97 protein-coding genes and 4 pseudogenes (1 of these 101 only partly in view) are annotated in these 114,300 nt (G+C 74.2%); 52 read left to right on the top strand and 49 right to left on the bottom strand.

Going from position 1 to position 114,300, the window contains the following annotated elements:
- Both ACFY3N_RS16100 and ACFY3N_RS16095 read left to right on the top strand, forming a co-directional pair.
- Positions 1-1,020: the end of a SpoIIE family protein phosphatase gene (locus ACFY3N_RS16100; RefSeq protein WP_390817300.1), read on the top strand. It extends 1,092 nt beyond the left edge of the window; 1,020 of the gene's 2,112 nt are visible here — the last part of the coding sequence; its start codon lies off the left edge, out of view; it ends in the stop codon at positions 1,018-1,020.
- 28 nt (positions 1,021-1,048) lie between these two features.
- Positions 1,049-1,810 (top strand): ZIP family metal transporter, encoded by a 762-nt coding sequence (locus ACFY3N_RS16095; protein ID WP_390817299.1) that lies wholly within the window; start codon positions 1,049-1,051, stop codon positions 1,808-1,810.
- Positions 1,811-2,118: 308 nt separating this feature from the next.
- Here ACFY3N_RS16095 and ACFY3N_RS16090 read toward each other — a convergent pair whose 3' ends face one another.
- The 5 genes from ACFY3N_RS16090 to ACFY3N_RS16070 all read right to left on the bottom strand — a co-directional run bounded on the left by ACFY3N_RS16090 (position 2,119) and on the right by ACFY3N_RS16070 (position 12,482).
- Positions 2,119-2,484 (bottom strand): transglycosylase family protein, encoded by a 366-nt coding sequence (locus tag ACFY3N_RS16090; RefSeq protein WP_390817298.1) that lies wholly within the window; start codon positions 2,482-2,484, stop codon positions 2,119-2,121.
- Positions 2,485-2,628: 144 nt separating this feature from the next.
- Entirely contained in the window at positions 2,629-3,114 is a 486-nt protein-coding gene (locus ACFY3N_RS16085) for a hypothetical protein (RefSeq protein WP_390817297.1), read from the bottom strand.
- A 42-nt stretch (positions 3,115-3,156) separates the two neighbouring features.
- Positions 3,157-6,552, bottom strand: a complete 3,396-nt coding sequence (locus tag ACFY3N_RS16080) for a glycosylhydrolase-like jelly roll fold domain-containing protein (RefSeq protein WP_390817516.1) — start codon at positions 6,550-6,552, stop codon at positions 3,157-3,159.
- A 77-nt stretch (positions 6,553-6,629) separates the two neighbouring features.
- Entirely contained in the window at positions 6,630-9,224 is a 2,595-nt protein-coding gene (locus tag ACFY3N_RS16075; RefSeq protein WP_390817296.1) for a beta-L-arabinofuranosidase domain-containing protein, read from the bottom strand.
- Positions 9,225-9,506: 282 nt separating this feature from the next.
- Positions 9,507-12,482 carry a glycosyl hydrolase gene (locus ACFY3N_RS16070; RefSeq protein ID WP_390817295.1) on the bottom strand — a complete coding sequence of 992 codons (2,976 nt, stop codon included), beginning with the start codon at positions 12,480-12,482 and terminating at the stop codon, positions 9,507-9,509.
- Between the two features lie 568 nt (positions 12,483-13,050).
- On the opposite strand from ACFY3N_RS16070, the gene ACFY3N_RS16065 reads away from it, so the two are divergent.
- The 4 genes and pseudogenes from ACFY3N_RS16065 to ACFY3N_RS16050 all read left to right on the top strand — a co-directional run bounded on the left by ACFY3N_RS16065 (position 13,051) and on the right by ACFY3N_RS16050 (position 15,505).
- Entirely contained in the window at positions 13,051-13,326 is a 276-nt protein-coding gene (locus ACFY3N_RS16065) for a hypothetical protein (protein WP_390817294.1), read from the top strand.
- A gap of 99 nt (positions 13,327-13,425) precedes the next feature.
- Positions 13,426-14,052 carry a class I SAM-dependent methyltransferase gene (locus ACFY3N_RS16060; RefSeq protein ID WP_390817293.1) on the top strand — a complete coding sequence of 209 codons (627 nt, stop codon included), beginning with the start codon at positions 13,426-13,428 and terminating at the stop codon, positions 14,050-14,052.
- 43 nt (positions 14,053-14,095) lie between these two features.
- Positions 14,096-14,627 (top strand): annotated as a pseudogene (locus tag ACFY3N_RS16055) (DUF664 domain-containing protein).
- On the top strand, positions 14,606-15,505 hold the full coding sequence (locus ACFY3N_RS16050; RefSeq protein ID WP_390817292.1) for an NAD-dependent protein deacetylase: 900 nt from the start codon (positions 14,606-14,608) through the stop codon (positions 15,503-15,505). The pseudogene ACFY3N_RS16055 and the gene ACFY3N_RS16050 overlap by 22 nt, the downstream one beginning before the upstream one ends.
- Before the next feature lie 55 nt (positions 15,506-15,560).
- On the opposite strand, the gene ACFY3N_RS16045 is transcribed toward ACFY3N_RS16050, so the two are convergent.
- The 9 genes from ACFY3N_RS16045 to ACFY3N_RS16005 all read right to left on the bottom strand — a co-directional run bounded on the left by ACFY3N_RS16045 (position 15,561) and on the right by ACFY3N_RS16005 (position 24,982).
- Positions 15,561-18,500: a hypothetical protein gene (locus ACFY3N_RS16045; RefSeq protein ID WP_390817291.1), complete on the bottom strand. Its 2,940-nt coding sequence runs from the start codon at positions 18,498-18,500 to the stop codon at positions 15,561-15,563.
- Between the two features lie 2 nt (positions 18,501-18,502).
- Complete coding sequence (locus tag ACFY3N_RS16040) at positions 18,503-20,350, bottom strand: HSP90 family protein (protein WP_390817290.1); 1,848 nt, start codon at positions 20,348-20,350, stop codon at positions 18,503-18,505.
- Between the two features lie 85 nt (positions 20,351-20,435).
- On the bottom strand, positions 20,436-21,419 hold the full coding sequence (locus ACFY3N_RS16035; RefSeq protein WP_390817289.1) for a hypothetical protein: 984 nt from the start codon (positions 21,417-21,419) through the stop codon (positions 20,436-20,438).
- 265 nt (positions 21,420-21,684) lie between these two features.
- A complete protein-coding gene (locus ACFY3N_RS16030) occupies positions 21,685-22,134 on the bottom strand; it encodes a hypothetical protein (RefSeq protein ID WP_390817288.1) in 450 nt (149 codons plus the stop codon).
- Between the two features lie 346 nt (positions 22,135-22,480).
- Positions 22,481-22,876 carry a hypothetical protein gene (locus tag ACFY3N_RS16025; RefSeq protein WP_390817287.1) on the bottom strand — a complete coding sequence of 132 codons (396 nt, stop codon included), beginning with the start codon at positions 22,874-22,876 and terminating at the stop codon, positions 22,481-22,483.
- Positions 22,860-23,351: an RNA polymerase sigma factor gene (locus ACFY3N_RS16020; protein ID WP_217132289.1), complete on the bottom strand. Its 492-nt coding sequence runs from the start codon at positions 23,349-23,351 to the stop codon at positions 22,860-22,862. The genes ACFY3N_RS16025 and ACFY3N_RS16020 overlap by 17 nt, the downstream gene beginning before the upstream one ends.
- A 96-nt stretch (positions 23,352-23,447) precedes the next feature.
- Positions 23,448-24,065, bottom strand: coding sequence for a class F sortase (locus ACFY3N_RS16015; protein ID WP_390817286.1), 618 nt, complete (start codon positions 24,063-24,065; stop codon positions 23,448-23,450).
- Positions 24,062-24,427, bottom strand: a complete 366-nt coding sequence (locus ACFY3N_RS16010) for a sortase-dependent protein (RefSeq protein ID WP_390817285.1) — start codon at positions 24,425-24,427, stop codon at positions 24,062-24,064. Before ACFY3N_RS16010 ends, ACFY3N_RS16015 begins: the two co-directional genes overlap by 4 nt.
- A gap of 114 nt (positions 24,428-24,541) precedes the next feature.
- Entirely contained in the window at positions 24,542-24,982 is a 441-nt protein-coding gene (locus ACFY3N_RS16005) for an OsmC family protein (protein ID WP_390817284.1), read from the bottom strand.
- 273 nt (positions 24,983-25,255) lie between these two features.
- Between ACFY3N_RS16005 and ACFY3N_RS16000 the strand changes: the two genes are divergently transcribed.
- Positions 25,256-25,498 carry a DUF6411 family protein gene (locus ACFY3N_RS16000; protein WP_217132299.1) on the top strand — a complete coding sequence of 81 codons (243 nt, stop codon included), beginning with the start codon at positions 25,256-25,258 and terminating at the stop codon, positions 25,496-25,498.
- 92 nt (positions 25,499-25,590) lie between these two features.
- Here the strand turns inward: ACFY3N_RS16000 and ACFY3N_RS15995 are convergent, their stop codons facing one another.
- Complete coding sequence (locus ACFY3N_RS15995) at positions 25,591-26,202, bottom strand: TetR/AcrR family transcriptional regulator (protein WP_390817283.1); 612 nt, start codon at positions 26,200-26,202, stop codon at positions 25,591-25,593.
- A 159-nt stretch (positions 26,203-26,361) separates the two neighbouring features.
- Here ACFY3N_RS15995 and ACFY3N_RS15990 point away from each other — a divergent pair, with 159 nt between their 5' ends.
- The gene (locus tag ACFY3N_RS15990) at positions 26,362-27,381 is read left to right on the top strand and encodes an aldo/keto reductase (RefSeq protein WP_390817282.1); all 1,020 of its coding nucleotides are present in this window, start codon (positions 26,362-26,364) and stop codon (positions 27,379-27,381) included.
- A gap of 149 nt (positions 27,382-27,530) precedes the next feature.
- Entirely contained in the window at positions 27,531-27,959 is a 429-nt protein-coding gene (locus tag ACFY3N_RS15985; protein ID WP_390817515.1) for a spore-associated protein, read from the top strand.
- A gap of 70 nt (positions 27,960-28,029) precedes the next feature.
- Here ACFY3N_RS15985 and ACFY3N_RS15980 read toward each other — a convergent pair whose 3' ends face one another.
- Complete coding sequence (locus ACFY3N_RS15980; RefSeq protein WP_390817281.1) at positions 28,030-28,251, bottom strand: hypothetical protein; 222 nt, start codon at positions 28,249-28,251, stop codon at positions 28,030-28,032.
- Positions 28,252-28,347: 96 nt separating this feature from the next.
- Positions 28,348-28,590, bottom strand: coding sequence for an acyl carrier protein (locus ACFY3N_RS15975; RefSeq protein WP_390817280.1), 243 nt, complete (start codon positions 28,588-28,590; stop codon positions 28,348-28,350).
- Between the two features lie 256 nt (positions 28,591-28,846).
- On the opposite strand from ACFY3N_RS15975, the gene ACFY3N_RS15970 reads away from it, so the two are divergent.
- The 5 genes from ACFY3N_RS15970 to ACFY3N_RS15950 all read left to right on the top strand — a co-directional run bounded on the left by ACFY3N_RS15970 (position 28,847) and on the right by ACFY3N_RS15950 (position 35,009).
- Positions 28,847-29,869 carry a LacI family DNA-binding transcriptional regulator gene (locus tag ACFY3N_RS15970; RefSeq protein WP_390817279.1) on the top strand — a complete coding sequence of 341 codons (1,023 nt, stop codon included), beginning with the start codon at positions 28,847-28,849 and terminating at the stop codon, positions 29,867-29,869.
- 280 nt (positions 29,870-30,149) lie between these two features.
- On the top strand, positions 30,150-31,277 hold the full coding sequence (locus tag ACFY3N_RS15965) for a cellulose binding domain-containing protein (RefSeq protein ID WP_390817278.1): 1,128 nt from the start codon (positions 30,150-30,152) through the stop codon (positions 31,275-31,277).
- Between the two features lie 193 nt (positions 31,278-31,470).
- Positions 31,471-32,553, top strand: coding sequence for a lytic polysaccharide monooxygenase (locus ACFY3N_RS15960; protein ID WP_390817277.1), 1,083 nt, complete (start codon positions 31,471-31,473; stop codon positions 32,551-32,553).
- A gap of 71 nt (positions 32,554-32,624) precedes the next feature.
- Positions 32,625-33,242 carry a TOPRIM nucleotidyl transferase/hydrolase domain-containing protein gene (locus ACFY3N_RS15955; protein WP_390817276.1) on the top strand — a complete coding sequence of 206 codons (618 nt, stop codon included), beginning with the start codon at positions 32,625-32,627 and terminating at the stop codon, positions 33,240-33,242.
- Positions 33,243-33,545: 303 nt separating this feature from the next.
- On the top strand, positions 33,546-35,009 hold the full coding sequence (locus tag ACFY3N_RS15950; RefSeq protein WP_390817514.1) for an MFS transporter: 1,464 nt from the start codon (positions 33,546-33,548) through the stop codon (positions 35,007-35,009).
- Positions 35,010-35,030: 21 nt separating this feature from the next.
- On the opposite strand, the gene ACFY3N_RS15945 is transcribed toward ACFY3N_RS15950, so the two are convergent.
- Complete coding sequence (locus tag ACFY3N_RS15945; RefSeq protein WP_390817275.1) at positions 35,031-35,894, bottom strand: endonuclease/exonuclease/phosphatase family protein; 864 nt, start codon at positions 35,892-35,894, stop codon at positions 35,031-35,033.
- Positions 35,895-36,109: 215 nt separating this feature from the next.
- Positions 36,110-37,618, bottom strand: coding sequence for a PTS transporter subunit EIIC (locus ACFY3N_RS15940; RefSeq protein ID WP_390817274.1), 1,509 nt, complete (start codon positions 37,616-37,618; stop codon positions 36,110-36,112).
- Positions 37,619-38,017: 399 nt separating this feature from the next.
- On the opposite strand from ACFY3N_RS15940, the gene ACFY3N_RS15935 reads away from it, so the two are divergent.
- Positions 38,018-39,220: a globin domain-containing protein gene (locus tag ACFY3N_RS15935; protein ID WP_390817273.1), complete on the top strand. Its 1,203-nt coding sequence runs from the start codon at positions 38,018-38,020 to the stop codon at positions 39,218-39,220.
- 294 nt (positions 39,221-39,514) lie between these two features.
- Positions 39,515-40,090 (top strand): annotated as a pseudogene (locus tag ACFY3N_RS15930) (serine hydrolase); the annotation flags it as partial.
- Between the two features lie 211 nt (positions 40,091-40,301).
- Here ACFY3N_RS15930 and ACFY3N_RS15925 read toward each other — a convergent pair.
- The 3 genes from ACFY3N_RS15925 to ACFY3N_RS15915 all read right to left on the bottom strand — a co-directional run bounded on the left by ACFY3N_RS15925 (position 40,302) and on the right by ACFY3N_RS15915 (position 43,790).
- Positions 40,302-41,549, bottom strand: coding sequence for an MFS transporter (locus ACFY3N_RS15925; RefSeq protein WP_390817272.1), 1,248 nt, complete (start codon positions 41,547-41,549; stop codon positions 40,302-40,304).
- Positions 41,550-41,674: 125 nt separating this feature from the next.
- Positions 41,675-42,691 (bottom strand): Acg family FMN-binding oxidoreductase, encoded by a 1,017-nt coding sequence (locus ACFY3N_RS15920; protein ID WP_390817271.1) that lies wholly within the window; start codon positions 42,689-42,691, stop codon positions 41,675-41,677.
- 142 nt (positions 42,692-42,833) lie between these two features.
- Complete coding sequence (locus tag ACFY3N_RS15915; RefSeq protein ID WP_390817270.1) at positions 42,834-43,790, bottom strand: radical SAM protein; 957 nt, start codon at positions 43,788-43,790, stop codon at positions 42,834-42,836.
- Positions 43,791-44,273: 483 nt separating this feature from the next.
- Here ACFY3N_RS15915 and ACFY3N_RS15910 point away from each other — a divergent pair, with 483 nt between their 5' ends.
- From ACFY3N_RS15910 to narI, 4 genes are read left to right on the top strand one after another with little or no spacing between them, the layout of a single operon-like run.
- Positions 44,274-47,975, top strand: coding sequence for a nitrate reductase subunit alpha (locus tag ACFY3N_RS15910; RefSeq protein WP_390817269.1), 3,702 nt, complete (start codon positions 44,274-44,276; stop codon positions 47,973-47,975).
- A 1-nt stretch (position 47,976) separates the two neighbouring features.
- On the top strand, positions 47,977-49,545 hold the full coding sequence (narH, locus tag ACFY3N_RS15905; protein ID WP_390817268.1) for a nitrate reductase subunit beta: 1,569 nt from the start codon (positions 47,977-47,979) through the stop codon (positions 49,543-49,545).
- The gene (narJ, locus tag ACFY3N_RS15900) at positions 49,542-50,336 is read left to right on the top strand and encodes a nitrate reductase molybdenum cofactor assembly chaperone (RefSeq protein WP_390817266.1); all 795 of its coding nucleotides are present in this window, start codon (positions 49,542-49,544) and stop codon (positions 50,334-50,336) included. Before narH ends, narJ begins: the two co-directional genes overlap by 4 nt.
- Positions 50,333-51,106 (top strand): respiratory nitrate reductase subunit gamma, encoded by a 774-nt coding sequence (gene narI / locus ACFY3N_RS15895; RefSeq protein ID WP_390817265.1) that lies wholly within the window; start codon positions 50,333-50,335, stop codon positions 51,104-51,106. The genes narJ and narI overlap by 4 nt, the downstream gene beginning before the upstream one ends.
- Positions 51,107-51,522: 416 nt before the next feature.
- Here narI and ACFY3N_RS15890 read toward each other — a convergent pair whose 3' ends face one another.
- The 10 genes from ACFY3N_RS15890 to ACFY3N_RS15845 all read right to left on the bottom strand — a co-directional run bounded on the left by ACFY3N_RS15890 (position 51,523) and on the right by ACFY3N_RS15845 (position 60,973).
- Entirely contained in the window at positions 51,523-52,512 is a 990-nt protein-coding gene (locus tag ACFY3N_RS15890) for a helix-turn-helix transcriptional regulator (protein ID WP_390817263.1), read from the bottom strand.
- Between the two features lie 249 nt (positions 52,513-52,761).
- On the bottom strand, positions 52,762-53,544 hold the full coding sequence (locus ACFY3N_RS15885; RefSeq protein ID WP_390817262.1) for an enoyl-CoA hydratase/isomerase family protein: 783 nt from the start codon (positions 53,542-53,544) through the stop codon (positions 52,762-52,764).
- The gene (locus tag ACFY3N_RS15880; RefSeq protein ID WP_390817260.1) at positions 53,541-54,806 is read right to left on the bottom strand and encodes a cytochrome P450; all 1,266 of its coding nucleotides are present in this window, start codon (positions 54,804-54,806) and stop codon (positions 53,541-53,543) included. Before ACFY3N_RS15880 ends, ACFY3N_RS15885 begins: the two co-directional genes overlap by 4 nt.
- A gap of 103 nt (positions 54,807-54,909) precedes the next feature.
- Complete coding sequence (locus ACFY3N_RS15875; RefSeq protein ID WP_390817513.1) at positions 54,910-56,211, bottom strand: cytochrome P450; 1,302 nt, start codon at positions 56,209-56,211, stop codon at positions 54,910-54,912.
- Between the two features lie 102 nt (positions 56,212-56,313).
- Complete coding sequence (locus tag ACFY3N_RS15870; protein ID WP_390817258.1) at positions 56,314-56,916, bottom strand: ATP/GTP-binding protein; 603 nt, start codon at positions 56,914-56,916, stop codon at positions 56,314-56,316.
- On the bottom strand, positions 56,891-57,265 hold the full coding sequence (locus ACFY3N_RS15865; RefSeq protein ID WP_390817257.1) for a DUF742 domain-containing protein: 375 nt from the start codon (positions 57,263-57,265) through the stop codon (positions 56,891-56,893). Before ACFY3N_RS15865 ends, ACFY3N_RS15870 begins: the two co-directional genes overlap by 26 nt.
- Complete coding sequence (locus ACFY3N_RS15860; protein WP_030827102.1) at positions 57,262-57,663, bottom strand: roadblock/LC7 domain-containing protein; 402 nt, start codon at positions 57,661-57,663, stop codon at positions 57,262-57,264. Before ACFY3N_RS15860 ends, ACFY3N_RS15865 begins: the two co-directional genes overlap by 4 nt.
- Positions 57,660-58,871 (bottom strand): ATP-binding protein, encoded by a 1,212-nt coding sequence (locus ACFY3N_RS15855; RefSeq protein WP_390817255.1) that lies wholly within the window; start codon positions 58,869-58,871, stop codon positions 57,660-57,662. The genes ACFY3N_RS15860 and ACFY3N_RS15855 overlap by 4 nt, the downstream gene beginning before the upstream one ends.
- Before the next feature lie 353 nt (positions 58,872-59,224).
- On the bottom strand, positions 59,225-60,040 hold the full coding sequence (locus ACFY3N_RS15850; RefSeq protein WP_390817254.1) for an SAM-dependent methyltransferase: 816 nt from the start codon (positions 60,038-60,040) through the stop codon (positions 59,225-59,227).
- Positions 60,041-60,097: 57 nt separating this feature from the next.
- Positions 60,098-60,973, bottom strand: a complete 876-nt coding sequence (locus ACFY3N_RS15845) for a helix-turn-helix domain-containing protein (RefSeq protein ID WP_390817253.1) — start codon at positions 60,971-60,973, stop codon at positions 60,098-60,100.
- 477 nt (positions 60,974-61,450) lie between these two features.
- Between ACFY3N_RS15845 and ACFY3N_RS15840 the strand changes: the two genes are divergently transcribed.
- Positions 61,451-61,831, top strand: coding sequence for an ATP-binding protein (locus ACFY3N_RS15840; RefSeq protein ID WP_390817252.1), 381 nt, complete (start codon positions 61,451-61,453; stop codon positions 61,829-61,831).
- Positions 61,832-62,125: 294 nt separating this feature from the next.
- On the opposite strand, the gene ACFY3N_RS15835 is transcribed toward ACFY3N_RS15840, so the two are convergent.
- The gene (locus ACFY3N_RS15835) at positions 62,126-62,332 is read right to left on the bottom strand and encodes a hypothetical protein (RefSeq protein ID WP_390817251.1); all 207 of its coding nucleotides are present in this window, start codon (positions 62,330-62,332) and stop codon (positions 62,126-62,128) included.
- Positions 62,333-62,529: 197 nt separating this feature from the next.
- On the opposite strand from ACFY3N_RS15835, the pseudogene ACFY3N_RS15830 reads away from it, so the two are divergent.
- From ACFY3N_RS15830 to ACFY3N_RS15805, 6 genes and pseudogenes are all read left to right on the top strand, one after another.
- Positions 62,530-62,988: pseudogene (locus tag ACFY3N_RS15830) on the top strand (molybdopterin cofactor-binding domain-containing protein); the annotation flags it as partial.
- A 27-nt stretch (positions 62,989-63,015) separates the two neighbouring features.
- The gene (locus ACFY3N_RS15825) at positions 63,016-63,492 is read left to right on the top strand and encodes a (2Fe-2S)-binding protein (RefSeq protein ID WP_390817250.1); all 477 of its coding nucleotides are present in this window, start codon (positions 63,016-63,018) and stop codon (positions 63,490-63,492) included.
- 195 nt (positions 63,493-63,687) lie between these two features.
- Entirely contained in the window at positions 63,688-64,266 is a 579-nt protein-coding gene (locus tag ACFY3N_RS15820) for an NAD(P)H-dependent oxidoreductase (RefSeq protein WP_390817249.1), read from the top strand.
- Between the two features lie 249 nt (positions 64,267-64,515).
- Complete coding sequence (locus ACFY3N_RS15815; protein ID WP_390817248.1) at positions 64,516-66,201, top strand: NAD(P)H-dependent oxidoreductase subunit E; 1,686 nt, start codon at positions 64,516-64,518, stop codon at positions 66,199-66,201.
- Positions 66,202-66,209: 8 nt separating this feature from the next.
- The gene (gene fdhF, locus ACFY3N_RS15810; RefSeq protein ID WP_390817247.1) at positions 66,210-68,885 is read left to right on the top strand and encodes a formate dehydrogenase subunit alpha; all 2,676 of its coding nucleotides are present in this window, start codon (positions 66,210-66,212) and stop codon (positions 68,883-68,885) included.
- A gap of 256 nt (positions 68,886-69,141) precedes the next feature.
- On the top strand, positions 69,142-70,314 hold the full coding sequence (locus ACFY3N_RS15805) for a nitrate/nitrite transporter (RefSeq protein ID WP_390817512.1): 1,173 nt from the start codon (positions 69,142-69,144) through the stop codon (positions 70,312-70,314).
- Positions 70,315-70,405: 91 nt separating this feature from the next.
- Here the strand turns inward: ACFY3N_RS15805 and ACFY3N_RS15800 are convergent, their stop codons facing one another.
- The 3 genes from ACFY3N_RS15800 to ACFY3N_RS15790 all read right to left on the bottom strand — a co-directional run bounded on the left by ACFY3N_RS15800 (position 70,406) and on the right by ACFY3N_RS15790 (position 76,631).
- On the bottom strand, positions 70,406-73,099 hold the full coding sequence (locus ACFY3N_RS15800) for a cation-translocating P-type ATPase (protein ID WP_390817246.1): 2,694 nt from the start codon (positions 73,097-73,099) through the stop codon (positions 70,406-70,408).
- A 150-nt stretch (positions 73,100-73,249) separates the two neighbouring features.
- Positions 73,250-75,649: a glycoside hydrolase family 65 protein gene (locus ACFY3N_RS15795; protein WP_390817245.1), complete on the bottom strand. Its 2,400-nt coding sequence runs from the start codon at positions 75,647-75,649 to the stop codon at positions 73,250-73,252.
- Positions 75,650-75,707: 58 nt separating this feature from the next.
- Complete coding sequence (locus ACFY3N_RS15790; RefSeq protein ID WP_390817244.1) at positions 75,708-76,631, bottom strand: universal stress protein; 924 nt, start codon at positions 76,629-76,631, stop codon at positions 75,708-75,710.
- A 211-nt stretch (positions 76,632-76,842) separates the two neighbouring features.
- On the opposite strand from ACFY3N_RS15790, the gene ACFY3N_RS15785 reads away from it, so the two are divergent.
- Positions 76,843-77,091 carry a hypothetical protein gene (locus ACFY3N_RS15785; RefSeq protein WP_390817243.1) on the top strand — a complete coding sequence of 83 codons (249 nt, stop codon included), beginning with the start codon at positions 76,843-76,845 and terminating at the stop codon, positions 77,089-77,091.
- 23 nt (positions 77,092-77,114) lie between these two features.
- Positions 77,115-77,792, top strand: coding sequence for a CBS domain-containing protein (locus tag ACFY3N_RS15780; RefSeq protein ID WP_390817242.1), 678 nt, complete (start codon positions 77,115-77,117; stop codon positions 77,790-77,792).
- 107 nt (positions 77,793-77,899) lie between these two features.
- On the opposite strand, the gene ACFY3N_RS15775 is transcribed toward ACFY3N_RS15780, so the two are convergent.
- On the bottom strand, positions 77,900-78,817 hold the full coding sequence (locus tag ACFY3N_RS15775; protein WP_390817241.1) for a DUF1918 domain-containing protein: 918 nt from the start codon (positions 78,815-78,817) through the stop codon (positions 77,900-77,902).
- Positions 78,818-78,961: 144 nt separating this feature from the next.
- Here ACFY3N_RS15775 and ACFY3N_RS15770 point away from each other — a divergent pair, with 144 nt between their 5' ends.
- Positions 78,962-79,639, top strand: coding sequence for a CBS domain-containing protein (locus ACFY3N_RS15770; RefSeq protein WP_390817240.1), 678 nt, complete (start codon positions 78,962-78,964; stop codon positions 79,637-79,639).
- A gap of 81 nt (positions 79,640-79,720) precedes the next feature.
- Here the strand turns inward: ACFY3N_RS15770 and ACFY3N_RS15765 are convergent, their stop codons facing one another.
- The 4 genes from ACFY3N_RS15765 to ACFY3N_RS15750 all read right to left on the bottom strand — a co-directional run bounded on the left by ACFY3N_RS15765 (position 79,721) and on the right by ACFY3N_RS15750 (position 83,285).
- Positions 79,721-80,179, bottom strand: coding sequence for an Hsp20/alpha crystallin family protein (locus ACFY3N_RS15765; protein ID WP_390817239.1), 459 nt, complete (start codon positions 80,177-80,179; stop codon positions 79,721-79,723).
- Positions 80,180-80,258: 79 nt separating this feature from the next.
- The gene (locus ACFY3N_RS15760) at positions 80,259-81,659 is read right to left on the bottom strand and encodes a nicotinate phosphoribosyltransferase (RefSeq protein WP_390817238.1); all 1,401 of its coding nucleotides are present in this window, start codon (positions 81,657-81,659) and stop codon (positions 80,259-80,261) included.
- A gap of 39 nt (positions 81,660-81,698) precedes the next feature.
- On the bottom strand, positions 81,699-82,304 hold the full coding sequence (locus tag ACFY3N_RS15755) for a hypothetical protein (RefSeq protein WP_390817237.1): 606 nt from the start codon (positions 82,302-82,304) through the stop codon (positions 81,699-81,701).
- Positions 82,305-82,463: 159 nt separating this feature from the next.
- Positions 82,464-83,285 carry a universal stress protein gene (locus ACFY3N_RS15750; RefSeq protein ID WP_390817236.1) on the bottom strand — a complete coding sequence of 274 codons (822 nt, stop codon included), beginning with the start codon at positions 83,283-83,285 and terminating at the stop codon, positions 82,464-82,466.
- 461 nt (positions 83,286-83,746) lie between these two features.
- On the opposite strand from ACFY3N_RS15750, the gene ACFY3N_RS15745 reads away from it, so the two are divergent.
- The 8 genes from ACFY3N_RS15745 to ACFY3N_RS15710 all read left to right on the top strand — a co-directional run bounded on the left by ACFY3N_RS15745 (position 83,747) and on the right by ACFY3N_RS15710 (position 92,407).
- A complete protein-coding gene (locus ACFY3N_RS15745) occupies positions 83,747-85,222 on the top strand; it encodes an AAA family ATPase (protein WP_390817511.1) in 1,476 nt (491 codons plus the stop codon).
- A 168-nt stretch (positions 85,223-85,390) separates the two neighbouring features.
- Positions 85,391-85,573, top strand: coding sequence for a hypothetical protein (locus ACFY3N_RS15740; RefSeq protein WP_390817235.1), 183 nt, complete (start codon positions 85,391-85,393; stop codon positions 85,571-85,573).
- 75 nt (positions 85,574-85,648) lie between these two features.
- Positions 85,649-86,677 carry an alcohol dehydrogenase catalytic domain-containing protein gene (locus ACFY3N_RS15735; protein WP_390817234.1) on the top strand — a complete coding sequence of 343 codons (1,029 nt, stop codon included), beginning with the start codon at positions 85,649-85,651 and terminating at the stop codon, positions 86,675-86,677.
- A gap of 220 nt (positions 86,678-86,897) precedes the next feature.
- Positions 86,898-88,688, top strand: a complete 1,791-nt coding sequence (gene acsA, locus ACFY3N_RS15730) for an acetate--CoA ligase (protein ID WP_390817233.1) — start codon at positions 86,898-86,900, stop codon at positions 88,686-88,688.
- On the top strand, positions 88,685-89,770 hold the full coding sequence (pdhA, locus tag ACFY3N_RS15725; protein WP_390817232.1) for a pyruvate dehydrogenase (acetyl-transferring) E1 component subunit alpha: 1,086 nt from the start codon (positions 88,685-88,687) through the stop codon (positions 89,768-89,770). The genes acsA and pdhA overlap by 4 nt, the downstream gene beginning before the upstream one ends.
- A gap of 2 nt (positions 89,771-89,772) precedes the next feature.
- Positions 89,773-90,768 (top strand): alpha-ketoacid dehydrogenase subunit beta, encoded by a 996-nt coding sequence (locus ACFY3N_RS15720; protein WP_390817231.1) that lies wholly within the window; start codon positions 89,773-89,775, stop codon positions 90,766-90,768.
- A gap of 2 nt (positions 90,769-90,770) precedes the next feature.
- On the top strand, positions 90,771-92,159 hold the full coding sequence (locus tag ACFY3N_RS15715) for a dihydrolipoamide acetyltransferase family protein (protein ID WP_390817230.1): 1,389 nt from the start codon (positions 90,771-90,773) through the stop codon (positions 92,157-92,159).
- Positions 92,160-92,161: 2 nt separating this feature from the next.
- Positions 92,162-92,407, top strand: a complete 246-nt coding sequence (locus tag ACFY3N_RS15710) for an acyl carrier protein (RefSeq protein ID WP_390817229.1) — start codon at positions 92,162-92,164, stop codon at positions 92,405-92,407.
- Between the two features lie 22 nt (positions 92,408-92,429).
- On the opposite strand, the gene ACFY3N_RS15705 is transcribed toward ACFY3N_RS15710, so the two are convergent.
- Positions 92,430-93,266, bottom strand: coding sequence for a CBS domain-containing protein (locus ACFY3N_RS15705; RefSeq protein ID WP_390817228.1), 837 nt, complete (start codon positions 93,264-93,266; stop codon positions 92,430-92,432).
- Positions 93,267-93,512: 246 nt separating this feature from the next.
- On the opposite strand from ACFY3N_RS15705, the gene ACFY3N_RS15700 reads away from it, so the two are divergent.
- The 10 genes from ACFY3N_RS15700 to ACFY3N_RS15655 all read left to right on the top strand — a co-directional run bounded on the left by ACFY3N_RS15700 (position 93,513) and on the right by ACFY3N_RS15655 (position 102,347).
- The gene (locus ACFY3N_RS15700) at positions 93,513-93,914 is read left to right on the top strand and encodes a hypothetical protein (protein WP_390817227.1); all 402 of its coding nucleotides are present in this window, start codon (positions 93,513-93,515) and stop codon (positions 93,912-93,914) included.
- Positions 93,914-94,873, top strand: a complete 960-nt coding sequence (locus ACFY3N_RS15695; RefSeq protein WP_390817226.1) for a V-type ATPase subunit — start codon at positions 93,914-93,916, stop codon at positions 94,871-94,873. The genes ACFY3N_RS15700 and ACFY3N_RS15695 overlap by 1 nt, the downstream gene beginning before the upstream one ends.
- Positions 94,860-96,341 carry a V-type ATPase 116kDa subunit family protein gene (locus ACFY3N_RS15690; RefSeq protein WP_390817225.1) on the top strand — a complete coding sequence of 494 codons (1,482 nt, stop codon included), beginning with the start codon at positions 94,860-94,862 and terminating at the stop codon, positions 96,339-96,341. Before ACFY3N_RS15695 ends, ACFY3N_RS15690 begins: the two co-directional genes overlap by 14 nt.
- Positions 96,338-96,754 (top strand): ATP synthase subunit C, encoded by a 417-nt coding sequence (locus ACFY3N_RS15685; protein WP_390817224.1) that lies wholly within the window; start codon positions 96,338-96,340, stop codon positions 96,752-96,754. Before ACFY3N_RS15690 ends, ACFY3N_RS15685 begins: the two co-directional genes overlap by 4 nt.
- A gap of 6 nt (positions 96,755-96,760) precedes the next feature.
- Positions 96,761-96,988 (top strand): hypothetical protein, encoded by a 228-nt coding sequence (locus tag ACFY3N_RS15680; protein ID WP_390817223.1) that lies wholly within the window; start codon positions 96,761-96,763, stop codon positions 96,986-96,988.
- Complete coding sequence (locus ACFY3N_RS15675; RefSeq protein WP_390817222.1) at positions 96,985-97,512, top strand: hypothetical protein; 528 nt, start codon at positions 96,985-96,987, stop codon at positions 97,510-97,512. Before ACFY3N_RS15680 ends, ACFY3N_RS15675 begins: the two co-directional genes overlap by 4 nt.
- On the top strand, positions 97,509-99,272 hold the full coding sequence (locus ACFY3N_RS15670) for a V-type ATP synthase subunit A (RefSeq protein WP_390817221.1): 1,764 nt from the start codon (positions 97,509-97,511) through the stop codon (positions 99,270-99,272). Before ACFY3N_RS15675 ends, ACFY3N_RS15670 begins: the two co-directional genes overlap by 4 nt.
- Positions 99,269-100,672: a V-type ATP synthase subunit B gene (locus tag ACFY3N_RS15665; protein WP_390817220.1), complete on the top strand. Its 1,404-nt coding sequence runs from the start codon at positions 99,269-99,271 to the stop codon at positions 100,670-100,672. The genes ACFY3N_RS15670 and ACFY3N_RS15665 overlap by 4 nt, the downstream gene beginning before the upstream one ends.
- Complete coding sequence (locus ACFY3N_RS15660; protein WP_390817219.1) at positions 100,669-101,280, top strand: V-type ATP synthase subunit D; 612 nt, start codon at positions 100,669-100,671, stop codon at positions 101,278-101,280. Before ACFY3N_RS15665 ends, ACFY3N_RS15660 begins: the two co-directional genes overlap by 4 nt.
- A 179-nt stretch (positions 101,281-101,459) precedes the next feature.
- Positions 101,460-102,347 (top strand): universal stress protein, encoded by an 888-nt coding sequence (locus ACFY3N_RS15655; protein WP_390817218.1) that lies wholly within the window; start codon positions 101,460-101,462, stop codon positions 102,345-102,347.
- Positions 102,348-102,386: 39 nt separating this feature from the next.
- Here the strand turns inward: ACFY3N_RS15655 and ACFY3N_RS15650 are convergent, their stop codons facing one another.
- From ACFY3N_RS15650 to ACFY3N_RS15635, 4 genes are all read right to left on the bottom strand, one after another.
- Positions 102,387-103,046: a potassium channel family protein gene (locus tag ACFY3N_RS15650; RefSeq protein WP_390817217.1), complete on the bottom strand. Its 660-nt coding sequence runs from the start codon at positions 103,044-103,046 to the stop codon at positions 102,387-102,389.
- On the bottom strand, positions 103,043-103,702 hold the full coding sequence (locus tag ACFY3N_RS15645; RefSeq protein WP_390817216.1) for a potassium channel family protein: 660 nt from the start codon (positions 103,700-103,702) through the stop codon (positions 103,043-103,045). The genes ACFY3N_RS15650 and ACFY3N_RS15645 overlap by 4 nt, the downstream gene beginning before the upstream one ends.
- Positions 103,699-106,518 (bottom strand): cation-translocating P-type ATPase, encoded by a 2,820-nt coding sequence (locus ACFY3N_RS15640; RefSeq protein ID WP_390817215.1) that lies wholly within the window; start codon positions 106,516-106,518, stop codon positions 103,699-103,701. The genes ACFY3N_RS15645 and ACFY3N_RS15640 overlap by 4 nt, the downstream gene beginning before the upstream one ends.
- Before the next feature lie 148 nt (positions 106,519-106,666).
- Positions 106,667-107,539, bottom strand: a complete 873-nt coding sequence (locus ACFY3N_RS15635; protein WP_390817214.1) for a universal stress protein — start codon at positions 107,537-107,539, stop codon at positions 106,667-106,669.
- Positions 107,540-107,872: 333 nt separating this feature from the next.
- Here ACFY3N_RS15635 and ACFY3N_RS15630 point away from each other — a divergent pair, with 333 nt between their 5' ends.
- Positions 107,873-108,385: a flavodoxin domain-containing protein gene (locus ACFY3N_RS15630; RefSeq protein WP_390817213.1), complete on the top strand. Its 513-nt coding sequence runs from the start codon at positions 107,873-107,875 to the stop codon at positions 108,383-108,385.
- A gap of 117 nt (positions 108,386-108,502) precedes the next feature.
- The gene (locus ACFY3N_RS15625) at positions 108,503-108,952 is read left to right on the top strand and encodes a universal stress protein (RefSeq protein WP_390817212.1); all 450 of its coding nucleotides are present in this window, start codon (positions 108,503-108,505) and stop codon (positions 108,950-108,952) included.
- A gap of 220 nt (positions 108,953-109,172) precedes the next feature.
- Here the strand turns inward: ACFY3N_RS15625 and ACFY3N_RS15620 are convergent, their stop codons facing one another.
- Positions 109,173-109,829, bottom strand: a complete 657-nt coding sequence (locus ACFY3N_RS15620) for an OsmC family protein (RefSeq protein WP_390817211.1) — start codon at positions 109,827-109,829, stop codon at positions 109,173-109,175.
- 392 nt (positions 109,830-110,221) lie between these two features.
- Between ACFY3N_RS15620 and ACFY3N_RS15615 the strand changes: the two genes are divergently transcribed.
- A complete protein-coding gene (locus tag ACFY3N_RS15615) occupies positions 110,222-110,506 on the top strand; it encodes a DUF1540 domain-containing protein (protein WP_390817210.1) in 285 nt (94 codons plus the stop codon).
- Between the two features lie 443 nt (positions 110,507-110,949).
- On the opposite strand, the gene ACFY3N_RS15610 is transcribed toward ACFY3N_RS15615, so the two are convergent.
- Complete coding sequence (locus ACFY3N_RS15610; protein ID WP_390817209.1) at positions 110,950-112,218, bottom strand: MFS transporter; 1,269 nt, start codon at positions 112,216-112,218, stop codon at positions 110,950-110,952.
- Positions 112,219-112,368: 150 nt separating this feature from the next.
- Complete coding sequence (locus ACFY3N_RS15605; protein WP_390817208.1) at positions 112,369-113,214, bottom strand: class I SAM-dependent methyltransferase; 846 nt, start codon at positions 113,212-113,214, stop codon at positions 112,369-112,371.
- Positions 113,215-113,807: 593 nt separating this feature from the next.
- Between ACFY3N_RS15605 and ACFY3N_RS15600 the strand changes: the two are divergent.
- Positions 113,808-114,300: pseudogene (locus ACFY3N_RS15600) on the top strand (RiPP maturation radical SAM protein 1); the annotation flags it as partial.

The following is a 114,300-nucleotide window of genomic DNA, read 5'->3' as shown; positions in this document are numbered from 1 at the left end:
CCGGACATCCCCGCCGTCAGGGTCCTGACCACCGGCGTCCCGGGCTTCTTCGCGAGTTTCGCCGAGCTCCGGCGCGACTACCCGACGATGGTGCACGAGGACGGGATGGCCGCCTGGGCCATCCTGCCGCTGATCGCCTCCGGCCGCCCCAGGGGCTCCCTCCTCCTCGCCTACAGCCGGCCCCGTTCCTTCCCGCCCGGTGAGCGCGCCGTTCTCACCTCGATGGCGGGCCTGGTGGGGCAGGCCCTGGACCGCGCCCTCCTCTACGACAGCAAGCACGACCTCGCCCACCGCCTGCAGTCCGCCCTGCTGCCGCACACGCTTCCCCACGTCCCCGGCCTGAAGGTGGCCGCACGCTACCTCCCGGCGGCCCGGGGTCTCGGTATCGGCGGCGACTTCTACGACCTCATCCGTCTCGACGAGCACACCGCCGGCGCCGCCATCGGCGATGTGCAGGGCCACAATGTGGACGCCGCGGCGCTCATGGGCCAGGTCCGCACCGCCGTCCACGCCCACGCCACCGTGGGCTCGGCCCCCGATCAGGTCCTGGCCGGCACCAATCGTCTGCTCACCGACCTCGAGCCGGGCCTGTTCACCAGCTGCCTCTACGTCCACCTCGACCTCGCCGCCCGTCGCGCGTGCATGGCCACCGCCGGCCATCCGCCGCCGCTGCTGCGCCACGCCGACGGACGCACCGAACTCGTCCCGGTCCCTCCCGGTCTCCTCCTCGGCATCGAGCCGGACTCCCGCTACCCGGCCCTGGAGCTCCCCCTGCCGCCCGGCTGCGTGCTCGCCCTGTACACCGACGGGCTCGTCGAGGCTCCCGGAGTGGACCTCGGCGACGCCACCACGGCCCTCGCCGGGCTCCTCGAACACGCGGACCCGGCCGATCTCGACGCCATGGCCGACACCCTCATCCACCACGCCCCCACCCCCGGCGACGACATCGCCCTGCTCCTGATCAGCCCCGTGGACGACACGGCGAGGAGGCGGCCGGGGTTCGGCGCCGTCAGCCGGTGATCCGGTCCGTGACGGGTACCCAGAGCTCATGGCACAGGTGCTTCAGGCGGGTTGGTGGGGACTGGTGGCGGGCTCGGCGCTGCTGCTCGGGGCGGCACTGGGATACGGGGTGCGGATCCCGCAGAAGGTGATCGCGACGGTGATGGCCTTCGGTGCCGGAGTACTGTTGTCGGCCGTCAGCTTCGAACTGGTGGGGGAGGCGTACGAGCAAGCCGGGCTGGCTCCCGCGGCGGTCGGCACCCTGGCCGGCGCGATGGCCTACACCGCGGGCAACATGTGGCTGGCCCGCCGCGGCGCCCGGCACCGCAAGCGCTCGGGGCACCGGCCGGAACAGGCGCAGCCGTCCGAGGGGCAGCAGGCCGGCTCCGGCCTCGCGCTCGCCTTCGGGGCGTTGCTGGACGGCGTCCCGGAGTCCGCGGTCATCGGCGTGAGCCTGCTCGACGGCGGAGCGGTGAGCCTGGTCACCGTCGCGGCGGTGTTCATCAGCAACGTCCCCGAGGGGATGTCCAGCTCGGCGGGCATGAAGAAGGCCGGCCGCGGCAAGGCCTACGTCTTCGGGGTGTGGGCCGCCATCGCCGCGGCGAGCACCCTCGCCGCGGTCCTCGGCTACACGGTGGTCGGAGACTTCTCCCCGGCCGTGATCGCCGCCGTGACCGCGGTGGCCGCCGGGGCGATTCTCGCGATGATCGCCGACACGATGATCCCCGAGGCGTTCGAGGACGCCCACCTGGCCATCGGGATGGTCACCGTGAGCGGCTTCCTGGTGTCCTTCGCCCTCTCCCACGGCTGAGGCCCACCGTCGTGCGGGACGGCTGCTCACCGCGGCCGTCCCGACGACCGCGGTCCGGCGCACCCGCCGGCGGAACCGGGCGTGACGCGGCGACGGACCGGGGCGGGCGGCCCGGCGTCCTCGACGGCGTGGCGCGCCACGAGACCCCGGTCCGCCGAGCCCGGGCGGACCGGCCGTGAGGGCGGGGAGGAGGCGGTCCGCCCGGTGTGGACGATCCGGGTGTTCCCCGGAACGGACGTCACGCGGCCCGGCCCGCCCGGGGAACGTCCCCGGACGGGTCGTCGCCCGCAGCCGCGGGGCGGAGAGAGTCAGGCGCAGGACCAGGCCGACATCCCCTGGAGCCGTGCCAGACGTCTGGCCACGGCGATCTGTTCCTCGCGGGTCGCCAGGTCCGCGCGCGGGGCGTACTTGCGTCCGCCGGCCGCGACCCAGCTCGACTGCGTGAACTGCAGGCCGCCGTAGTGACCGTTGCCGGTGTTCGCCTGCCAGTCACCGCTGGACTCGCACGCGGCGATGGCGTCCCAGTCGGTCCCCCGGGGGGCCGACGAGGACGCCGTCGCTTCGGTGGCCGTGCCGAGGGCGGTCGCGGCGGCCAGGACGGCCGAGGCGATCCTGATCCGGCTCACGCGCGGACTCCGCACGGCACCTATGGGAGTGCTTCGTCTAGAGATCATAGAAAACTGTTACACCGTGTCACCGCACGATCGCACGGCGTAACACTCCTCCTTGCCCCGGACGGGGTACGCGGTCGTCCGCCGGCGGTGTGCCGCCGGCCTCCGGGCGGGCCGCCCGCGGCTCCCGCACCGAGGGGTCGTCGCTCAGGACCGCGGCGGGGCCGAGTGGAAGGTCCAGTGCCCCGAGCCCACCTGGTAGACGGCCTCCTCCGCGGAGGTGCGCAGCAGGCGCGCCCCCTCCGGTGCCTCGGCGCGCCCGTCGGCCGCGGGGACGTGCACCTGCGCGGTGCTGCCCGCGTACGTCGTGGCGGGTACGGCCGAGTCGGTCCGTCCGGAGTCCCACAGGTCGGGGCGGGAGGCGTTCAGCAGCCGGGGGGAGGTGGCGGCCTGCACGCGGTAGGCGGTCTGCCTCGTGCCGGGGGTGCCGGCGGTGATCTGCCAGCTGAGGTCGGGGGTCGTGTCGTCGATGCCCAGGGCCTCGGTGAGGTGCTGGGTGCGCAGGCGGGTCGGGGAGGCGGTGCCGGTGGCGGCGTCGGCGGTGACCGCGCAGGCCAGCACGGTCACGAAGGCGGTCGCGGCGGCCAGGGCGGCCGGCCATCGGGGTCCGCGGTGGGCGTGCGGTGTGGGCATGTGGCTTCCTGCCGGGGTGAGGGGGACGGGTCGGGACGGGTTTCAGACGCGGCGCAGTTCGACGGTGACGCGCCGCCGGAACCGGAGGGTCACGGGGCCGAGCAGCCCGGACGGCAACGGCTTCCTGCGCTCGTTGGACAGCGTGTTGGAGACGCGGACCCGCAGGGTGTTGCGTCCGGGGCGGAGCCGCCCGGTGACGTCGGCGACGAACGGCGCCCACAGCAGCGGCGGCAGCGCGGTGCCGTTGACGGTGACCTCGGCGACGTCCCGTACGTCCCCGAGGTCCAGCAGGACGCGCCGGTCGCGCAGTCGGGCGGCGTCGATGTCGAGGCCGGTGGTGTAGGTGCCGCTGCCGGAGAACAGCGCGTCGTGCTCCGTCCAGCTGGCCGGCGGCGCGGTGACGGGGGTGGCGCCGTCGCGTGCGAAGGCGAACGTCCAGTCGCCGGTCACCGGGACGGGGTCGAGCGGGTCGTCGACGCGTACGGTGCCGCGGTACAGGTGGCTGCCGTCGGTGCCGGTGAGGGTGTGGGCGCCGGGCCCGGCGGCCTCCACGGTGGCCCTGAGTACCGTTCCGTGGCGTTCCACGGCCAGGACCGGCAGGAGGGATTCCGTGAGGTGGGGCTCGTGCCGGACGCCGGGGCGCACCACGACGACCAGGCTCTGGTACGGCTCCAGGTCCAGCGGGAGCCGTACGCCGTCCTTGGTGCTCCGGTGCAGCGGTGCCGGGCCGCCGGTGCCGGTCTCCGGGTCCCAGATCCGGGGCGCGCCGGCGACGGGCAGGGCGGCGACGGTCCGGACCCGCTCGCCGCTCTCGTTGTTGATCAGGAAGACGGTGTCCGCGCCGCGCCGCACGCGCAGCACCCGGACGGCGTCCCGCGGCGGGTCGAGGACCGCGGCGGCGGCCCCGGCGCCGGTCGCGGCGGCGCCCAGCGCGCCGGTGTCCGCGACGCGTACGGTCTGTCCGCGTCCGAGGGGACGGCTGCCGGGGACGCGGTCGCCGAAGAGGCCGCGCAGGCCGTGGGCGAGGGTGCGGTCGCCGCCGTCGGCCTCGTCGGTGTCCAGGGCGCCCACCGCGATCACGGTGCCGCCCGCGCGGACGAACTCGCGCAGCACCCGCAGGCCGTCCGCGTCCAGGGTCGGCGTCTCGGGGATCACCACGAGGTCGTAGGCGGCGTGGCCGACCACGAGCCGGTCCCCCCGGACGTCGGCGTGGGCCCGCAGGGCCGGGTCGCCGGTGAGGGCGCCCTCGTGCAGCAGGTCGAAGTCGACCTGGGACCGTTCCAGGGCGTAGGCGGCGTCGGCGAGCGGGCCGTCGACACCGCCCTGCCGGTCGGTGCCGGTCGACTGCTCGGCGGCGCGCTGCGGCTGCAGCAGCGCGGTGCGGGCGGCGGAGGTGCCGCGGCCGGCCTCCATGAGCCGTCCGATCCACTCGGCGAGCGGGCGCATCGCCCACCACCAGGGGGCGCGCGGGCCGAACGGCGGCGGGAAGTACACGCGGGTCTCGTCGGTCCACAGCGCGTGCAGCACCGTCAGGTTGACGCCGCGGGCGGCCTGGGCTCCGACGGTGGCGTGCACGAAGGCGGGGGTGACCTGCCAGCCCATGTTGCCGAACATCTCCAGCAGGGCCCGCTCGCGCCCCATCTGGTGGGCCACGGAGACCGGGTTGCGGGGGATCATGGTGGGCTCGCCGGCCACGTACTCGGCGGTGATGACGTCACCGCCGGGCACCTGTGCCCACTGGTTGACCTTGTGCAGGTCGCCGGTGGTGACGATGCGCTTGGCGGGCGCGGTCTCGTCGTAGAGCGGATTGGTGATGAGGGCGACGCCCCACTCCTCGTACCGTCGCGCCTGCTTCTCGAAGGCCTTGGCGAAGCGGTCGGAGACGGCCTGCCAGTAGCGGCCGCGGACGGTGCGGCCCGCGCGGCCGAGGTCGTCGAAGGCGGCGGCGTAGGCGGCGCCGGGGGTGACCCCGACGGCGCGCAGGGCCCCTTCGAGGGAGGGGGACCACGGCAGGCGCTTGAAGTGGGCCTCGGCGGAGGCGAAGAAGGGCTCGTCGTCCCAGAAGCCGGGGACGACCGTGCCGAAGTACCGTCCGAAGCGGCGGTGGTACTCGGCGGGGACGATGTCCAGGAACAGCTCGACCGGCTCGTCGTCGAGCAGGTCGACGTAACTGCGGCTGTAGCCCTGGGAGTCGTCGACGAGGAGGACCCCGCCGAAGAGGTCCACCTGCCACTCCCCCGCCGGCACCTGCCAGGTGTGGTCACCGGACAGCCGGCCGGTGAGGTCGACGACGTCGGCCGCGCCGGCCGCTCCCACGGGGCGCGCGGCAGCGGCGGCGACCGTGAAGTCCCCGGCCGGCAGCTCCTTTTCGGGGAAGTCCCCCGCGGCGGAGGACTCGTCGAAGGCCGAGTCGTACAGGACGGCGCCGTCGGCGCCCTCGACGGTGAGGTTCTCCCAGAGGGCGCGCTGGTCGTCGACGGCGCGCACGCCGGCGCCGCCCGTGGCGTGGGCGGGGTCCCGGACGGTGCCCTTGTCCCGGCCGTCGAGGGTGACGGACACGGTGTCGGCCCGGACGGTGACCCGCAGGGTGTGGAACCTGGTCCTGTTGAAGCCGTCGGTGCGGGTGCTGCGCAGCAGCTCGGCGGGGTCCGTGCCGGGGGCCAGCCGGTGGACGGTGGTCACGCCGGTCTGGTCGAAGGTGACGGCGTACCCGGAGCGTCCGTCGGCCGAGCCGCGTACGACGAGGCCGGCCGCGCCGTGCTCGGCCTTGGCGCTGCCGGTGACCGTGTAGTCGTCCCAGCCGGCGCTGCCGCGCAGGACGGTGGCGCCGTGGAGGACCGCGGAGTCGGCCACCAGGCGTCCCGCCTCGATCCCGACCCCGGTGCTGCGCCGCAGGTCGACCGCGGCCGGGCCGCGCACCACGGTGGTCGAGCGGGCCAGCGCCTTCAGGCGCAGGTCGGGCCGGGGGGCGTAGGTGCGGGTGCCGACCTGTCCGCCCTTGACGATGAACTCGCCCGCCCGGCCGCTGGGGAAGTGGTCGTCGTTGAACAGCCACACGCGCATGCCGGTGCGTTCGGCGGTGCGCAGGACGTGGCCCACGACGTCGAACCACTCCTCGGTGAAGAACACCGGGCTCATCTCGGCGTTGTCGAAGGGGAAGAGGACGACTTCGTACATGCCCTTGTCCCGGAGGTCCGCCAGCTGGCGGTCCACGAGGTCGGGGGTGACGGGGCCGTTCCAGTACCAGTAGACGGTGGGGCGGCTGTCGCGGCGCGGGTCGGCGAAGTGCCGGGGCGAGAAGGCGTCCTGGTCGTGCCGGGCGGTCGGGCCGGCCGGGTCGGCCGCCCGGGCGATGTCGGGCAGGCCCGCGGCGGCCAGGGCGCCGGTGGCGCCGGCCGCGGCCACGAACCGGCGTCTGGACAGGGGGTTCTCGGGCAGGGCGTCGTCGGGCACGGCGGGGCTCCTGGGGTGGGTGGTGGGGTGCGGGCGGGACGGTCGGGGAACCGGTGCGGTGGTCAGCCGCCCTGGGCGATCCGCCGTACCTCGTCGGCGGTGAGGGCGCGGTTGCGCAGCCGGAAGTCCCGGACCGCTCCGTGCAGACGGGGGTGGGTGCTGTTCTGGGACCGGCCGAGGTAGTTGCGGCTGGTGCGGCCGAGCAGGAGGGGGCTCGCCACCATGGCCGTGTTCCGGCCCGCCTCGGCGCCGTCGACGTAGAGCACGCCGGTGCCGCCGCCGAGGGTGAGCGCCACGTGGACCCACCGGCCGGCCGGCAGCGGGCCGGTGGCGTCGATGACGTCCTCCCGCTCCATGCCGGAGATCTTCAGTGCCGCCCGGGCGCGGGCCGCACCCGTGGTCGCCGCGAGGAAGAGGTAGGTGTCCTTGTGGTAGCCGAGGTCGAAGACGCGCGCGGACGGGGCGAGGGTGTCCACGCGTACCCGCACGGCCACGGTCAACTCGTCCAGTCCGCTGGGCAGTCCGGCGGGAAGCGCGATGTGGCCGTCGCGTCCGTCGAGCGTCACGGCGGTCGCCGCGCCGTCGGTGCTCCATGCGGCGCCGCCCGCGAGGGAGGCGTCGGCGAACGTTCCGGTGCGGTCCGCGGCCGACGTACCGCTGCCCTCGTCGAGGGGGTAGCGGGCGACGTCACCGGCGGGGCCGGGCCGCGGTGCGACGGCCCAGTACACGTTGTAGCGCTGGTGGTGGACCTCGTGGAAGGGGCGCAGCGAGACGCGCCGCCGGTCCGCGACCGCGCTGAACACGGGGCTCTCGCCCGGCGCACGGCGCACTGTGCCGGGGCGGATGGTGGGCAGGGTCGGGAGTTCGGTGTCGCCGTACTCGCCGGCCAGCACCAGCGGACCGTATGACAACGATGCCACCTGGGGATTGTCCGGTGCCGGACGCCAGACCGGGACCCTGGGCAGGACGAGTTCCACGCGGTCGCCGGTGCGCCAGTGCCGTGTGACGGTGGCGTGGGTCCCCGGTTCGAGGCGCATCCCGGCGGTGCGGCCGTTGACCTTCAGCACGGCCCGCCCGCCGGTATCGGCCACCCAGCCGGGGATGCGGATCCGCATCGAGAAGCGCGCCTGCCCGTCGGTGACGGTGAGGCGGGTGCGGTCGCCCGCGGGGTACTCCGTCTCCTGGCGCACGGTCACCCCCGTCTGCTCCCAGCGGACTTCGGACGGGATGAACAGGTTGACGTACAGCTCGGGCCGACGGGTGCCGCGGGTGCGGAAGTAGACGGTGTCGGCGAACTTGGTGTGCGTCTCCAGGCCGGTGCCGTGGTCGCAGGAGAAGTTGTCGTAGTCACCGCTGTAGCTGCCGGGGGCGGAACCCAGTCCGCCCTTGGGTTCCCGTCGCGAGCCAGCCCACAGTCCCGTGTAGTAGGTGACGAAGCCGTGCGCCGAGTCGGGGTCCTGCTCGCCGAGCATCTGGTTGTACAGCGTCCACTCGTAGTGGTCCAGGTACTCCGTGCGCTGCGGCCGGTGGCGGAAGAGGTGCCGGCCGAGCTTGAGCATGTTGTAGCTGTTGCAGTTCTCGCAGGTGACCTCCGAGAGCCGGCTGGCGATCTCGTCCGGGGGGCCGAAGAGCTCCTTGTCGGAGTTGCCGCCGATGGCGTACGAGTGGTGGCGCACGACGGTGGTCCAGAAGGTGTCGGCGATGTCCAGGTACCGCCGGTCCCCCGTGGCCTCGTAACCGGGCACGGCGCCGACCACCTTGGCGATCTCCGTGTTGGCGTGCCGGCCGGCGAGTTCGTCGCGCCCCGCGGCCAGGGGCGCGTACAGCTCGTCGTGGTCGAAGCGCTGTGCGGTGCGCAGGTGCGCCGGGTCGCCGGTCTCCAGGTACAGCTGGGCGAGGACGTCGTTCATGCCGCCGAACTCGACCTTCAGCACGCTCTGCATCCGTTCGCGGGACAGCGGTGCCGTGCGGGCCTCGGCCCAGGCGGCCATCTCCAGCAGGACGTCCAGCGCCTGCTTGTCACCGGCCAGTCGGTACTGGTCGAGCAGACCGGCCATGATCTTGTGCAGCGTGTAGTACGGCGCCCACGGCTTCCCCCCGGCCTCCAGCTGGTCGAAGACCGACTCGGGGAACGCGGAGAGGTAGCCGCGGTGGAATCCCGCCGCCGGCGCCGCCCGCTGGCACTCGGCCAGCGCGGAGACGAGTGAGCGGGCCTTGTCCGCGTAGGCGGTGTCGCCCGTGCCCGCGTGGGCCTGGGCCAGGGCGCTGAGGAGGTGTCCGGTGGTGTGGCCGCGCAGTTGGACGCCGGGGGCCTCCCAGCCACCGCAGGGTTCCGCCGAGGACGGCAGGCCGACGTTCAGCCGGAAGGTGTGCAGCAGCCGGTCGATGTCGACGAAGAGCAGATAGGCGCAGGTGCGGCGCATGTTGGCGAGGAAGGGGCTGTCGAGCAGCCGGACCTCGGAGAGCGCGAACGGGGTCAACGCCGGCCGCGGGCCGGTCGCGTCGCCGTGTCCGGCGGGTGCGGCCGGGGCGGGAGCGGCCGGGATCACGGCGGCGGCCGCCGGCGACACGGTCGTCGACGCGGCGGCGGCCGCCGCGGTCGCGGTGAACAGGATCTGGCGTCGGGACGGGGCGGGCCTGCCGGACTCTGCGGGCATGGTACGGGGCTCCCTTCACTGGCAATGGCTGCGGGTGGATCAGGGACGGCACCGGAATGTCGAGGGGGATTGAATCGTTTTACTCGACTCGGCGGAGACGCTAGGGGCCCGTAACACAGGCGTCAAGGGTTCTCACAGAATGCGATCGGGACGGCAAATGGCGCCCCGACATGTGGAATCGGGACGCCATTCGGGCATGCCGCAGTGCGGATCGGCGCGCGCACCGTCCGCACAGCGGCTTCTTCCTTATGGAGTTCGGAAAGGGGGAATTGAATCGTTCAATCAGATGGTGGTCTGTGCGTACGGCACCAGCCTGACCGGTCCCACGAGTCCGTGGTCCTGGCGGGTCAGGGAACCGAAGACCTCCGGACGGGTCGTCCTGAGGCGGTTCGCGAGCGGTGTGGCCACCTCGATCTCGATGGTGTTCTCGCCGCGCCGCAGCAGCGGTCCCACGTCGATGACGGGCGACAGCCGGTCGGCGGGGCCCGACTGCTCCCCGTTGACCGTCACGCGGAAGGTGTCGCTCACCTGCCCCAGGTCCAGGAAGGCGCCGTGGCCAAAGGTCCAGTCGTGCGGGAGCACGACGGTGGTGCGGTAGCGGCCGATGCCGGCCGAGTCCGCCAGTTCGGGGATCTTCGACCAGGGCAGCAGCGTGTCCAGCACCAGGTTCCTGCGCACCCGTTCGGTCCGGGTGGCATCGGAGCCCGGGACCCAGTCCTCCACCTCGACGTCCCACCGGTCCGGCTCGATCACGGCGGGCACGGACGGGAAGGTGGTGGTGACCGTGCGGCCCTGGGACAGTTCCGTCCGGTACGTGCCCGCCGTGCCGGCCCGCACGGTGAGCCCGTCCCGGGTGAACAGCACCTCGTCGGCGTCCGAGGAGACGGCGTGCGGACGGTTCCCGTTCCGGTCCCCGAAGAGTCCCGGCCGCCCCAGCGCGACGATCCTCGTCTGGCCCGGCCGGAGCGCGACGCGCAGGGTGATCTCGTCGCCCTCCTGCGTGTACCGGCCCACCCGGACGACCTCACCCGTCCAGGGGTCGAGGAGATAGGGCACCGACCGGCGTCCGCGGGTGCAGCGCAGGGTGACGTCGTGGTCGATCGCGGCGACGGGCGGCTTGACGGTCTCGGCGTGCTTGCCGTTGCAGAGGTAGTAGAAGTCCGCCTCCGGCGTCACGCGGTGCGCGTTGAGGAGCGTCGAGGGGGCGGGGTAGCGGGCGTCGGGGCTGACGCCGAGGGCGGTGAGGGCGTCGCCGACCGCGGTCTTGTCGGTGACGCGGACCACGTGGGGCAGGGCGAGCAGGCGGGCCAGAACGTCCCGCAGCCGCTCCGTCTCCCCGGACGCCGGGACGCCCGGCGTGAGCGCCTGGTCGAAGGCGCCGAGGAGCACCACGGGCAGCCCGGCCTCGGCGAAGCGGAGCAGTTTGCGGGCGTCCGCCAGGGCGAGGGTCGGGGTGGAGCCGTAGAAGAAGTCGCCCTCGACGAACAGCGCCTTGTAGGCCGGGCCGTCGGGGGCGAGGCGGCCACCGGACACCCTGGCGTTCGGCAGGTCCAGCAGCGGACCGCTGAGGAACTGGTGGGTCCATCCGAGCGGGACACCGGTCGAGGTGAACCAGGACGCGCCGATGCCGGTGGCGGTGTAACCGGTCTGCCGGTAGACGGCGACGTCCGCGCGGACCGTGCCGGCCTGGAGGACCTGGTGCACCCGGCCGAGGTAGCCGGAGATGTCCTCGACGTGCCGCCAGGTCGGCTGCCAGGGCCCCCAGGACTCGCCGTAGCCGGGGCTGCCGTTGTAGGGGCTGAAGGCGGCGAAGCCGGGCCACTGCGCCTCGGGGGCCTTCGCGTAGGAGAAGCCGTGCAGGACGGTCTGGTTGACGCCCGCCGCGTACGCGCCGCCCATGGTGCGCAGCACCCGGTCCCAGGTCGTGCCGTAGGCCGAGCCGTTGTACGCGCCCGACTCGCAGGAGAGCACGGTGTGCCCGGCCATGTCCCGGCCGCCGGCCAGGCACCGGTAGTCGTCCAGGTTCTTGAAGCCGAGGGACTCGCCCTCGGCGATGTCGAGGATCGCGGCGGACTCGATGGCGTCGGTCTGCAGGCCGTAGGGCTGCGAGCGCAGGGTCATGTCCAGGCTGTGCGCCCAGTCCCGCAGGGCGCGCAGGTGGTGCCGGTTGAACAGGTCGGAGACCGTGCCCCAGAAGTCGTGCCTGATCTGCCGGGTCAGCTGGGCCCCGAAGGCGAACACCTGGTTGCTGTCGTTGAGGACGAGGACGGGCAGATGGGGCAGCAGCGGGCGGCCCGTGCGCTTCTCGAACTCCTGCGGCAGCCGCTCCGTCCAGACCAGTCCCTCGGTCTCCATCTCCACGGAGTCCTCGAAGAAGGCGCCGCCCGCCGCTTCCAGCAGGCGCCGCAGGGAGGCGGTGAGGATCCGGCGCTCCCAGAAGTCCGTGACGGCGGTGGTGCCGGCCGCGCTGAAGTGGTCGACCACGTAGGCGGCGGGGGCGGAGTGCGGTCCGGACTCCGGCTGCTGGCCCGAGCCCCGCTGCCAGTAGGAGATCAGCACCCACTCGCCCTCGGCGGGCGCCGTCCACGTCAGGGCGCCGTCGGCGACCTCGGCGGTCAGGTCGCGGACGCTGTCCGGGTCGAGTCCCGTCTCCTTGCGGGTGGAGTGGGCGGGCTCGACACGGGCGGCCTGGACGGCGAGGAGACGCGCACGGGTGACACCGGGGGCGGCCTCGTGCACGGGCGGGGGCACCGGTCCCCGGTAGGTGGCGCCGGCGGCCAACGAGGCGCGGCCGTGGACGAGTTCCTTGGCGGCGGCCTCGTCGTCGGGGGTGATGCCGGGGACGGCCACGGGCCAGCTGGGGCCGAGGGTGATGTCCACGGTGAGGCCGCGTCTCGCCGCCCGGCGCAGGGCCGCCTCGACGCCGTCACGCCAGGGTCCGCCGCCCCAGCCGTGACGGGCGGTGTCCAGCAGCGACTTGTCCTTGATGCTGTGGTGGACGGCGGCGATCTCGACCCCGCCGAAGCCCGCGTCCGCGATCTGGTCGATCTCGCGGGCTATCTCGTCCGGGTCCACGAGACCGTCCGGCCACCACCACCGGAACTTCGGGCGCACCGACCGGGCGGGGGCGGCGAACCAGTCGGCGGCCGGCCCGGCGCCTTCGGCGGCGGGAGTCGCGGCGGCGCCGGGGGAGGCCGCACCGAGGGCGGCCACGGCCCCTGCGGTCACCGCCGCGGCCAGGACCGTGCGCCTGGACATCCCGCCACGCTGCGGGACGGATTCGTCGTACATGAGTGCACCCCAGAGAAGTTCACGTGCATTGAATCGTTTCAATCGCTACCGAACGCGGGAACGCTAAACCGCGCGGTTCCGACGGGTCAAGGTGTGGGACACGAGGTGTTTTCCGGGACCGGTGAGGGACGCGGGCCGTGTCGCCGGGGTGCGCGGCTCGGGGGCGTGACCGCCGGCGCCTTCCGCCGGCCGGCCGGGAAGCGGGGGCGCGATGGATGCCGCCGGGCGTGCCGGCCGGGTTCCCCGTTTGCGGACGCACCGGCACGAGGACGGTGCCGGTGCGTCCGCGTCCGGGTCCGGGTGGACGGTTCCGGGCCGGCCGGTACCGCGCACCGGGCCGGCCGGCCTTCGGAAGTCGCCGGCGGACGGACGGGGACCGGCCGGCGGCCGCCCTCCCCGGCGGGCTCCGTGACCGGAGGCGGTTCGGCTCCGCCGGCGGCCCCCGGGGGGCGGTCGGCCCGAGCGGGGCGGGTCCTTCGCTTCCGCGTACGGACGTGCCGCGGCCTGCCGGACCCGCCCCCGTAGGGTTTTGCGCATGACCTGGAACGAGGCGGAGTACCTCGACCTCTTGCACGCCGAGCGGCGTGCCTACGCGTGGGTGATGCGGCACTACGGCGGTCTGACGCCGGCAAAGGCCACGGAAGCGGCCCTGGAGTGGTATCCGTACGAGCCTGAGGACCACCCCTGCCGCGGCCTGGTCTTCCACGACGAGGCCTGGCACTGGGCGATGTCGGCGATCCACGGTGACCGGTACACGGTGGAACACCCCGGACTCGCCCATCCGCCGCCGGCCTACGAGGCCCTCGGGTGAGGGCACCGGCGGGCGCCTTGCCGGAACGGCAACATCCCTTGGCGGTTCACCGGGGGCCGGGCGAGGCTCGGACGCGTTCACCGGCAGAAGGAGCCCTGTATGAGTACCACCGACGCGGTCGGGTTCTGGGACGACGTCCACGCGGCCCGCCCGGCGGCCACCGATCCGCGGCCGAACGTACGCCTCACCGAGATCCTCGCGGATCTGCCGCCCGGCGACGTGCTGGACCTGGGATGCGGCGCCGGCGGCGACGCGCTCTGGCTGGCCCGCCGCGGGTGGCGCGTCACCGCCGTCGACGTCTCGTCCGTGGCGGTCGGGCGCCTCACCTCACTCGCCGCCTCGCACGGCCTGGCCGACCAGCTCACCGCCCGGCGGCACGACCTGCACGCGTCGTTCCCGGAGGGTGCGTTCGACGTCGTCTGCGCCCACTACCTGCACACCCCCCTCGAACTGGACCGGGCGGCCGTGCTGCGCGGGGCCGCGCACGCCCTGCGGCCGGGCGGGCGGCTGCTGGTCGTCGATCACGGATCGACCGCTCCGTGGTCGTGGGACCAGGACCCCGACGTCCGGTACCCGGCCCCGCGGGATGTCGCCGCGGACATCGCCCTGGACCCGGCGGCGTGGACGGTCGAGCGGGCCGACTCGCCCCGCCGGGTCGCGACCGGACCGGACGGGCGGACCGCCGAGGTCACCGACCACGTCCTGATCGTCCGCCGCACGGCCTGAACCGGCCCCGTCCCGCACGAGGGGAAACCATGCGCCGCGGAGACTGGGGCGACACCCCGGTCTCCGCACCGGAACCGGCGGGGCCGAGGTCCTGCGCGGCGTCCTCGACCACCTGCGGACCTCCGTCTCCGGGAAGGCCGAGGACGCCCCCGAGCCACAGGTCCGGACCGCCGGGGTGCCTTCGGGCGCGAATCCGCCCGGGCTGCCCGACCACCTCACGTTCGTCGAGCGGGCTGCGTTCCCCGGGAACCGGGTCACCGGCTGGCAGGCCGCCTTCCACGCCGCGCCCGCGGACAGCGTGGCCGATGTGGTCACCCGCCACCGGGAGGCGGTCAGGCGGGCGAACGACGTGCTCGACCGGTGCACCGACCTCGGTGCACCGGTTCCCCGCCCCGGGCGTCCGCCGGTCGCTCACCCACATGACCGAGGAGACCGGGCGCCACACCGGCCACGCGGACGTCCTCCGTGGACCGGTCGACGGGGCGACCGGACGCCGGCCCCGCCCCGGCCGGCGTTCCGGCACGGCGCGGGCCGCGTTCCGTACCCTGGCGGCATGCGCATGCGCCCCACCCTGAGCTGGGTCCCCGAAGAAGACCTGCCGCCGGGCTCCACGGATCCGGGGCCGGTCGCCGATGCGCTGAGCACCGGCGGTGTGGTGGTGCTCAGCGGGGCGGGCCTCTCCACCGAGTCGGGCATCCCCGACTACCGCGGCGAGGGCGGGAGCCTGAGCCGCCACACGCCGATGACCTACCAGGACTTCACCGGCAGCGAACGGGCCCGGCGCCGTTACTGGGCGCGCAGCCACCTCGGCTGGCGCACCTTCCACCGCGCCCTGCCCAACGCCGGGCACCGGGCCGTGGCCGCGTTCGGGCGGCACGGCCTGCTCTCGGGTGTGATCACGCAGAACGTCGACGGTCTGCACCAGGCCGCCGGCAGCGAGGGCGTCGTGGAACTCCACGGCGGCCTGGACCGGGTCGTCTGCCTCTCCTGCGGCGCCCTCAGCCCGCGCCGCGAACTCGCCCGGCGGCTGGAGGAGGCCAACGCGGGCTTCGCCCCGGTGGCCGCGGGGATCAACCCCGACGGTGACGCCGACCTCACCGACGAGCAGGTCGGGGACTTCCGCGTGGTGCCCTGCGCGGTCTGCGGCGGCGTCCTCAAACCGGACGTGGTGTTCTTCGGCGAGAACGTGCCGCCGCAGCGGGTCGAGCACTGCCGCACGCTGGTCCGTGGGGCGGCCTCGCTGCTCGTCCTGGGATCGTCGCTGACGGTGATGTCCGGGCTGCGGTTCGTCCGCCAGGCCGACCGGGCCGGCACACCGGTACTGATCGTCAACCGGGACCCGACCCGGGGCGACCGGCACGCCGCCACCCGGGTCGCGCTCCCCCTGGGAACGGTCCTCACCACCGTGGCCGACCGGCTGGGCATCCCGGTGGACGGCCGGACGGCGGCCTGAGCGGCCGCCTCCGTCCCCGCCCACCGGCGCCCGGACCGTCCGGGCGCCCGCCGTGTCACTCCTCGTCGCGCAGCCGGGCCGCCAGGGAGGCCAGCGGTTCGGTCTCCTCGGTGTGGCCCAGTGCGGTGAGGCGGGAGACCGCGGCGTCGAGGCGGGTGAGGGCCGGGGCGGGGCGTTCCAGGTAGATGCCCTCCATGGCGCCCGCGAGGCGGACGCACTCGGCCCACTCACCGGCGTGCTCCTGGTCCTGTCCCGGCTCGCCGAGCAGGGCGAGGGCCTTCTCCAGGGCGGTCAGGGCCTCCTCGTACTCGCCCGCGTACGCGTTGACACGTCCGTGTTCGTAGGCCAGGGCGGCGTCCAGGGGACGACCGTGGGCCTCGTACCCGGCGGCGCGGGCCTCGTCGGCGATCCGGCCGGCGTCGGCGAGGAAGGCGCGGGCGTCGGCCAGACCGTCCGGGCCCTCCTGCTGGGCCCTGAGGCGGGCCAGTTCGCGCAGGCAGTTGCTGAGCTGCTCGTAACGCGGGTCCCGGGCGTGGGCGGCGAGCGCCTGGTCCGCGGCCTCGCGGGCGCGGCCGAACTCGCCCGACTCGCCGAGGAGCACGGCCGTCTCGGCGGCGATCATGGCATGGCTTCCCGGGTCGTCGTCCCAGCCGGCCGACTCGGCCGCGAGGGCGGCGAACTCCGCCGTGGCGGCCTTGAGGTCGTCCCCCGCGTGCAGCGCGCGGGCGCGGGTCAGACGCAGTTGGGCGGTGAGCCGGTCGTCCACCTCCCCGGCGGCGACGTCCGGTTCGGCGAGCACCGAGTCGAGCAGCGCGATGCAGTCCTCGACGTGGCCGAGGTCCAGGCTGAGCCGGGCCGCGTTGCTGTAGGTGCAGTACGCGTCGAACCGGCTGCCGCGGCGGAGCTCCAGCTCCGCGGAGCGGGTCAGGTGGCGCAGCGCCTCGTCGGGGCGGCCCAGGTGCAGGCAGGCCCCGGCCAGGTCGTTGTGGAGGCGGGAGGTGTCGACCGTGCCGGCCGGCCAGTCGGCGGCCAGCCGCAGGCCCTCGGCCAGGTCCGTGCAAGCGGCCTGCGCGTCCTGCAGGCCGAGGTGGAGCCGGCCGCGCAGGGCGAGCGTGCGGGGCAGGTACCAGGCCGGGCCGTGCTCCCTGAGGCGGTCGAGGGCACCGTCGGTCGCGGTGAGCGCGGCGGGCAGGTCGCCGGTCATGGCGTACGTGGTGGCCCTCAGCAGCAGGGCCCCGGCGATCTGCGTGCCGACCTCGTGCCGGGTGGCGAAGGTGTGCAGCAGGTCCACCTCGGCGAGGACCGGCGCGATGTGCTCCTCGTCCCCCGACACCTGCAGGCGCATGCCGAGCGCGGTGGCCCGCAGCCGCAGCAGGCGGGCCTCCTGGCGCGGGGTGAGGCCGGGCGTCTCCTCGTGGAGGCGGACCATGGACGCGTGGGCGGCGGTCAGCGCGGCGGCCTTCGCCCCGGTCCCGTCGGCGTCCTCCGTGGACGTCTCCGCCGTGGCGAGCAGGGCGCCGGCACGGGCGAGGGCCGCGTGACCCGGCTGCCCGGCGTCGTCGTACAGTCCCGCGGCCTCCTCGTGGAGGGCGGCGGCGTCGGCGTACTCGTCCTTCTCGCGGGCCAGGCCCGCCTCGTCGGCCAGCAGGTCCGCGCGCAGGTGGACGAGCGGCCCCACGGCCGGGTCGTCGGGGTGGGTGTAGTCGCGGGCGGCGACGAGCGTGCGCAGCCGTGCCCAGCAGGCCCGCGCGTCCGGGTGCCCCTGTTCGTCCAGTTCCCGTGCCCGGAGGATGAGTTCGGGCAGCGACTCGGGGACGGCGGGGGCCGTCCGGGTGGTGGGCGCGGCGACCGGGGCCGCCGGGGCCACGTCGTCGAGGGTGCGGGTGCGCAGGGTCAGTTCCAGCGCGTCCAGGAGGGGGGCGCGGTCGAGGCGGGCCCTGCGGCGGTCGGTGTGGGCGGTGGTGCCGTTGCGGGTGTCGAAGCGGGCGGCGAGGTCGTCGGCGCGCTCGCGGACCTCGGTGCGCAGGCCGGTCACCGTCCAGGTGCGGCCGGCGAATCCGGCGGCGGGCAGTTCGCCGTGGCCGAGGTGCTCGACGCGCTGGAGGAGCACCTCCACGCCGGTGAGGAAGTCGAACTGATCCCGCGGCGAGTCCACCTCGTCGAACAGGTTCCGGTTCTCGGCGAGGAGTTCCAGACCGCGTGCCTCGTTGCCGGTCAGCGCGCAGAACTCCAGGTGCCGTCCGACCTCCCCGGACATCGAGGGGTTGCGGCGGCAGCCCCGGTAGCCGGCGAGGTGCAGTTCGCGTGCCCGGTCGGTGCGGCCGGCCCGCAGCAGGGGCAGCAGCACGTACGAGAAGGAGCGGGCCGGCTCCTCCTGGCAGGATTCCTTCCCCGCCAGGACGGGCTCCCAGGCGCGCAGCGCCCGCTCGTCGTCGCCCGCCGCCAGGTGGTACAGGGCGCGCTCGCAGATCTCGCAGGCCTCGCAGTCGCTGAGCCGGGTGCGGGCGCGGCCGGCCCACAGTTCGTAGGCGAGGGCGGTGTCCTCGCCGGTGTGGGCGGCGAGCTGATACGCCTGTCCATAGTAGGGCTGGAGGCCGAGGCCGGCCTTCTCGTACCGGTCGCGCATCTCCGTCAGCCACTGGCGCAGGCTGGCCAGCGGGATCTCGGGCAGCGCGCGCAAGGCGCCTGCGACCCACTTGAACCGCCAGAACAGCGTGTGGCGCAGGCGGTCGTCGAAGACGTCGGGCTGCTCGTCGAAGAGGGTGAGCAGGCGGGCGAAGACGACGGGCGACTTCCGGGGTTCGGAGCCGTAGGTGTAGGCCTCCTGGAGTTCGAGGAGCGCCTGGACCAGCGGGAGGGGCTCCTCGAACTGCTCGGCGGCGTCGACGAGTTCCTCGGCGGTGACGGTGCGGGGGCGGCCGTAGGGGCGCCGGCGGTTCTCCTGGAGCGCCTGGTACAGCTCGTCCGTGCTCTGGGGGTGGGGTGCGGTCGGCATCGTCAGCTGTCCTTGCGGAGGGCGTGGGCGAGAAGGTCGAGGAAGGAGCGGTTGATGAGGCTCGACTCGGCGGGTCTGAGCGGCCGCCGGGACAGCAGCGCGGCCTGCCCGTAGAGGGCTTCGGCGCTGGTGCGGGCCAGCTCGGGCTCGTCGATGGCGACGGCGGTGCGGACCAGCGGGTTGAGCTGGTTGAGGATCAGCTGGGCCCGCGGTGCCTCCTGGCGCAGGGCGCCGAGGATGTCGCCCCACAGGCCGCCCTCCTGCTCGCGGGCGAGCCGGGAGCGGGTGCGTTCGTGCCGGGCCTCGCGGCTGTCGACGAGGAGGGCGGGGGCGGAGGCGGGCTGGAAGGTGCGCAGCGCGACGTCGCAGTCGAAGACGGCGAGCGCGTCGCGGGCCTGGGCCAGGTAGGCCGCGGCGGCCAGTTCCGTCTCCCGGTCGACGGGGTCGAGGTGGGCGGTGAGGGTCGCCGGGTCGAGGTCGGCGACCGTGACCTCGGACCTGATCTCGGGCAGCCGGTGGACCAGTTCGCGGTCGTAGGTGTAGCCGCCGTTGACGACACCGAGCCCGGCGGCGGAGGCGATCGCCGCGACCTGCCGGAACTCCTCCACGCTCGAGGTCACGAGCACGGTGCGGTGGGTGCGCGCGAACTCGTCGAGGGTGGTGTGCCCGTCGGTGGTCTCGAACGGCAGCCAGGGCAGCAGCATCCGCAGGATCTCGTCGTCGTGCACGGCGAGCGACTTCACGGCCAGGTGGTGCACCTGGAGGAAGCGGGCGAGCAGGTCCGGGTCGCTGGCGGCGGCCCGGGCGATCCACGCGCGCAGCCGCTCGGCGAGGGCGTCGCGGACGGCGGCGAGGGTGTCGTCCTCGTACAGGGACTCGCGGGACGCGGTCGGGCGCAGGCTCTCGGCGTCGACGACACAGCGGACGAAGAACGCCCACTCGGGCAGGATCTCCTCGGCCTGCTCGGACAGGAGCATGCCCTTGACGTGCACGCGGTGGCCGTGGCTGCGGCCGGCCGGCACCGTCTCGGGCAGCACGCACGCGATGCCCTTGAGGCCCACGGCGGGCAGGTCCAGCTCGATGGTGTCCAGCGGCCGGAAGCCGAAGACCTCCTCGCCGTACGCGGCCAGCGCGCGGGAGCGGGCTCCCGGGGTGGGGTACGTGCGGGCCCAGGGCGCTGCATCCGGGTTGACCGGCGCGCCCGGACCGCCGGTGCCGTCGTCGAAGGTGACCGGGTGGCGCAGCAGGGAGCCGAAGTGCCGGGCCAGCGCGTGCACCTGGGCCGGGCGGGTCCACTCGCCCGCGTCGGCGCGGGGCGTCAGGGTGACGGTGGTGCCGGGCCGGGGGCGGGCGGAGGCGGGCAGGACGTGGACGGTGTAGCTGCCGTCGCCGCGTCCGCGCCACTCCACGGCGGGCGCGTCGGGGGTGCGGGCGGAGCGGCTCAGGACGTGGATCTCGTCCGCGACCAGGAAGCAGGAGAGCAGTCCGATGCCGAACTGGCCGATGAAGTCGCCGCGTTGCTCGGCGATCTTCTCGGCGCGCTTGCTGCTGCGGCCGATCGTGGCGAGGAAGGTGTGCACGTCGGCCTCGGTGAGGCCGACGCCGTCGTCCTCGACGCGCACCACCGCGCCGTCGGCGTACAGGCGGATGCCGAAGGCGCCGGCGGGGGCGGCCGGTTCGAGGGCGTGCCGGGCGGTCAGCGCGTCCACCGCGTTCTGCAGGAGTTCGCGCAGGTAGACGCGGGGGCTGGAGTAGAGGTGGTGGGAGAGGAGGTCGACGAGGCCGCGCAGGTCCACCTGGAAGGTGCGGTCGGCGCCGGCCGGGTTCGCGGCGGGGTCGGGCAGAGTCATCGGGCAGTCCGGGGTGGGAGGGAGACGACGGATGGCGGGCGGTCCGAAGCGGCGGACGCCCGGGCTCGGCGGTGGCGGCGGGCGCTCAGGCGCGGCGGTGGCGGCGGGCGAACTCCTTCTCGGGGTCCGCGAAGAAGGTCCAGGGCCACTCGGTGTAGGCGCCGTCGAGCGTCCGGAAGACGCGCCGGACCGTGTGGCGCTCATCGGCCAGCGACAGGGCCATGGCGAACATGTTGAAGTCGTGCTGCCAGCCCGGGCGCCACACGTAGGCGGGATGGAGGATGCTGTGGTCGGCCGCTTCCCGCAACTCCGCCTGGATCTCGGGGGTTTCGAGGCAGTCCCCGCGGTCCGACTCGACCCATTCCTCGATGTGCGCCATGGCGATCACGCAGCCCAGGCTGTGCCCCTGCGGGGCGCGGGCGAGGGCGTCCCGGGCGAACGCCAGGGCCTGGCCGGGCTCGCCGCCCCAACGGGGCTGCAGCTGCGCCAGCCGCTCGGTGTGGATCTCCAGGTCCAGCGGGTCGCGGCGCAGGCCGGCGTCGAACCGGGTCTCGTTGACGGCGGGGCCCAGCGACATGCCACGGCCGGAGGTGAGGAGCTGACGCCACGGTGTCACCCATTCCGGCCGCAGTTCGGCGGCCCCCAGCAGCTGCTCCTCGGCGATGTGGAGCCGCTCGTGGAAGACCCGCCACTGCTCCTGCGTGACGTGCACGGCGCGGGCGGCGGTGCGCGCCTCCCAGCCCCAGCTGATGTGGCGCGCCCCGGATATCAGCAGGGCCGTCGCCCGGTGCTCCTCGTCCTCCTCGACGGCCCGGCCGATCCAGTCCTGCACACCGTCCAGGACGGCCAGTTCGCCGAGGACCTGGTGGTCGCGGCCGAGGTCGAAGGGGGCCAGCGCCGCCTTGACCGCCTCCCATTCACCCGCGTCGGCCGCCTCCACCAGCGCGAGCACCCGGGTGTCCCCGAGCGCGCGCAGCGGGTACACCCCGTTCTTCCTGCGCGGGACGGCAAGCGCGTACGGATCCGCCGCCGGTCTCTCCGCGTCCCTGCCGAACAACTTGCCGAACACCCCGCGCCCTCCCCTGGTCCCGCATGATCAACCGGTGCAGCATAAGCGACCCCACGGACACCGCTTCCACGGGGTTTTCACCGGCGCTTCACGATCCGGCCGACACGGGCGCGTACCGCCGTCGCGGGCGCGTACCGCCGTCGCGGGCGCGTACCGCCGTCGCGGGCGCGTACCGCCGTCGCGGGCGCGTACCGCCGTCGCGGGTGGGCCGGCTGCCGGCGGAGCCCGGTGTCCGTTCCTCGTGGGAGCCGCACCGTGCGATGGATCAACGGACCCGGTGGGTCACCCATTCGTCGGCCGGGATGCAGTCGAACGCGGTATTGGCCCAGGAGTTGGGCCTGCCGAACACCGCGCGTGTCAGGAGGACATCGCCCGCCCGCTGGGCGCGCGGCAGCATCCCCCAGTCCTCGGAGCTGATCTCGCCCTCGGGGGTGATGGAGATCGTCCTGCCGAGTCCTTCCAGATGTGCGCTGATCTCGCCGGCGAGTTCGGACGGCCTCCGCCCGATCAGCCGAATGCCGTCCAGTACCACTTGGGGGCCCATCCGGGCGTCCACGACGACACAGGTCAGACCGATGGAATCAACGAAGTAGGCCACGACGTCCGCCTGGTGGCCGGATGCGTCCGCCTTGCGGAACCGAACGCGCGTCTGCTCGAACGGACCGAAGTCCTCGATCGGTGCGGCGTCGGAGGTGAAGGCCCGTGCGTCCATCACGGTGGTCGCCTCCCTCAGGCCTGCGCCGAACCGGAGAGGACCCACGCGTTCGAGCGGCTCGCAGTCCCACCGGTCCCGGTCCGATTCAGCGGTGACGGCCCACTGGTCCGGCCACATGTCCGACGCCTCCCCTCCGGCATCCTCTGATCGTCGAGGCGCCCGGCGGACCCTACCGCCTCCGTCCGCCCGGCAGCCGAGCCGGTTCGGATGGGCCGGTGGCGTGTGGGGAGTTCGGGACTCCGGGCCGCGAAGGCCGCGGGATCGGCGCGGAACACCGCGTCGAGGAGGCCCGCTTCCTCGACAGCCGGGGCGCGGACGGCCTCCCCCGGTTCCGGGCCGCACGGGCTCACCGCGGGCCGGGGGCGGGGGCGACCTCGCTCACCGGGGTTTCGGGGCCGTCGGTCGGGACCAGCGGGGTGGGACGGGCTTCGGCGGGCTCCGGTGACGCCGACGGAGCGGGCGTGGCGGAAGGGCTGCTCACGGGAGGCGGGGCGAGAGGGACCGTCGGGGACACCGGGCGGTCGGGGGCCGACGACTGCAGCGGCAGTACGACGAGGGCGGCGACGGCGCACGTCAGTCCGGCCCCGACGGCGGTGCGGACCAGCCGGCGCCGCGCCGCGCCGCGGCGGATCTCCTCGAACCGGCCGGGGGGCGGGCCGAGGTGGTCGGAGACGGGCCGCAGGATGACGGCGAGGGGGTCGTCGGGTTCGAACTCCGGACCGTCGTCAGAGTGTGTGATCAAGGCTTCTCCTCAGATGGGCGCGGAGCAGTTCGCGGGCCGCGTGGAGGTCGGCCTTGATGGTTCCCTCCTTGCGTCCGGTCACCGCGGACACCTCCCGGATCGGCATGTCAGCGTAGTAGTGCAGCAGGATCGGGACGCGCAACCGTTCCGGCAGCGACTGCACGAGCAGACGTACGGACGGGTCGGACTGTTCGGTGTGCGGGCGGACGGCGGTTTCGGTGGTGACGCGGTGCACGGCCTTGCGCTCGCGTTCGAGCGTGCGCCAGTGGTCGCGGACGAGGTTGGCCGCGGTGACGTAGAGGAAGCCCCGGGGCTCCGCCACCGACGTCCAGCGGGCCCACAGCCGGGTGAACGCCTCCGAGGCGATCTCGTGGGCCGTCCCGTCGTCGTCGACCAGCCGGCGGCACCAGCCGGCGAGGCGTGGGTAGAGGGCGGCGAAGAGCTCGGACGCTGCCTGCTCTCGGGACCGTTTCAACGCTCTCCATGGTCGTGGCGGTACTGGTGTCGTGGGGCCCGCCGCGTTCCCGGGCCGCGGGCGCACGGCCCGCCGGCCCGGGAACGCGGCGGCGGATCAAGGGCCGGCGGAGGTCAGGGCGGCGAACACGATCACGTTGTCGCGGTACTCGTCGCCGGTGCGCGGGCCGCCGCAGGTGATGAGCCGCAGCTCCGGCCGGCCGACGTCGCCGTAGACCGCGTCCGTCGGGAAGTCCGCCTTGGCTACCGTGCGGACCGAGCCGACGGCGAACACCGCCGCCGTGCCGTTCTCCAGGCGTGCCACGATCCCGTCCCCTCGGCGCAGGCGCGCGAGGTGGCGGAAGACGCCGTCCCCGTGGGCGCCGACCGTGACGTGGCCGAGGATCACCGACGGGCCGGTCTGGCCCGGCGTCGGCGAGTGCCGGTACCAGCCCGCGCGGTCGTCGGCGGTGACCGGAGGCACCTGGACGGTGTGGTCCGGGGCCAGCCCCAGCCGGATGACCGGGGTGTCGACCCCGATGGCCGGTATCTCCAGTCCGACCGGGACCGAACGCCCGAGGGGGCGCACCGGTTCCGCGGAGGGCCGCGCGGACGGTGTCGTCCGCGCGGGGTGTCCGGCCGTGGACCGGCCGGTCCGGTGACCGCCGCCGGCGCAGCCGCCGAGGAGCGCGGCCGTCGCCGCGGTGGCGAAGGCACGCCTGGAGAGCGGCGTCATGCCGTGGTCGCCCGCCGGCGGCGCACGAGGAGGACCGCCGCGCCGCCGACGGCGAGCACCGCGGCGGCGCTCCCGCCGATCAGCGCGCCGTCGGTCCCGGACTCCGCGGACGCGGACCCGACACCGGTGTCGGGCGCACCGCTCGGTACGACGGCGACCCCGCCGGGAACCGCCGACCGGTCCGGTGCGTCGCTCTCGGCCGGTACGGGGCTCGGGTCCGTGGCGTCGGCCGGGGCCGGCGACTCGCTGGGGGTCACGGTGGCCGCGGGGACCGGGGACGGCCCGTCGGCGAACGCGGGTACCGGGCTCGCCAGCACGGCGGTGCAGGCGAGTGCCGTGGCACTGAGGGCAGTTCGGCGCATGGATCGCTCTCTTTCGTCGCTCCGCCCGCACGATGGCCCGGCGGGCTGGGTCATGGATCGTGCGGAGAGACGGGACAGCGGCGGCACGGGTTGTAAAGAGAAGGCAAAGTCCCATCAGGCGTGCTCGACGGCGGTGGTGACGGGTGTGCCGGTCTCGATGGTGCGGCTGACCGTGCAGAGACGGTCGTGCGACGTCCTGACCGCGCGGGGAAGGATCGCCCGGGCGCGATCGGCGCCCGCGCCGTCCGGGAAGGCGACCCGGAAGGTGACCACGAGGTCGGTCATGCGGTTGCCCAGCTCGTCGCTGACCTTGTCGCCCGTCACCGTGACCGAGAACTCGTCGGGCTCGGCGTGGCGGCTGGTGGCGACGTCGACGTCCGCGGCCGTGCAGCCCCCGATCGCGGCGAGCAGCAGTTCGACCGGGGTGAAATCGGTGTTCCGGTCGTCATCGGAGGCGGTGCCGAACCGGATCGTGCCGCCACGGGAGTTGGTGGCCACGAAGTGGCCCGTGCCGGTCCGCTCGACGGCGACGGAACGCGTGGAGTCTTCGCTCATGCGTCGACAGTAAGGCCACGGGGCGGCGTGCTCGCGGATCCGGTGGCACCGCGCTCCGCCACGCCACGGCCACGCCGCCCGGTGGTCGCGGCGCGCCGCTCTCCGCCGCGTCGTCGGACCTCAGCGGCGGCTCGGTGCCGGGACGCCTCCCCCGCTCGGACACCACGACGGCGGACCGTGCGGGTTCCGGGGCGTGTTCACGCGGGAACGGGGCACGCGGTCCTCGCGGACCGACCGGTCCGGCGTCCGCGTTCCCGACTCCGGAGGCCTCCCATGATGGTCGTCGGCATCGTTGCCGTCTGCGTGGTGATCGCTGTCCTCGCCTTCCTCGTCCCGCGTCTCTCCCGGCACCCGCAGAACGGAGCCCAACGCGCCCTCGGCGTCGGCTCCCGGGCCGGGGCCAAGGCTCCGGGCCGGCTCGGGCGTCTCCTCGGCAAGCCCTTCCGTTCGAGCTCCCGCGCGGTCGGCCGCAGCGGTTCCGCGGGGCGGCGTGCCCGCGGGCGGCTGCCGTTCTGACGAGGGCCGGTTCCCTTCGGCGGCCACCGTGCGCCGCCCTCCCGCCCGTACGACAGGAAACCGGTCAACGGTGTGACACGGTGTGCCCCATGTCACTCACCGTCCGGGAAGCCGGGCCGAGGTGACCGCAGTCCCGCGACGAGGAACCCGACCAGCCGGCGCGCGTCGTAGCGGGGGTCGCTCTCCGCGCCGATGCACAGGTTCCCGACGCCGCGCATGAGCGTGTAGGCGTCGACGCCGGAGCGGATCTCCCCGGCCGCCGCGGCGGCCTCGAGCAGCCGGGTGCAGACCGGCACGAGACGGTCGAGGAAGTAGGCGTGCAGGGCGTCGAAACCGGCCTCGTCGGAGTGCAGCACGGCGGCGAGACCGTGCTTGGTGACCAGGAAGTCGACGAAGAGGCCGATCCACTCCCCCAGTGCCGCGTGCGGAGTCGCAGAGGTGGCCAGCAGGGCCGGGGCGGCCTCGGCACAGGCGTCGACCTGATGCCGGTAGACGGCGATGATGAGGTCCGCCCGCGTCGGGAAGTGGCGGTAGATCGTGCCCAGCCCGACTCCGGCCTCGGCCGCTATGTCGCGAACCGGCGCGTCCACGCCCGACCTGACGAAGACCGTGGCGGCGGCGTCGAGCAGGGCCTCCTTGTTGCGCCGGGCGTCCTTGCGCCGGGACGGAGCCGCGCGCCCGGCGCCCTCGTCGCTGTTGCTCACCGCGCCGCTCCTTCCGCTCATCACCACTTGCCAAAACGGAACGACGTTCCGTATCGTTCCGGAACACAGTTCCGCTTACTCATGATGCCAGAGCGGGCGCCCGGCCACCAAGCCGTGTGCCGCCCTGCCCTCGCGCACGTCCCGCAAGGAGACACGAACATGCAGTACCGCACCTTGGGCCGCACCGGTGTCCAGGTCAGCACCCTCGCGCTCGGCGCGATGAACTTCGGCCGGATCGGACGCACCACCCAGGACGAGGCCACCGCCATCGTCGACACCGCGCTGGAGGCCGGCGTCAATCTCATCGACACCGCCGACATGTACGGCGGCGGTGAGTCGGAGGAGATGGTCGGCAGGGCCATCGCCGGCCGCCGCGACGACGTCGTGCTGGCCACCAAGGCCGGCATGCCCATGGGAGAGGAGCGCAATCACCGGGGGAGCTCGCGCCGCTGGCTGGTCACCGCGCTGGAGGACAGCCTGCGCCGTCTCGGCGTCGACCACGTGGATCTCTACCAGATCCACCGGTGGGACCCGGCCACCGGTGACGAGGAGACCCTGTCCGCCCTGACCGATCTGCAACGCGCGGGGAAGATCCGCCACTTCGGCTCCTCCACGTTCCCCGCGTACCGCATCGTGCAGGCGCAGTGGGCCGCCCGCGAACACCGTCTGAGCCGCTACGTCACCGAACAGCCCAGCTACTCCCTGCTGCAGCGCGGGATCGAGTCCCACGTCCTGCCCGTGACGGAGGAGTACGGCATGGGGGTGCTGGTGTGGAGCCCGCTGGCCTCGGGCTGGCTGTCCGGCGCCGTCCGCAGGGGCAAGGAGGTCGCCACCCACCGCTCGGCGTTCATGCCGGAGCGCTTCGACACCGCCCTCCCCGCCAACCGGGCCCGGCTCGACGCCGTCGAGCAGCTGGCCGGGATCGCCGACGCGGCCGGGCTGACGATGATCCAGCTCGCGCTCGGTTTCACCACCGCGCATCCGGCCGTGACCAGTGCCCTGATCGGACCGCGCACCCTGGACCACCTGCACTCCCAGCTCGCCGCCGCCGACACCGTGCTCCCCTCCGACGTGCTCGACGCGATCGACTCCGTCGTCGCTCCGGGCACCGACCTGGCCGCCCACGAGAAGCACGACACTCCGCCCGCGCTGCTCGACGCATCGCTGCGGCGCCGCTGACCGGCCTCCCCCGCACACCCCGGACCGACCGGGCGCCGGTGTCCGTCCTCGCGCACGGCACACCCCTTCGCCCGGCCCGCGGGTCACACCGGACAGGAGCGAACGCTCCAAGAGCCGCAGGGGGAAATACGAGACCCGGTCGTTCCGTCCTGACCGCATCCGCGCCGGCCGCCCTGTCGGTGGGGGCCACGACCGCCCTGGCGTCACCGGCCTCGGCCGCGCCCGGCACCACACCGCAGAGGGTCTGCGGAAGCGGCTACCGGACCGTGAACTCGGCAGCCGCCGGTTCACCGGGCACCGTCCACCTGACGTACAACCCGGCCAACGGCCGGAACTGCGTCGCGACCATCCGCAACGACCCCGGCACCGCCCTGGACACGTCCGCGTGGATCCACGTCCCCGACACCGACGAGGGCGACCAGGACCACGGACGGTTCACGTCGTACGCGGGACCGGCTTACGTCCACGGCAAGGGCCACTGCGTGGACTGGGGCGGCGGCATCGGCAACGTGTACGTACAGGTGCACGGCTCCAACTGCGGCGCCCTGAAGGAGCACCGGGTCGCCTTCACCCGCTGACCCGCGCCTCCCGACGGATCACCTCGCCCCGACAGGACCGCAAGGCCCCGTCAGGGGTCCGGCGCGCCGGTCAGCCGCGGGCACTCCACACGTCCGGGCCGCCGCCGCGCCACTCGACCGTCGCGGACCGGCGCAGCCAGTCGTCGTCGACCCTCTCCAGCCCCGCGAGGCGCAGGAACTCCACCACGTCCAGCAGTCCGTACGCCATCCCGAGGAACCGGGTGCCGCCGCGGACGCGCCGGCCGCCGTCCTCGCCGGGCGGGTAGATCACGATGGGTCGGTCGTTCGCCATGGCACCAGCGTGCGGTGCGCGGCGTCCGCCCGCATGCCGGGCGCCCGGCCGGACACCCGGGTGCCGGCCGGGCGGAGCCGCGGCGCGCCGCCGCGGTCAGTCGACGGCGGGACCGGCCTTCTCGGTGCCGGACAGCCGGGCGAGATACCGGTGGCAGCGAGCCGCGCGTTCCGAGTCCTGCGCCATGACCTCCCTGAAGAAGTCGGCGATCTCCTTCTGGTCCGCGTTCTCCGCGTCGCGGACGTACTGGCCGTAGTCGTGGCCCGCCTTCAGCGAGTGGTACTGCACGGAGATCAGGTCGTAGACGACATCGCTGAAGCCCGTCTCACCGGTTGCCATGACTCCTCCTGCGCGTGGGGGAAACAGGTCACCGGGCCGGGTATCACCTCGCCGTCCGGTGAAACCGGTGCCGCGCGCCACGGCTCTCCGGCCGGCACCGCGCGTCCCCGTGCGACGAGCCGTCCCGCGAGCGCGCCGATCGCGTACCGGAACAGGTCCGGCGCGTCGGAGGCGGAGCCGGGCACCGGACGTCGCGGGACCGGCTGTCCCGGGCACCCGGTGGCCGTAAGATCTAGTGATCTCATGGGGGGTGGTCATGGGCAGACAGCGTCCCGGCACACCGACGCTGGAGGAGGTGGCCGCGCTCGCCGGTGTGGGGCGGGGCACCGTCTCCCGGGTGATCAACGACGCGGCGGGCGTGAAGGATTCGACGCGCCGGGCCGTGCAGCGCGCCATCGCCGAGCTGGGGTACGTGCCCAATCTGGCGGCCCGCTCGCTGGCGGGGCGGCGCGCCGACGCCGTCGCGCTGGTCATGACGGAGCCGGACTGGCGGCAGTTCGGTGAGCCGTTCTTCTCGGAGATCGTCCGGTCCGTCGGCGACGCGCTGACCGACACCAAGGTGCAGCTCCTGCTCACCCTGGTCCGCACGGACGCCGAACGGCAGCGGCTCGTGGAGTACGCGCGCGGCGGCCGGGTCGACGGCGTGATGCTGATGTCCGTGCACGCCGAGGACGCGCTGCCCGACATGCTGGCCGACGTGGGGCTGCCCACCGTCCTGCTGGGGCGCCGTTCGGGCGAGGAGAGCGTGACCTACGTCGACGCGGACAACGCCGGCGGCGCCCGCAGCGCGGTGGCGCACCTGCTGGGCCTCGGACGCCGCTCGATCGCGACCATCACCGGGCCGCTCGACATGTACGTGGCCCAGTGCCGGTTGCGCGGTTACCGCGAGGCGCTGGAACGGGCGGGCACCGAAAGCAGGTCCTCCTGGACCGTCGAGGGGGACTTCTCGGCGGACAGCGGGCGCCGGGCGATGGCCGAACTCATCGAGCGCGCCCCGGAGATCGACAGTGTGTTCGCCGCGTCGGACACCATGGCCGCGGGCGCGCTCGACGCCCTGCGCGCGGCGGGGCGCCGGGTGCCGGAGGACGTCGCGGTGATCGGGTTCGACGACTTCCCGCTCGCCCAGCACACCGAACCGAAGCTGACGACGGTGCGCCAGCCGCTGGAGGAGATCGGCCGGACGATGGTGCGGCTGCTCCTGGAGGACATGGAGGAGCCGGAGGTGGCCTGGCGGCACGTGATCCTCCGTACGGAACTGGTGCTGCGCGACTCCGCCTGACCCCTCCCTCCCCCGCCTCCCTCCACCTCCTCGACCGTCTCGTCCGGCACGCCGTCATCGAATGTTTCGGGAGCGCTCCCGAAGCGGACGACCCCTGGGGATCCCCCCGCCGACCTGCGGCTTCGAAATGAATTCGACGATTTCCCGCGCACAGTCTTGTCAGGGGCATGCGCAGCTCCTACAGTCCCGTTCCGAAACACCACTGGGAGCGCTCCCATCAATGGGGAGAGGGGAGCGCTCCCGCCGATCGCCCCCCACACCCTCTCGGAGAGGTCCCCGCATGCGACGGTTACCGCACCACACCCGGGCCCTGCGCGGCCTGTTCGCGACGCTCCTCACCGCTCTCGCCGTGGTCGCGGCGCTGGTGACCGGGACGGCGCCGGCCCAGGCCGACACCACGATCTGCGAGCAGTACGGATCGACCACCGTCCAGGGGCGCTACGTCGTCCAGAACAACCGCTGGGGCACCAGCGCCACCCAGTGCGTCACCGCCACGGACACCGGTTTCCGCCTCACCCGGGCCGACGGCTCGGTGCCGACCGACGGGGCGCCGAAGTCGTACCCGTCGGTCTTCAACGGCTGTCACTACACCAACTGCTCGCCGGGAACCGCCCTCCCCGCGCGGATCAGCGGCATCTCCAGTGCTCCCAGCAGCATCTCGTACGGCTACGTCAACGACGCCGTGTACAACGCCTCGTACGACATCTGGCTGGACCCGACGCCCCGGACCGACGGCGTGAACCGGACCGAGATCATGATCTGGCTGAACAAGGTCGGCCCGATCCAGCCGATCGGCTCCCAGGTCGGCACGGCCACCGTGGCCGGGCGCACCTGGCAGGTGTGGTCGGGCGGCAACGGCTCCAACGACGTGCTGTCCTTCGTCGCACCGTCGGCGATCAGCAGCTGGAGCTTCGACGTCATGGACTTCGTCCGGGAGACCGTCGCGCGCGGGATGGCGCAGAACGACTGGTACCTGACGAGCGTCCAGGCGGGCTTCGAGCCCTGGCAGAACGGTGCGGGGCTCGCGGTGAACTCCTTCTCCTCCACCATCGAGACCGGCGGCAGCGGCCCGGGCGGGCCCGGTGGCCCGGCGGCGTGCACGGTGTCGTACGCCCCGAACGTCTGGCCGGGCGGTTTCACCGCGAACGTCACCGTGAAGAACACCGGTCCGTCCGCCGTCGACGGCTGGCAGCTCGCCTTCACCCTGCCCTCCGGGCAGCGCGTCACCCAAGCCTGGAACGCGTCCGTCACTCCCTCCTCGGGCGCGGTCACGGCGAGCGGACCCGGCGGCGGCGCGCGGATCGAGCCCGGCGGCAGCCAGAGCTTCGGCTTCCAGGGAACCTACAGCGGCACCTTCGCCCAGCCGAACGGCTTCAGCCTGAACGGCACCGCCTGCACGGCCACGTGACGCGAGCGGCGGGCCGCGCACCCGCCGTGTCCCCCGGCCCGGGGCCCGCTCTTCCTCCCTGCTTCGGCAGGGCGGGCCCCGGGGCCCGCTCCCCCGAGCCCCCCGCCCCTCCGGTCGACGCACCTCCCCGGAGGGGCGGGGTCTCCACCTTCCGTCGCTGTCCGACCCATCCACCACCGGCACAGGAGATCCCATGGCCTTACGACGGAGATTCGTCTCCTTGGCAGCAGTGCTGGCCACCCTCCTCGGAGGGCTCGGCCTGAGCTTCCTCTGGCAGAACGACGCGCAGGCGCACGGCGTGGCGATGATGCCCGGATCACGTACCTACCTCTGCCAGCTGGACGCCGTCACCGGCACCGGCGGACTGGACCCGACCAACCCGGCGTGCCGGGACGCGCTGAACCGGAGCGGCTCGTCGGCGCTGTACAACTGGTTCGCCGTCCTCGACTCCAAGGCGGCGGGGCGGGGCGCCGGCTACGTCCCGGACGGCACGCTCTGCAGCGCCGGCGACCGGTCCCCGTACGACTTCTCCGCCTACAACGCGGCCCGCGCGGACTGGCCCCGGACCCATCTGACGTCCGGGGCGACGATCAAGGTGAAGTACAGCAACTGGGCCGCGCACCCCGGTGACTTCCGGGTCTACCTCACCAAGCCCGGCTGGTCGCCCGCATCGCAGCTGGGCTGGAACGACCTGGAACTCATCCAGACCGTCACCAACCCGCCCCAGCAGGGCTCGCCGGGCACCAACGGCGGCCACTACCACTGGGACCTGAAGCTGCCCTCCGGGCGCTCCGGCAACGCGCTGATCTTCATGCAGTGGGTGCGTTCGGACAGCCAGGAGAACTTCTTCTCCTGCTCCGACGTCGTCTTCGACGGCGGCAACGGCGAGGTGACCGGCATCCGGAACTCGGGCGGCACGCCGACCCCGGACCCGACCCCGGACCCGACGGACCCGCCGACGCACACCGGTTCCTGCATGGCCGTCTACACCGTGGTGAACTCCTGGAACGGCGGCTTCCAGGGCTCCGTCGAGGTGATGAACCACGGGACCTCGCCGCTGAACGGCTGGGCCGTGCAGTGGAAGCCGGGTTCCGGCACCAGGATCGGCAGCGCGTGGAACGGCTCATCGACCACCGGCTCCGACGGCACGGTGACGGTGCGGAACGTCGATCACAACCGTGTGATCAATCCTGAGGGAAGCGTGACGTTCGGCTTCACGGCCACCTCGTCGGGCAACGACTTCCCGGTGGGCACGATCGGCTGCGTGACACCGTAGCCGTCCCGGACCGGGCGGCACCGGCGGAAATCCCCTACCGGTGGCGCCCGGAAAGGGCCGAGACTCCTCCCATGGCTGACATGGAGTTGTTCCGGGACGCGGTCACCGCGTGGGCGGCCGGTGGTCCCGGTGACCCCGCGCACGAGTGGGCGGCGCGGCTCGGCGTCCGGGCGGTGGTCCTGCTCGAAGGGCTGAGCGACGCCGCGGCGGTCGACGCGCTGGCCGCTGGCCGCGGCCGGGACCTGGCGGCCGAAGGGATCTGCGTGCTGCCGATGGGAGGCGCGATGAACATCGGGCGCTTCGCCCGCCTTCTCGGGCCGCCCGGCCTGGGCCTGCGCCTCACGGGACTGTGCGACGAGAACGAACGCGTTTATTACGCGCGCGGGTTGGAGCGGGCCGGTGTCGCACGGCAGGAGTTCTTCGTCTGTGCCGCGGACCTGGAGGACGAGCTCATCCGCGCGCTGGGGGTGAAGCGGGTGGAGGAACTGGTCCGGGCGGAGGGCGACCTGCGTCCCCTGCGGACCTTCCTGAGCCAGCCCGCCCAGCGGGGACGCGCCTCGCAGCAGCAGTTGCGGCGCTTCCTCGGCACGAAGAAGGGCCGCAAGATCCACTACGGCCGCGTCCTCGTCGAGGCCCTCCGCCCCGAGCGCGTGCCCGCCCCGCTCGACGGCCTGCTCACCGTCCTGTGACCGGCGGGCGACGGGTCGGGGCGCCCCGGCCGCTCCCGCCGTACGACACCACCGTGCCCGGCGTCGTACGGCGGGAGCGGACCGGCCCGCGGTGCCCGTCGGCACGGGTGGTGCCCCGCACGCCGCCACACGTCACCGGCGGCCCGGCGCCGACCGTGGTGATCGAGTGGTGGGGGCCGGGACGTGCGCGTACGGTCGAACGGTGGACTCCCGAAAGGGCGACCCGGCATGACCAGAAGCAGTCCGCGATCGGCCTCCGCACCGCAGCACGCCGCCCAGGACACCGGCGGCGGCGGGAACACGATGGCGTTGCTGGTCATCGCGTCGTGTCAGCTGATGGTGGTGCTGGACATCACCATCGTGAACATCGCGCTGCCGCACATCCAGCGCTCCCTGGACTTCTCCACCACCGGCCTGTCGTGGGTGGTCAACGCCTACACCCTCACCTTCGGCGGTCTGCTGCTGCTCGGGGGCCGGGCCGGTGACATCCTCGGCAGACGGCGCGTCTTCATCACCGGCGTGCTGCTCTTCGTACTGGCCTCGCTGCTCGGCGGGTTGGCCCAGAACTCCGGTCAACTCCTCGCCGCCCGCGCCCTCCAGGGTGTGGGAGGCGCCATCGCCTCCCCTACCGCCCTCGCCCTGATCAGTACGACGTTCCGTGAAGGGCCGGAGCGCAACCGGGCCTTCGGGGTCTTCGCCGCGGTGTCGGCGGGCGGCGGCGCGATCGGGCTGCTGGCGGGAGGCGTGCTCGTCGAGTGGCTGAACTGGCGGTGGGTGCTCTTCGTCAACGTCCCGATCGGGCTGCTCATCGCCCTCGCCGCACCACGCTGGATCAAGGAGTCGGAACGCCACCCGGGGCACTTCGACGTCACCGGCGCGCTGACCTCCACCGCCGGCATGGTGCTGCTGGTCTACGGGTTCATCAGGGCCGCGCAGGACGGCTGGCGGGACCCGCTCACCCTGGCCTCGTTCGCCGCGGCCGTCCTCGTCCTCGTCGGGTTCGTCCTGGTCGAGAGGAGGTCGAGGCAGCCCATCACCCCGCTGCGCATATTCGCCGACCGCAACCGCGCGGGCACGTACGGCATCATGCTGTGCCTGGCCGCGGCGATGTTCGGCATGTTCTTCTTCCTGACGCTCTTCGTGCAGGACGTGCTGGGCTTCAGTCCCCTGCGGGCCGGACTCGCCTTCCTGCCGGTCAGCGCGGTCATCGCGATCGGCGCCGGGCTGGCCTCGCGGCTCCTGCCCGTGTACGGGCCCAAGCCCTTCATGGTCGGGGGTGGTGTGCTCGCGGCGGCGGGCCTGGGCTGGCTGACGCTGACCGACGTCCACTCCACCTACGCGGGCAGCGTCCTCGGGCCGATGCTGGTCTTCAGCCTCGGCATGGGCATGGAGTTCGTGTCGCTGACGCTGATGGCGCTGTCGGACGTGCCCGTGCGGGAGAGCGGCGCGGCCTCCGGCCTCCTCAACGCCACCCAGCAGGTCGGCGGTTCGCTCGGACTGTCCATCCTGGTCACGGTGTTCGGTACGGCGAGCGGCAACGAGGCGGAGAAACAGGTTCCGCTCTTCCTGCAGCAGGCGACCCCCGCCGAGCGTCTGCGTTTCCAGCGCACCGGGGAGCTGCCACCGCCCTGGGCCGACCAGGTCCTCGCCTCCGGTGTCTCGGCGGCCTTCGTCATGGCGGCGATCTTCGCCGTGCTCGCCGCGCTGATCGCCGTCGTGGCCATCCAGGTCCGCCCTTCCGACCTGCGACGCCTCCAGGGCGGGTGAGCAACGCCGTCGGTGTCCGGTTCAGTGGCCGCGTCGCCGGACCTCCAGGTCCGTGACCACGGGCAGGTGGTCCGACGCCTCCGTCGCCACCGTGCGGGCGCCGGTCACCCGGACGTCGGGTGAGACGGTGACCAGGTCGATGCGCCGGACGGGGTCGATCGCCGGGTACGTCCCGCCGCCGTCGGGGGCGGCGTCCCGCAGCCGCTCCCACAGCGGCGCCAACTCGGGGGCCGTCGTCTCGGCGTTGAAGTCGCCGACGAGGATCCTCGGCCCGCGATCGGCGGCGAGTACGCCGAGCATGTCCGCCACCTGGGCCTCACGGACCGACGGGTCGGCCCGGTGGTCCAAGTGCGTGGTGTAGACGTGCACGTGGGCGCCCCGCACGTCGACCACCACCTCGGCGAAGCCGGGCGCCGGTGCCGGCACCGGATCGGGTGTCTGGGTGGAGAGCCGGGTGATCTCGTGGTTCTCGGCGGCGAGCACCGGGTGGCGGCTCAGCACGGCGACGCCGAACCGCCTCCGCTCGCCGCCCTGGACAACCGGGTCCAGATCGTAGATCGGTGCGAAGAACACCCGCATGCCGAGCTTCTCGGCCAGTGCGCGTGCCTCGTCGGCGAAGTCGCTCCGGGCGCCCCAGTGGACGTCGACCTCCTGGAGGCCGATCACGTCGGCGTGCAGGCCGCGCAGGGCCGCCGCGGTGCGGTCGAGGTCGAAGACCCGGTCCGCACCGGCCCCGGCGTGGATGTTGTACGTCGCCACCCGCAGCGGCACCGCGGGGGCGTGCGCCCCGGGAGCGCCGGCGGCGGCGGCCGGTGCGGCGGCGGCCGGCAGGACGACGGCGAGTAAGGCGGCGGCGCGGACAGGACGTCGGGCTCCGGGCTTCATACCGTCTCCAAGTCGCGTAGAGGCAGGACCGCCACAGTGCGTTCCGCCGGGGCTCCCGTCGATCGTCTCAGCACCGTATCGCCGCCGCTGCGGTCCGGAGTGGAACTGAACACGAGTCGGTCGGGCGGCAGCACGACCGCGTCGGCCCGCCCGCCCACGGCGCGGCCCCGTACCGGCTCGGTGAGGCTCGCCCGGGACGGCGTTCTCGGAGCGGGTCAGCTCTTTCCGGCGCCGCGTTCCACGGGAACGGGCCGGTCCTCCGGCGGGGAGGGGGGCGCCGTGTCGAGTTCCGTGAGCATGGTCTTCGTGAAGCCGAAGCAGTAGGTGGCGAGGAAGCCCGTCACATAACCGACGATCAGGCCGGCGGCGTAGACGGCGGCCGTCCGCCCCGGACCGTGGTCGCCGTCGAGGAGGGGGAACAGTGCCCACCCGGAGGGGCCGATCGCGGTCGAACCGACCTCCGTGCCCAGCTGGTTGAAGAGGCCGACGAACGCGCCGCCGAAGGCTCCGCCCGCGCAGGCGGTGACGAACGGACGCCCCAGGGGGAGGGAGACGCCGTAGATGAGGGGCTCGCCGACGCCGAGGAAGCCGGGCCAGAGCGCGGACTTGACGGTCGCCCGGATCGAGGTGTTGTGCGGCAGCCTGCAGCGGACCGCGATCGCCGCACCGACCTGTCCCGCGCCGGCCATCGCGAGGATCGGCAGCAGGACGGTGAAGCCGTCGCCCTCGATGAGGGTCGTGTGGATGGGGATCAGGGCCTGGTGCAGACCCAGCATGACCAGCGGCAGGAAGAGGCCGCCGAGGAGGAACCCGGCGCCCGCGCCACCGTGGGACAGCAGCCGGTCGGCGGCGTCGCCGATCCAGGTGGACACCTCACCGGCGAGGAACATCAGTGCGAACAGGGTCACCAGTCCGGCCACGAGCACGGTGACGGTGGGCGTCACCAGGACGTCGACGGCCTCGGGGACCCGGCGCCGGCACCACTTCTCCACGTACGCGCCGAGCCACGCGGCGCCCAGAGCGCCGAGCACGCCGCCCTGTCCCGGTGAGAGGTGCCGGCCGAACGCCTCGACGTCGGTCACCCCGGCGTAGACGACGACCGACGCGACGGCACCGCCCAGGACCGGCGTGCCGCCGAACTCCTTGGCCGTGTTGTGGCCGACGAAGACGGCGATCAGCGCCATGAACCCGGACGCCACGGCGGCCAGGGCCGGGGTGACTCCCGGCAGCCAGTGCAGGTTCACCAGCAGGCCGTTCAGGCCGGCGATGACGCCGCAGCCGATGAGCGCGGGAATCAGCGGCACGAAGATGTCCGCGATCCGGCGCAGGAACAGCTTGAACGGCGTGGCGTTCCTCGCCTTCCGCTCGGCCCTGAGCGCCGCCCCCCGCGCGGCGAGCGCCTCGGCCGTCGCGGGGCCGTCCCCGCGGTCCGGGGCGGGGGACGCCGTCACGGCCTCGGCCTTCTCCGCCTCGATCAGGGCCTCGAACTCCGGGGTGACACGCGCCACCGCTCCCGGCCCCAGCACGATCTGGTAGGTGTCGTCCTCGACGACGCCCATGACCGCGGGAAGCGCCTTGAGCCGCTCGTCCTGTACGCGGGACCGGTCGTGCAGCCCCAGCCTGAGACGGGTCATGCAGTGGGCCACCGACGTCACGTTCTCCGCGCCTCCGACCAGGGGGAGGATGGCGGCGGCGGTGGCATGGTGCTTGTTCTCTTCGCTCATGGTGCGGTCGTGCCTTGCTGTGAGGTGGGGCCGGCGCGTCTTTGAAATTTCCTTTCTCCTGATCCACTCGGAACTGAAAGATATTTTCAGCACTCCGGGGCGTCAAGCGTCCGAGAGCCGCGGTGCGCCGGTCGCACGGGGCGGCCGCGGTCTCCCCGGAAGAACGGATGAAACGCTTCCCCCTGACGGGGCGGGGAGGAACAGATCCGGGTCCGCGTCCCGGCGGCCCGCCTTCTCACGCCGGCCCCTGACCGGCCCTCCTCGTCCACACGTCCCCACCCTCGGCGGGAGAGTCGCACAGATCACACCCACTTAAATAGGAATCTGAAATACCAATTAACTAGCATGCTGCTGCGCGCGATCCACCAAGCACATCCGTGCCGATCAAGGAGCCACAGGATGCTCTCCACCCAGTCGATCCCGGTCGTCCGGGCCACGCTGCCCGCCGTCGGGGCCTCCCTCGGCAGCATCACCGAGCTGTTCTACCGCCGCATGTTCGAGGAGCGCCCGGATCTGCTGCGCAGCCTGTTCAACCGGGCGAACCAGGCCAACGGCGCCCAGCGCGAGGCCCTCGCCGGCGCCGTCGCGGCCTTCGCCACCACGCTGGTGGAGCGGCCCGGTGAGCGTCCCGACGCCGTCCTCGGGCGCATCGCCCACAAGCACGCGTCGCTGGGCATCACGCCCGACCAGTACACGCTCGTGGGACGGCATCTGATGGGTGCCGTCGGCGAGGTCCTCGGGGACGCCGTGACCCCCGAGGTGGCGGCCGCCTGGGACGAGGTGTACTGGCTCATGGCCAACGCGCTGATCGCCCTGGAGGCACGGCTGTACGCCGGCGCGGGGGTCGAGAACGGCGCCGTCTGGCAGGACATGGAGATCGCCGAGCGCACCGAGGAGTCGGTCGACGCGGCCTCCTTCGAGCTGCGCCGGCCCGACGGCGGCCCCACCGGGCCGTTCACCCCCGGCCAGTACGTCAGCGTCCAGGTCGAACTCCCCGACGGGGCGAAGCAGATACGCCAGTACAGCCTCTCCACCGCTCCGGGCCGCAAGACCTGGCGGATCACCGTGAAGCGGGAGCGCTCCGCCGACGGCCGGGCGCCCGAGGGAGAGGTGTCGTCCTGGCTCCACGCCCACGCCCGCCCGGGCCACCTCGTGAAGGTCTCCCTGCCCTTCGGCGACCTCGTGCTCCCCGAGGGCGACAGCCCGCTGCTGCTCGCCTCCGCCGGCATCGGCATCACGCCCATGCTGTCGATGCTGGACCACCTGGCCGGGACCTCGGCCGAGCGGCACGTCACCGTCCTGCACGCCGACCGCTCCCCCGCCCACCACGCACACCGTCTGGAGATGGAGGAACTCGTCGGCCGGCTTCCGAACGCCGCACTGCACGTGTGGTACGAGACGCCTCGGGAGCCGGTGCCGCCCCACGTCCACGAGGGCCTGACCGACGTGGCCCGGCTGACGCTGCGGGAGGGCGTCAGCGCGTTCCTGTGCGGCCCGCTGCCCTTCATGCAGGCCGTCCGCGGCGACCTGCTCGCCCAGGGGGTCGGCCCGAAGGACGTCCACTACGAGGTGTTCGGCCCCGACCTCTGGCTCAGCAAGTAGCACCGCCCGAGGGGCGGGCCGCCGTTCGGGCAGTCCGCCCCTCGGCCCACGCGCCGCGGTGGCCGGGTTCCTGACGCCCGGTCGGCGGCCGATGGTGGACTACGATGCCCCGGGTGCCGCCCCGGCCACCGGTAATTTCTCCGACTTCCTTACAAGCAGGGAAAGTTGAGCAGAGCCGGGATCGCGGGCGCCCTCCGGTTCCCCACCATCAGGAAAGATGCGGATGCGGATGCGGATCAAAGATGTGGGCCTGGCGCTCGCCGGCTCCCCCCTGCTCGTCACCCTGGGGCCCAGTACCAGGAGCGCATCTTCACTCCCCTGCGGCTGCGGAACACCTCGTACGTCCATCCGCGGACGACCGTCTCCGGCTCCTACGCCCGCGGTTACCTCCGCCAGGACGACACCACGCTGCCGCTGGTCGACTCCACCGAGCAGACCGTCTCCTGGGCCCAGTCCGCGGGCGCGGTCATCTCCAACGGGAAGGACCTCAACCGCTTCTTCTCCGCGTTGCTGTCCGGGAAGCTCCTGCCGGCCGGGCAGTTGGAGGCCATGATCACCATGGTCCCGGTCACCGCGGACGGAAAGCAGTCCTACGGACTGGGCCTCAGGGCGCGGAAGCTCTCCTGCGGCACCACCGTCTACGGCCACACCGGCACCGTCCAGGGGTACTACACCTACGCCTTCACCACCGGCGACGGCGCCCGCAGCATGACCTCCCTGGCGAACACCTCCAACAACGGCACCGTGAACGCCACCCTCGGCGCCACGCTGGACGCCGCCTTCTGCGGCTCCGGTACGGCCGCCGCCAAGTCCACCGCCCCGGCCCGCGGTTACACCGAGGACATCGCTCCCCAGGTCGCCCGCGGCTGACCCCACCGCCGGCACCCGCACCCGTGCCCCGGCCGGACCGCCGTCCGGCCGGGGCACGGGTGCGTCTCAGCCCGCCGGCTGTTCCTGTTCCCCGCGCGTGCCGACCCGGGCGCGCACCGCCTCGACCGCCTCCCACTGCTCGGTCGGCAGGGCCGCCGGGGACTGGCAGCCGCAGTACTCGCACATGGTGGGGCTCCTCGGGGTGCGGCGGTCAGTTCGGCCGGGGGGCGGGGACCCCACGGGTGGCCCCGCGGCGCACACCGGTCCCGGTGTAGGCCAGGGCCGCCGCGGCGACCAGGGCCAGCAGCGCCAGGCCCACGGCGTAGGAGCCGTACGCGCCGTACAGGGCGCCCATGACCAGCGGCGGCAGGAAGCCGCCGAGGCCGCCGGCCGCGCCGACGACGCCGGTGACCGATCCGACCTTGTTCGCCGGGGCCAGCAGGGCCACGAGGGCGAAGACGGCGCCGCTTCCGGCGCCGAGCGCCGCGGCCATGGCGAGGAACGCGAGGGTGCCGACGGGCGCCAGGCCCGGGGTGAACGACTGGACGAGGGCGCCGGCGACCACCAGGGCCAGCGAACCGGTGAGCACCCGCACCGGTCCGAGGCGGTCCGACAGCCAGCCGCCGACCGGCCGCATGGCCACGGCCAGCAGCACGAAGCCCGCCATCCGGTCGGCCGCGTCCGCCTGGGTGAGGCCGTAGCCGGTCTTCAGGTAGGTGGGCAGGTAGACCGAGAAGGCCACGTAGCCGCCGAAGGCCACCGCGTACAGGGCGGACGCCTGCCAGGTGATGCCCAGCCGGAACGTCGCGGCCAGGCGGCGTGCCGACGGCTCGGTCGGCACGGTGCGTCCGGGGGCGTCGCGCAGCAGCAGGGCGGCGGCCACCGCGTACGCGGCCAGCGCCCCCGCGGTGATCAGGAACGGGCTGGCCATCCCGTGGGCGTCGACCAGCTTGACCGTGGTGAGGGCACTGATCGCGGTGCCGCCCATGCCCGCGCCGAAGACGCCGATGGCCAGGCCCCGGCGTTCGGGCGGGAACCACGCGCTGACGAACGGCACGCCGACGGCGAAGGCGGTGCCGCCGATGCCGAGGAAGAGGCCGCCGGCCAGCAGCGCGGCCAGCGAGGAGTGCCCGGCCAGACCGAGGTAGAGCACGGGCACGATGGTGGCCGCCGAGACCAGCGGGAACATCACCCGCCCGCCGAACCGGTCGGTGAGCGCGCCGACCGGGATACGCCCCAGGGAGCCCACCACGACGGGAACCGCGACCAGCAGCGACTGCTCGAACGACGACAGGCCCAGGGAGTCCTGCAGCCGCGGGGCGAGAGGGCTGAGCAGCGCCCAGGCCCAGAAGTTGAGGGCGAACCCGGCCGTGGCCAGGGCCAGCATCAGCCAGGCCCGGCCGGTCACGGCCGCACCGGGTGCCGGTGCGCGATTCGACTTGCTCGACGGCTGGAGCATGCCGCCCGTCCTCCCTGTTCGCGGTGCGGCCCGGACCAGTCGGCGCCGCGGGGCGCGGGCTGTGTCCCGGCGTCCCGCACTCACTATCGGCAACGGGAGGCGGGCGGCGAGTGGGCCGTCGGTCCTCATCGCCCGGGACCGGCGGTCCCGGGACCGAGGTCCGAACGGCGTGCGGCACCGTCCGGCCGGACCGCGGCGCGCGGGGTGCCCTTCGCCTCGGGGCCGTAGCCGAAGCGGATCAGCACCTGCGGGCGGCACCACCGGGTGCCGGGGACCCGCATCGCCTCCCGCAGGTCCGGCCACTCCATGGCCTGGTGGAGCAGTGAGGTCCGCACCCCGTGCGCGGTGGCCACCAGCAGCGCGCGTTCCAGCGCCTGGCCGGCCGCGAGCCAGTCCCGCGGCCGGTCGCCGACGGTCCACAGCAGGGCGACCTGGGCATGCCGTTCGAACCGCACCCGCGGCCGGCCCGGCAGGGGCGCCCGGCCGGTGAAGTCGCGCATCGGCATGCGTCCGGCAGCGTCCAGCGGGCGGGCGGCGGTGAGCGGTATGCCGTACGGGCTCACCCCGGGCGGGGCGACCCAGGCGCGGCTCTCGGCGGTACGGGCCTCGTCGGTGGCGTTGCGCAGCTCGGCCGCCGACGTCACCCGCAGCAGACGGCGCGTCCGGAGGATGTCCGGGACGTACAGGTGCGCGCCCTCGGCCCGTACGGCGGCGGCCATGTCGGCGACGACCGGTTCGGGCACCGGGCGGCCGGTGAACGGCATCCGGCTGGAATGGCGCCGCTCCACGGCCGGGTACAGGGCGCGGTAGGCGGGCGGGGGGTCCGTGGCGACGGTCAGCTGCACGGTGGCCAGCAGTTCCGGATCGTACGGATCCGGCAGCAGGTGGGGTACGGGCTTCCAGCCCAGGTGGGCGGCCGCGACCCGCAGGTTGAGGACGGCCGAGCCGGCGGACAGGTGCAGGGCGCGTCCGTGCGGGTCGGCCAGCGCCAGGGCCCGGCTGCGGTCGGCGTGGACGGTGACCGCCCGGGTGTCCAGGTCGAAGCCGAAGCGCCAGGGCTGGGTGTTGTGGATCGACGGCGCCGCCACCGCCGCGGCCAGCAGCGTCTCCAGCGCGGTGGCGTCGATCTCCTTGGTCTGCACAGTGGCTCCTCGCTCTCGGGGGAACCTCCGGTGTGGAGGGGTACGGCCCGTGGTCCCCACCCTCCGTCGCCGCGGGGCGGGCGGCGAGGGCCGGGCGGCCCCCCGGCCTCGCCGAGCGGCCCCGGGGCCCGCCCGCGGGTCCTCAGGTGGCCGGGAGGGCGGTGGCGAGGAGGACGACGCCCAGGGAGCCGACGAGGGAGACGACGGCGAGGGCGCGGGCGGCGTTGACGTCCAGCGGCGGGCGACGGGCCCGCCGGCCTCCGCCGTCCAGGCCGAGTCCGGCGGAGCGCTCCCGCAACTCCCGGTAGAGCGGGCCGAGTCCCAGCACCGCCACGTGGTCGTCGCCGGCCCCGGCGAGGATCTCGCGCTGGATCGACACCCGGCGGAAGTGACGGGCCTCGGTGGTCCTGGCGGGCACGGTGAGCCCCCTGTCGTACACGAAGTCCAGTACGTCCTCGGTCTCGGCCGGGGTGAGTTCGCCCAGTCGCCGGCCGCGTCCGGTGGGCACCAGGAAGAAGGCGCTCCACGGCATCGCCCCGTGGTCGCGGACGAGCCGGACGACGTCCGGCAGGTCGTGCAGGTTGTGCCGGGCGACCGTGGTGTTGATCTGCGCCTTCATGCCCATGGCGCGGGCGGCGTCCCACGCGTCGAGTGTCCACCGGTACACGCCGGGCACCCCGCGGAAGCCGTCGTGCAGTGCGGCGGTGGAGCCGTCCGGGCTGAGCGGGAGTCCGACGGCGCCGGCCTCGTGCACCTCGCGCAGCCGCCCGGGGGTGGGCGTCGGGGTGCCGGACGGCGACACGGCGATCCGGACGCCCGCCTCCTTCCCGTGGGCGATCAGTTCGTTGAGGTCGGGGCGCCGGAACGGGTCGCCACCGGTGATCACGAACAGCGGGGCGGGCTGCCCGAAGGCGGCGGCCTGGGCCGGCAGGTCCTTGGCCGCGGCGGTGTCCAGCTCACGCGGATCGCGGTCGGGCACGGCCTCGGCCCGGCAGTGCAGACAGGCCAGGGGGCAGGCCCGGGTGGATTCCCGGATGACGATGAACGGCCGGTCGGCGACGTCCTGGTGCTGCCGGCGGATCGCTCGTGCGCCGCTCATCGGGTCCCCCGCCTCCGGGTCGTGGCCGGTGTCCGGCCGGCCGCCCGGGACTCGTGGCAGACGGGCCGGGCGGCCGGACCGTGACCGGTCCGTGCCGCGCGCGGCGCCCGTGACGGGGGACGGCGGGGGACACAGCCGCACGGGTGCTGGTTGCGGTGGTGCACGGGATACCTCCGGATCGGTCGGTGCAAGCCTCGTGCACGGGGGCGGGCCGGCGCCCCGGCCGATCAGTCCCGGCCGGGTGGGCCGATGGTCCCTCTCCGCGGCCGCCGGACCGTCCGGACGGGGCGTGTCCGGCGTCGTGGTGCGGGGAGCGGGCCCCGCGCGCCGCGGCAGGTGTCCGGGCACGGACCTGTTCGCCCGACGGTGCCGCCGGGGCCCCTCGGGTCCCCCGCGGACGGCCGGGGACCGGGCCGGTAGGACGGGCGACGGGGGCCGTTCGGCCCAAGGCCGCCGCTCCGGCGGAAACCTAGGTTCCTGACCATGGAGAACGATCAGAGCGCACGCCGGGGCGGGCAGCCCCTCCCGGGGACCTGGCCACTGGCCGCGCGCAGACTGCTGACCCGCCGTGAGGTCTCGTCCGACGGGCGCGCGGTGTTCGGTGAGGGCGACGCGAAGTGGGAGGGCTTCTACCGGGACCGCTGGTCCCACGACAAGGTGGTGCGCTCCACCCACGGCGTCAACTGCACCGGTTCCTGCTCCTGGATGGTGTACGTCAAGGACGGCCTCATCACCTGGGAGCACCAGGCCACCGACTACCCCTCGATCGGCACCGACTGCCCCGAGTACGAGCCGCGCGGCTGCCCGCGCGGTGCGTCGTTCTCCTGGTACACCTACTCGCCCGGCCGGGTCCGCTACCCGTATGTGCGCGGTGCGCTGCTGAAGCTGTGGCGCGAGGCCCGCAAGCGGCTCGGTGACCCGGTGGCGGCGTGGGCGGAGATCACCGGCGACCCGGCGAAGGCCCGTGCCTACAAGCGGGCGCGCGGCAAGGGCGGACTGGTGCGGGCCGACTGGGACGAGGTGGCCGAGCTGGTCGCCGCAGCCCATGTGCACACCATCAAGGAGTACGGACCGGACCGCGTCACCGGTTTCTCCCCGATCCCGGCGATGTCGATGGCGTCGTTCGCGGCCGGCTCCCGGTTCATGTCGCTGATCGGCGGCACCCTGCTGTCGTTCTACGACTGGTACGCCGACCTGCCCGTCGCCTCCCCGCAGGTCTTCGGCGACCAGACCGACGTGCCGGAGGCCGCGGACTGGTGGAACGCCGGTTACCTGATCATGTGGGGCTCCAACATCCCGGTCACCCGCACGCCCGACGCGCACTTCCTGACCGAGACCCGCTACAACGGCACCAAGGTCGTCGCGGTCAGCCCCGACTACGCCGACAACGTCAAGCACGCCGACGAGTGGATGGCCCCGCACCCGGGCACCGACGGCGCGCTGGCGATGGCCATGGGCCACGTCGTCCTGCGCGAGTTCCTGGTCGACCGCGAGGTGCCCTACTTCCGGGACTACCTGAGGAAGTTCACCGACGCGCCGTTCCTGGTCACCCTGCGCGAGCACACGGACGGCCGTCTCGTGCCGGACGGTTTCCTCACCGCCGCCGACCTCGGGCACGAGGAGGAGAACGCCGGCTCCAAGACGGTCCTGATCGACTCGGCCACGGGCGGGCCGGTCGTGCCCAACGGCTCCCTCGGCTTCCGCTGGGCCAAGGAGGAACAGGGCCGCTGGAACCTCGACCTCGGCGACGTGACCCCTGAACTGACGCTGCTGGAGCGGGCCGGGGCCACGGCCGAGCTCGTGCTGCCCCGCTTCGACGAGGGTGTCACCGAGGGCGGTACGACCATGGTCCGCGGGGTGCCGGTCCGCCGGATCGGCGGGCGCACGGTCACCACCGTCTTCGACCTGATGCTGGCCCAGTACGGGGTGGCGCGGCCGGGCCTGCCGGGCAGCTGGCCGTCCTCGTACGACGACGCCGACGAGCCGTACACCCCCGCCTGGCAGGAGACGGTCACGTCCGTGCCGGCCCGGCAGGCGGCCCGGATCGCCCGGGAGTTCGCCCGCAACGCCGAGCGCACAGGCGGACGTTCCATGATCGCGCTGGGGGCCGGCACCAACCACTGGTTCCACTCCGACACCATCTACCGGGCATTCCTGGCGCTGACCACCATGACCGGCTGCCAGGGCGTCAACGGCGGCGGCTGGGCGCACTACGTCGGCCAGGAGAAGGTCCGCCCCCTCACCGGCTTCCAGCACCTGGCGTTCGCCTTCGACTGGCAGCGGCCCACCCGGCACATGACCGGCACCTCCTACTGGTACCTCAACTCCGACCAGTGGCGGTACGAGGCGTTCGGGCCGGACGAGCTGGCCTCCCCGCTGGGGAAGGGGCGGTTCGCGGGCAAGGGGTTCGCCGACTGCCTGGCGCAGGCCGTGCGGCTGGGCTGGACGCCCGGTCACCCCGGCTTCAACCGCAACCCCCTCGACCTGGCGGACGAGGCGACGGCCAAGGGGCGTCCGGTCGCCGAGCACATCGTGGACGAACTGAAGTCGGGGCGGCTGCGGTTCGCCGCCGAGGACCCCGACGACCCGGCCAACTTCCCCCGGGTGCTGACGGTGTGGCGGGCGAACCTGCTGGGCTCCTCCGGCAAGGGCAACGAATACTTCCTGCGGCATCTGCTGGGCACGGACGCGGCCATCCGTTCCGCCCAGACCCCGCCGAGGAGCCGTCCGCAGGAGGTGGTCTGGCGGGACGAGGCGCCCGAGGGCAAGCTCGACCTGCTGGTCACCATGGACTTCCGGATGACCTCCACCGGCCTTCTCTCCGACGTCGTCCTGCCGGCCGCGACCTGGTACGAGAAGGACGACCTGTCCAGCACGGACATGCACCCCTTCGTGCACGCCTTCACCCCGGCCATCGCCCCGCCCTGGCAGTCCCGCACCGACTACGACACCTTCCTCACCATCGCCGACAGGTTCAGCGAACTGGCCGCCCGGCACCTGGGCAGGCGCACCGACGTCCTGGCGGTGCCGCTGACGCACGACACCCCCGACGAACTCGCCCAGCCCGGCGGGGTGGTGCGGGACTGGAGGACCGGCGAGTGCGAGCCGGTTCCCGGGCGCACCATGCCCAGGCTGGTGGTCGTCGAGCGGGACTACGCGGCCACCGCGCAGAAGATGCGGGCCGTCGGCCCGCTCCTCGACACCCTGGGCACCACCACCAAGGGCGTCACCGTCCACCCCGACCGGGAGATCGAGGACCTGCGGCACCGCTGCGGCACCGTCCGCGACGGCGTGGGCGCCGGCCGGCCGTCGCTGGCCACCGCCTCCGACATGTGCGAGGCGATCCTGGCCCTGTCCGGCACCACCAACGGCCGCCTGGCCACCGAGGGGTTCCGTGAGCTGGAGCGGCAGACCGGCAGCAGGGGTCTGGTGGAGCTCGCCTCCGAACGCGAGGCGGAGCGGATCACCTTCGCCGACACCCGCACCCAGCCGCGCTCGGTGATGACCTCCTACGAGTGGTCGGGCTCGGAGACCGGCGGGCGGCGCTACTCGCCGTTCGTCATCAACACCGAGCACAAGAAGCCCTGGCACACCCTCACCGGCCGCCAGCACTTCTTCGTCCAGCACGACTGGATGACCGAGCTCGGCGAGCAACTGCCGGTCTACCGGCCGCCGTTGAACACCCCGCGGCACTACGGCGACGAGCAGCTGCACGAGGACGGGCGGGCCGAGGTCACGGTCCGCTACCTGACCCCGCACTCGAAGTGGTCCATCCACTCCAACTACCAGGACAACAAGTACATGCTCGACCTGTCCCGCGGCGGGCCGGTCATCTGGATGTCGCTGGAGGACGCCGAGAAGATCGGCGTCGAGGACAACGAGTGGATCGAGGCGTACAACCGCAACGGCGTCGTCGCCTGCCGGGCCGTGGTCACCCACCGGATGCCCGAGGGGACCGTGTACATGTACCACGCCCAGGACCGCAACGTGAACGTGCCGAGGACCGAGGTCAGCGGCAAGCGGGGCGGCATGCACAACTCGCTGACGAGACTGCTGCTCAAGCCGACCCACCTCGCCGGCGGCTACGCCCAGTTCACCTACGCCTTCAACTACTACGGCCCGACCGGCAACCAGCGTGACGAGGTCACCGTCATCCGTCGCCGCAGCCAGCGAGTGGAGTACTGAGATGCCCCGTGGCGAAGCCCCCGTCGGACGGGTGATGGCCCAGATCGCGATGGTGATGAACCTCGACAAGTGCATCGGGTGCCACACCTGCTCGGTCACCTGCAAGCAGACGTGGACCAACCGCACCGGCGTCGAGTACGCCTGGTTCAACAACGTCGAGACCAAGCCCGGCGTCGGCTACCCCCGCCGCTACGAGGACCAGGAGCAGTGGAAGGGCGGCTGGATGCTCGACCGGCGCGGCCGCCTGGTGCTGCGCTCCGGGGGCCGGGTCAAGCGGCTGCTGTCGCTGTTCTCCAACCCCGACCTGCCGTCCCTCGAGGACTACTACGAGCCGGTCACCTACGAATACGACAACCTGATCAGCGCCCCCGCCGGGCCCGACATGCCCGTCGCCCGGCCCCGCTCGGTCCTCACCGGCAGGCCCACCGAGATCACCTGGGGCGCCAACTGGGAGGACGGTCTGGGCGGCGCCCCGCAGAACGCCGGCGCCGACCCCAACCTCAGCGGAGAGTGGGCCGAGAAGGTCAGGTTCGAATTCGAGCAGACCTTCCTCTTCCACCTGCCCCGGCTGTGCGAGCACTGCCTCAACCCCGCCTGTGTGTCGGCCTGCCCGTCCGGCGCGATGTACAAGCGGGTGGAGGACGGCATCGTCCTGGTCGACCAGGACAAGTGCCGCGGCTGGCGGATGTGCGTGACGGCGTGCCCGTACAAGAAGGTGTACGTCAACCACGCCACCGGCAAGGCCGAGAAGTGCACCTTCTGCTTCCCGCGCATCGAGGCCGGCCAGCCCACCGTCTGCTCCGAGACCTGCGTCGGCCGGCTGCGCTACCTCGGGCTGCTGCTCTACGACGCCGACCGGGTCGGCGGGGCGGCGGCCACGCCCGACGAGAAGGACCTGCTGGACGCCCAGCGCGACGTCTTCCTCGACCCCTCCGACCCCGAGGTGATCGCCGCCGCGCGGGAGTCGGGCATACCCGAGGACTGGCTGGAGGCCGCCCGCCGCTCCCCGGTGCACGCCCTGGTGTCGAAGTACAAGGTGGCGCTGCCGCTGCACCCGGAGTACCGCACGCTGCCGATGGTCTGGTACGTGCCGCCGCTCTCCCCCGTCCTCGACGCGGTCGACGCGGCCGGCGGCGACCAGGACGACCCCGACCACGTGTTCGCCGCCGTCACCCGGCTGCGCATCCCGCTGGAGTACCTGGCGGAGCTGTTCACCGCCGGGGACACCGACGTCGTCGGCGGGGTCCTGATGAAGCTCACCGCGCTCCGCTCGTACATGCGCGAACGCACCCTCGGGGAGGAGGGCGACGAGAGCGTGCTCAAGGCCGTCGGGCTGAGCGCGCGGGAGGCCGAGGACCTGCACCGGCTGCTCGCCGTCGCCAAGTACGCCGACCGCTACGTCGTCCCCGCCGCGCACAAGGAGGACGCGGCGGCGCTCTCCGCGACGGAGAACCGCTGCCCCGTCGAGACCGCCGGCGAGCCGGGGTCCGGCGACGGCCGCCGCGTGCTGCTCGGCATCCCCGCCCTGCGCCGCCGCACCACCGAGACCCCCGCCGGAGGCCACCCGTGACCCCGCTGCCCGCCACCGTGCCCGGGATCGTCCGCACCCGGGTCCGGGCCGCCCTGCGCCGCCCGGACCGGACCTCCCGCACCGCGCCGCCCACCCCCGGGGAGACCGGGCGACGGGCGCTGCTGCTGCGGCTGATGTCGCTGCTGCTCCAGTACCCGGACGCCGACCTCGCCGCGGCCCGGCCGGTGCTCGCCGCCACCGTCGGGGCGCTGCCGCCCTCGCCCGCGGCCGGGCACCTGGCCGAGTTCGTCGACTGGTTCGCCGGCCAGGAGACGGACGCCCTGGAGCGGCACTACGTCGAGATGTTCGACCTGCGCCGCCGCAGCGGCCTCTACCTCACCTACTACCTGCACGGCGACACCCGCCGCCGCGGCATGGCCCTGCTCACCCTCGCCCAGCGGTACCGCGCGGCCGGCTGGGACACCGACGGCGGTGAGCTCCCCGACCACCTCCCGGTCGTCCTCGAGTTCGCCGCGCTGAGCGGGCCCGGCAGGGGCGAGGCCCCGCTGCGCCGGCACCGGCGCGGCATCGAACTGGTCCACCGTGCCCTGGCCGACGCGGACTCGCCCTACCGGCACGTCCTGGCCGCGCTGATCACACTGCTGCCGCCGCCGACCGAGGCCGATCTGCGGGCGGTGGCCGAGCTGGCCGCGCAGGGGCCGCCGAACGAGGACGTCGGCCTCGACCCGTACGGGGCGGGCGAGTTCGCGCCGCCGGGCGCGTTCGTCCCGCCCGAACAGGAACCGTCCACCTTCGTACCGCCCCTGACGATCCCGGAAGGCCCCCGATGAGCACCGCCGACGTCCCGCTCGCCGCCTCCGCCGACGGCTTCGACCTCCTGCTGTGGGTCGCCGTCCCCTACGCCTGCCTCGCGGTGTTCGCCGTCGGGCACGTCTGGCGCTACCGCCAGGACCAGTTCGGCTGGACCTCGCGCACCAGCCAGCTCCTGGAGCACCGGTGGCTGCGCTGGGGCAGCCCGCTGTTCCACCTCGGCGCGTTCATGGTGATCGCCGGGCACGCCGTCGGCCTCGCGGTGCCGGCCTCCTGGACGGAGGCGGTGGGCGTCGACGAGCACGCGTACCACACCACGGCCGTGTGGGCGGGCTCGGTCGCCGGGGCCGCCATGGTCGCCGGCCTCGGCATGCTGTGCGCCCGCCGGCTGCTGAGCCGGCGCGTCCGGCTCGGCACCGACCGCAGCGACAAGGTGCTCTTCCCGCTGCTGTCCGCCACCGTGCTGCTCGGCATCGCCGCCACCGCCGCCCACAACGTCCTCGGCGCCGGTTACGACTACCGCTCCACCGTCTCGGTGTGGTTCCGCGGGCTGTTCGCCCTCTCCCCCGAGCCCGGGGCGATCGCCGGGGCCCCGCTGCTGTTCCGGCTCCACGCCCTCACCGCCTGCCTGCTCTTCGCCGCCTGGCCGTTCACCCGGCTCGTCCATGTGTGGAGCGCGCCGGTCGGCTACCTCGTACGCCCGTACGTGGTCTACCGGCGGCGCACGGCGGCCGGGGCGCCGCGGCGGCCGGGCGCGGGCGCCGCGCCGGGCGGGCGGCGGGCCGTATGAGCGGGGCGGCCGGCCCCGTGACGGCGCCGGAGAGGCGCATCGGATGGCTCATGACGCTGACCGGGGCCGTCGGCTGGCTCGCCTCGCTGCGCCTCGCGGTCGACGACCGGCGGCTGCTCGAGGACCCGTGCTGCTCGTCCTGCCCCGTTTCCGGACGTACTGGAGCAGTCTGCTGTAGCCGTGGGCGCGCGGCCGGCGGTCGACGTGGTGGGCGGAGGACGTCCGGTGCGGCCCGTGGACGCGCGACCGGCCCGCTCCGGCCCGGTCCTCCTTCCGGAATCCGGGCGGCGCCCCCCGCTACTCGGCAGGACGTACCGGTCGACGCCGGTGCGCCCGCCGCCGGACTCGTCGCAGGGCGCGGGGCACAGGAGTCCGGTCACGGAGCCCGGGGCGGGGCGGCTTTCCGGGACCGCGCATCACGCGCCGGGCGCACCGGCCGCCGCACAGGCGTAACGGCGCGCCAGGAGCGCGAAGGCGTCCTTGAGCTCCTGCGGGCCGACGACCTCCACGGCGGCGTCGAACCGTCCGATCCCGGCGGCCAGGGCCGTCCACGACCAGGAGCCCAGGACGACCCGGCAGCGGTCGGGGCCGAGTTCCTCGACGACGGCGTCGTGGGCGTGGCGGGACACGGAGGCGGCGGGCAGGGCCAGGATCACCTCGCCGCGGCAGGGCCACTCCCCCGAGCCGTCGGCGCCCCGGAACCTGCCGGTGACGAACGCGGCCACGTCGCCTCCGGGCACCTCGCGCGGTGCGAAGCGGGGCCCCGTCGGGCTGCGCGGGGTGATCCGGTCGGCCCGGAAGGTGCGCCAGTCGGCGCGGTCGAGGTCGAAGGCGACGAGGTACCAGCGCCCGCCCCGGCCGACGAGACCGTGCGGCTCCACCCGCCGCGGCGGACGGGCGGCGCCCTCCGGCGGAGAGGCGGCGGCGTAGTCGAAGCGCAGCACTTCGCCGGCGTGGACGGCGGCGCTCAGCGTCATGAGCAGCGCGCCGTCGACGGGCGGGTGGGGCCGGGCCGCGGACGGCTCCACGGTGGTCACCCGGAGGGTGTCGACGCGGTGGCGCAGCCGCGCGGGCATGACCTGCCGGACGGTGGCCAGGGCGCGGGCCGCGTCCTCCCGGATCGCGGCACCCGTGGTGGCGGCGGTCCGCAGCGCGACGGCGAGGGCGACGGCCTGCCCGTCGTCGAACAGCAGCGGCGGCAGCCGGGTGCCGGCGTCCAGCCGGTACCCCCCGTCGGGCCCCTTGAAGGCCGCGACGGGGTAGCCGAGTTCGCGCAGCCGGTCCACGTCGCGGCGTACGGTCCGCGGGCTCACCCCCAGCCGCTCGGCCAGCAGCGCCCCCGGCCAGTCGCGGCGGACCTGGAGCAGGGAGAGCAGGGACAGCAGTCGGGCTGAGGTCTTCGGCATGCCGTCGATACTGCCCCGGGAAGAGGACACCTCCCGACCGCTTCCCCCGCGACGGTTCTCCCGGGCCCGGCCACGACGGCGTCACCCGGGCCGGTCCCGCGGCCGGTACCGCCGGTGAGGTCCCGCGGTGGGCGGTCGGCCGACCGCGCGGCACGCGGGACACACGGGCGTCCTGCGTGAGACGCTCGACGGACGTCCACCCGGCCGGCGCGGATCGCCGCGTCCGCCCGTCGAGCGGCACGCCCGCGGTCAGCCGGGCCGGTGCTGCTGGGTGAGGATCGCCGCCAGGAGTTCGGGATCGAACACCGAGGTGTCGGCGAGCCGGGTGGTGGCGGTGAGCGAGTTGAACATGGCCTTGGTGACCCGCAGGGCGGAGGCCGACCGCCGCAGGACGGGTTTGGCCCAGGCCAGGACGGCGTCGTCGAGCGCCTCCCGCGGCACGACCCGGTGGAGGACCGACAGACCGAGGGCCTCCTGGGCGTCGAAGACGCGTGCGGTGAGGATCAGCTCCCGCACCCGGGCGGCCCCCACCTCGCTGATCAGGCGGGGGAGCAGCCCGCCCCAGGCGGGGGGCAGACCGAGGGCGAGTTCGGGCAGGCGGAAGGACGCGGTGTCCGCGCCCACGCGCAGATCGCAGGCGAGCGCGAGCCCGACGCCGGCGCCGACGGCCCTGCCCTGGACGCGGGCGATGGTGACGGCGGGGTTGGCGGTGAGGGCCTCGCACACCCGCAGGGCCTTCGTCCCGTTGACCCGGACGCCGCCGCCGGCGGGGTCGTCGGCGAGGTGCCGGGGGAACTCGCGCCGGTCACCGCCGAGACAGAACTCGTCTCCCGCGGCGGCCAGCACCAGGACCCGTACCGCCGGGTCCTGGTCGTCGAGGACGGTGAGGAGATCCTCCAGCATGGCGTCGGTGACGGCGTTCCCCTCTTCGGGGACGTTCAGTTCGACGGTGAGGAGAGGGCCCTGCCGGTAGGTGCGCAGGGTCTTGAGTATCCGGTCGGCGGGGAGTCCGGCGAGGGGGGCGGCGATCATGTCGTCACTTTCAGGGAGGTGATACGGCGGAAGACGAGCCGGGAGGTGTCGTAGGCGGGCGGTGCGGTGGGCCGCAGGGTCGGGAAGCGCTCCAGCACCTGGGCGATCAGCTCCCGGGCCTCGAGGCGCGCGAGGGGCGCGCCGAGGCAGTAGTGGGCGCCGCTGCCGAAGGTGAGGTGACCGCCGCCGCGCAGGACGTCGAAGACGTGCGGGTCCGGGTTGCGGCGGGGGTCGTGGGCCGCCGAGCCGTACAGCACGTGGACGGTGGTGTCCTTGGCGAGGGGGGTGCCGGCGAGGACCGTGTCCTCGGCGGCGACATGGGAGTTGAGCCAGACCGGGGGGTCGTAGCGCAGGGTCTCCTCCACCAGGTCCTCGATGTGCTCCGGGTGCGCGCGGAGCCACTCGGCCCGGGCGGGGTTCTCGGTGGCGAACCGCACCGCGTTGGTCAGCAGGACCGCGCTGGTCTCCAGGGAGGCGATGGTGATGAACATCGTCAGGTTGTAGATCACCTGGTCCGCGGCGGCCCGGTCTCCCGGGTGCTGGGCGTCCCAGTGGTGGATCCAGCCGGTGAGGACATCGTTGCCGGGCCGGGCCCGCCGGTCACGGATCAGCTCGGTGAAGAAGACCCGCATCTCCCGCGTGGCCTGGGCCGCCAGCGCGAGTTCGTTCCTGGTGGGCAGCAGTTCCTGGGCGTAGGCCTGCCGGTGGGCGAAGTCCAGGATGTGCGCGTGGTGCTCTTCGGGAATGCCGAGCCACTCACCGATCGTGCGGACCGGGAGGTGCTCACCGACCGTGTGGACGAAGTCGGCCTCCCCGTCGGTGCGCAGGCGATCCTCCAGGTCGTCCAGGAGATCGGAGGCGAGAGCGGCGATCCGCGGACGCATGTGCTCCAGGGTGGCGCGGTCGAACGGGTTGCCCAGGGCGCGGCGCTGGCAGGTGTGCGTCGGGGCGTTGAGGCGGGAGAGAGTGCGGGTCAGCTCCTGGGTGGCCAGTTCCTGCCAGCGTCTCGGGTCGGGTTGTCGCTCCTGCCAGGCGAAGTCCGGCACGAGCCAGGTCCTGCTGCGCAGGACCTGGCTGCATGCCTCGAAACCGGTGACGAGGTAGCCGCCCCAGGGGGCGCGTACGACCTCCCCCAGGGCGCGCAGCCCTTCCCAGACGGGAAGGGGGTCGGCCTGTCCTTCGACGGAACGCAGCCGGCGGATCAGGGAGGTGACGGCGAGGCGGTCGTGGGTGGTGCCGCGTATGTCGCCAACGGCGGTCAAGCGAAGCTCCTTTGGCCGAATATTGCCGGTACCGCCGGAACCTACCCTTCCGTACCTCCGTCTCATGCGTCGCTCTGTGTTGCCCCCGTCACATGCCGTGCCGTCAGACGCGGAAGATGTCCAGGAAGCTGCTCCAGAAGCCCTTCTTCCGCGCCGGATCGTTGCGGACCGGCCGGAACCCGGCCTCCGACGCGGACTGCTGGGCGTCCGGAGCCGACGGCCGGCTCTGGAGCGCGGCCGCCATACGGGTGGCCGGTGTGGGGCTGAACGTCACGGGCAGCGCGGTCAGGGCGCGGTGGAACGGCCCCGGCCGCCACTGCAGATCCTTCTCCGGCACGGCCAGGGCCAGGTCGGGCAGCGCGTTGAGCAGCCGCTCGATCGCGGTGGTCGCGATGACCTGCGCCGGGTCCTTGGCGGGGCAGGCGTGCGGGCCGGCCCCCCAGGCCAGATGGGCGCCCTTGCTGTGCGTGCGGCGGGCCTCGGCGAGCGCGGGGTCGCTGTTGGCGCCCGCGAAGGAGATGACGACCGGGGTGTTCGCCTCCACCACGTGGCCGCCGAGGTCGACGTCCTGGACCGGGTAGTGGGTGGCGTAGTTGGCGATGGGCGTCTGGTTCCACAGCACGTGGTCGAGGGCCTCCTCGATCAGCATGCCGCTCTGCCGGCCGCCCGCCCCGGACAGCAGCAGCACCAGGGCGTTGCCGATGAGGTTGCGCTCGGGCTCGATGCCCGCGCCCATCAACAGCGCCAGCTGGTCCTTGAGCTCCTCGTCGGTCAGCCCGGCCGGGTGCTGGATCAGCCAGGAGGTGACGTCGTCACCCGGCTGGCGCCGCTTGAGCGCGATCAGCTCCATGAGACAGGCGGTGAGGTCCTCGTTGGCGCGCGCCGCGTCCTTGGCGTCGAAGATCGCCGTCATGGCGGCGGTGAGGGTGTCACCGATGTCCGCCGGGCAGCCGAACAGCTTGTTGAACAGCAGCAGCGGCAGCAGCTTGGCGTAGTCGTTGAGCAGATCGGCCCGGCCCCGCTCGCTGAACCGGTCGATCAGGTAGTCGGCGATCGGCTCGACGTCCCGCCGGACCCGGGTGATGTTGAGCCGGGCCAGGCTGTCCACCACGGCCTTGCGCAGCCGCAGGTGCACCGCTCCGTCGGTGAACAGGCAGTTGGGCCGGTACGCCATCATCGGCAGCACCGGATTGTCCATGCCGATGCGGCCCTCGTTGAGCGCCTTCCAGCGGCGGGCGTCACGGGCGAACAGCTCGGTGTTCTGCAGCACGCGCAGCGCCGTCTCGTGGCCGACGACCAGCGTGGCGTCCGCGCCGGGGGCGAGCTCGACGGGCCCGGCCGGGGCGTGGGCGCGCAGCCGGTCGTAGACCTGCTGGGGGTCGGCGGCGAACGCGGCGTCGTGCATGGGGCATCTGCTGACGGTGGCGGCAGACGGTGCTTGGGGATCCATGAAGTCTTCCTTAGTGGTCGGGAACCGCTGTTCCCGGTCCGGGAGGGCGCGGGGCGGTCAGGCCGCGCGGTCGAGCAGATGTCTCACCAGGGCGATCAGCGCCTTGGCGGACGACTGCTGGTCACGGGCGTCGCAGTAGACGACCGGGGTGTCCGGAAGCAGGTCGAGCGCCTCGCGCACCTCGGCCTCGCCGTAGGTGGTGGCGGGGTCGAAGCAGTTGACGGCGATGGCGTACTCCAGGCCGTACCGCTCGATGAGGTCGATGACCGGGAAGGTCTCCTCCAGACGTCCCGGGTCGACCAGGAGCAGTGCCCCGAGCGCGCCGCGGGCCATGTCCTCCCACAGCTGCATGAAGCGCTGCTGTCCCGGGGTGCCGAAGAGGTACAGCACCAGGTCGTCGCTCAGGGTGAGGCGGCCGAAGTCCAGGGCGACCGTGGTGGTGGTCTTGTCCGCCACACCCCGCAGGTCGTCGACGTGGACGGACGCCTGGGTCATCTTCTCCTCGGTGCGCAGCGGAGTGATCTCCGACAGCGAGCCGATGAAGGTCGTCTTGCCCACGGCGAAGTGCCCGACGACGAGGATCTTGGCGGCGTTGGTCACCGCGCTGGAGACGTAGATGGACTTCTGGGCCGTCTCAGCCGATGAGGGATTGGAGTCCATTCAGAACCTTCTCGAGGGTCGCTCTGTCAACGTTCTGGGCCCGGGGTGGCTCGGCCCGGCGCAGTAGGTGCCCCTGCTCCGCTAAATCGGTGAGCAGCAGTCGGGCCACCCCGACGGGCAGGCCGAGGTGGCCCGCCACCTCGGCGACCGACAGGTAGCCACCCGCGCACAGCTCCCAGATCGCCCTGACCTCGGGGCCGGCCCCGAGCGGAAGCGTCCGCTCGGGAGCCAGGGTGACCAAGGTGTGCAGCGCCAGTTCGTCCGAGGACGGCAGGCTCCGGCCGCCCGTGATGACGTAGGAGCGGACGAAGTCACTGGTGACGGGTGTTTCCTCGCCGGGCGTCGTCATGCGCCGACACCGTTGTCCGAGCGTGGGGCCACGCTCATCGCCTTGCTCAGCGCCGCCACCGTCTTCTGCATGCGGAACGACATGGCCTCCATGTCGACGTCCAGCGCCGCCGAGACGGCGAGGTAGGCGCCCTGCCCGGCCGCGATCAGGAAGATCCAGCCGCCGTCGTACTCCAGCAGCGTCTGCTTCCAGATGCCGTGCCCCGCCCCGACGAAACCGGCGACCGCCCGGCTCAGGGACTGCATGGAGCTCATCGCGGCGGCGTTCGTCTCGGCGTCGTCGCGTGAGATCTCGTCCGAACGCTGCAGCAGCAGGCCGTCACCCGAGACGAGGACCGCGTGGCGGGCACCACGCACCTCGAGCACGTCGTTCAGCACCCACGACAGGTCGGTGTTCACTGGTGGTCAGGTCCTTCCGTGGTGTTCGTGGTCCGTCCGAGCTGGGTGCCGCGCGCGAACGCCCCCAGGCGTGACGCGGTCACCTCACCGGCCGGCTCGGACGTCTGCTCGTCGATACCGGCCGTGTCCTTCGGGGCCGGGACCACCGCGATGGGTCCCTGGCGCCGGCGGCGCTTGGGCAGCCCGCCGGTCGTCGTGCCCACCACGTGCGAGGGGCCGACCGGGACCGGCGCCAGCCGCTGCGGGGCACTCTCCTTGCCCTGGTCCGCGGTCTCCCGGACGGGTTCGGCGGGAGTGACGGCCTCGGCCGCCAGAAGGCTTTCCGGCACTCGGATCACTGCGCGCACTCCGCCGTAGGGGGACACCGAACCGACGGAGACGGCGAAGCCGTACCGGGCGGCGAGCATGCCGCACACCGCGAACCCGAACCGGGGCGGGTCACCGAGACCGGTGATGTCGACGGGGCCGTCGGCGGACAGCAGCGCCGCCGCCCGGTCCTTGGTCTCCTGGTCCATGCCCAGACCGGCGTCGTCGACGATGAAGCACACACCCGTCGGCACGGCCTGGATGTTGACCTCGACGGGCGTGCCCGGAGCGCTGTACGTGGTCGCGTTGTCCAGCAACTCGGCGAGCACCATCGCCACCGGCTCGACGGCCTTGCTGGTGACGGCGACACTGGCCTGCGCGTGGATGCTCACCCGGTTGAAGTCCTTGATGCGGCCCTGTGCGCTGCGGGCCACGTCGTAGACGGTCGCCACGCCCTCGCGCCGGCCCAGCCACCCGCCGCACAGCACCGAGATGCCCTTGGCCCGGCGGCTGAACTGGCTGCCGGTGTGGTCCACCGACATCAGGTCCGCCAGCACCTCGGTGTCGTTGCCGTACTTCTGCAGCAGCCCGTCCAGCAGCAGCTGCTGCTCCTCGGCGAGCGACTGGAGCGTGCCCATCGCCGACTTCAGCACCGCCTTGGTGGACGACTCCGCGTCCGCCCGGACGTCCGCGAGGTCACCGCTGTGCTGGGTGCCCAGGGAGGCGATGTGCTCCTGGAGCTGGTCGATCCGGCCCTGGGCGTGACCCAGTCCGGTCTCCAGGTCCTTCTTCGTTCTTCGGAGCGCCAGATTGGTTCTCCGTGCCCGTAGCACTGCGAACACCGCAGCGACGAGCACCACAAGCAGGATCCACAGCAGCGGATCCCCGATCAATGACGTCATGAGACTCTCTTCAAGTCGCATCGCGCCGGGAGTTCGGCAGATCCGCGCACCCGTGGGACGGGTCCGGGCCGTCGAACGGCGCGGGCCTACGGCGGACCAAGCCTCAACTCCTCAGCGATGGGGCCTTAGAGACTGTCCCCCGTACGCGTTCATGACGCGCCGCCAGCCTACTGAAAGTTCGATGATCTTATCAGCTCGGCCGCCCCGAACCGCCTGCCCCGAAAGCCACTTGACGACCCTCACGAGACCCACACACCCTTTCCCTCCCCGGCCCGTTCCGCCGGCCGGGCCGGGTGGTGGAGCGGGTCGGGGCCGGGGGCCGTACGGCCCCCGGCGCGGGCGCGGGCCGGGCGCTACGGCTTGCGGGCGACCGCTCCGTACATCGCGATGTCCCCGTCGCGGATGCCCTGTTCGCCGGTGCCGTCCGGGCGCCACTTGTGGACCTGGACGATGCCCGGCTCGACCAGGTCGAGGCCCTCGAAGAACTCGTGGGCCTCGTCGGCGGTGCGCAGCCGCATCGGCATGCCGCGGGCCGCGTACTCGCGGGCCACCCGCCCCACCTCCTCGGGGGCGAACTCCGCGGTGCCGATCGTCATGGCCAGGTGGCTGCCGGAGGGAAGCGGCTCCAGCAGGCGGCGGACGATGCCGACGGCGTCGTCCTCGTCGAGGACGAAGTGGACGATGGCGATGACCGTCAGGGCCACCGGCCGGTCCAGGTCGAGGGTCTCCCGCAGTTCGGGCGCGTCCAGGATGGTCGCCGGGTCACGGAAGTCCGCCTCGATGTACGACGTCCTTCCCTCGGGCGTGCTGGCCAGGAGCCCCTGGGAGAGGGTGAGGACGATCGGGTCGTTGTCGACGTAGACCACGCGTGACTCGGGCGCCACCGACTGGGCGATCTCGTGCAGGTTCGGGGAGGTGGGTATGCCGGTGCCGACGTCCAGGAACTGGCGCATGCCCGCTTCCTCGACGAGCCACCGGACCGCCCGGTTCATCCAGTCCCGGTTGGCGCGCATGTGGACCGGCAGGGCGGGCCACTCCCGGACCATGGCGTCACCGGCCTCCTGGTCCGCCGGGTAGTAGTCCTTTCCGCCGAGGATGTAGTCGTAGATCCGCGCGGAGTGCGCGTTCTCGGTGTCGATGCGGTCGGCCGGCCATCCGTTCTCGGGCACCTCGGGGTCTCCTTCGCAGGTCGTGGTTCTGGGGCGGGGTGAAGCGGGCGGCGCTGGTCAGAGGTCCTTGCGGATCCGGTCGAGAACGGCCTCGGTCCTCGCCTTGGGCGTCGCCTGGGCGCCGGCCCGGTCGAGGGCCTCGCGGTACACCACGACGTCGTCGCCCTTGTCGAGGTAGACGGCGCCCACCAGACCGCTGAGGTAGACGACGTCGGGCAGTTCACGCGCCCGGAAGCGGAAGAGCTGGAAGGACCCGGCGCGCATGGCCGGGTGCGGGCCGTTGGCGAACGGCATGATCTGCAGGGTCACCTGCGGCAGGCGGTTCAGTTCGACGAGGTGGTCGATCTGGGCCCGCATCACGTCCGGGCCCCCGACCGGCCAGCGGAGCACCGTCTCGTCCATCACCACCCACACCCGCGGTGGCGTCTCGCGCCTGAGCACTTCCTGCCGGCGCATCCGCAGGGCGATGCGGCGCTCGGTGGCCTCGGCCCGGGCGTGCGGGTTGCCGGCGCTCAGCAGGGCGCGGGCGTACGCCTCCGTCTGCAGCAGCCCGTGGACGAACTGGCTCTCGTAGGCGCGGATCTGCAGGGCGGCCTGTTCCAGGCTCAGGTAGGCGGCGAACCAGTCCGGCATGACATCGCGGTAGGTGTGCCACCAGCCCCGTTTGTTGGCCTCGCGGACCGACTTCAGGAAGGTGTCGATCTCCTGCTGGTCGGTCACGCCGTAGACGCGGAGCAGCTTCTCGGCGTCGGCGAGTCTGAGCCGGGCGACCTTGGCGGCCTCCATCCGGCGGATCGTGGAGTGGCTGACCCCGATGGCGGCGCCCGCCTCCTCGTAGGTCAGGCCGGCCCGGCCGCGCAACTCCTCGAGCTGTCTGCCGAGGATCATGCGCAGGACGGAGGGGGCACCGCCCCAGTCGGTCTCCGCGGTCACGCCGTGCCCCCTCACATCGGGTGTTCCGGGCTCACCGTCTCATGCGATCGTCCGGAACGGACACGTTCGATCACTCGTCGGCAGAAGCAGCATGCACGCAGCCAAATGCAATTTTCAACTTGCCGGTTGCGAGCTGCCGTTGACGAGTGCCAGAGTGTTCGCACCGTCCCCCGGCCCACTGAAGGGCCCTACCGGACCGGCCGGTTGACCACGGCCGGTGCAGGACGGACCCCCGGTGCGCAGGCAGACGAAAGGCCCACGGAGATGGCTCGGCTCCCCTTAACCAGGCCGCTGCACCACGCCGGGAACGAGCCCTCGTCCCCCAGACCGCCCGGAGGCGAGCCAGCGGCTCCACTCCCCCAGCCGGACGGCCCCGGCCGTCTCGCCTCCGGGCTCCGTGGGGTCGGACTCCGTGCGGAGACACGCGCGTTCGACCTGCCGGCGACGCCCGCCTCGGTCCGTACCGCCCGTAACGGGGTGCGGGACCTGCTCACCACGCGGGGCGTCGCCGACGAGGTGTGCGACAACGCCGTCCTCGTGGCCTCGGAGCTCCTCACCAACGCGCTCACCCACGCGGCGGGCGAACGGATCGTCTGCCGGCTGCGCGTACGGGCCGACCGGATCCGCATCGAGGTCGAGGACCAGGCCCGCGGCCTGGAACTGCCCGTGCTCCGCAGGCCCGGCCCCGACGACCAGAACGGACGCGGGCTGCTCCTGGTCGACGCGCTGAGCTGCGACTGGGCGGTCACCCGCACCCCGGGCCGGGACGGACGCGTCGTCTGGGCCGAACTGACCACAAGGCCGCGGGCCGCCCCGGCCACGCCCCCGGGCGCCCGGGGTTCCGCCGCGGGGCGGTGACCGCGCCGGGCGGCGGTCTCCCCGCAGCCCTCCACCCGGCCCGAGCGGTCCGCCCCGGCCTGCCGCCCCGCACGGGCGGCGGCCCACCGCGGTACGCCCCGGCGCGCGGTCGTCCCCTCACCCGGACGGCCGCGGCAGCCCCGCACGGCCGGTGAAACCGGGCGGCCCGAGGCCCTCGTCCGCCGGCATCGGCACCCCGCGCGCCTCGACGCGGTGGCCCCGTACACGCACCGCCGGGTGAAGCTCGTCGAGCACGTCCGCACGCCCCGCGGCCGGGGCCGGACAGGAGGGGCGCTACACGTGGGATGAGTGCGGCGGCCCGAGCACCGGCGCGGCCGGGCACTTGACGCCCGTACGGCAGAACTGCCCGTACGCGGTGCCGAGCAGACCCGCCGGCACCTCGTCGTCCCGGTCCGCACCTCCGACGGCCTCGGCGAACACGCTTTCCGGCACGGACGGAGCGCCGGGCGGGCTCATGAGCGCCGGCCTGACGGGTTCCACGATCGCCTCCCCGATTCTGTGAAGCCTCTGGCGTTCACGGCACACATGTGCCCCCCTGATGAAACAAGGAAGCGCTACATGTCTCATCGTACCAACCCTGACGACACCCCCGAAGAACTCGAGGAGGAGTTCGCAGCGATGGACGGACTCAGCAGGCGCAAGATGGTGTTCGCGAGCGGGGCCCTGGGGGCTTTCGGACGGTCGGCCGCCCCGTCCGCGACGGTGTCGCCGGCCCCCGCGTCACCAAGGCGGTCATCGCGGTGGACGTCGGCCTCGCCGTCAACCCGCGCGGTCTGGAGGCGCAGATGACGGGCTGCCTCATGGACGGCATCGCCCTGGCCCTGACCTCCAGCCTGCACCTGCGCGACGGCCACTTCCTCGAGGCCAGCTGGGACAACTACTTCTACACCCGGCAGTGGAACACACCACCCGAGCTGAAGATCATCGTCATGCCGCCCACCACCGGCGAACCCGGCGGCGCCGGGGAACTCGGCGTCGCCGCCTCGATGGCCGCCGTCGCCTGCGCGTACGGCCGCGCCACCGGCACCATGCCCACGGTCTTCCCCGTCAACCACGGCACCCTCTCCTTCGATCCCAAACCCACCGTCCCGCCCGTCCCGGCGTCCCCCACCGACGGCCTGGACCACGTCCGCTGAAGTCCGCCGAACCAACAGGGAGTTCCCGTGCCCGAGCACACGTTCCGCCTCAACGGCGAACAGGTCACCGTCGACGCCCCGGACGACGAACGGCTGCTGTGGGTCCTTCGCGACATCCTCGGCGTCACCGGGCCGAAGTACGGCTGCGGCATCAACGTCTGCAAAGCCTGCACGAGCCACCTCAACGGCCACGCGGCCAACCCCTGCGCCATCCCCGTGAAGGACCTGCGGCCGTCGGACGAGGTCACCACCATCGAGGGACTCCCGGCCACCGTGGGCGCGGACCTGCACCCGATGCAGGAGGCGTGGCTCGACCACGACGTGGCCCAGTGCGGCTACTGCCAGCCCGGCCAGATCATGGCCGCCGTCGCCCTGGTCCGCCGCGTCGGGGAGGAAGGCCGCCCGATCACCGAGGCCGACCTGGACGGCATCCGCAACATCTGCCGCTGCGGCACCTATCCCCGTATCCGCGAAGCGATCAGGGCCGGCGCCGGGAACATGTGACCGGACGGCGGCGCCCTGCGGTCCTGGGACACCGCGCACGCGTTCCGGTCCGACGTCACCCGTACCCGGCGGCCGACGCGTACGGGCGACGTCCGCGTGCCTCCGAACGGACGACTTCACCCCGCGCCCGGGGCGGGCGGCCCTGGGCGTGGTAGGCGTCCCCTTGCGGGGGCCCTCCATTCAGCGGGAGCAAGGGTGCGGCGCATTCTCGTCATCGACGGCCATCCGGACGCCGGCAGCTACTGCGCCGCCCTGGCGCACGCCTACGTGGAGGGCGCCAGGGCGGGCGGGCACGAGGTGCGGCTGCTGCGTGTCAGGGACATGCGCTTCGATCCGGTCCTGCACGGCGGTTTCACCCACCCGCAGGCGCTGGAACCCGATCTCGTCGAGGCGCGGGACGCCGTCCGCTGGTGCGAGCACTTCGTGATCGTGACCCCCTGCTGGTGGTGGCACGTCCCGGCGCTGCTGAAGGGATTCATCGACCGGGTCTTCCTGCCGGGGGTCGGGGTGGACTACCTGAAGCGGCCGCCGTACATCCGCAAGCTCCTGAAGGGACGCTCCGCACGGGTGGTCTACACGCAGAACTCCCCGCAGGCCGTGGCGTTCCTGGCGCGCGAGGACCTGTTCTGGCGGAACATGCGCCGGGCCTTCCTGCGTCACTGCGGATTCCGCCCGGTCCGGCGCACCCTCCTGGCCCCCATGCAGTCGGCGAGCCGGAAACGGCGGGAGCGGTGGCTGAGGAAGGTCCACGGCCTGGGGCTCGCGGGTCGCTAGGGAACGTCGTCGGAGCAGCGTCCTGCGCCGGACGGGATCCCGAGCTCACGGCCCGGGGAACGGGGCGGCCGGGTGGTGGGCGATGCCGGTCGCAGCGGCCCGCCGCCTCCCGGTCGTGAGCGGCCGGCCGGTCCGGGCCGCGGCCCCGGTCCCCGCGGTCCGGCCCCCGCCGGCAGGATTTCGGCGCCGGTGCCCGCCCGGGCCGGTCCCCCGGCTGCGGTCCCGTGCTCCCTCCCGCACGATGGACGCATGGCGTTCATCCGACCCGCTCGCCCCTTCGACGCCTTCCGGGCGCTGGCGGACCGGCACGGGCGGCCGGGGGACGAGCTGATCGAGTCGTTGGCCGGGGCCCGGGCCGGGACACGGGACGGCCCCGAGAGCTGGGCGCCGGCTGTCGCCGTCCGGGCCGGCCTGCCCGCCGCCGCGGCCCTGGGACCCGCCAGTTACTACGCGGACCTCTCCGCCCCGCACGGCGACCGTCATGTGCGGGTGTGCGCCGCGACGGCGTGCTTCGCCGCAGGGGGCGGAGGGCACCTCGCGGAGGTGGAGCGTGAGCTGGGTGTCGCCGCGGACACCGCCGCACCGCGCGGTGACGTGTCGGTGCAGACCGTCCGCTGTCTGGGCTACTGCTACGCGGGGCCCGCGGCGCTCGACGGCGACACACCGTGCACCGGGGCGACCCTGCCGGCCCAGCTCGCGGGGCGGGAGCCACCGCGGGCGCCGAGGATCCCGGCGGCCGACGACACCGGTGACCCGGTCCTGCTGGGCGGTGTGCTCTCCGGTGAGCCGGCGTGGCGGGTGTGGCCGAGGACGGTGTCGTCCGGCACCCCGGAAGAGGTCCACCGGGAGGTGGCGGCGTCCGGGCTCCGGGGGCGTGGCGGTGCCGGATTCCGCGTGGCGGCGAAATGGGAGGCGGCGGGCCGCGCGCCCGGGACCGTGGTGGTCGCCAACGGCGACGAGGGCGATCCCGGTTCGTACGCCGACAGGCTGCTGCTGGAGGCCGACCCGGGACGCGTCCTGGAGGGTCTGGCCCTGGCCTGCTTCGCGTGCGGGGCCCGCCGGGGCCTCGTGCTGGTGCGCTCCGAATACCCGGCCGCTCTGGCACGGACCCGGGAAGCGGTGCGCCGGGCGTACGCGGACGGGCATCTCGGACCGTCGGTGCACGGGACGGCCACCTCCCTGGACATCGACGTCGTCGAGGGCGCCGGCTCCTACGTCGCCGGTGAGGAGACCGCGCTCATCGCGGGGCTGGAGGGCGGCCGCGGCTGCGCCCGGCCCCGCCCGCCCTACCCGACCGAACACGGCCTGTGGGACGCGCCGACCGTGGTCAACAACGTCGAGACCCTGGCGGCCGTCCCCTGGATCGTCCGGTGCGGCGGCCGGGCGTACGCCCGGCGCGGTACGTCCGGCGAGACGGGGACCAAGCTGGTCTGCCTCTCGGAGCGGTTCGCCCGGCCGGGCTGCTACGAGGTCGAACTCGGCACGCCGGTGCGGCGGATCGTCACCGAGCTGGGCGGCGGTCTGAAGGACGGCGCCGGCCTGACGGCGCTCCAGGTCGGCGGGCCGCTGGGCGGCTTCCTCGCCGCCGGCGCGCTGGACGTGCCGCTGTCGGAGGCAGGGCTGTCGGCCCGGGGCGCCGCCCTCGGGCACGCCGGGCTCGTCGCCTTCGACGAACGCGTGACGCCGGAGGACGTGCTGCGTCACGTATGGGAGTTCGCCGCGGCCGAGAGCTGCGGCGCGTGCTCGCCCTGCCGCGTCGGCTCGCGCCGCGGTCTGGAGTGGGCGTCCGCCGGCGCCCCACCGGATCAGGAGTGGGAGCGGCTGTCGCGGGTCCTCTCCGAGGGGAGCCTGTGTGCCTTCGGGCGGCGGATCCCGCCCGCCGTGCGCAGTCTTGTCCGCGCCTACGGGGGCCGGCCGGCGGGATGGGGGCCATGAACGGGTTCATGATCGAGGCCGATGGCGTCGACGTCGCGGTCCCCGAGGAATCGTCCCTGCTCACGGCGGTGCGGGCGGCCGGGATCGAGTTGCCCGCGCTCTGCTCCGACGACCGGCTCGCTCCCGCCGGGTCGTGCCGTACGTGTCTCGTGAGGGCCGAGGGGCGCATCGTGGCGGCCTGTGTCACTCCGGCCTCCCCCGGCATGCGCGTGGACACCGGGAGCGACGACGTCGTGCGGCTGCGCCGGGACGCGGTGGAGGTCATCGTCTCCGCGCTGCCGCCCCGGGCCCTCGCCGACGGCGCTCCCGGCGAACTGGCCCGTGTCTGCCGGTCGACGGGCATCGGCCCCGAAGCGGCCCGGGGTGCCGGAGGCCGGGGCGCGGACGACTCCCACCCGTACGTCCACCTGGACCGTGACCTGTGCATCGCCTGCGGCCGGTGCGTACGGATGTGCTCCGAGGTGCAGGGCACCTTCGCGCTCACCCTGGTCGGCCGGGGCGGTGACACGGTCGTGGCCCCGGGCACCGGCGGACCCTGGGCCGAGTCGGACTGCGTGGCCTGCGGCGGCTGCGTGGACACCTGCCCCACGGGGGCGATCAGCCAGCCCGGACCGGCGCGGGGACTCACCTCGGCGTTCCACCCGGCCGAGGCCCTCACGCGCACCACGTGCGGCTACTGCGGCGTGGGCTGCGCCCTCGACGTGGTCACGCGGGACGGTGAGGTCACCGCGGTGCTGCCCGCCCGGGACGGCCCGGTCAATCGCGGCCACGCGTGCGTGAAGGGCCGCTTCTCCCACGGGTTCCGCACCTCCCCGGAGCGGCTCACCCGGCCGCTGCTGCGCCGCGACGGCGTGCTGGAGCCGGTCGGCTGGGACGAGGCGCTGGCCCATGTCGCGCGGGGCCTGCGGGCCGCCGTCGAGGCCGGCGGCCCGGACGCCGTGGCGGCGATCTCCTCGGCCCGCGCCACCAACGAGGAGAACTACCTCGTACAGAAGTTCATGCGGGTCGTCGTCGGAACCAACAACGTCGACAACTGCTCCCGCCTCTGCCACTCCCCCTCCGCCGCCGGCCTCACCGCCGCCTTCGGGCTCTCCGGCGGCACCGACACCTTCGACGGCGTGGAGCGGGCCGACTGCCTGCTGGTGGTCGGGGCCAATCCCGTAGAGGCCCACCCGGTGGTCGGGGCACGCCTGCTGAGGCAGGTCCTCCACGGGGCCCGGCTGGTCGTCGCCGATCCACGCGCCGTGGGCCTCGCCCTGCACGCCGACGTGCACCTGCGGCCGCGTCCCGGCACCAACGTGGCGCTCTTCCACGGGCTCGCCCACGTCCTGCTCGCCGAGGGGCTGACCGACGAGGAGTTCCTGCGCGAGCGTGCCACCGGACTGCCGGAGCTCACCGGGCTGCTGGCCGACTACCCGCCCGACCGGGTCGCGGACCTCACCGGGGTGCCGGCCGCGGACCTGGTCGCCGCCGCCCGTCTCTACGGCGGAGCCGAGCGGCCGGCCGTCGTCTACGGCCTGGGCGTGACCGAACACCTCCACGGCACCGACGGGGTGCGGTCCCTGGCCAACCTGGCGATCCTGCGCGGCGCCGTGGGCACCGACCGCGGCTACGGGGTCACCCCGCTGCGCGGTCAGAACAACGTCCAGGGCGCCTCCGACATGGGCGCCCTGCCGGACCTCCTGCCCGGGTACGGCAGGGTCACCGACGCCGCCGTCCGCTCGCGGGCCGAGGACGTCTGGAGCGTACCGGTCCCCCCGCGGCCGGGGCTGCGGATCCCGGACATGTTCGCCGCCGCACGGGCCGGGGACCTGCGGGCGCTGTGGGTCATCGGTGAGGACGTCCGCGCCACCGATCCCGACGCCGACCAGGTGGCCCGGGCCCTGGACGCCTGTCCGCTCGTGGTCTGCAACGAGCTGTTCCTGTCCGAGACCGCCCGGCACGCCGATGTCGTCCTGCCGGTCGCGTCCTGGCTGGAGAAGGACGGCACCTTCGTCAACTTCGACCGCCGGTTCCAGCGCGTCCGCCCCGCCGTACCCCCGCCGGGAGGGGCCCGCACCGACTTCGACATCGTTCGGGCCGTCGCCGAGGCCATGGGGGCCGGCCTGGGCTGCCCGACTCCCGCCGACGCCCTCGCCGAATGCGGCCGGCTCGCGCCCGTCTTCGCCGGGCTCTCCCACGAGCGCCTGGACCGGGAGGGCTCCGTGCCGTGGCCCTGCCGCGCCCCCCACCGCCCCGGGGAGGCCAAGCTGTACACGGAGCGCTTCGCCACACCGGACGGGCGGGCCCACCTGGCGGCCGCCCCCTACCTCCCGCCCGGCGAACGTCCCGACGACGACTATCCGCTGGTCCTGGTCACCGGGCGGCGCTGGGCGCACTACAACTCCGGAAGCATGACGCGGCGCGGCGGCAACCTGGCGCTCGATCCGGTCGACTTCCTGGACCTCCACCCCGACGACGCCGGCCGGTACGGCCTGCGGGACGGCCGGGGCGTCACCGTGGAGAGCCGGCACGGCCGGGCCCGGCTCGTCGTCCGCGTCAGTGAGCAGACGGCCCCCGGGCAGGTCTTCTGCTCCTTCCACTTCCCCGCGAGCGGGGTGAACCGCCTCACCTCGGACGTCGCGGACACCGTCACGTCCTGTCCCGAGTACAAGGTCACGGCGGTCCGCGTGACCGCGTCGTGAGGGAGACGGACGGGGACGGCCCGGCCCTCGCCGCCTTGGACGGGCCCGAGGGGCACCCGCACCGCAGAATATCCCTTATGCACACATACTTACCGGCCTGGAGAAGCAGAGTGCCCCGAGGCCGCGCGTGCGGCCGCACCGCGTACGGGAGGGCGAGGGGCTCCACGGCCCCGGGCCTGGGCCTAACCCGATTCCGTGTGCCGCCGGTGTCCGAAGGGGTGGAGAGCCGGTGAGCCGGCCCTCGCAGCCGACGCGCATGCTGGCGCTGGCCACGGCCGGGTTCACGGCCGGCTTCTGGGCGTGGGCCCTGCTGGGACCGCTCGGCCCGACGCTCCGTGACGACCTGGGCCTCAGCTCGTTCGAGCAGTCACTGGTGGTGGCCGTGCCGGTGATCGTCGGCTCGCTCGGCCGGATCCCGGTCGGAGCGCTGACCGACCGCGTCGGCGCCCGCCGGATGTTCCCCCTCGTCACCGCCCTGACCGTGCTGCCCGTGCTGTACCTGGGGCATCTGGCGGACTCCCTGGCCGAGTTCCTCGTCGGCGGCTTCTTCCTCGGGCTGGGCGGCACCACGTTCGCCGTCGGCGTCCCGTTCGTCAACGCCTGGTACCCGCCCGAACGGCGCGGCCTGGCCCTCGGCGTCTTCGGCATCGGCACGGGCGGCACCGCCGTCTCGGCGTTCACCACCGTGCAACTGGCCGACGCCGTCGACCGGAGCTTTCCCTTCACCCTCGTCGCCGTCGTCCTGGCCGGCTACGCCGTCACCGCGCACTTCCTCCTGCGCGACCGGCCGGAACGCGCCGTCCCGGCCGGTTCACTGCTCGCGCGCACCACCGCCGCCCTGCGGATGCCCGTCGCCTGGCACCTGGCCCTCCTCTACGCCGTGGCCTTCGGAGGGTTCGTCGCCTTCAGCGTCTACCTGCCCACCTATCTCACCACCGCCTACGGTCTCGGCCGCTCCGACGCCTCCCTGCGCACCGCCGGCTTCGTCGTCCTCGCGGTCGCCGCGCGCCCGGTGGGCGGCTGGCTCTCCGACCGGCTGCACCCGGTCCCCGTGCTCGTCTGGGCGTACGCGGCCATCGCCGCGCTCGCCCTCCTCGCCTCCCTGGAACCCGCCCTGGTCCCGGTCGGCACCCTGGCCTTCCTCGGCCTGGCCGCGGCCCTGGGAACCGGATCGGGCGCCGTGTTCGCCCTCGTCGCCCGCCTCGTCCCCGCCGACCGGGTGGGATCGGTCACCGGCGTCGTCGGCGCCGCCGGCGGACTGGGCGGCTTCTTCCCGCCCCTGGTCATGGGCGCGGTGTACAGCGTCGCCGACGACTACACCTGGGGATACCTGCTCCTGGCCCTCACCGCCGCCGCCACCTGTGCCTTCACCGCGACCGCGGTCCGGCGCCGCGCCATGCGCCCGGACGGACGCGGACGAGGCGCCTGACACCCTGCGCCGGCGCCCGGGAGGCCGCCGGAGAACCGGCCGCGCGCGGGCCGCGGCCCCGGCCCGCGACGGCAGGGCGGGGAGGCCGGGCTCAGCCGGGCCGTTCCGTCCGGGCGGGCCGGGGGCGCCGGCCGTCCGGACCGCCGCCTCCCGCCGAGGCGGCGCGCGGCCGCTCCGGCCACAGCCGTGCCTGCGCACGCATGACCACATGACCGAGACCGGACAACGCGCAGGCGATCGCCAGGTCCCCGGGCGACAGCGGCTCCGTGCCCAGCAGGTCCCGGAGAGGGGGCAGATACACGCCGGCCACCTGGAGGCCCAGCGCCAGGCCCACGGCGACCAGCAGGAACGGGTTGGCCAGACTTCCCGGACGAACCCGGGAGCCGAGGGCGACGCCCAGCTGGGTCGCGCCGAGGACCAGGAAGACCATGGACTGCCAGGGGCGTCCCGTCTCCCTGGCCCACACGCCGGCCACCAGGGTCACGGTGGCGACGAAGGCGCCCATGAGCAGGACGCGCGGCCACAGACCGGCACCCAGCACGCTCTCCTCGGGGGGCCGGGGCGGACGGCGCATCGCGTCCGGGGCGACGGGCTCCGCGCCGAGCGCGACACCGGGCAGGCCGTGCGTGAGCAGGTTGATCCACAGGATCTGTGCGGGCAGCAGGGGCAGCGGCATCCCCAGAAAAGGCCCCAGGAGCATGACCAGGACCTCCGCCATGCCTCCGGCGAGCCCGTAGAGCAGGAAGCGGCGCACATTGGCGTAGACCCGGCGCCCCTCCTCGACGGCCGACACGATGGTGGCCGGATTGTCGTCGGCCAGCACCAGGTCGGCCGCCTGACGGGCCACTTCGGTGCCGCGCCGCCCCATGGCGACGCCGATGTCGGCGCTGCGCAGGGCCGGGCCGTCGTTGACACCGTCCCCCGTCATCGCCACCACCTGGCCGGCCCCGCGCCACGCCTCGACGATGTCCAGCTTCTGTTCGGGAGTGGTCCGGGCGTAGACGCGTGCGCCGGTCAGCCCGCCCGCCGAACCCTCCCTGATCCGCTGCCCGGTGGTGACCTCCTCCTCCCGGGAGGCGATGCCCAGGCGCTCGGCCACGACCCGCGCGGTCAGCGGATGGTCGCCGGTGATGAGCACGGGGACGATGCCGGCGCGCCTGCAGGCGGCGATCGTCGGCCCGGACGTGCTGCGGGGCGGGTCCAGGATGCCGACGAGGCCGAGGAGCGACAGACCCGACTCCCATGCCCCGGGGGGTTCCGGCGGCCCGTCGTGGTCGGCCGACGCGACGGCGAGCACCCGGTATCCGTCGCGCGCCAGTGCCTCCGCCCGGGCCGCCGCCCGGGTGAGCGGTTCCGGATCCTCGGCCAGGACGCGCGGCCGGAGCAGGGCCTCCGGCGCCCCCTTGCACACGATCCGCACCCCTCCGTCCGGCCGGCGGTGGACGGTCGTCATGCGCTTGCGGCCGCTGTCGAACGGGATCTCCTCCAGGCGCGGCAGTTCGCGCTCCAGCGCCGCCCGGTCCAGCCCGAGCCGGGCCCCTGCCGCGAGCAGCGCGGCCTCGGTCGGGTCCCCCAGCGCGCGCCACTCCGCGGAGCCGTCCGGCGCGGGCTCCAGCGCCGCGTCGTTGCACAGCATCGCGCCGCGCAGCAGCGCCGCCAGGTCGGGTGCGTCGTCGGCCGTGACCGTCCGCCCGTCCCGGACGACCCGGCCCCGGGGATCGTAGCCGGTGCCCAGGACCGTGGCCTCTCCGCGGGGCGTCCACAGCCGTTCGGCGGACATCCGGCCCTCGGTCAGGGTGCCGGTCTTGTCGGTGGCGATCACCGTGACGGAGCCCAGCGTCTCCACCGCGGGCAGCCTGCGGACGATGGCGCTGCGGTCCGCCATCCGCCGTGCTCCCAGGGCGAGGGCGAGGGTGACGACGGCGGGCAGGGACTCCGGCACGGCGGCCACCGCGAGGCTGATCGCCGCCACGACCATCAGTTCCACGGGCTGTCCCCGCACCAGTCCGAGAGCCAGGACCAGGGCGCACAGTGCCATGACGACGACCGCCAGGACCCGCCCGAACCCCGCCAGCCGGCGCTGCAGCGGGGTCGGACCGGGGGCAGCACCCATCAGGGCCGCGATCCGGCCGAGCGCACTGCCGGCTCCCGTGGCGGTGATCACGACGCGTCCGCGGCCGCGGACGACGACCGTGCCCGCCGCCACCGTGCCGTGCGCGGGGTCGCCGCCGGGCGCCTTCTCCACCGGAACGGACTCGCCGGTCAGCGAGGACTCGTCCGCCAGCAGCGAGGCCGCGGACAGCACGTCCCCGTCGGCGGGCACGATGTCGCCCTCGGCCACCAGGACCAGATCACCGGGCACCACCCCGGCGGCCGGGAGGGAGCGCTCCTCGCCGTCCCGTACGACTCTGGCGGTGGGAGCGCTCAGGGCGGACAGGGCCGTCACCGCCTGTTCGGCCCGTACCTCCTGGACGACGCCGACCGTGGTGTTCACCGTGATGACGAGCAGGATCACGGCGGCGTCGGAGAGGTCACCGGTGGCGATCGTCAGGACGGCGGCCACCAGCAGCACCAGGATCAGCGGGTCGCGCAGCTGCTGCAGCACCCGCCGCCACACGGGGGTGCGCGGCTCCTCCGGGATCGCGTTGGGCCCGTGACGCGCCAGCCGGCGCGCGGCCTCGGCCGACGACAGACCCGCCGCGGAGGACGCGGACGATGCCGTACGGGGTGCGCCGGGGCGTGCCGGGGCGACGGCGTCGGGACCGGCCCGTTCACTGTGTGCCATTCACCGAACTCCCGTCGTGCGGGGGGGACCGCTTCCCCGGATACCGGCACTCGCTGTCAGGGTGCCACCGCCGGCGCCGGCCGGCGACGACGGACCACTCGTCGGAGTGGGTGATCCGGGCGGGAGGGCGAACGCCCCGGGCACGACGGATCAGTCCTCCGGCAGCACGAGCGTGCAGGTCTCCCCCGGCGCGATGGTCACGGCCCGATCGGCCAGCACCACGCGGATCGGTGACTCCTCCGAGTCGGGCACCCGGATCTCCAGCTGTCCGCTGCGGCGCCGTATGCCGACCCCCCAGTGGCCGCGGTAGCGCACGGAGAACCCGTACTCCGACAGTGCGGGGAGGGGCACCGGGTCCAGGAAGAGGGCGTCCTCACGCGTCTCCAGTCCCGTCAGGCCGCGTTGCACCAGGTCCAGGGTCCCGGCCATGGCGCCGAGGTGGATGCCCTCGCCGGTCGTGCCGCCCTGGATGTCGGCGATGTCCGCCTCCAGGGCCTCCTGGACGTAACTCCACGCCTCGGCCCGTCTGGCCCGGGCGAGGACGAGGCCGTGGACGAGTCCGCTGAGGGTGGAGCCGTGGCTGGTGCGCCGCAGGTAGTAGTCGACGGTCCTGCGCCAGACCTCGTCGTCCACGTCGTACCCGAGACGGTGGAACAGGGCCCGCAGCTCGGCGGACGAGAAGAGGTGGCCGAGCATCAGGACGTCGGCCTGCTTGGAGGCCTGGTAGCGGTTGACGGAGTCGCCCTCGGCCTCGAGGATGCGGTCCAGCCGCCGGATGCCGTGGTAGCGGGTGCGGTAGGCGTCCCAGTCCAGCTCGGCGAGGTCGCCGTAGCCGTCGAACTGGCTGATGACGCCCCGGTGGAACGGCACCCGCAGCCGCCGGGAGACCTCTTCCCACTTCGGGAGTTCGCCGCCGTCCAGCCCGATGCGCTCGAACAGCTCCTGCCGGCGCCATGCCGGCAGGCGCCGCACCAGCTCCAGGGCCCGGCCGAGGACCCAGGCGGCGGTGACGTTGGTGTACGCGTTGTCGTCCAGGCCCGGCCGGGCCGCGCCGGGGTAGCGGTCGTGGTACTCGTCGGGGCCGACCACGCCCCGGATGCGGTACCGGCCGGTGCCGGGGGCGGACTGCGCGCTGTCCGCCCAGAAGCGGGCGATCTGCAGCAGCATCTCCGCGCCCTTGGTGTGCAGGTACTCGGTGTCCCCGGTCGCCTCGCAGTACTGCCACACGTTGTAGGCGATCGCCGAGCCGACGTGGTGCTGGAGCCGGGAGTGGTCCGGCAGCCACCGGCCCGAACGGGGGTTGAGGTGCAGCTGCTGGGTCTCCTCCCGGCCGTCGCTGCCGGACTGCCACGGGTACATCGCCCCGGCCCGGCCCGCCGCGCGGGCCGCGCGGCAGGCCTGCGGCAGACGCCGGTGACGGTAGTCGAGCAGGGCCCGCGAGACCTCCGGGAAGTGCAGGTTCAGGTACGGCAGCACGAACAGCTCGTCCCAGAAGACGTGGCCCCGGTACGCCTCGCCGTGCAGCCCCCGGGCCGGCACCCCCACGTCCAGGTCCGCGGTGTGCGGCGACAGCGTCTGCAGCACGTGGAACAGGTGCAGGCGCAGGACGCGTCCCGCCTCCCCGGGCACCTGGATGTCCGCGCCCCGCCACAGGCGTGCCCAGGCGGCGGTGTGGGAGTCCACGAGCGCCGGGAAGTCCGCGGCCGCGGCCACCCGGTCGAGCGCCGCGCCGAGCGGGTCGCTGATCGCCCGGTCCCGGGAGGTGTGCAGGGCCACCGTCTTGTCCACGACGGCGGGCCGGCCTGGAGCGACCGGTACCACCAGCCGGTGCACGGCACGGCGGTGGGACGGGCGGAGCTCCGACGCCGTGGGCGGCTGCCCGGCGGCGACCGTGCGGGCCGCCATGCCGATACCGATGTCGGAGGTGCTGGTGCGGCAGCTCAGCCACGTCACGTCGGCCGCGGACGCGCCGGTCCGCACACCGGCCAGGTGGCGCCGGCTGAGGGAACGGTAACGGTGCACGTTGCCGTTGGTCACGTCGCCGTCGAGGACGGACTCCACCTCGAGCTCCCCGGACCACTCCTCGGCCGTGACGACGGTCCGCAGCGCGGCCAGGTGGGGATCCGCCATGTGCACCAGCCGGATCTGCTCCACGTCCAGCACGCCCGCCTCCTCGTCCCGGAACCGGAACCTGCGCGTCAGGACGGCCCGACGCAGGTCCAGACGGTGCCGGTGGTCGAGCGGCCGGAGCGTGTCGGGAGAGACCCACGGCCCCGCCGACCCGTCGGCGAAGCGCAGCCGGAACCGCAGGAGCAGCCAGTTCGGGAGGTTCACCAGGTCTTCGTTCACCACCCGCCGACCCGCCACGGCCGACTCCAGGCGGTTGTAGACGCCGGCCGCGTAGGTGGCCGGGTAGTGGACCAGGCCCGCCCTGCTCTCGGGTACGGCGCCACGGGTGGCGAAGCAGCCGTTGCCGAGCGTGCACAACGACTCGCGCAGCCGCTCGCCGGCCGGGTCGTACCCCTCGTACTCCCAGATCCACTCCGACATCCGCCGCCCTCTCCTTCTCCCTCCACCGGATGCGCAGGAGCACGGGACGCGCGTCGGGTCAGGCCCGTTGCGGGACGACGGCCACCGGGCACTCGGCGTGGTGCAGCAGGACGTGCGCCACCCTGCCGAGCTGCAGGCCGACGTGGCCGTGGCGCCTCCGCGCCCCCACGACCACCAGGTCGGCGTCGGAGGAGGCGTCCAGCAGGACCTTGTGGGCGGGGCCTTCGACCGCCCGCCGGTCCACGTCGACCTCCGGGTGACTCCGTACGGCGTCGTGCAGCGCGTCGGTGAGGAGGGCGAAGGCGTGCTCCTCCCGGGCGCCGGCGGCGTCGTCCGCGATCAGCGGATGGTCCACGTGCTCGTGGGCGGGGCGGCGCCAGGCCCGTACGGCGTACAGGCCGCAGCCGCGCGCCTCCGCCTCGCGGAAGGCGAACCGCACGGCGGCCGAGCCCTCCGTGGAGTCGCCGAGGCCGACCACCACCCGGCCGAAGGAGCCCCGCCGGTTCCGCTCCCCGCCGCGGACCACGACCACCGGGCACACGGCACGGCCGGCCACCTCCAGGCTCACCGACCCCAGCAGGATCCCCGCGATCCCCCCGCGGCCGCGGGAGCCCGTGACCAGAACGGAGGATTCATGGGCCGCGTGCAGGAGCGCGGACACGGCGTCGTCGGGCAGCACGTCGCCCGACACCTTCACCTCCGGGTTGCGCAGCCGGGCACGTTCCGCGCAGGACGCCGCGATGTGCTCGGCCATGACCTCTTCGGCCGGACGGTCGGCGCCGAAGGACGGGAGGGTTCCCTCGTACCGCTCCCACAAGGAGGCGTGGAGGAGCCGCAGGGGCAGCCCGAGGCGCGCGGCCTCGTCCACCGCCCAGTCCACGGCCTCCAGGCCGGAATCCGATCCGTCGACCCCCACGACCAGCGGGAGCTCCACGGTCACCACCACCTTCCTGCCCGGCCACTGCATCGAAGCCCTGTCCATACCGTCGCACCGCACGGGTTCCGTCGCGACACAGGGACCGGCTCGCGGAAGGGGCCCGGCCCGGGTTGCACCGCGCCGATTTGCGGCGATCGTGGAGTCATACGGCCGGAGGGAAAACGGGGCCGCCTTCCTCGCGCCGCCGCCACGGCCGCCGCGTCGGCCCGGTACGAACCCGCTTCCGCTTCGGGATCCCGGTGAAGGGAAGGCGATCGTGGTTGCCAGGAGCGGCGTCCTCGGCGTCCTGACCGGGGAACAGCGCGAACGGCTCATGCCCCTCGCTCATGGGGTGCCGTTCGCGGCCGGCGAGCGCCACGGGTACGACGCGGCCGCGGTCCGCGCGCCGTGCGGGAACGACCCGGTGCCGGCCCACGCCGCCGCCGTCATGGCGGGCCGGCTCGGGGCCGCCCGGGTGCGGTTGCCCGGCCTGTACGCGCCCCGAGGGGCCGGCGAGGTGCCCTGACGGACGAGACGAGGAGGATCGCGGTGCCTGAGACCCCGCACATCGTCAGCGATGTGATGACCCAGACGGTCGTGGCCGTCGGACGCGACGCGCCCTTCAAGGAGATCGTGCAGACCATGGAGCAGTGGAAGGTCAGCGCGATGCCGGTCCTGGAGGGAGAAGGGCGTGTCATCGGCGTCCTCTCCGAGGCCGACCTGCTGCCCAAGGAGGAGTTCCGCGACAACGACCCGGGCCTCCTCGAGCAGCGCCGGCGCCTGTCCGACATCGCCAAGGCCGGGGCGGTGACGGCGGGCGAGCTCATGAGCACTCCCGCGATCACGGTCCACCCCGACGCCACCCTGGCCCAGGCGGCGAGGATCATGGCCGTCCGGCACGTCAAGCGGCTGCCCGTGGTCGACGACATCGGCATGCTCCAGGGCCTGGTCAGCCGCGCCGACCTGCTGAAGGTCTTCCTGCGGCCGGACGAGGAGATCGAGGAGGAGGTCCGCCGCACCGTGGTGTCCTACCTCTTCCCGGCCTTCAGCCACGCCATCCATGTGAACGTCCACGAGGGAGTCGTCACCCTGCGCGGGCACATCCACGACACCTCGCTCATCTCGGTCGCCGTACGCCTCGTGCGCGCCGTGGAGGGCGTCGTGGACGTCGAACCACGGCTCACCGGCGCGCCGGCCGGCCGGGACGGGCCGGAAACGACTCGGTGACCGTGCGCGGGGCCGGCCGCCGGCGGGCTGCGGTCCCCCGGACGGACGGGGGCGCGGCGGCGGCTCGCAGCGGGGCCGCCGCCCGCTCGCCGGCGCCCCGCGGGCACCTACTGATCGGCCGGGGTGATGCGCCGGCCGGTGAGGCTCGTGGGCCGGATCGACACCCACATCTCGCGCGCACCGCCCGCCCACGGCCCGGTGTGCGCGCGCCGGACGAGCCCCCGCACGACGGCGGGCTCCGTGACGACGCCCGCGGGGCCGACCGCGAGCACACTCCAGCCCCGGCTCATCGCCTCGTCCACGTGGTCGACCTCGAAGGCGACCTCCGTTCCGACGGCGGCCGCGGGCAGGGAGTCGGGCGCGGTCCGGAAGACGATCGCGTCCTCCACGACCTCGTAGTTGACCGGGACGACCGCGGGGCGGCCGTCGGGCGCCGAGACGGCGACGCGCCCCACTCCGTGGGTGGACAGCAGGCGGCGGCACTCCTGCGGACCGAGGTCCCGCAGCCGCGGACGCAGCAACGCGCGCCCCTGGCCGGGAGGCAGGTCGACCCCTGCCCCGCGCAGGGCCGTGACGGTGGTGCCCAGCGCGGCGGCCAGGCCGAGGAGGGTCGCCACCGTCGGGTCGGCCGGCTGTTCCTCCAGGTACGCCAGGTAGTCCGGCGAGATACGGGCCCGGCGGGCCGTCTCCTCCCGGCTGAGCCCGTGCCTTCGGCGCTCGACGGCCACGCGCCGGCCGATGTCGCCGGGATTGGGTGTCCCGGGCGGCGGAGCGGCCGCGGACACGGCCCCGCCCGTGTCCGGCGGGGAGGACCCGCGGATGGCCCCGGGCCGCCCGTGCTCCGTGTGCCGGACGTGCGCGTCGGGCCCGGGGAAGACCAGCGTCACTTCGTCCGTGTCCGACCAGCGCACGTCGTAGGGGGGCGTTCCGTCCTCGTGGTGGAGTCCGACGATCTCGCCGTCGCGCCTGGTGGCGCCGGTCGCCGGGCTTTCGACGACGAGGTGGTCGCCGAGGTGAGCTCGCATGATCGCCGCCCTCTCCTCAGAATGGTGCTGTGTCCAACGTGCCACGCGCGGCACACCGCCGCACGGCACGCCCGGCCCGTGTCCGAGGGAGCGGTCCGGGCCGACTGGATGTCCGACGGTCACAACCCGGACGGGAGAGGCGACATGCAACACCGAACGGTCGCGGAGCTCATGAGCCGAGACGTCGTCAAGGCACGGCGTGACCTGCCGTTCAAGGAGATCGTCAGGCTGCTGGCGGAGAACGACGTCACCGCCGTGCCCGTGGTGGACGACCTGGACCGCCCCATGGGTGTGGTGTCCGAGGCGGACCTGCTGCGCAAGAGCGCCGACCGGGCCGACCCGTCGGGCGAGGTCGTCGTCCCGCACCTGGAGGCGTGGGAGCGGGCCAAGGCCGAGGGCTCCCGCGCCGAGGAACTGATGTCGGCTCCCGCCGTGTGCGCGCGTCCGGAGTGGAACGTGGTGGAGGCCGCCCGCCTGATGGAGGTCCAGCACGTCAAGCGGCTGCCCGTCGTGGACGAGACGGACCGGCTCCTGGGCATCGTCAGCCGCGGCGATCTGCTGCGGGTCTTCCTGCGCCGTGACGACGCCATCCGCGACGAGATCACCGAGGACGTGCTGCGACGCACGATGGGACTGGCTCCCTCCGAGGTGACGGCCGAGGTGCGCGACGGGCGGGTCGACCTCAGGGGCTCGGTCGAGTTCAGGAGTCTGATCCCCGTCATCGAGCGGCTGTGCCGGAGCGTCGACGGCGTGGTCTCGGTCGCCGAGCACCTCACGTACCGGACCGACGACGCCCGGCGGTCCCCCACGTCCGCCACCTGAGAGGCCGTCGGCCTCGCGCGGAGGAACGGGCGCCCGCCCGCCGGACCCGGCACGCGGCCCGGCGGACGGCCCCGTCCCCGCTCAGCCGGTGATCTCGACGCGGTGCGCCTTCCCCGTCCCGGCCTTCGGGACGCGCACCGTGAGGACTCCGCTCGTCAGGTCCGCGCTGACGTGCTCGGTGTCGGAGTCCGGCGGCAGGGTCGTGCGGTAGTCGAACCGCCCCGTGCGGCGGGTGTGCCTGCGGACCACCCCGGTGTGTTCCTTCTCCTCGGTCTCACCGTGGACGTCGAGTTCGCCCTCGGCGACCTCGACGGTGATCCGGTCCTTGTCCACGCCGGGAAGCTCCAGCTCCACCAGGTAGGCGTCCTCGGTGTCCACGACGTCGGCCGGCGGCGCCCACGGCTCGCCCGCACCGAACTCGGGATAGCCGCCGACGGGGAAGACGGCGTGCATGAGCTGGTCCATCCGGGTACGGAGATCGTCCAGCTCGTGCAGGGCCGCCGAGAGCCCGGCCCTGCCGTGTCGTACGGGATGTGTCATGGCTGTTCCTCCTTGTCCGCCGCGCGGCCGTCGCTCACGCGGACCGTCCGCTCCGCCGTGTGCGGCATCGCCCTCCCCCTCACCCCGGTACGGCCCCCCGTGGTCCGGACACGGTCCGTTCCGGGGCCGGGGAGCGGGCGGAGGCCGCCGCCGTCCGTTCCCCGATGCGGCGCCGGACGCGGGCGGCGAGGGCGTCCAGCCGTTCGGAGACCGTCGCCCGGGGAGCGACCGGCGCCCGGATCCGGCGGGCCGCCGGCGGCAGGCCGTCCAGGTCCGCCGTGAACCTCTCCCGGCACTCGTCGAGCGTGGCCCTGGCGCCGGTGCGCCGCCCGCCCCGCATCACCGTCTCCAGCAACGGCCTGCCGCCGTCGGGCGGCCGCTCGTCGGCCAGCGCGATCACGTCGGCGCAGCCGGGCCGGCGGAACACCTGCTTGGGGCCGGGCGCCGTCACCTTCGCCGACGACAGCTTCATCACCGGCCGGCCGTCGTACTCCACCATCTTGTAGGCCGAGTCCAGATACGGTGCGTCGGCCGAGACCCCGACGCGGGTGCCGACGGCGTAGGTGTCGATCGGCGCCCCGGAGCGGACCAGTTCGTCCACCGCGTACTCGTCGAGGCCGCCGCTGACGGTGATCCGTACGTCCGGCAGGCCCGCGGCGTCGAGGACGGACCGCGCCCGTACCGCGAGGGCCCCGAGGTCGCCGCTGTCCAGCCGTACGGCCGAGCCGGGCCCGCGGGCCGCGTGGTCGAGGTCCCGCAGGACGCGCGCCGCGACGCGGACGCCCTCCTCGGTGTCGTAGGTGTCCACCAGCAGGGTCACCGGCCCCGGGTGGCAGCGTGCGAAGGCGCGGAAGGCGTCCTCCTCCGTGGCGAACGCCTCGACGAAGGAGTGGGCCATGGTGCCGACGGCGGGGATGCCCAGGGCGGTGGCCGCGGCCACGTTGCTGGTTCCGGCGAAGCCGGTCAGCGCGCCCAGCCGGGCGGCCTGGAACCCGGCCTGCGGGCCGTGGGTGCGCCGCAGGGAGAAGTCCACGACCGGACGCCCCGCCGCCGCGAGGACGCACCGTGCGGCCTTGGAGGCGATGGCGGTCTGGTGGCTGAGCCGGTTGAGCACGTACGTCTCGGCCAGCTGTGCCTGCGGGAGCGGTGCGGTCACCTCCAGCAGGGGTTCTCCCGCCAGCACGATCCGTCCCTCCGGCACCGCCCGCACGTCGCCGGTGAACTCCAGGCCGAGCAGGGGCCGCAGGTCACGCGGGGGACGGTGCAGCGCGGACGCGAAGGCGTCGACGTCCTCCGGGCCGACGCGGAGGCCGGACAGGTAGTCCAGGGCCGACTCCAGCCCCGCCGCGACCAGGAAGCCGCGCCCGGGGGGCAGGTCGCGGACGAAGAGGCTGAACGTCGCGGGGCCGGTCATGCCCTCCCGGAGGTAGGACATGGCCATCGTCACCTCGTACAGATCGGTGGTCGTCGCGTCGGACATCGGCGTCGCCTCCTCGGTCGTGTCCGGCTCGTCCTCACGTCACCGGCGGAACCGGCCGGCCCACAGGGGCTCCACCCGGTCCCACTCGGCGTCCCACTGCGCGTACCTCCTCCGGTCCAGGGCGCGGCGCACGCCCGCCCGCGCCCCGAGGGTCACGGTCGCCACGCCGACCGCCGCCGCACCGCCCGCGAACCAGCCGGTGGTCACGGCCTGGGACCCGGTCATCGGCGGGCCGGTGACGGCCCCGCCGCCGGTCACCCACACCCGCACGGTGGCGCCCTCGGGCGTGCCCGGCTTCACCAGGGCGGTCCCCGTCCGCGCCGTTCCGCCGGCGTCGGTCCAGCGGATCCGTGCCCGCTGCCTCGCCGTCTCGTCGGCGTCCCGGGCGATCGACGTCACCCGGGCGTCGGCCTGTCGCCGCTCGGCCGACTGGGTCCGCACGGTGCGCATCGACGACTCGTACGCCGTCAGCCCCGCACCGAGCCCGGTCGCCGGCAGGCCGAGGACGAGGACCAGCATCAGGAAGCCGCGGAACCAGGACTCGAACCGGTCGGACGTGCGTCGCAGGGGGTTCGCCCGCCGCGGCACGCGCTCCCGGCGCGGCGGGAGCGGGCCGGACGCGTGCGGCGGATTGCGTGCGCTCATGACTCGGCCTCCAGCAGGTCGCCGGTCCGTTCCCCCCGCCGTCCCGGTCCCATCGTGGGACGGCACGGGCTCCGGTCACAGGGCCGGAAGTCCCGGCAGGGGGCGGCTTCCGGGTCCACCGGGGCCGGCCGTCGGCGCGGTCCGTCCCCGCCCGCCCGGTCATATCCGGGGAACGACCGCGACCGGGCACGGCGCGTGATGCAGTACCGCATGGTTGATCAGTCCCAGTTGCAGGCCCAGATGCCCCTGTCGCCTGCGGGCCCCGACGACCAGCAGGTCCGCCTCCGACGCCGCCTCCAGCAGGGCCTGGCGGGCCGGCCCCTCGACCACCCGCCGGTCCACCGGGGCCTCGCGGTACCGCTCCGGCGCGCCGCGCAGGGCGTCGTCGAGCACCCGTGCCGGCGGGCGCCGGCGGGCCTGCGGGGCGTACGAGGACGGGGGCCCCGGCGAGGTGGAAGCACCGAACGGTGCGTTCCAGGCGTGCACCGCCACCAGCCGGCAGTGCCGTACGTGGGCCTCACGGAACGCGAACTGCACGGCCGTGCCGCTGCCCTCTCCGTCCTCGACACCGACGACGACGCTCCCGAACCGCGCGTCCCGGTGCTCCGCCGCGCCGCGCACCACGACGACCGGGCAGTCCGCCCGCGCCGCCACGGCGAGGCCGACCGATCCCAGGAGCATTCCGGCGAGGTCTCCGGATCCCCTTGATCCGAGCACCAGCGCGAAGGCGTTGCGCCCTCCGCCGAGCAGGGCGGCGGTCGCGTCCTCGTACCGCACCTCGTGCGACAGCCGCACCGTGGGAGCGCCCTTCCTGACGCGTTCCGAAGCGGCGTCGATCACGTCGGACGCCTCGTGGTCCCGCACCGCCGCGTGCAGGAGGTGGAGCGGCACGCCGTGCCGGACGGCTTCGCCGGCGGCCCAGTCCGCCGCCGCCAGACTCGCCTCGGACCCGTCGATGCCGACCACCAGGGGAATCCTCACCGCCGCCGTCTCCTCCCGGCCGGATCCTGCGTCTGCGCCCTCCTCCGGTCCACATGCGCCGCGGAGGGGATTGGGGTACTCCTCGAATGAGGGAACCCGCCACGCCCGGCGTGCCGACGACGTCCCGGCCGTCCGCGTCGTCGGGCCCGGACCCCGTCGTCCACCCCTCTTCCCAGCTTCTTACGAGACGGAGGGCACCGCCATGCGACCGGTCGTCACCGTGGGCCCCGACGGCCCACCCGGGAGTCCCGCCGCCCGCCGGGACCACCGGCGCGTCCCGGCGCCACGCCCGGGTCCCGCGGCCCGGGCAGCCGTCCCTCCCGCACACCGCGCCGTCGCCGTCGTCCCCCATGACTGAGCCGGGCCCCGCCGGGAGAACGGTGCCCCCGGCGCCTCCGGCCGGCACGTCCCCGCTGCCGGCGGGTGACCGGTACGACGGCGGGCCGCCGCCGCGCGCGCAGGTGTGCGAGACGCACACCGCGATCGTGTTCTTCGCGGGAGACCGTGCCTACAAGCTGAAGAAGCCGGTGGACCTGGAATTCCTGGACTACACGACGGTGGCGGCCCGCCGGGCCGCGTGCGCGCGCGAGGTCGCCCTCAACCGCCGCTTCGCCCCCGACGTCTATCTGGGGCTGGGTGAGCTCCAGAGCCCCGACGCGCGGGCGCCCGAACCGCTCGTGGTGATGCGCCGGATGCCCGCGGACCGCCGTCTTTCCCGGCTGGTACGGGAAGGGGCCGCCGTGGACGACGTCCTGCGGGCCGTCGCCCGGCAGCTCGCGGCGTGGCACGCGGAGGCGCCCCGGGGCCGGGAGGTGGACGAGCAGGGCACACGGGACGCCCTGGCCTCGCGCTGGGAGGCCGGCTTCCGGCAGGTCCGCGCGCTGGCCGAGGACGGCGTCGTACCGGACGGGGTGGCGGAGACGGAGCGGCTGGTGCGCCGCTACCTCGCCGGCCGCGAGCGTCTGTTCGACTCCCGCATCGAGCAGGGGCGGGTGGTCGACGGCCACGGCGACCTGCTCGCCGAGGACGTCTTCTGCCTCGACGACGGTCCCCGCGTCCTGGACTGCCTGGAGTTCGACGACCGCCTCCGCTACGTCGACGGCCTCGACGACGCCTCCTTCCTCGCCATGGACCTGGAACAGCTCGGCGCCCCTCAGGCCGCGGCGTACTTCCTCGCCCGGTACGGCGAGTACTCCGGCGACCCCGCACCCCCTTCCCTGTGGCACCACTACGTCGCCTACCGCGCCTTCGTCCGCGCCAAGGTCTCCCTGATCCAGGCACGCCAGGGCGCGCCCGGCGCGGAGGCGGCGTTCCGGCGGCTGGTCCCGGCGGCACTGCGCCACCTGCGTACCTCCGCCGTCGGCCTGACGCTCGTCGGAGGGCTGCCGGGCAGCGGGAAGTCCACCCTCTCCGGAGCCCTGGCCGACCGGCTGGGGGTCACGCTGCTCAGCAGCGACCGCCTCCGCAAGGAGCTGGCGGGGATCCCCGTGGAACGGTCCGCGGCGGCCGGCTACGGCGAGGGGCTCTACACGCCGGAGTGGACGGCCCGGACCTACTCCACCCTGCTCGACCGCGCGTCCGCCCTGCTGTCCTCCGGGGAGTCCGTCGTCCTGGACGCCACCTGGTCCGACGCGGCACAGCGGGAAGCGGCCCTGAGCGTGGCCGAACGCACCAGCGCCGACCTGGTGGCCCTGCACTGCCACGTGCCGGGCGACGTGTCGGCGGCCCGCCTGAGCACGCGCGCCCCCGGAGCGTCCGACGCCGGCCCCGGCATCGCCGCCGCACTGGCGGCCGCGGAACAGCCGTGGCCGGAGGCCGTCCCGGTCGACACCAGCGGCTCCCTGGAGTCCGCGGTCGCCCGGGCGCTGGCTGCCGTACGCCCCTGGGGCACGGGTCAGGCACCGGTCTTCCGCCGCCCCTACATGGAGCCGGACTAGGCGGGCGGGGGTGCCCGCCGGCGCAGGCCGGGGGACCGCCTGCCCGACGCGACCGTCGGCGTCGGAGGACCTCCCGAGCGGCTGCACGGGCTGCCGGCCCGCCCGGGTGTGCACCTGCTGCTGCAACGTGACGCCGCCCCGCCGCCGGACACGCCGGCCGGACCCCGGGTGACCGTCCTCCGGCTGTCGAACAGCCCCGGTCGCGGCCTGGTGGCCGTCCGCCCGGACGGGCACGTCGGCTTCCGCTGCGGGGCCGCCGACCCCGCCGGGCTGGCCGGCTGGCTGTCCCTGATCGGCGCGGCGGCGTCCCCGCCCGTCCGGCCGGGAACACCGGAGCCGGACGGTCCCTGAGGAGCCGACGGCCCCGGTTGCCCGGGCGTCCGCCCGGAGCGACGGTGGAGAGAGCCGGCCAGGGAGTGGGTGACCATGAGAGCACTCGTCTACCACGGTCCCGGACGGATCTCCTGGGACACGGTCACGGATCCGGCGATCGAGGATCCCGCCGACGCCGTCGTACGCGTCGAAACCACGACCGTCTGCGGCACCGACCTGCACATCCTGCGCGGGGACCTGCCCGAGGTGAAGGCGGGGACGGTCCTCGGCCACGAGGCGGTCGGCGAGGTGGTCGAGGTCGGGCACGACGTCCGCCACCTGCGCCCCGGGAACCAGGTGATCGTCTCGGCCGTCTCGGCCTGCGGCCGCTGCCGGCGGTGCCACGACCACATGTTCGGGCAGTGCCTCGGGGGCGGTGGATGGCTCCTGGGGAACCTGATCCACGGGACCCAGGCGGAGTTCGTGCGGGTGCCCTTCGCCGACCACTCCACCCACCGCCGGCCCTCCGCCCTGCCGCTCGACGACGCGGTCCTGCTCGCCGAAGTCCTCCCCACCGCCTACGAGGTCGGCGTGCGGAACGGCGAGGTGGGCCCGGGGGACACCGTCGTCGTGGTGGGCGCGGGTCCCGTCGGCCTCGCCACGGTGGCGATCGCGCGGCTGTACTCGCCCCGCCGGATCATCGCGGTGGACCTGTCCGCCGCCCGGCTGGAGGCCGCCGTCCGCATGGGCGCCGACGCCGCCGAAGTGCCGGGGAAGATGATCGCCGAGCTGTACGACGGGCCCGGCGCCGACGTGGTCGTCGAGGCGTCGGGCGAGCCGGAGGGCTTCGTCCTGTGCACACGCGCCGTCCGCACGGGAGGCCACATCGCCGTCGTCGGCACGCCCGGCAAACCCGTCACGCTGCACCTCGAGTCCCTGTGGCGCAAGGACGTGACGATCAGCACCGGCCAGGTCGACACCTCCTCCACGCCCTGGCTGCTGGAGCTGCTGAGGTTCGGGCGCCTGAACGTCTCCTCGCTGGTCACCCACACCTTCGGCCTCGACCGGACGGCGGACGCCTACGAGGTGTTCTCCCACGGCACGACGTCCGGCGCGCTCAAGGTCACCCTGCACCGTGGGTGAGGGGCCCGGCCCGCAGGGGCCCGGCCCGCGCGGTTCCGGAAGGCCGTCCGCTCGCTTTTCCCCGGCCGTCCGCTCCCGGCCGTCCGGCGGGCGGCGGTGCCGGGGGAACGGGCCGAGGGCCGCCGCCCGTTCCCCCGGGCCCCTCTCCGGCGACGGAGATGCGGCCGGGGCCGGGCTCGGCGACCCTGGAGACCGGGGGACAGTGCCGGGAGGAGCGCCCATGCACGGGGAAACCATCCGCAAGGGGACCGTGCCGGTCGTCCTGCCCCGTCTCACCGACTACGGCCGGACCCGCTCCGCCTTCACCTGGTCGCAGGCGCGCACCGGACTGTCCGGGCTGCCCGGCGGCGGGCTCAACATGGCCCACGAGGCCGTCGACCGGCACGTCTCCTCCGGCCACGCGGACAAGGTCGCACTGCGGTGCGTCGCCCGGGACGACTCCGTCTCGACCGTGACGTACGCGGAGCTGGCCCGCCGTACGGCCCGCTTCGCGGGTGCCCTGCGGTCACTCGGCGTCGGCCGCGGGGACCGGGTGTTCACCCTGCTCGGCCGCTGCCCCGAGCTGTACACCGCGGTGCTGGGCACGCTGAAGAACACCAGCGTGCTCTGCCCCCTCTTCCCCGCCTTCGGTCCCGACCCCGTGGAGCAGCGGCTGCGGCTGGGCGACGCGCAGGTCCTGGTCACCACCGCGGCCCTCTACCGGCGCAAGGTCGCCGGGCGCCGCGCGTCGGTTCCCGGACTGAAGCACGTCCTGATCGTCGGTCCCGGCGCCGGGGAGCTGCCCGGCACGGTCTCCTTCGACGACCTGGTGGCCGCCGCCCCGGACACCTTCACCGTCCCGCCCACCTCGCCCGAGGACATGGCCCTGCTGCACTTCACCAGCGGCACCACCGGCACCCCCAAGGGCGCAGTCCACGTCCACGAGGCCGTCGTCGCCCATTACGCCACGGCCGCGTACGCGCTCGATCTGCACCCCGAGGACGTGTACTGGTGCACCGCCGACCCCGGCTGGGTCACCGGCATGTCGTACGGGATCATCGCCCCGCTCGTCCACGGCGTGACGGTGGTCGTCGACGAGGGGGACTACGACGCCCGGCGCTGGTACCGGATCCTCGGCGAACAGCGCGTCACCGTCTGGTACACCGCCCCCACGGCCCTGCGGATGCTCATGCGCGCCACCCCGCGTCAGGGCCCGTACGACCTGCCGCGCTCGTACGACCTGTCGGCCCTGCGTTTCATCGCCTCCGTCGGCGAGCCCCTCAACCCGGAGGCCGTCGTGTGGGGCCGGGACGTGCTGGGCCTGCCGGTGCACGACAACTGGTGGCAGACGGAGACCGGCTGCATCATGATCGCGAACTTCGCGGCCTGCGAGATCCGTCCCGGCTCGATGGGGCGGCCGCTCCCCGGCGTCGACGCGACCGTGCTGGAGCGGGGCGAGGACGGCCGGGTCCTGGTCACCGGGGGCAGGGTCACGGAGGTGGAGGACCCCGGCGTCGAGGGCGAGCTGGCGCTGCGGCCGGGCTGGCCGTCGATGTTCCGCGGCTATCTGCACGACAAGGAGCGCTACGACGCCGCGTTCGCCGGCGGCTGGTATCTGACGGGTGACCTGGTCCGCCGGGACGCGGACGGCTGGTACTGGTTCGTGGGGCGCGCCGACGACGTCATCACGTCGGCGGGGCATCTGATCGGCCCGTTCGAGGTGGAGAGCGCGCTGATGGAGCACCCGGCGGTGGCCGAGGCGGGAGTGATCGGACGGCCGGACCCGGTCGCCGGGAACGTCGTCAAGGCGTTCGTGTCGCTGCGGCCCGGTGTCGGGCCGACCCCCGGTCTGGAGCGGGAACTGCTCGCCTTCGGCCGCCGCAGGCTGGGCCCCGCCGTCGCTCCCCGGGAGATCGCGTTCGACCAGAACCTGCCCAGGACCCGCAGCGGGAAGGTGATGCGCCGCCTGCTGCGGGCGCGTGAACTCGGACTGCCCACGGGTGACGTGTCGACCCTGGAGAGAACGGCATGAGCGCGACCCGTCCCACCCGCACGCGGAAGGACCCGGCGCCCCCGAAGTCCGGCAGGAGGACCAGGGCGGCCGAGGGGAGTCCGGGTGCCGGACCTCCGTCCGGGCCCGGGACCGCCGGCCACCGGACGGATCTGCTGGAGTCGATGCTGCGCATCCGGCGCTTCGAGGAGCGGTGCGTCGAGCTGTACAGCGCCGCGAGGATCCGTGGCTTCGTCCACCTCTACATCGGCGAGGAGGCCGTCGCCGTCGGCGTCAACGAAGCCCTGACGCCCGGGGACGCGGTCGTCTCCACGTACCGCGAACACGGTCATGCCCTGGCTCGCGGGATCACGGCCGAGGCCGTCATGGCGGAGATGTACGGCAGGACGACGGGATGCAGCGGCGGCAGGGGCGGATCGATGCACCTGTTCGACGCGGGCCGCCGCTTCTACGGCGGCAACGCCATCGTCGCCGGCGGGCTCCCCCTGGCCGCCGGCCTCGCGCTCGCCGACCGCATGCGCGGGCAGGACCGCGTCACCTGCTGCTTCTTCGGCGACGGGGCCTTCGCCGAGGGCGAGTTCCACGAGACCGCGAACCTGGCGGCGCTGTGGAGCCTGCCCCTGCTGTTCGTCTGCGAGAACAACCTCTACGCCATGGGCACGGCCCTGGAGCGGCACGAGGCGCAGACGGACCTGGCCATGCGCGCCGCCTCGTACGGCATGGTCGCCTGGGCCGTGGACGGCATGGACGTCGAGGCCGTCGAGCGAGCCGCCCGGCGGGCCGTCGAGGGCATCCGGACCGGAACCGGACCTCACTTCCTGGAACTGCGCACCTACCGCTTCCGCGCCCACTCGATGTACGACCCGGACCGGTACCGCCACAAGGCGGAGGTCGAGCGGTGGAAGGAGCGGGACCCGATCGGCCTGCTCACCGGCCGCATGCGCGAGAACGGCGGGCTGGGCGACGAGGAACTGGCCCGGATCGAGCGGCGCGTCGCCGACGGGATCGACCACGCCGTCGGGGCGGCGGAACAGGCGCCCGAGGAACCGGTCGAGCACCTGCTCCACCACGTGACCGGTTCCCCGGCCGGGGCGGTGAGCTGACCGTGGGCGCGGGCGGAACGCCGGAGGCGAAGACGACCTACCGGGAGGCGATGCGCGAGGCGCTCCGGGAGGCGCTGCGCTCCGACGACCGTGTCTTCCTCATGGGCGAGGACGTGGGCCGCTACGGCGGATGCTTCGGCGTCAGCCTCGGTCTGCTGGAGGAGTTCGGCCCCGAGCGCGTCCGCGACACCCCGCTGTCGGAGTCCGGGTTCGTCGGCGCCGGCATCGGGGCCGCCCTGGCGGGGATGCGGCCGATCGTCGAGATCATGACCGTCAACTTCAGCCTGCTCGCCCTCGACCAGATCCTCAACAACGCCGCCACGCTCCGCCACATGTCGGGCGGCCAGCTGCCCGTGCCGCTGGTCATCCGCATGACCACGGGCGCCGGACGGCAGCTCGCCGCGCAGCACTCGCACAGCCTGGAGGGCTGGTACGCGCACATCCCCGGCATCCGTGTCCTCGCCCCCGCCACCCTCGAGGACGCCCGCCACATGCTGGCCCCGGCGCTCGCCGACCCCGACCCCGTACTGATCTTCGAACACGGGAGCCTCTACAACGTCTCCGGGGAACTCCCCGCGTCCACCGGGCCCGTGGACCTGGACCACGCCGCGGTCCGCCGCCCCGGTGACGACGTCTCCCTGATCACGTACGGCGGTTCGCTGCCCAAGGCCCTCGCGGCGGCGGACGAGCTGGCCGCCGGGGGCGTCGGCGCGGAGGTGATCGACCTGCGCACGCTCCGGCCCCTCGACCGCGCGGCCGTCGCCGCCTCCGTGGCCCGTACCCACCGCGCGGTGGTCATCGACGAGGCGTGGCGGACGGGAAGCCTCGCCGCGGAGGTGTCCGCCCGCATCGCCGAGGAGTCGTTCTACGACCTGGACGCGCCCGTCGAGCGGGTGTGCAGCGCCGAGGTGCCCATGCCGTACGCCCGGCGGCTGGAGGAGGCCGCCCTGCCGCAGACCGCCGACATCGTCGCGGCCGCCCGCCGGACGGTGGACTGATCATGGCCGAGTTCACCATGCCGTCCCTCGGCGCGGACATGGACGAGGGAACGCTCCTGGAGTGGCTGGTGGGGCCCGGTGACCTCGTCCGCCGGGGAGATCCGGTCGCGGTCGTCGAAACCGCCAAGTCGACCATCGAGGTGGAGTGCTTCGACACCGGGACCGTGACGGAGCTGCTCGTCGAGCCCGGCACGACCGTGCCGGTGGGCACGCCGCTCGCGCTGATCGGACCGGCCGAGGAGCGACGGCCCGCCCGTCACGCGCCGGAGAAGGGCAGGCCCGCCGAGCCCGCCGAGCCCTCCTCTCCACCGCCCGGGCCCGCCCCGGTCCCGGTGCCGGCACCCGCCGCCGCCCGGCTGCCCGGCCACATCGAGGCCGGTCCCCTGGTCCGGCACCTCGCGGAGCACAGCGGCGTCGACCTGGGAACGCTGCACGGCTCCGGCCCCGGTGGACGCCTCACCCGGACCGACGTCGAAGACGCGGCGGCCGCCCGGACCGGTACCGGGCCGCCGCGTGCGCGGGCCACCCCCCTCGCCCGGCGGCTCGCCGCCGAGCTGGGCGTCGACCTCGCCACGGTGAGAGGGACGGGCCGGCAGTCGGCCATCCGTGCGTCGGACGTACGCCGGGCGGCCCCGGGCCCAGCGGCCCCGACCTCAGCTCCGGCCCCGCCCCCGCCCGCGCCCGCCGCCCCCGTACGCCCCGCTGCCGCACGCCCGTCCGAGGACCGGGCGGCGGCCATGCGCCGGGCGATCGCCGGCCTGATGAGCCGCGCCAACCGGGACATCCCCCACTACCACCTCTCCACGACCGTGGACCTGGCCGCCGCGACGGAGTGGCTGCACGAGCACAACCGGCGCAGCCCGCTCGGTGAACGGCTGCTCCCCGCGGCCCTGTTGCTCAAGGCGGCGGCCCTGGCCGCCCGGGAGGTGCCCGAGCTCAACGGCTTCTGGGCCGATGACGGCTTCACGGCCGGCGAGGGCGTCCACCTCGGCATGGCCGTGTCCCTGCGCGGCGGAGGGCTCGTCGCCCCCGTGCTGCGCCACGCCGACACCCTGGCCCTCCCCCTGCTGATGAGCGGCCTGAAGGACCTGGTCACCCGGGCCCGCACGGGCAGGCTGCGCGGTTCCGAGGTGACCGGGGCCACGATCACGGTCACCAACCTGGGCGATCAGGGCGTGGAGGCCGTCTTCGGCGTGATCCACCCGCCCCAGGTGGCCCTGGTCGGTTTCGGGCGCGTGGCCGACCGGCCGTACGCCGTCGACGGCCTGCTGGGCGTACGGCCCGTGGTCACGGCGACCCTCTCGGCGGACCACCGGGCGACGGACGGGGCCGTCGGGGCCCGCTACCTCACGGCGGTCGACCGTCTCCTGCGGAATCCGGAGCAGTTGTGAACATGAACAGAACCGACGCGCTCGACATGGTCAGGGAATCGATCTCCTCCGTCGTCCCCGACGCCGACGTCGCCGCCCTCGCGCCCGACGACGCGTTCCGCGAGGTGCTCGGCATGGACTCACTGGACTTCCTGAGCTTCGTGGAGGTCCTCAGCGAGCGGTCCGGCCTCCGGATCGAGGACGAGGACACCTCCCGGCTCACCACGCTGTCCGGCAGCGCCGACTTCCTGGTCACCCGCACGCGGTGAGGCGAGTGGCCCCGCCGGCGGCTCAGTCCGCCCGGGTCTCGTCGACGACACCGACCACGTCGTCGATGTCCCGCACCGCCGCGAGCAGTTCGGGGGCGAGTGAGGTGTCCGGTCGTCCCGTCAACGTCACCACGCCGTTCTCCACGGCGACCCGGACGTGGCGCGGGTCCGGCAGGTGCCGGGCGACCAGGGAGACGACCTCGGTCCGGATCTCGTCGTCGTCACGGATCAGGGCCCGCAGCAGGTCGCTCCGGCTGACCACACCGACGAGCCGGCCGCGGTGGTCGGTCACGGGGAGCCGCCTGAGCCGCGCGCGGGCGGCGGTCCACGCGGCGTCCGCCACGCGCTCGGCCGGGCCGACGGTCACCGGCGGGAAGGTCATCAACGTGGCCGCCGTCTCGCCGTGGCCCTTGTCGTACAGGCGGTGCCGCCACAGCCTGCCGACCGGCCCGTGCCGGTGCGGTTCCGCCGTGACGGCGGCCTTGGCCAGCAGATCCGACTCGGAGACGACACCGATCACACGGTCGTCCGCGTCCACCACCGGTACGGCGCTCACCTGCTCGCGGACGAGGGTGTGGGCGACGTCCAGGAACGGCGTGTCGCCGGGGACGGAGGCCGCCGGCACCCGCATGACGTCCCGCACGCGCAGGGCGGCCGGCTCCCGGGCGGACGGCTCGGGTGCCTGCCGCCCGGGAGCGGGGCGGGGCTCCTCGGCGCTCCTCGCCGACGCGGTGGCGGCGACCGCCGCGAGGTAGCGGCCCAGCGCGTCCTGGCGCGGTTCCTCCCGGGGCGTCCAGGGGCGGCCCGGCGTGACGCGGCGGGCTTCGTGCTGCGCGGAGCTGTGCTCGGCGTCGCTCACGGCTGCCTCCCGGGGGTGGCGTCCACCTACGGGGTCAGTCTCGCACCGATCGGCCGGCGCGGCCTCCGGGTCGCCCGGCCCCGTCCGGGGTGCGGGTCGCCGGGTGCGGCGCGACATGTCCCCGCCCACCAAGGAGACTGGAAGGCGGGGTCCGTGCCCACCGGAGGAGGGTTCGTGACGGGTTTCCGGGACTTTCTGACACGATTCCGGCCGGCGGCGTCGCCCGGCCGGGCCGCACCGGGTGGTGTGCCCACGGACCGTTCCGCCGGGCTCCGGGCGGAGCTCGCACCGCCCCTGGCCCTGCTGGAACGGACGGAGGCGGAAGCCCGGACCGTACGGGAGCGGGCCGCCGCGGCCGCCGCGGCACGCCGGCGGGAAGCCGAACGGCGGGCCGAGGAGATCGTGGCCGAGGCGCGCGAGGAGGCCGGCCGGGTGCGGGCACGCGCCGCCGAGCGGGTGCTGCGCGCCGCCGAGGACGAGGCTGCCGCGCTGCTCGCCGCAGCCGAACGCGAGGCCGTCGCCGTACGCGACCGCGCCAGGAGCCGGACCCCGGCCCTCGCCGGCCGTGTGGTCGCGCTGGTGCTGGAGGACCTCGAAGCGGAGCAGATACCTCCGGGCCGGGGGGAGCCCCGGGAGGGTGGTCCGTGATGGGCGCCGGGCGGGTGGCCGGCGTGACCCGGGCACGCGCTCTTCGGACCAGGTGCCTGGGAGCCGAGGGGATCAGGGAGGTGGCCGCCTCCCCCACCCTCGACGACGCCCTGCGCCGCTTGTCGGCCACCCCCTACCGGCACGACGTCCCCTCGGGCGGCACACCGGCCGAGGCCCAGCGCGCGGTCTCGGCGGCCCTGCTGTGGCACCTGCGGATCCTCGCCGGCTGGCAGCCGGCCGCCGGCGCCGACGCCGTCCGGGCGCTCGCCGCGGGGTTCGAGATCTCCAACACCGGACACCACCTGAGGGCTCTCGCGGCCGGCCCGCGCCGGCCGGACACGGAGGGCCTCCGCCCCCCGCCCTACCGGCTGGGCGCGCTGGCGACCGCCTGGAGACGGCTCGCCCGGACCCGTACGCCGTCGGAGCTGCGCGCCGCCCTGGCGGCCTCCGTCTGGGGCGACCCCGGAGACGACTCGGCGGCCGCGGTGGCCACCGGTATGCGCGTCTCCGCCGCCGTACGCCTCGCCACCGCCGTTCCCGGCACGGAGCGCTGGGCGGCGGCCCGGCTCGCCCTGCTGGTGGGCCGTGAGGTGTTCGTCGTCGGCCGCCGGCTGCCGGACGTCTCCGCCCGCCGGGCGGCCCGCCTGCTCGGTTCGCGAGCGGTGGGCGCGGGGTCGTACGCCGGCTTCCGGCAGGCGTTGCCGGCCGCCGCGGGGTGGCTGCTGGAGGACGTCGACGAGGCGGCGGACCTGTGGCGGGCCGAGGCCCGGTGGTGGGGCGCCGTCGAGCGGGACGGCCGCGAACTGCTGCGCCGGTCCCGTTTCGGTCCGCGGCCGGTGGTGGGGGCCGTGGCGCTGCTGTCCGTCGACGCGTGGCGGACCCGCGGCGCGCTGGAGCTGGCCTCCCGGGGCGGCGCTCCCGGGGACCGGCCGGTGGAGGTGCTCGATGCTCCGGGGTGAGACGGCGGTCCCGGTCCGGATGCGCAGGGTGGCCGTCGTGGCCCCCGAGCAGGCGCTGCGGGAGAGCCTGGTGCGGATCGCCGAGGCGGGCTGCGTCGAGATCGACCTGGCCGGGGACGGGGGGCCCGAGGTCCGCGGGCCCGCGGCGACGCGCCTGCAGCGGCTGCGGTCCGGACCGGTACGGCCCGTTCTCAGCGCGGTCCGCCCCGACCCGGACGCCCTGGAGCGCGCGGGCCGGGCGGACCTGCTGGCGGGCGAGGCGCAGATGGAGGAACGGCTCGGCGGCGCGGTCCGGCACGGCGCGGTCGCGGCGCTGGCCGGCTGGTGTCCCGAGACGGAGGTGGGCCCCACGGCCGCGCGCGTCGCCAGTGCCGGAGGCGCTCTGGTACCGCTGCGGACCCCGCGCGGTGTCGATCCGCCGACCCTGCTGACCGGAGCGGACACCGCGCCCCCGGCGCACCCGGCGACGCCCGTGCGCCGCTCCTTCACCCCGCTCGTCACGACGTACGGAACCGTGCCCTACGCCGACCTCGACCCCACCATGGCGGCCGGAGTCGTCTACGTGGTGATGTTCGGCCTGATGTTCGGTGATGCCGGGCACGGGCTGCTGCTGGTCGCCGTCGCCCTCCTGCTGCGGGCGGGACGGCCGCGCCGGGTGGCGGCGCTGCGGCCGCTGTGGCCCTTCGTCGCCGGGGCCGGACTGGCCGCCGCCCTGGCCGGGGTGGCGTACGGCGAGTTCTTCGGCCCGACGGGGGTGCTGCCCGTGCTGTGGCTGGAGCCGCTGGAGGAGCCCATGCGGCTGCTGGCCGCGGCCGTCGGGCTCGGCGCCGTGCTGCTCGCCGCGGCCTATGCCGCGGGGATCGTGAACCGGTGGCGGGAGGGAGGGCCGCCGGCGGCCCTGTACGCGACGACCGGGATCGCCGGAGCCGCGCTCTACCTCGGTCTCGCCGGCGTCGCCGGGTACGTGTGGCTCGGACCGGCGGCGTACGGCGTCGTGGGGGCCCTGATCGCCCTCGTCGGTCTGGTGCTGGCCGGGACGGGACGGTACGCGACGACGGCAGGCGGTCCGGGCGGTGCCGTGCAGACCGGTGTCCAGCTCTTCGACGCGGTGGTGCGGATCGGCTCGAACGTCGTGTCCTTCACCCGGCTCGCGGCCTTCGGGCTGACGCACGCGGCGCTCGGCGCGATCGTCTGGGACGGCACGACGGCCCTGGCGGGCCGGGGCCCGGCGGGCATCGCCGCAGCGGTGCCCGTCCTCCTGCTCGGCAACGCCCTGGCCTTCTCGCTCGAGGCGCTGGTGGCGGGGGTCCAGGCACTGCGGCTGGAGTTCTACGAGCTGTTCTCCCGGCTCTTCGAGAGCGAGGGCCGCCCCTTCAGGCCCTGGCGGCTGCCCGTCGAGCACCTCGCCGCGGCGGCCGTCCGGGAGACCGCCGGACACGGCGGTCCGGCGAGGGAGGAGGAACCGTGATCACCTGGTTGCTGGCCCTGCCCGTGATCGTGGCGGGTTTCGTCGTCGTACGGCTCGTGCTGCGCAGACCGGGCCGGACGGCCCTGTGGTGGACGGTCGCCGCCGACGCCGTGCTCCTGGTGGCCGCCGCCGTGGTGCTGACCCTGGCGCTCGGCGGAGGGTCCGCGCAGGCCGCGACCACGGCGGCCCAGGACTCCGGCTCCGGGTCCGCCGCGCTGATCGGCGCCGCGATCGCGGTGGCCGGGGCGACCGTCGGCGCGGGCGTCGCCGTCGCCTACACCGGTGCGGCGGCCCTCGCGGCGCTCAGTGAACGGCCCGAGCTCTTCGGCCGGGCCATGGTCATCGTGGGCCTGGCCGAAGGCATCGCCGTCTACGGGCTGGTCGTCGCCGTGCTCCTGATCGGGAAGGCCTGATCCGCCGTGGGACGCGTCGCCGCCCTCGGGGAGCGGGCCCGCGTGGCCGGTCTGGCCCTGGCCGGGGCCGTCGTCCTCGTCGCCGACGACCCCGACGCCGTACGCCGGGCCTGGCGGAGCCTGCCGGACGGTATCGACCTGGTGATCCTCACCCCGGCCGCGGCCCGGGCACTGGAGTCCGGCTCCGCGGACGGCGGAGCCCGCCGTCCGCTGACCGCGGTGATGCCGTCATGACGAGCCGGGCCCCCGACCGGACGACGGACCCGCTCCACCCGGTGCGGGCGGGACTTCTGCGGACGACTCACGCCGATGCGGAAGCGCTCCTGTCCCGCACCGGGCGGGAGGCCGACGCCCTGCTCGGCCGGGCGCGCGCCGAGGCCCGCGCGATCCTCGAGGAGGCCCGGCGGCAGGGCGCGGCCGAGGGCGCGGACGCCGCCCGCGGCCTGCTCGTCGGGGCCCGGCGAGAGGCCAGGTCCCGCACGCTCGCCGCCCGCCGGGAGGCGTACGAGGAACTGCGCCGGGAGGCCACAGGACGGGTGAGGGGGCTGCGCGCGACGCGCGGGTACGCGCTGCTGCGGGAGCGGCTGGAACACCGGGCCCGGGCCCTGCTGGGGTCCGGCGCCGAGGTGAGCGAGCACCCCGACGGGGGCGTGGTGGCCCGGGCGCCGGGAAGGCGGGCCGACCTCTCGCTGACGGCGCTGGCCGACCGTGCTCTGGACCGGACGGGAGCGGAGGCGCGGAGCCTGTGGGAGCTGTGACGGAAGACGGCGGGAGGCGCCGCCGGCCGGCCGGCCGGCGGGAGGCCTCGCGGATCCTGCGTGTCACCGGGCCGCTGGTCGAGATGGAGTACACGGGCGGCATCGCGATGTACGACCTGGTCTCGATCGGCCCGGCCGGGCTGCCCGGCGAGGTCGTGGCCATCAGCGGCGACGTGGTCACCGTCCAGGCGTACGAGTACACCGGGGGCCTCGCTCCGGGACAGACGGCGCTGCCCCGGGGCCGTGCGCTGTCGGTGCGTCTCGGTCCGGAGCTGCTCGGCGGGATCTTCGACGGCCTGTTGCGTCCCCTGTCCGGGGCCGGTGACTGGCTGCTGCCCGGCGCGCGGCGGGCTGCGGCGGAGGAACGCACCTGGTCCTTCTCTCCCCTGGTGACGCGGGGCGAGGAGGTGGCCGGGGGCCGGGCGCTCGGGGAGATCCGCGACGCGGGGCCGGTCCCGGTGAAGGTCCTCGTGCCGCCCGGCGGCGACGGCACGGTCGAGGAGATCGCCGGCGCCGGGGCCCGGCCGGGTGACGCGGTGCTGGCCGTGGTGGGCGGCGCCGAGGTGACGGCCGGGACCCTGTGGCCGGTGCGCAGGCCGCGCCCGGTGCGGGAGCGCGTGGACGGCCACGAGGCCCTGGACACCGGCCAGCGGGTGATCGACCTGCTCTTCCCCGTGGCCCGGGGCGGCACGGTGGCGGTGCCCGGTGGATTCGGCACCGGCAAGACGGTGCTGCTGCAGCAGATCGCCAAGTGGTGCGACGCGGACGTCATCGTCTACGTCGGCTGCGGCGAACGCGGCAACGAGATGGCCGACGTCATCACCGAGCTGTCGCAGCTCCGGGACCCGCGCACCGGCGGACGCCTCGCGGACCGCACCGTGACGATCGCCAACACCTCCAACATGCCGATGATGGCCCGCGAGGCGAGCGTGTACACGGGGGTGACGGTCGCCGAGTACTTCCGGGACATGGGTCTGGACGTGGTCGTGATCGCCGACTCGACCTCCCGGTGGGCCGAGGCGCTGCGGGAGTTCGCCTCCCGCACCGGCGCGCTGCCCGCCGAGGAGGGCTACCCGGCCGGACTGGCCTCCGCCGTCGCGGCCTTCTACGAGCGGGCCGCCGCCGTGACCACGCTCGGCGGCGACCGGGGATCGGTGACCGTGATCGGCGCGGTGTCCCCGCCCGGCGGCGACATGACCGAACCGGTGACCGCGCACACCGAACGCTTCGTCCGCTGCCTGTGGACCCTCGACCGCGACCTCGCCTACGCCCGCCACTACCCGGCCGTCTCCTGGGCCGGGTCCTTCTCCCGGGACGCGCCGGTCCTCGCCGCCGGACACCGGGCGGCCGGCGACCCGGCGTGGGCCGTGCGCCGCGGCCGGGTGGGAGCGGTGCTGGCGGAGGCCGACCGGCTCGCCGACCTGGTGGACCTGATCGGCATCGCCGCCCTGCCCGCGCGGGAGCGCGTCAGCGTGCTGGCCGGGAGACTGGTCCGCGAGGGCGTGCTGCAGCAGAGCGCGCTGTCGGAGCGGGACGCGTACTGCGGGCCGGAGAAGACGGCCGCCCTGGCCGACGCCGTCCTCGCGGTCGCCGACCGCTGCCGCGAACTGGTGGACTCCGGCGTCCCGGCGGCCTCGGTCGAGCAGATCGACTTCGGCCCGCTGCTGCGCGCCCGCGAGGAGACCGGCCCCCAGGACGCCGCCGGGGTGGCGGCGCGGCGGGACGCGATGCTCGCCGTGCTGGGGGGCGTGCGGCCATGAGCCCGGCCGGTGGGATCGAGTACACCTCGGTGCGTGAACTGCGGGGACCGCTCGCGGTCGTCGAGGGCGTGAGCGGGATCGGCTGGGACGAGTACGTACGCATCACCCTCGCCTCGGGCGAACTCCGCCACGGCGTGGTCCTGGACGCCGACCGCGGCCTGGCGGTCGTCCAGGTGCTGGAGGGCACCGCGGGCATGGACCCGGAGGGCGTCCGGGCGGCCTTCTCGGGCAGCCCGCTGCGCGTCCCGGTCGGCACGGACTGGCTCGGCCGGGTCTGCAACGGCCGGGGCGAGCCCCTGGACGGCGGCCCGCCCGTCCTCGGCCCGTACGACGCCGAGGTGGGCGGCGCGCCCATCAACCCGGTGCGGCGCGAGCCGCCGTCCGAGCCGGTGCTCACCGGCGTCGGGGCCGTCGACGCCCTGACCACGCTGGTGCGCGGGCAGAAACTGCCGGTGTTCTCCGTGGCCGGACTGCCGCATCTGGAACTGGCCGCCCAGATCGCCGCGCAGGCCACCGCCGCCGGTGAGGCGTTCGGCGTGGTCTTCGCGGGCATGGGGCTCACCCACGCCGACGCCTCCTTCGTGCGCGACGCCCTGGAGGAGCGGTCGGCGGCCGGGGAACTGGTCCTGCTGCTGAACACCGCCGACGACCCGGTGATCGAACGGGTCCTCACCCCGCGCATCGCGCTCACCGTCGCCGAGCACCTCGCCTTCACCGAAGGACGGCACGTCCTGGTCGTGATGACGGACATGACCACGTACGCGGAGGCCCTGCGCGAGGTCTCCGCCGCCCGCGGGGAGATCCCCGCCCGCCGCGCCTACCCCGGCTACCTCTACAGCGACCTGGCCTCCCTGTACGAACGCTGCGGCCGCATCCGGGGGCGGCCCGGCTCGGTCACCGTGCTGCCGGTGCTCACCATGCCCGCGGGCGACATCACCCACCCCGTGCCCGACCTCACCGGTTACATCACCGAGGGCCAGATCGTGCTCTCGCCCGAGACGCACGCGCGCGGCGTCTACCCGCCGCTGGACGCCCTGTCCTCCCTCTCCCGGCTGATGCGCAAGGGCGCGGGGCCCGGCCGCACCCGCGACGACCACCTCGACGTCGCGGCCCAGCTGCTGGCCGCCCTGGCCCGCGCGCGGCAGGTGCGCGATCTCGCGGACCTGGTCGGCCGGGCGGCACTGAGCCCCACCGACCGCCGCTACCTGGACTACGAGGAGGTGTTCCTGCGGGACTTCGCCGACCAGCGCAGCGACGAACCGCGCGACCTCGACACCTCTCTGGAACGCGGCTGGCGGGCCCTGCTCGTCCTGCCCCGCAGCCAGCTCTCCATGCTCCCCGTCCCCCTCCTCGACGCCCACGGGGCGAAGGACGCCCCGGACGCGGAGGGGTCCCGGTGACCGGCGCACGCCGTACGCCACCCGGTCGTGCGGGACGCCTGCGGCTGCGGCACAGCCTCGATGTCGCCGAGCGCGGAGCCGGCCTGCTGGAGCAGAAGCTGCGCATCCTGCGCTCCGAGCACCAGCGGCTGCTGCGCGCGGAGCGGGAAGCCGCCCGCGCCTGGCGCGACCTCCTGGCGGAGGCCGAGAGGTGGCTGCTGCGGGGGCTGCTCCTGGGCGGGGAACAGGCCCTCGACTCGGCCGCCGCGGGCATCGGCCCCGCCGAGGTCACGGTGGACTGGGCCACCTCCATGGGCGTGCACCACCCTGCGGCGGTCTCCCTGTCCGTACCGGCCCGTCCGCCCACCGCCGCCGCCCCCGCCAACACGGCCCTCGCACACGCCGAGGCGGCCTACGGCCGTGCCGTGCGCGCCGCGGCCGAGTACGCGGCGGCCCGCGCCGCCGCCCGGCTGGTGGGCGCGGAGGTCGACGGCACCCGGCACCGGGTCCGTGCCCTGCGGCGCCACTGGATCCCCCGCCTGCGGGAGGCCCTGGACCGGAGCGACCTCGCCCTGGAACAGGCCGAGCACGAGGACGGCGTCCGGCGGCGCTGGGCCGCCCGGCGATGACCGCTCCCCACGCCGGCGGTCGGGGCCCGTCACGGGACGGCGCCGGGGAAGCCCCACGGACCCGGGGGTCGCCTGGGAGCCGGTCGGCGGTCGTGGTGGCCGCTCGTCCCCGTGCGGCGGAGCGTGGCCGGGGTGAATCTGGAGGTGAGGGGTGACGGCGTCGGTGCGAAGGAGGCAGGGTGAGCGGTCTGGTGGTCGTGGGCGTGGACGGTTCGGCGTCGGGTCTCGCCGCGGTGGAGGTCGCCGCGCGGGAGGCACGGTTGCGCGGGGCCGGGCTGCGGTTGGTGCACGCGTTCGTCCGGCCCGCGACGCACGTGCCCCTGGGGCCGTCGGCGCTGGGACCGCCGGAGGGCGGGCTGCAGAACATGGTGGACCGCCTGGTGGCCGAGGCGGTCGACCGGGCGCGGGCAGCGGTGCCGGACGTCGATGTCAGTCATGTCGTGGTCACCGGTGAGCCGTTGACCGTCCTGGAGGCGCAGTCGCGTGCCGCGGAGCTGGTGGTGGTCGGCTGCCGGGGCATGGGCGGGTTCGTCGGGCTGCTGGTGGGGTCGACGGCGGTGCATCTGGCGGCGCACGGCCGGTGCCCGGTGCTGGTCGTGCGCGAGCAGCCGCCCGCCGGCGGTCCGATCGTGCTGGGCGTCGACGGCTCGGCCGCGGGGCGGGAGGCCGTCGGTTTCGCCTTCGCCGAGGCCGCGCTGCGGAACGCGCCGTTGGTGGCGCTGCACACCTGGACCACGTGGAACGCGCCGATGCCCGCCCCGCAGGATCCGTCGGTGCCGTACGCGAACCCGCCGGGAGCGCTGGCCGAGGAGGAGGAGCGGCTGCTGTCCGAGGCGCTCGCCGGACAGCGGGAGCGCCACCCGGGTGTGGTGGTGGAACACCGGGTGGTGCACGGCGGGACGCGGGAGGAGCTGATCGAGGCGAGCCGCTCCGCTCAGCTGGTGGTGGTCGGTGCGCGGGGGCGCGGTGGTTTCGCCGGGCTGCTGCTGGGCTCGGTCAGCCAGGCCCTGCTGCATCACGCGCACTGTCCGGTCGCGGTGGTGCGGGGAGCGGGAGAGCGTCGCTGAGGCGCCTGTCGCGCGCTCCGGCACCCGGCGGGGGGCGGTTCACTGGAACGCCGCGTGGATCTCGTGTTCGGTCGCGGAGTGCGAGACGAGCAGGAGCTCGTCCCCGGCCCGCAGGCGGACGTCCGGATCCGGCACGGTGGGCTGTCCGTCGCGGACGATCGTCGCGACGACCGTCCCTTCGGGCAGACTGATCTCGCCCAGGGCCCGGCCCACCGCTCTGGACCGCGGCGTGATGGCCGTTTCGATGACGTCGATGCCGGCCTTGCTGAGCCGCAGCAGGGCGACCGTGTCGGTGGCCCCGGTGGCCTCCTCGATGAGGGAGATCAGCGGCGTGGCGGCGGGTACGGCGACGTCGACGCCCCAGCGCGCGTCGAACAGCCAGGCGTTGTCGGCGTCGTTGACGCGGGCGGCCACCCGGGGCACCGAGAACCGCCGTTTGGCGAGCAGGCCGATGACGAGGTTGTCTTCGTCGTCACCGGTGGTGGCGACGACCAGGTCGGCGGTCAGCGCACCGGCGTGTTCCAGGAGGGCCGGTTCGCACGCGTCCCCGGTGACGAGCAGCACGCCCGGGACGCGGCCCCGGAGTTCGGCCACACGGTCGTCGTCGACGTCGATCAGCGTGACCTTGTTGCGGGCCGCGGAGAGCACCTGGGCGATCTGGGTGCCGAGGCGTCCCGCGCCGGCGATGAGCACGTTCACGTCCCCAGCTCCTTGTCGAGGAAGTCGCGCAGCCTGCCGAGCGCGGTGGCCGCGACGGCGAAGGTGACCAGGTCGCCGGCGTGCGCGGGCGTGCTGTGCGCGGGGATGAAGGAGCGGCCCGCGCGGGTGACCTCGACGACGCGGATCTCGCCGTCGACGTCGAACTCCGTCAGCCGCCGGCCGGCGAGGTAGTCGGGCAGATCGGAGCGGACGAGCAGGGTCTCTCCGTTGCCGAAGCTGAGTTCGGGGCTCAGGTCGCGGTGCAGCAGCATCCGGTGGATCCGCTGCACGGTCCAGCGGACGCCGGCGATGGTGGGGATGCCGAGGTCCCGGTAGAGGTCGGCGCGCCGGGGATCGTAGACGCGGGCGAGGACGATGGGCACCCGGTAGGTCTCCTTCGCCGTCCGCGCGCCGACGATGTTGCTGTTGTCGTCCGAGGTGACGGCGACGAAGGCGTCCGCGTGCTCGATCCCGGCGGCCCCGAGCACCGCGCGGCTGTAGCCGTTGCCCTCGTGGAAGCGGATGCGCGGGCTGTCGGGCAGCCGCCGGGCCGTTCGGGGGCGCCGGTCGACGACGTCCACCTCGTGCCCCTCCGCGGCGAGCAGACCGGCGAGGGTGGAGCCCACCCGTCCGCAGCCGACCACGATCACCTTCACCGCGGGCCTCCCTTCCGGCGGTCGGCGCGGCGCAGCCACCCCTTGCGGGCCTCGTCCGCGAGCAGGGGCAGGGTGCCGAGCCCGGCCAGGACCGCCCAGTCGGCGGCGTCGAGCGGGGCGGTGTTGAAGACGGCCTGCAGGGGCGGCAGATAGCTGATCGCGGCCATGAGGGCGACGCCGAAGCCGCCCGCCGCCAGCAGGGCGGGGTTGGTCGCCAGTCCCACCGACAGGATGCTCCGGCGGTCCGTGCGCACGGTGAGCGCGTTGAAGAACTGGCTGAGCACGATACCGGCCTGGACCATGGTGACCGCCTCCTGGTAGGCGAGGGTGTCCTCGGTGAAGTCGTCGAACGGGATGCCCGAGGAACCGACGTGCCAGAAGAACACGGCGCTCACACAGGCCGCCTGAACGCCGCCGAGGAACAGGATCCGCCCCACCACGGCGGCCGAGAACAGCCGCTCGTGACGGGAGCGCGGCGGGCGGTCCATCACATCGGGTTCGGGGGGCTCCGCTCCCAGGGCCAGGGCGGGCAGTACGTCGGATCCCAGATCGATCGCCAGGATCTGCACCGCGCTGATGGGCACCAGCGGGAACCCGACGAAGGTCGCCACCAGGATCGGGACCAGCTCCCCGATGTTGTGACTGAAGAGGTAGACGAGGAACTTGCGGATGTTCTGGTAGACCGCCCGTCCGAGCCGCACCGCGGCGGCGATGGACGCGAACGAGTCGTCCAGCAGCACCATCGAGGCCGCCTCCCGGGCGACGTCGGTCCCCGACGCCCCCATCGCCACGCCGATGTCCGCGTGCTTGAGCGCCGGGGCGTCGTTCGCTCCGTCCCCGGTGACCGCCACCACCTCGCCGCGCCGCTGGAAGGCGGTGACCACGCGCATCTTGTGCTCCGGGCTGACCCGGCACAGCAGCAGCTCGGACGGCTCGGCGAGGAGCGAGTCGAGCGCCTCGTCGTCCATCGCGTCGAGCCGGGCGCCCGTCACCACGACCGGGTCCGGGCGCCGTACGATCCCCACCCGGCGGGCCACGGCCTCCCCGGTCAGCGGGTGGTCGCCGGTGACCATGACGACCCGGATGCCGGCCCGGCGGCAGGCGGCGACCGCGTCGGTGACCTCCGGACGCGGCGGGTCCAGCATGCCGACCAGTCCCAGCAGGGTCAGCGCCGACTCGGCCTCCCGCTGCGCCGGGCGGGGCCCGTCCAGCGCGCGCCGCGCGACGGCCAGCACCCGCAGCCCCTGCGACGCCAGCTCGTCACCCGCCGCGGCGACCGCCGCCCGGTCCGTCCCGGTCAGCGGCCCGCGCCGCCCGTCCCACTCCACGCCGGTGCACCGCGCCAGCAGCTCTCCGGGGGCTCCTTTGACGTATGCCCGGTAGCCCGCGCCGGTCTTGTGCACCGTGGTCATCAGCTTGCGGTCCGAGTCGAAGGGGAACTCCGTCACCCGCGGCGCGGCCGCCTCCTCCGCGCCCGGGTCCAGGCCGGCCTTGGCCGCGACGACGAGCAGTGCTCCCTCCGTGGTGTCGCCGAGCACCCGCCAGTGCTCCCGGGGGCCCGCGGGCGGGACCAGCCGGGCGTTGCAGCACAGGCTCGCCACCCGCAGCAGCTCGCGCACCGGCGCGGCGTCGGCGACCTCGCCGCCCGGCTCGTACCCCACCCCGCTCACGGGGTGCGGTACGCCTCCCGCCCACACCTGGGTGACGGTCATCTCCGCCTGGGTGAGCGTCCCCGTCTTGTCCGTGCACACGACGGTGGTCGACCCGAGTGCCTCCACCGCCAGCAGCTGTTTGATCAGGGCGTGGCGGCGTGCCATCCGCCGCACCCCGATCGACAGCGACACCGAGAGGGTGGCGGGCAGCCCTTCCGGCACCAGCGCCACCATCACACCCAGCGCGAACACGAACAGGGTCACCACGGACTCCCCGGTGGGCAGCCGCACGGCGAACATCAGGGCGCCGATCGCCAGGGCGGCCCCCGCCACCCGGCGGGCCATGGAGGCGACCTGGAGCTGCAGCGGGGTCTTCTGCCGCGGGGCGGCCGCGGCCAGCCGGTAGATCCGCCCGAACTCGGTCGCCGCGCCGGAGGCGAAGACCACGGCCCGCCCGGCCCCGGCGACGACGTCGGTTCCCATGAAGACGCAGTTGCGGGCCTCCAGCGGCGGCCCCGCCGCCACCGGATCGGCGGTGCGGCCCACGGCGTTGCTCTCCCCGGTCAGCGGCGCGTTGTTCACGGCCAGCTCGTGCGCTTCGACCACCCGGCAGTCCGCCGGCACCGCGTCGCCGGCCTCCAGCACCACCACGTCTCCCGGCACCACGTCCCGGGCCGGCAGCTCCAGCCGCTCACCGCCGCGCAGCACCCGGCAGGCGTGGGGCACCATCGCCTCCAGCGCCTGGGCCGTCCGCTCCGCCGAGTACTCCTGGGCGAAACCGATCGCGGCGTTCAGCACCACGACGCCCAGGATCGCCACCGCCAGCTGCGCGGTGCCCGCGTCCCGCGGCTCCTCCAGCCCATACGCCAGGAAGGTGATCCCCGACGCGACGATCAGCACCACCGCGAAGAGGTCCGTGAACTGCGCGCCCAGCTGCCGCCACACGGCGCGGCGCCCCGCACGGGGCAGTTCGTTGGCCCCGTACTCCTCCAGCCTGGCCCGGGCCTGCGCTCCCGGCAGCCCGCGCCGTGACGTGCCCAGCGCGGCGAAGACCTCGTCGGCGGGGAGTTCCGGTACCGGAGGACGCAGACCGGCACCGGACGCGGCACCGGCTGCCTCGTCCTTCCCCCCGCCCGGCACCAGCGGTTCCGTACCGGTGTCCATCAACCGCCCCCGTACGGTGCCGGCGTCCTCGTCGCCGGCACGCCCGGCCGGGGGGTCCCGGGTGAGGATGCCACGACGGGCTCCGGGGGGACCGACGGCCGTCCCGCCGGTCCGCCGCCCGGGTCCGGGGCCGGGGCCGTCCGCCGCCTCACGTCGGGACCGTGATGACGGGGCAGCGGGCGTGGTGCAGTACTCCCTGGCTCACCGAGCCCAGCAGCATGCCCGTGAAACCTCCGCGCCCCCGGGTTCCCACGACCAGGCCCAGGGCGTGTTGCGAGGCTTCCGTCAGCACCTGCACCGGATGGCCGCGGACGACCTCGTGGTGCAGTTCCACGTCCGGGTGCGCCGCGGTGCGGCCCGCGACCGTCTCCGACAGCACGCGGCGGCCCTCCTGCAGCGCGGCGTCCTCGTCCAGCACGCCGAGGAGCGGCGGATGCCACACGTACAGCGCCCGCAGGAGCGCTCCGCGCAGGGCCGCCTCCTCGAACGCCACGTCCACCGCCGCGGCCGCGTGCTCACTGCCGTCGACGCCGACCACGACGTACGCGGGCTGCTGGGCGATGTGCTCCGGCTCCGGCACGACCACGACCGGGCAGGGAGCGTGGGCGGTGAGCGGGAGCGCCACGGAGGCGGAGGAGAACATCCCGCGCCGCTTGCTCAGGTGCCAGGAACCCACCACCACCAGGGAGGCGTTGCGCGCCTCCTCGCGCAGGACCCACGCCGGCTCTCCTTCCGCCAGCAGCGTCGACACCTCCACCGCCGGCTGCCTGGACGCCACGAAGGAGACCGCCTCCTCGAGCGTCCGATCACCCAGGCCGTGCAGCGCCCGGTTCCACTCCTCCCAGGACGGCCGCACCTCCCCCGACCGGTATCCGCCGGTCGGCGCGCCCTGGGCGTGGACGAGCCGCAGCGCCAGACCCCGTCGGTCCGCCTCGTCGGCGGCCCAGGACAGGGCCAGCCGCTTCGAGGGATCGGGATCGACGCCCACCACGATCGGCCGACGCCCGTCCGTACCGGTCATGGCACCTCCAGAGGATCCGCGCACCGTTCGTTCTCCGTCCCTCCAGCCTCGCCTCCACCGCCGGGTGCCGCCACGCCACGGCTCGCCGGGGACGCGGCCGGGCACGCGTCCGCCCGTGGGGGCGGGGCGCGCTGCCGGACGCCGGTGGCGTCGCCGCCGTCGCCTTGCCGAACCGCCCCGCGCACCCGTTCGGGGGTACCGTGGCCGGCAGACGGTCACCGTGGTCGCCGGCGTACGCGCCGGGGAGCCGGCCGGACCCCGGCCACGTCCTGTGCGCGCCGGTCACCACGCGCGCGTCCGGGCAGGGGGACGTACCCTCGGCGAGGTGACGTCATGAACGTGCTCGTCGGATACGCGACCGCCCACGGCTCCACCCGGGCGATCGCCGAAAGAGCGGCCGTCGTCCTGCGCGACGCGGGGCTGGCGGCGGAGGCCAGGCCCGTGACCGAGGTCGAGGACGCCGGCGCCTACCGGGCGTTCGTCCTCGGCAGCGCCGTGCACGGGCAGCGCTGGCTGCGACCGGCCAGGGACTTCGTACGGGACCACCTGGACGTACTCGTCCCCCGCCCGGTGTGGATCTTCAGCGTCGGGATGCCGGCCGCGCTGCGCGGACCGTGGCGGCGCATGGCTCCCCGGGAGGTGCCGGTGATCGAGAAGGACCTGCCGCCGGGCCTGGTGTACCGGAGCCACCGTCTGTTCTCCGGCGTCGTCGAGCGGGATCAGCTGCCTCCCACCGGACGCCTGCTGTTGCGCCTGGTGGGCGGACGGTTCGGCGACTTCCGCGACTGGGAGGCCGTCGACGCCTGGGCCGCCGGCATCGCCGGGGAGCTACGAGCGGGCGGCTGACGGCGCGGAGGACCGGCCGGCCGTCTCCGTACCCGCCGGCCCGCCTCCGCTGGCGCGGCGGCGCGGGTCCCGGCAGCGTGGAAGTGCCGGGAGTGACGACTGCTGAGTGAGGTGGCCATGCAATCCTCCGAGGTACCACGGGTGGTCGTGGGCGTGGACGGATCCCCTTCGTCGTACGCCGCACTGCGGTGGGCGGACCGCTACGCGCGAGGCGTCGGCGGTGCCGTGGAGGCGATCTGCGTCTGGGAGACGCCGTCCTCCAGGGGCTGGAGCGGGCCCGCGATCGATCCCGAGTTCGACCTGGAGCAGGCCGGGGAGCGTTTCGCGGGGGAACTGCACGCGGTCTTCCCCGGCGGTCCGCCCGCCGGGCTGACAAAGCACCTCGTCGAGGGCGATCCGTCGGAGGTGCTGATCCGCGCTTCGGAGGGGGCCGCGCTCCTCGTCGTGGGCCGCCGGGGGCGGGGCGGCTTCGCCCGGGCGATGCTGGGGTCGGTCAGCCAGCGCTGCGCCCAGCACGCGGCCTGCCCCGTCGTCGTGGTCCGCCGGGAGGACGATCCCGCCCACTGACCCGCCTCGGCGGAAGGCCGCGCGGCTCTCCGGCCCGGCCGCCGGTCGGGGGAGGCCGGGCGCCGACGGGCGGTTCGTCCGGGGCGTGGGCCGCCGGGCGCCCGGGTACGGCGACGGACGCCGGCCCGCCGGTGGAGCCGCCCCGGGCTCCGTGACCCCGGAGCCCGGCTGTGGGCGCGGCACCTTCGCGACGGGACGGAGGAGGCCGGCCTGTGGGTGGTCAGCCGGGACTCGCCTCCGGCTCCGGGGCCGCCGCGTCGGCGGGGGCGCCGCGGACCTCCAGCTCGATCTCCGGGGCCCGGGCCAGCGTGTTGGTCACCGTGCAGTGCGCGACCACCGCGCGCAGGGCGGGCAGCCGTCGCGGTGGCAGGGCCGGGGCCAGGACGGTCAGGGAGAGGCCGGCGACACGGGCGGGCCGGTCGTCGGCCATGCGGAACTCCGCGCGGACGGACAGACCGTCCCGGCCGACCCCGTGGCGGTCCAGGAAGCGTCCCGCGTAGTGCGCCGCGCAGGAGGCGACCGCCGCCACGAGGAGTTCCACGGGCGTGGGCGCGGTGTCCTTGCCCCCGTCGGACAGCGGCTGGTCCACCGTCAGGACGTGGCCGCGCACCCGTACCTCGAAGGAGTCACCCGCGATCGGCACCACCTCGGCCGCTCCGGGCGGTCCGGCGGGTGCCGGATCGACGGCGGCGGCCTGGAAGAGCAGCAGCCCGGCGAGGCGACGGGCCTCCTCGGCGGTGAGGGAGGCCCACAGCTCGCCCTCGTCATGGGGCGCGAAGGACGTGTCCAGCACGACGCGTCCCATGTGGGCGGGCAGTCCCCGCGGGGCGAAGCGGGTGACGTCGATGGTGCGGCCACAGCGCGTTCGGATCTTCATCTCGGCTCCCTGTCGGCTGTTTCCCCCCGCGACGGCCGGACACTTCCAGTTCACCGCCGTACCGCCGGAGATGCCCGGGGCCGAACGGCCCCTGCCGTGTCCCCTGGGTCCCGGTGACGGCGGGAGCGTCCGCCGCGGGCGGTCAGGCGTTCCCGGCGGGGGTGCCGCGACGTCCGGCCGGCCGCGATCACCACCCGCAGCGTGTGCCTGTCCCCCCGCCGGCCGGGACCGGTGGACGGCTCGGGGGTCGTGCCCCGGTCGGCCCAGGTCCGTTGGTCGGCGGGCCCGCCCGCAGCGACCCTTGACGTGGCGGCTCGTGCCCACCGGCTGTCCGCCCGTCCCTCTGCCGCCCGGGTACGGGAAGAAGCACCGAACATGAGGAGACTGCCGTCATGGAGATGCCCGTCGTGAACGAATGCTCGGTCGACGACTGTGCCTACAACCGGAACCACGTCTGTCACGCCCTGGCCATCACGGTCGGCGACGTACGGCACCCGCGGTGCGACACCTTCTTCACCTCCTCGGCCAAGGGCGGTGACCCGTCCACCACCGGCCGGGTCGGCGCCTGCAAGGTCTCCGGCTGCCGGCACAACGTCGACTTCGAATGCCGCGCCCCCGGCATCACCGTGGGCTTCCAGCAGAGCGAGGTCGACTGCCTGACGTACGCCACGGCCTAGACCCGTCGGGCTCACCGCGCAGCTCGTGGGCGGGCCTCCGGGCCTTCCCGCCGCGCACGGCCATCGGACGCCGCGGCCGGCTTCGTCCATTTCCGGGGACAGCGTTCGTCGACGGGCCGCGGAGACAGCCGGTGGTCGGCCGGCCGGTGGAGGCCGGCGAGAAACGACGGCGTCCGCCCGGCGTCCGCCTGACCCCGGATACGGCTGTCGCCACCTCGGGTGGCGGGAGTCGGAGAAGCGGGTGACGGCTCCCCGGCCTCCGGAGTGGCCTCACCCCGGTACGGAGCAGGGCCCGTACGACCGGTGACGGTCGACGGGCCCGGCGCTTGCGCGCTCAGGGTGAGGGGCCGCGGAACGGTCAGTGGCGAAAGCGGCCGGGATCACTGCTCCCGCGGTGAGCGCCGGCGTCGCGAGGACGACCGGACGCGCGGCGGCGGGCTCCGCTATTCGGCCACCACCGTGTCCGCCGGCCCCTCCGGAGCGGCCGAGCCAGTGGTCGTCACCGAAGTGCCGTCCTTCCCGTCCTGGGCGTCCAGGTCGCGCAGTACGGGCAGGAGCAGTACCACCAGGGCGACGACGCCCCAGGCCACGGCCAGGAGGGCGCCGGTCTGACGGAGGCCGAGCCAGTCGACGAGGAGGCCGGCGGCAAGGGTACCGAGAGGGATCGCCGTCAGGGAAACCGCGTTCTGGAGGCCGAGGACGCGGCCCCGGACCTCCTCCGGGATCCGCTCGGTGACGAGTACGAGGAACAGGGCGGGCAAAGGGCCCGCGCCGAAGCCGGCCAGGACGGCCGCGGCCAGCATCAGCGGGATCGGCGGAAGGAGTGCGAGGCCCACGATGCCGAGCGTGGAGGTGAGCTGGGCCGCGAGGAAAACCGTGCGACGTGACAAGCGCGCACCCACGGCGGCGTACACCCCCGCACCCGCGATCCCGCCGACGGCCAGGCAGGACATCACCAGCCCCAGGCCGCCCGGCGAGTCCTTGCCGACGAGGTACACCGGCAGGACCAGGTTCTGCAGGGGTGCGAGGACGATGATGCTGCCCGCCGACACCAGAGTGATCGCGCCCAGCAACCGGTCGCGCCGCAGCACGCCGAGTCCGCGCGTGACATCGGTCAGCAGGCTGCCACCCTCCGCGGACGGCACCGACTGCGCGCCGACGTCCTTCGACAGCGTCATCGTGACGAGTGCGGCGAGGGCGGAACACGCGGCGGTGAGCCACAGCACCGTGATCGGGTCCACGAACATGATGAGTGCGCCGGCCGCTGCGGGGCCGAGGACCACCACACCGCCGCCGATGCTCTCCCGCAGCCCGGCCAGCCGCTCCATGCCGCACCCGGTGGCGGAGGCGATATCAGCGGCCAGTGCCTCCCTCGCGGTCATCCCCGGTACGTCGCAGACCGCACCGGCGACACCGAGCACCACGAACCAGGCGACCGTCAGGCCGGTCAGCCCGTCGACCACCGGCAGTGCCGCGACGCACACGGCGGATGCCAGGTCGGCGGCCGCCGACAGCCGCCGTCGGCCGAGCCGGTCGATCAGCACGCCTCCGGCCACCGCCGACACCAGCATGGGCAGTGCGCTCGCGGCGGCGACCAGGCCGACCGCCGAGGCGTCTTTGGTCCGTAGAAGCACCAACCAGGGCAGGGCAATGGCCGCCACAGTGTTTCCGAGCAGGGACAGCCCATGGGAGAGGAGGTAGCGGATCAACATCGGGTCAGTGTCGCAGCGCGGCAAGGTGACACCCCCGGGGCCGTGGCGTGATTGCCCCGCCCCGGACGGCGTCGTTCCCGGCAGGATGCGATGTCCCGGAGCGATCGGGGGCCCGGTTTCGTCTGAAAGGGGATCCTCCGACAGGGGGGCTCAGGTGCGCCCGGCAGCGCCGAAGGCGTACCGGGAGATGTGGCCGATCCGCCCGAGCACCGGCAGCCGGGACATGACATCGGTATCGAGCCGGAGGCGGAGCCGCAGTGCGAGCGGGAGGTGGCGCAAGTCGGCGCCGGCCGCGGTCGCGTAGGCGCTGACAGACTTGACCAGGCGCAGGCCCGGTACGTCCCGCTCCAGCTCGCGCGGGTCGTCCACGCCCCATGCCAGCCGAGCGCCGGTCCGGCGGAAGAGCGTCATGGAGCGCGTGGACCGGACGGCGAACCGGGAGTAGGTGTCGAAAACCATCTCCCCGCGGGGGAAGCGCCCCACGAGGCCGCGCAGTACCCGCGGTCCCTCGTCGGCGGCGAGGTACATGGTGAGGCCTTCGGCCACCACGAGGACCGGCCGGTCGGTGGGGATCCGGTCCTGCCAGCCGGGTTCCGTGACGGACGCGGCGACGGTCTCGTGGCCGGGCCGCGGCGGGTAAAGCCGCTCGCGCAGTTCGATGACCTCCGGCTGGTCCACGTCGTACCAGCGCACTCCCGGGCCAGGGGCGATCCGCTGGACTCTGCTGTCCAGACCGCAGCCGAGGTGCAGCACGGTGGCCGAGGGCTGGGTGGAGAGGAAGCCTCTGACACACCGGTCGAAGAAGCGTGCCCGGAGCGCGACGCCCACGGCGCTGGACTGCCCCATCCCAAGGCGGCCGAAATCATAGTCCAGCCTGTCCAGGAGTTCGGTGGCCGTCGTGTCGGCGAGGAGTGGCTGGGGCGAACGGGCATCGAGTGCGCGGGCGTAGAGCGGAGCGAGCAGTGTTTCCGCTGAGCCGGTGAGTGAAACCTTCATTTTTCGCCCCGTCCGCCGGAAAAGCACGCTGTACGGCAGGCCGTGCGGCGCCCCTGACGAGGTGGCGTGGAAAAGAGATCAAGGCCGGATGGTGACTGCCGGCCCCCTTCCCCCAGGTGGCGCCGTCGGATGGAGAATACGCCGGTGGCCAGGTCGGACATGCTTCCTGCCTTTCTGTATCGGTATCTTTCGACGACGGGAGCGGTGGCGGGAAATCTCCACTGTCCGGATATACCCGATGCTTCGCGGTCGCGATGACACAGCCGCATCAGCCGGTCGCGGACTCTAGGCGACATTCCTGGTGTCCGCAAGATCGCGGAAGTCGGTTCCGGTCGACCGGACGGTTGGCGAAAAACCTCGTAGACGCACACCGGGCTTGGATTAGCGTTGTTCTGCCGGCTGGTGGATATCAGCCTCCCGTCGCCCGTGAAGCGATTCGGCGTGGCGCACTGCAAGCACTCCCGGCGATTTTTCGCCAAGATTTACTTGGGCTTGACAGAAAATTGTGCGCTCAATAAATCTGGATGGGCCGTTGCAACTCGACTCGGGGAGAGGGTTCCGTGACCAAAGCCCGAAGCGTCTCTCTTGTTTCCATGCCGTGGAACAGTGCGATACGGCCGTCGATTCAAGTGGGCATATTGCGCACGGTCGCGGAGACTGAAGGGTGGCACGTTGACGCCAATTACGCCTATCTTGATTTCTACGGGCTGGCCCGGCGAATGCTCGAATTCACCGAGGACAAGTGGGCAGAGGCCTATGAGCTTGTCTCCGAAAAGCTGTACCACTTGGCGGTCGGCGACTGGATCTTCACCTGCCGCCGTGGAGACGCCGACCGGCGTGCGGAGTACTTCGGCCAGTTACGCGCCCTGCGCGTCGACGACGCGACGATCGCCCTGATCGACTCGTTGCGGGAGGTGGCCGACCGGCATGTCGAGGAGACGGCCGCCGCTCTGCTCGCGTCCGCCCCCGACGTCATCGGCTTCACCTCGATGTTCAGCCAGAACGGTCCGACGCTCGCGGTGGCCGAGCGGCTGCGGAAGGCCGGTTACGGCGGTGTGATCGTGATGGGCGGCAGCAACTGCGAGG

The organism is Streptomyces sp. NPDC000348 (assembly GCF_042898795.1).
GTDB lineage: Bacteria > Actinomycetota > Actinomycetes > Streptomycetales > Streptomycetaceae > Streptomyces.
Note: the sequence above shows the minus strand (reverse complement) of the source record. Positions and strands in the feature narration are given on the sequence as shown.

Bases quoted from the DNA above. Each gene is read 5' to 3' on its own strand.
- ACFY3N_RS16095 (WP_390817299.1), top strand. From the start codon at position 1,049: ATGGCACAGGTGCTTCAGGCGGGTTGGTGGGGACTGGTGGCGGGCTCG.
- ACFY3N_RS16090 (WP_390817298.1), bottom strand. From the start codon at position 2,484: ATGATCTCTAGACGAAGCACTCCCATAGGTGCCGTGCGGAGTCCGCGC.
- ACFY3N_RS16085 (WP_390817297.1), bottom strand. From the start codon at position 3,114: ATGCCCACACCGCACGCCCACCGCGGACCCCGATGGCCGGCCGCCCTG.
- ACFY3N_RS16075 (WP_390817296.1), bottom strand. From the start codon at position 9,224: ATGCCCGCAGAGTCCGGCAGGCCCGCCCCGTCCCGACGCCAGATCCTG.
- ACFY3N_RS16070 (WP_390817295.1), bottom strand. From the start codon at position 12,482: ATGTCCAGGCGCACGGTCCTGGCCGCGGCGGTGACCGCAGGGGCCGTG.
- ACFY3N_RS16065 (WP_390817294.1), top strand. From the start codon at position 13,051: ATGACCTGGAACGAGGCGGAGTACCTCGACCTCTTGCACGCCGAGCGG.
- ACFY3N_RS16060 (WP_390817293.1), top strand. From the start codon at position 13,426: ATGAGTACCACCGACGCGGTCGGGTTCTGGGACGACGTCCACGCGGCC.
- ACFY3N_RS16050 (WP_390817292.1), top strand. From the start codon at position 14,606: ATGCGCATGCGCCCCACCCTGAGCTGGGTCCCCGAAGAAGACCTGCCG.
- ACFY3N_RS16045 (WP_390817291.1), bottom strand. From the start codon at position 18,500: ATGCCGACCGCACCCCACCCCCAGAGCACGGACGAGCTGTACCAGGCG.
- ACFY3N_RS16040 (WP_390817290.1), bottom strand. From the start codon at position 20,350: ATGACTCTGCCCGACCCCGCCGCGAACCCGGCCGGCGCCGACCGCACC.
- ACFY3N_RS16015 (WP_390817286.1), bottom strand. From the start codon at position 24,065: ATGACGCCGCTCTCCAGGCGTGCCTTCGCCACCGCGGCGACGGCCGCG.
- ACFY3N_RS16010 (WP_390817285.1), bottom strand. From the start codon at position 24,427: ATGCGCCGAACTGCCCTCAGTGCCACGGCACTCGCCTGCACCGCCGTG.
- ACFY3N_RS16005 (WP_390817284.1), bottom strand. From the start codon at position 24,982: ATGAGCGAAGACTCCACGCGTTCCGTCGCCGTCGAGCGGACCGGCACG.
- ACFY3N_RS16000 (WP_217132299.1), top strand. From the start codon at position 25,256: ATGATGGTCGTCGGCATCGTTGCCGTCTGCGTGGTGATCGCTGTCCTC.
- ACFY3N_RS15990 (WP_390817282.1), top strand. From the start codon at position 26,362: ATGCAGTACCGCACCTTGGGCCGCACCGGTGTCCAGGTCAGCACCCTC.
- ACFY3N_RS15980 (WP_390817281.1), bottom strand. From the start codon at position 28,251: ATGGCGAACGACCGACCCATCGTGATCTACCCGCCCGGCGAGGACGGC.
- ACFY3N_RS15975 (WP_390817280.1), bottom strand. From the start codon at position 28,590: ATGGCAACCGGTGAGACGGGCTTCAGCGATGTCGTCTACGACCTGATC.
- ACFY3N_RS15970 (WP_390817279.1), top strand. From the start codon at position 28,847: ATGGGCAGACAGCGTCCCGGCACACCGACGCTGGAGGAGGTGGCCGCG.
- ACFY3N_RS15965 (WP_390817278.1), top strand. From the start codon at position 30,150: ATGCGACGGTTACCGCACCACACCCGGGCCCTGCGCGGCCTGTTCGCG.
- ACFY3N_RS15960 (WP_390817277.1), top strand. From the start codon at position 31,471: ATGGCCTTACGACGGAGATTCGTCTCCTTGGCAGCAGTGCTGGCCACC.
- ACFY3N_RS15955 (WP_390817276.1), top strand. From the start codon at position 32,625: ATGGCTGACATGGAGTTGTTCCGGGACGCGGTCACCGCGTGGGCGGCC.
- ACFY3N_RS15950 (WP_390817514.1), top strand. From the start codon at position 33,546: ATGGCGTTGCTGGTCATCGCGTCGTGTCAGCTGATGGTGGTGCTGGAC.
- ACFY3N_RS15945 (WP_390817275.1), bottom strand. From the start codon at position 35,894: ATGAAGCCCGGAGCCCGACGTCCTGTCCGCGCCGCCGCCTTACTCGCC.
- ACFY3N_RS15940 (WP_390817274.1), bottom strand. From the start codon at position 37,618: ATGAGCGAAGAGAACAAGCACCATGCCACCGCCGCCGCCATCCTCCCC.
- ACFY3N_RS15935 (WP_390817273.1), top strand. From the start codon at position 38,018: ATGCTCTCCACCCAGTCGATCCCGGTCGTCCGGGCCACGCTGCCCGCC.
- ACFY3N_RS15925 (WP_390817272.1), bottom strand. From the start codon at position 41,549: ATGCTCCAGCCGTCGAGCAAGTCGAATCGCGCACCGGCACCCGGTGCG.
- ACFY3N_RS15915 (WP_390817270.1), bottom strand. From the start codon at position 43,790: ATGAGCGGCGCACGAGCGATCCGCCGGCAGCACCAGGACGTCGCCGAC.
- ACFY3N_RS15910 (WP_390817269.1), top strand. From the start codon at position 44,274: ATGGAGAACGATCAGAGCGCACGCCGGGGCGGGCAGCCCCTCCCGGGG.
- narH (WP_390817268.1), top strand. From the start codon at position 47,977: ATGCCCCGTGGCGAAGCCCCCGTCGGACGGGTGATGGCCCAGATCGCG.
- narI (WP_390817265.1), top strand. From the start codon at position 50,333: ATGAGCACCGCCGACGTCCCGCTCGCCGCCTCCGCCGACGGCTTCGAC.
- ACFY3N_RS15890 (WP_390817263.1), bottom strand. From the start codon at position 52,512: ATGCCGAAGACCTCAGCCCGACTGCTGTCCCTGCTCTCCCTGCTCCAG.
- ACFY3N_RS15885 (WP_390817262.1), bottom strand. From the start codon at position 53,544: ATGATCGCCGCCCCCCTCGCCGGACTCCCCGCCGACCGGATACTCAAG.
- ACFY3N_RS15875 (WP_390817513.1), bottom strand. From the start codon at position 56,211: ATGCACGACGCCGCGTTCGCCGCCGACCCCCAGCAGGTCTACGACCGG.
- ACFY3N_RS15870 (WP_390817258.1), bottom strand. From the start codon at position 56,916: ATGGACTCCAATCCCTCATCGGCTGAGACGGCCCAGAAGTCCATCTAC.
- ACFY3N_RS15865 (WP_390817257.1), bottom strand. From the start codon at position 57,265: ATGACGACGCCCGGCGAGGAAACACCCGTCACCAGTGACTTCGTCCGC.
- ACFY3N_RS15855 (WP_390817255.1), bottom strand. From the start codon at position 58,871: ATGACGTCATTGATCGGGGATCCGCTGCTGTGGATCCTGCTTGTGGTG.
- ACFY3N_RS15815 (WP_390817248.1), top strand. From the start codon at position 64,516: ATGGCGTTCATCCGACCCGCTCGCCCCTTCGACGCCTTCCGGGCGCTG.
- fdhF (WP_390817247.1), top strand. From the start codon at position 66,210: ATGATCGAGGCCGATGGCGTCGACGTCGCGGTCCCCGAGGAATCGTCC.
- ACFY3N_RS15805 (WP_390817512.1), top strand. From the start codon at position 69,142: ATGCTGGCGCTGGCCACGGCCGGGTTCACGGCCGGCTTCTGGGCGTGG.
- ACFY3N_RS15800 (WP_390817246.1), bottom strand. From the start codon at position 73,099: ATGGCACACAGTGAACGGGCCGGTCCCGACGCCGTCGCCCCGGCACGC.
- ACFY3N_RS15795 (WP_390817245.1), bottom strand. From the start codon at position 75,649: ATGTCGGAGTGGATCTGGGAGTACGAGGGGTACGACCCGGCCGGCGAG.
- ACFY3N_RS15790 (WP_390817244.1), bottom strand. From the start codon at position 76,631: ATGGACAGGGCTTCGATGCAGTGGCCGGGCAGGAAGGTGGTGGTGACC.
- ACFY3N_RS15775 (WP_390817241.1), bottom strand. From the start codon at position 78,817: ATGCGAGCTCACCTCGGCGACCACCTCGTCGTCGAAAGCCCGGCGACC.
- ACFY3N_RS15770 (WP_390817240.1), top strand. From the start codon at position 78,962: ATGCAACACCGAACGGTCGCGGAGCTCATGAGCCGAGACGTCGTCAAG.
- ACFY3N_RS15765 (WP_390817239.1), bottom strand. From the start codon at position 80,179: ATGACACATCCCGTACGACACGGCAGGGCCGGGCTCTCGGCGGCCCTG.
- ACFY3N_RS15760 (WP_390817238.1), bottom strand. From the start codon at position 81,659: ATGTCCGACGCGACGACCACCGATCTGTACGAGGTGACGATGGCCATG.
- ACFY3N_RS15755 (WP_390817237.1), bottom strand. From the start codon at position 82,304: ATGAGCGCACGCAATCCGCCGCACGCGTCCGGCCCGCTCCCGCCGCGC.
- ACFY3N_RS15735 (WP_390817234.1), top strand. From the start codon at position 85,649: ATGAGAGCACTCGTCTACCACGGTCCCGGACGGATCTCCTGGGACACG.
- acsA (WP_390817233.1), top strand. From the start codon at position 86,898: ATGCACGGGGAAACCATCCGCAAGGGGACCGTGCCGGTCGTCCTGCCC.
- pdhA (WP_390817232.1), top strand. From the start codon at position 88,685: ATGAGCGCGACCCGTCCCACCCGCACGCGGAAGGACCCGGCGCCCCCG.
- ACFY3N_RS15715 (WP_390817230.1), top strand. From the start codon at position 90,771: ATGGCCGAGTTCACCATGCCGTCCCTCGGCGCGGACATGGACGAGGGA.
- ACFY3N_RS15710 (WP_390817229.1), top strand. From the start codon at position 92,162: ATGAACAGAACCGACGCGCTCGACATGGTCAGGGAATCGATCTCCTCC.
- ACFY3N_RS15695 (WP_390817226.1), top strand. From the start codon at position 93,914: ATGGGCGCCGGGCGGGTGGCCGGCGTGACCCGGGCACGCGCTCTTCGG.
- ACFY3N_RS15690 (WP_390817225.1), top strand. From the start codon at position 94,860: ATGCTCCGGGGTGAGACGGCGGTCCCGGTCCGGATGCGCAGGGTGGCC.
- ACFY3N_RS15675 (WP_390817222.1), top strand. From the start codon at position 96,985: ATGACGAGCCGGGCCCCCGACCGGACGACGGACCCGCTCCACCCGGTG.
- ACFY3N_RS15665 (WP_390817220.1), top strand. From the start codon at position 99,269: ATGAGCCCGGCCGGTGGGATCGAGTACACCTCGGTGCGTGAACTGCGG.
- ACFY3N_RS15640 (WP_390817215.1), bottom strand. From the start codon at position 106,518: ATGGACACCGGTACGGAACCGCTGGTGCCGGGCGGGGGGAAGGACGAG.
- ACFY3N_RS15635 (WP_390817214.1), bottom strand. From the start codon at position 107,539: ATGACCGGTACGGACGGGCGTCGGCCGATCGTGGTGGGCGTCGATCCC.
- ACFY3N_RS15630 (WP_390817213.1), top strand. From the start codon at position 107,873: ATGAACGTGCTCGTCGGATACGCGACCGCCCACGGCTCCACCCGGGCG.
- ACFY3N_RS15625 (WP_390817212.1), top strand. From the start codon at position 108,503: ATGCAATCCTCCGAGGTACCACGGGTGGTCGTGGGCGTGGACGGATCC.
- ACFY3N_RS15620 (WP_390817211.1), bottom strand. From the start codon at position 109,829: ATGAAGATCCGAACGCGCTGTGGCCGCACCATCGACGTCACCCGCTTC.
- ACFY3N_RS15615 (WP_390817210.1), top strand. From the start codon at position 110,222: ATGGAGATGCCCGTCGTGAACGAATGCTCGGTCGACGACTGTGCCTAC.
- ACFY3N_RS15610 (WP_390817209.1), bottom strand. From the start codon at position 112,218: ATGTTGATCCGCTACCTCCTCTCCCATGGGCTGTCCCTGCTCGGAAAC.
- ACFY3N_RS15605 (WP_390817208.1), bottom strand. From the start codon at position 113,214: ATGAAGGTTTCACTCACCGGCTCAGCGGAAACACTGCTCGCTCCGCTC.